At 44.2% G+C, this 112,037-nt stretch carries 96 protein-coding genes, 1 tRNA gene, 1 other RNA gene, 5 pseudogenes and 1 riboswitch (1 of these 104 cut by a window edge); of the genes and pseudogenes, 44 read left to right on the top strand and 59 right to left on the bottom strand.

Annotation, left to right across the window (positions count from 1 at the left end; translation table 11 throughout):
* Positions 1-81: 81 nt before the first annotated feature.
* Both Xvie_RS04985 and Xvie_RS04980 read right to left on the bottom strand, forming a co-directional pair.
* Positions 82-1,761, bottom strand: a complete 1,680-nt coding sequence (locus tag Xvie_RS04985) for an ArnT family glycosyltransferase (RefSeq protein ID WP_086108251.1) — start codon at positions 1,759-1,761, stop codon at positions 82-84.
* A 422-nt stretch (positions 1,762-2,183) separates the two neighbouring features.
* Positions 2,184-3,593, bottom strand: coding sequence for a DUF6880 family protein (locus tag Xvie_RS04980; RefSeq protein WP_086108250.1), 1,410 nt, complete (start codon positions 3,591-3,593; stop codon positions 2,184-2,186).
* Between the two features lie 122 nt (positions 3,594-3,715).
* On the opposite strand from Xvie_RS04980, the gene Xvie_RS04975 reads away from it, so the two are divergent.
* The 3 genes from Xvie_RS04975 to rluA all read left to right on the top strand — a co-directional run bounded on the left by Xvie_RS04975 (position 3,716) and on the right by rluA (position 10,138).
* Positions 3,716-6,136: a DNA polymerase II gene (locus tag Xvie_RS04975; protein WP_086108249.1), complete on the top strand. Its 2,421-nt coding sequence runs from the start codon at positions 3,716-3,718 to the stop codon at positions 6,134-6,136.
* 266 nt (positions 6,137-6,402) lie between these two features.
* On the top strand, positions 6,403-9,312 hold the full coding sequence (rapA, locus tag Xvie_RS04970; protein WP_086108248.1) for an RNA polymerase-associated protein RapA: 2,910 nt from the start codon (positions 6,403-6,405) through the stop codon (positions 9,310-9,312).
* 172 nt (positions 9,313-9,484) lie between these two features.
* Positions 9,485-10,138, top strand: coding sequence for a bifunctional tRNA pseudouridine(32) synthase/23S rRNA pseudouridine(746) synthase RluA (gene rluA, locus Xvie_RS04965; RefSeq protein WP_086108247.1), 654 nt, complete (start codon positions 9,485-9,487; stop codon positions 10,136-10,138).
* Positions 10,139-10,216: 78 nt separating this feature from the next.
* On the opposite strand, the gene djlA is transcribed toward rluA, so the two are convergent.
* A complete protein-coding gene (gene djlA / locus Xvie_RS04960) occupies positions 10,217-11,041 on the bottom strand; it encodes a co-chaperone DjlA (RefSeq protein ID WP_086108246.1) in 825 nt (274 codons plus the stop codon).
* A 182-nt stretch (positions 11,042-11,223) separates the two neighbouring features.
* Here djlA and lptD point away from each other — a divergent pair, with 182 nt between their 5' ends.
* The 6 genes from lptD to apaH all read left to right on the top strand — a co-directional run bounded on the left by lptD (position 11,224) and on the right by apaH (position 17,974).
* Positions 11,224-13,584, top strand: a complete 2,361-nt coding sequence (gene lptD, locus Xvie_RS04955; protein WP_086108245.1) for an LPS assembly protein LptD — start codon at positions 11,224-11,226, stop codon at positions 13,582-13,584.
* Positions 13,585-13,647: 63 nt separating this feature from the next.
* Positions 13,648-14,952 carry a peptidylprolyl isomerase SurA gene (surA, locus tag Xvie_RS04950; RefSeq protein WP_086108244.1) on the top strand — a complete coding sequence of 435 codons (1,305 nt, stop codon included), beginning with the start codon at positions 13,648-13,650 and terminating at the stop codon, positions 14,950-14,952.
* Positions 14,939-15,931: a 4-hydroxythreonine-4-phosphate dehydrogenase PdxA gene (gene pdxA / locus Xvie_RS04945; RefSeq protein ID WP_208612517.1), complete on the top strand. Its 993-nt coding sequence runs from the start codon at positions 14,939-14,941 to the stop codon at positions 15,929-15,931. The genes surA and pdxA overlap by 14 nt, the downstream gene beginning before the upstream one ends.
* Positions 15,924-16,739: a 16S rRNA (adenine(1518)-N(6)/adenine(1519)-N(6))-dimethyltransferase RsmA gene (gene rsmA, locus Xvie_RS04940; RefSeq protein WP_086108242.1), complete on the top strand. Its 816-nt coding sequence runs from the start codon at positions 15,924-15,926 to the stop codon at positions 16,737-16,739. Before pdxA ends, rsmA begins: the two co-directional genes overlap by 8 nt.
* A gap of 36 nt (positions 16,740-16,775) precedes the next feature.
* A complete protein-coding gene (gene apaG, locus Xvie_RS04935; protein ID WP_086108241.1) occupies positions 16,776-17,153 on the top strand; it encodes a Co2+/Mg2+ efflux protein ApaG in 378 nt (125 codons plus the stop codon).
* Between the two features lie 2 nt (positions 17,154-17,155).
* Positions 17,156-17,974 (top strand): bis(5'-nucleosyl)-tetraphosphatase (symmetrical) ApaH, encoded by an 819-nt coding sequence (gene apaH / locus Xvie_RS04930; protein ID WP_086108240.1) that lies wholly within the window; start codon positions 17,156-17,158, stop codon positions 17,972-17,974.
* 84 nt (positions 17,975-18,058) lie between these two features.
* Here apaH and folA read toward each other — a convergent pair whose 3' ends face one another.
* The 8 genes from folA to nudF all read right to left on the bottom strand — a co-directional run bounded on the left by folA (position 18,059) and on the right by nudF (position 28,137).
* Entirely contained in the window at positions 18,059-18,544 is a 486-nt protein-coding gene (gene folA, locus Xvie_RS04925; RefSeq protein ID WP_086108239.1) for a type 3 dihydrofolate reductase, read from the bottom strand.
* A 334-nt stretch (positions 18,545-18,878) separates the two neighbouring features.
* Positions 18,879-20,288, bottom strand: coding sequence for a cell division protein FtsP (ftsP, locus tag Xvie_RS04920; protein ID WP_086108238.1), 1,410 nt, complete (start codon positions 20,286-20,288; stop codon positions 18,879-18,881).
* Positions 20,289-20,697: 409 nt separating this feature from the next.
* Positions 20,698-21,429 (bottom strand): 1-acylglycerol-3-phosphate O-acyltransferase, encoded by a 732-nt coding sequence (locus tag Xvie_RS04915; protein ID WP_086108237.1) that lies wholly within the window; start codon positions 21,427-21,429, stop codon positions 20,698-20,700.
* Between the two features lie 183 nt (positions 21,430-21,612).
* Complete coding sequence (gene parC, locus Xvie_RS04910; RefSeq protein ID WP_086108236.1) at positions 21,613-23,865, bottom strand: DNA topoisomerase IV subunit A; 2,253 nt, start codon at positions 23,863-23,865, stop codon at positions 21,613-21,615.
* Positions 23,866-23,975: 110 nt separating this feature from the next.
* A complete protein-coding gene (gene parE, locus Xvie_RS04905) occupies positions 23,976-25,871 on the bottom strand; it encodes a DNA topoisomerase IV subunit B (RefSeq protein WP_086108235.1) in 1,896 nt (631 codons plus the stop codon).
* Positions 25,872-25,944: 73 nt separating this feature from the next.
* Entirely contained in the window at positions 25,945-26,553 is a 609-nt protein-coding gene (gene yqiA, locus Xvie_RS04900; RefSeq protein WP_086108234.1) for an esterase YqiA, read from the bottom strand.
* Positions 26,553-27,407 (bottom strand): 3',5'-cyclic-AMP phosphodiesterase, encoded by an 855-nt coding sequence (cpdA, locus tag Xvie_RS04895; protein WP_086108233.1) that lies wholly within the window; start codon positions 27,405-27,407, stop codon positions 26,553-26,555. Before cpdA ends, yqiA begins: the two co-directional genes overlap by 1 nt.
* Positions 27,408-27,504: 97 nt before the next feature.
* Positions 27,505-28,137, bottom strand: a complete 633-nt coding sequence (gene nudF / locus Xvie_RS04890; protein ID WP_086108232.1) for an ADP-ribose diphosphatase — start codon at positions 28,135-28,137, stop codon at positions 27,505-27,507.
* A gap of 219 nt (positions 28,138-28,356) precedes the next feature.
* Between nudF and tolC the strand changes: the two genes are divergently transcribed.
* The 3 genes from tolC (at position 28,357) to Xvie_RS04875 (ending at position 31,790) form a co-directional block, all read left to right on the top strand.
* Complete coding sequence (tolC, locus tag Xvie_RS04885; RefSeq protein ID WP_086108231.1) at positions 28,357-29,721, top strand: outer membrane channel protein TolC; 1,365 nt, start codon at positions 28,357-28,359, stop codon at positions 29,719-29,721.
* A gap of 200 nt (positions 29,722-29,921) precedes the next feature.
* Entirely contained in the window at positions 29,922-30,623 is a 702-nt protein-coding gene (locus Xvie_RS04880; protein ID WP_086108230.1) for a DUF1190 family protein, read from the top strand.
* A 6-nt stretch (positions 30,624-30,629) separates the two neighbouring features.
* On the top strand, positions 30,630-31,790 hold the full coding sequence (locus Xvie_RS04875) for a glutathionylspermidine synthase family protein (RefSeq protein WP_086108229.1): 1,161 nt from the start codon (positions 30,630-30,632) through the stop codon (positions 31,788-31,790).
* 5 nt (positions 31,791-31,795) lie between these two features.
* On the opposite strand, the gene ygiD is transcribed toward Xvie_RS04875, so the two are convergent.
* Positions 31,796-32,572, bottom strand: a complete 777-nt coding sequence (gene ygiD, locus Xvie_RS04870; RefSeq protein WP_086108228.1) for a 4,5-DOPA-extradiol-dioxygenase — start codon at positions 32,570-32,572, stop codon at positions 31,796-31,798.
* Positions 32,573-33,058: 486 nt separating this feature from the next.
* Complete coding sequence (ribB, locus tag Xvie_RS04865) at positions 33,059-33,712, bottom strand: 3,4-dihydroxy-2-butanone-4-phosphate synthase (RefSeq protein WP_086108227.1); 654 nt, start codon at positions 33,710-33,712, stop codon at positions 33,059-33,061.
* Positions 33,713-33,830: 118 nt separating this feature from the next.
* Positions 33,831-34,046, bottom strand: a riboswitch (FMN riboswitch).
* Between the two features lie 156 nt (positions 34,047-34,202).
* Here ribB and ubiK point away from each other — a divergent pair.
* On the top strand, positions 34,203-34,478 hold the full coding sequence (ubiK, locus tag Xvie_RS04860) for a ubiquinone biosynthesis accessory factor UbiK (RefSeq protein ID WP_086108226.1): 276 nt from the start codon (positions 34,203-34,205) through the stop codon (positions 34,476-34,478).
* Positions 34,479-34,625: 147 nt separating this feature from the next.
* Here the strand turns inward: ubiK and Xvie_RS04855 are convergent, their stop codons facing one another.
* From Xvie_RS04855 to Xvie_RS04840, 4 genes are all read right to left on the bottom strand, one after another.
* Complete coding sequence (locus Xvie_RS04855; RefSeq protein WP_208612516.1) at positions 34,626-35,426, bottom strand: M15 family metallopeptidase; 801 nt, start codon at positions 35,424-35,426, stop codon at positions 34,626-34,628.
* Positions 35,427-35,596: 170 nt separating this feature from the next.
* Positions 35,597-37,021, bottom strand: a complete 1,425-nt coding sequence (gene hldE, locus Xvie_RS04850; protein ID WP_086108225.1) for a bifunctional D-glycero-beta-D-manno-heptose-7-phosphate kinase/D-glycero-beta-D-manno-heptose 1-phosphate adenylyltransferase HldE — start codon at positions 37,019-37,021, stop codon at positions 35,597-35,599.
* Positions 37,022-37,142: 121 nt separating this feature from the next.
* Positions 37,143-39,995 (bottom strand): bifunctional [glutamate--ammonia ligase]-adenylyl-L-tyrosine phosphorylase/[glutamate--ammonia-ligase] adenylyltransferase, encoded by a 2,853-nt coding sequence (glnE, locus tag Xvie_RS04845; RefSeq protein WP_086108224.1) that lies wholly within the window; start codon positions 39,993-39,995, stop codon positions 37,143-37,145.
* A gap of 85 nt (positions 39,996-40,080) precedes the next feature.
* Positions 40,081-41,157, bottom strand: coding sequence for a CYTH domain-containing protein (locus tag Xvie_RS04840; protein WP_086108223.1), 1,077 nt, complete (start codon positions 41,155-41,157; stop codon positions 40,081-40,083).
* A 299-nt stretch (positions 41,158-41,456) separates the two neighbouring features.
* On the opposite strand from Xvie_RS04840, the gene Xvie_RS04835 reads away from it, so the two are divergent.
* Both Xvie_RS04835 and Xvie_RS04830 read left to right on the top strand, forming a co-directional pair.
* On the top strand, positions 41,457-42,077 hold the full coding sequence (locus Xvie_RS04835) for a TIGR04211 family SH3 domain-containing protein (RefSeq protein ID WP_086108222.1): 621 nt from the start codon (positions 41,457-41,459) through the stop codon (positions 42,075-42,077).
* A 15-nt stretch (positions 42,078-42,092) separates the two neighbouring features.
* Entirely contained in the window at positions 42,093-43,265 is a 1,173-nt protein-coding gene (locus tag Xvie_RS04830) for a multifunctional CCA addition/repair protein (RefSeq protein WP_086108221.1), read from the top strand.
* Positions 43,266-43,346: 81 nt separating this feature from the next.
* Here the strand turns inward: Xvie_RS04830 and folB are convergent, their stop codons facing one another.
* The gene (gene folB, locus Xvie_RS04825; protein ID WP_086108303.1) at positions 43,347-43,700 is read right to left on the bottom strand and encodes a bifunctional dihydroneopterin aldolase/7,8-dihydroneopterin epimerase; all 354 of its coding nucleotides are present in this window, start codon (positions 43,698-43,700) and stop codon (positions 43,347-43,349) included.
* 109 nt (positions 43,701-43,809) lie between these two features.
* Here folB and plsY point away from each other — a divergent pair, with 109 nt between their 5' ends.
* The gene (plsY, locus tag Xvie_RS04820) at positions 43,810-44,469 is read left to right on the top strand and encodes a glycerol-3-phosphate 1-O-acyltransferase PlsY (protein ID WP_086108220.1); all 660 of its coding nucleotides are present in this window, start codon (positions 43,810-43,812) and stop codon (positions 44,467-44,469) included.
* Between the two features lie 270 nt (positions 44,470-44,739).
* Positions 44,740-45,780 carry a zinc-dependent alcohol dehydrogenase family protein gene (locus Xvie_RS04815; RefSeq protein ID WP_086108219.1) on the top strand — a complete coding sequence of 347 codons (1,041 nt, stop codon included), beginning with the start codon at positions 44,740-44,742 and terminating at the stop codon, positions 45,778-45,780.
* 99 nt (positions 45,781-45,879) lie between these two features.
* Here Xvie_RS04815 and tsaD read toward each other — a convergent pair whose 3' ends face one another.
* A complete protein-coding gene (gene tsaD, locus Xvie_RS04810; RefSeq protein ID WP_086108218.1) occupies positions 45,880-46,917 on the bottom strand; it encodes a tRNA (adenosine(37)-N6)-threonylcarbamoyltransferase complex transferase subunit TsaD in 1,038 nt (345 codons plus the stop codon).
* Between the two features lie 481 nt (positions 46,918-47,398).
* On the opposite strand from tsaD, the gene rpsU reads away from it, so the two are divergent.
* The 3 genes from rpsU to rpoD all read left to right on the top strand — a co-directional run bounded on the left by rpsU (position 47,399) and on the right by rpoD (position 51,663).
* Entirely contained in the window at positions 47,399-47,614 is a 216-nt protein-coding gene (gene rpsU / locus Xvie_RS04805) for a 30S ribosomal protein S21 (protein ID WP_001144069.1), read from the top strand.
* A gap of 114 nt (positions 47,615-47,728) precedes the next feature.
* Complete coding sequence (dnaG, locus tag Xvie_RS04800; protein ID WP_086108217.1) at positions 47,729-49,483, top strand: DNA primase; 1,755 nt, start codon at positions 47,729-47,731, stop codon at positions 49,481-49,483.
* Between the two features lie 332 nt (positions 49,484-49,815).
* Positions 49,816-51,663 (top strand): RNA polymerase sigma factor RpoD, encoded by a 1,848-nt coding sequence (gene rpoD, locus Xvie_RS04795; RefSeq protein WP_086108216.1) that lies wholly within the window; start codon positions 49,816-49,818, stop codon positions 51,661-51,663.
* 54 nt (positions 51,664-51,717) lie between these two features.
* On the opposite strand, the gene Xvie_RS04790 is transcribed toward rpoD, so the two are convergent.
* Positions 51,718-52,497 carry a GNAT family N-acetyltransferase gene (locus tag Xvie_RS04790; protein ID WP_086108215.1) on the bottom strand — a complete coding sequence of 260 codons (780 nt, stop codon included), beginning with the start codon at positions 52,495-52,497 and terminating at the stop codon, positions 51,718-51,720.
* A 289-nt stretch (positions 52,498-52,786) separates the two neighbouring features.
* Between Xvie_RS04790 and Xvie_RS04785 the strand changes: the two genes are divergently transcribed.
* Positions 52,787-52,862, top strand: a tRNA-Ile gene (locus tag Xvie_RS04785).
* A 315-nt stretch (positions 52,863-53,177) separates the two neighbouring features.
* Here the strand turns inward: Xvie_RS04785 and Xvie_RS04780 are convergent.
* Positions 53,178-53,303 (bottom strand): annotated as a pseudogene (locus Xvie_RS04780) (helix-turn-helix domain-containing protein); the annotation flags it as partial.
* Between the two features lie 139 nt (positions 53,304-53,442).
* Positions 53,443-53,574, bottom strand: a pseudogene (locus Xvie_RS04775) (phage major capsid protein); the annotation flags it as partial.
* A gap of 4 nt (positions 53,575-53,578) precedes the next feature.
* Here Xvie_RS04775 and Xvie_RS25115 point away from each other — a divergent pair.
* The 3 genes and pseudogenes from Xvie_RS25115 to Xvie_RS04760 all read left to right on the top strand — a co-directional run.
* Positions 53,579-53,799, top strand: a pseudogene (locus Xvie_RS25115) (transposase); the annotation flags it as partial.
* A 42-nt stretch (positions 53,800-53,841) separates the two neighbouring features.
* Complete coding sequence (locus Xvie_RS04765) at positions 53,842-54,327, top strand: cupin domain-containing protein (RefSeq protein WP_086108214.1); 486 nt, start codon at positions 53,842-53,844, stop codon at positions 54,325-54,327.
* A 54-nt stretch (positions 54,328-54,381) separates the two neighbouring features.
* On the top strand, positions 54,382-54,564 hold the full coding sequence (locus Xvie_RS04760; RefSeq protein WP_086108213.1) for a hypothetical protein: 183 nt from the start codon (positions 54,382-54,384) through the stop codon (positions 54,562-54,564).
* Here Xvie_RS04760 and Xvie_RS04755 read toward each other — a convergent pair.
* The 17 genes and pseudogenes from Xvie_RS04755 to Xvie_RS04680 form a co-directional block, all read right to left on the bottom strand.
* A pseudogene (locus Xvie_RS04755) lies at positions 54,548-55,300 on the bottom strand (transposase). The gene Xvie_RS04760 and the pseudogene Xvie_RS04755 overlap by 17 nt on opposite strands.
* Before the next feature lie 267 nt (positions 55,301-55,567).
* Positions 55,568-57,205 (bottom strand): type VI secretion system Vgr family protein, encoded by a 1,638-nt coding sequence (locus Xvie_RS04750; RefSeq protein WP_086108212.1) that lies wholly within the window; start codon positions 57,203-57,205, stop codon positions 55,568-55,570.
* Positions 57,205-57,741 (bottom strand): baseplate complex protein, encoded by a 537-nt coding sequence (locus tag Xvie_RS04745; RefSeq protein ID WP_086108211.1) that lies wholly within the window; start codon positions 57,739-57,741, stop codon positions 57,205-57,207. Before Xvie_RS04745 ends, Xvie_RS04750 begins: the two co-directional genes overlap by 1 nt.
* Positions 57,713-58,150 carry a hypothetical protein gene (locus tag Xvie_RS24345; RefSeq protein WP_339373932.1) on the bottom strand — a complete coding sequence of 146 codons (438 nt, stop codon included), beginning with the start codon at positions 58,148-58,150 and terminating at the stop codon, positions 57,713-57,715. The genes Xvie_RS04745 and Xvie_RS24345 overlap by 29 nt, the downstream gene beginning before the upstream one ends.
* A 287-nt stretch (positions 58,151-58,437) precedes the next feature.
* The gene (locus Xvie_RS04735; RefSeq protein WP_086108209.1) at positions 58,438-59,055 is read right to left on the bottom strand and encodes a tail fiber assembly protein; all 618 of its coding nucleotides are present in this window, start codon (positions 59,053-59,055) and stop codon (positions 58,438-58,440) included.
* Entirely contained in the window at positions 59,055-60,980 is a 1,926-nt protein-coding gene (locus Xvie_RS04730; RefSeq protein WP_086108208.1) for a phage tail-collar fiber domain-containing protein, read from the bottom strand. Before Xvie_RS04730 ends, Xvie_RS04735 begins: the two co-directional genes overlap by 1 nt.
* A 9-nt stretch (positions 60,981-60,989) precedes the next feature.
* Positions 60,990-61,646: a phage tail protein gene (locus tag Xvie_RS04725; protein ID WP_086108207.1), complete on the bottom strand. Its 657-nt coding sequence runs from the start codon at positions 61,644-61,646 to the stop codon at positions 60,990-60,992.
* Positions 61,639-62,823, bottom strand: coding sequence for a baseplate J/gp47 family protein (locus Xvie_RS04720; RefSeq protein ID WP_086108206.1), 1,185 nt, complete (start codon positions 62,821-62,823; stop codon positions 61,639-61,641). The genes Xvie_RS04725 and Xvie_RS04720 overlap by 8 nt, the downstream gene beginning before the upstream one ends.
* Positions 62,813-63,148, bottom strand: a complete 336-nt coding sequence (locus Xvie_RS04715) for a DUF2590 family protein (protein ID WP_086108205.1) — start codon at positions 63,146-63,148, stop codon at positions 62,813-62,815. Before Xvie_RS04715 ends, Xvie_RS04720 begins: the two co-directional genes overlap by 11 nt.
* Complete coding sequence (locus Xvie_RS04710) at positions 63,141-65,393, bottom strand: phage tail tape measure protein (RefSeq protein ID WP_086108204.1); 2,253 nt, start codon at positions 65,391-65,393, stop codon at positions 63,141-63,143. Before Xvie_RS04710 ends, Xvie_RS04715 begins: the two co-directional genes overlap by 8 nt.
* Positions 65,390-65,530: a DUF6890 family protein gene (locus tag Xvie_RS21345; protein WP_167376232.1), complete on the bottom strand. Its 141-nt coding sequence runs from the start codon at positions 65,528-65,530 to the stop codon at positions 65,390-65,392. Before Xvie_RS21345 ends, Xvie_RS04710 begins: the two co-directional genes overlap by 4 nt.
* 50 nt (positions 65,531-65,580) lie before the next feature.
* Complete coding sequence (locus Xvie_RS04705) at positions 65,581-65,850, bottom strand: putative phage tail assembly chaperone (protein WP_086108203.1); 270 nt, start codon at positions 65,848-65,850, stop codon at positions 65,581-65,583.
* A 193-nt stretch (positions 65,851-66,043) separates the two neighbouring features.
* A complete protein-coding gene (locus Xvie_RS04700) occupies positions 66,044-66,499 on the bottom strand; it encodes a DUF2597 family protein (protein ID WP_086108202.1) in 456 nt (151 codons plus the stop codon).
* Positions 66,500-67,615 carry a DUF2586 domain-containing protein gene (locus Xvie_RS04695; protein ID WP_208612519.1) on the bottom strand — a complete coding sequence of 372 codons (1,116 nt, stop codon included), beginning with the start codon at positions 67,613-67,615 and terminating at the stop codon, positions 66,500-66,502.
* A 91-nt stretch (positions 67,616-67,706) separates the two neighbouring features.
* On the bottom strand, positions 67,707-68,204 hold the full coding sequence (locus tag Xvie_RS04690; RefSeq protein ID WP_086108301.1) for a phage tail protein: 498 nt from the start codon (positions 68,202-68,204) through the stop codon (positions 67,707-67,709).
* Positions 68,205-68,582: 378 nt separating this feature from the next.
* Positions 68,583-69,053, bottom strand: coding sequence for a VapA/VapB family virulence-associated protein (locus tag Xvie_RS04685; protein WP_086108200.1), 471 nt, complete (start codon positions 69,051-69,053; stop codon positions 68,583-68,585).
* A gap of 389 nt (positions 69,054-69,442) precedes the next feature.
* Positions 69,443-69,712 carry an Ogr/Delta-like zinc finger protein gene (locus Xvie_RS04680; RefSeq protein WP_086108199.1) on the bottom strand — a complete coding sequence of 90 codons (270 nt, stop codon included), beginning with the start codon at positions 69,710-69,712 and terminating at the stop codon, positions 69,443-69,445.
* A 396-nt stretch (positions 69,713-70,108) separates the two neighbouring features.
* Here Xvie_RS04680 and Xvie_RS04675 point away from each other — a divergent pair, with 396 nt between their 5' ends.
* From Xvie_RS04675 to Xvie_RS04665, 3 genes are all read left to right on the top strand, one after another.
* Positions 70,109-71,278 carry an MFS transporter gene (locus tag Xvie_RS04675; RefSeq protein WP_086108198.1) on the top strand — a complete coding sequence of 390 codons (1,170 nt, stop codon included), beginning with the start codon at positions 70,109-70,111 and terminating at the stop codon, positions 71,276-71,278.
* Between the two features lie 304 nt (positions 71,279-71,582).
* On the top strand, positions 71,583-72,017 hold the full coding sequence (locus Xvie_RS04670) for an acetyltransferase (protein ID WP_086108197.1): 435 nt from the start codon (positions 71,583-71,585) through the stop codon (positions 72,015-72,017).
* 487 nt (positions 72,018-72,504) lie between these two features.
* Positions 72,505-73,443, top strand: a complete 939-nt coding sequence (locus Xvie_RS04665) for a VirK/YbjX family protein (protein ID WP_086108196.1) — start codon at positions 72,505-72,507, stop codon at positions 73,441-73,443.
* A gap of 32 nt (positions 73,444-73,475) precedes the next feature.
* Here Xvie_RS04665 and Xvie_RS04660 read toward each other — a convergent pair whose 3' ends face one another.
* A complete protein-coding gene (locus tag Xvie_RS04660; protein ID WP_086108195.1) occupies positions 73,476-74,072 on the bottom strand; it encodes a GNAT family N-acetyltransferase in 597 nt (198 codons plus the stop codon).
* 338 nt (positions 74,073-74,410) lie between these two features.
* Here Xvie_RS04660 and Xvie_RS04655 point away from each other — a divergent pair, with 338 nt between their 5' ends.
* Positions 74,411-76,432, top strand: coding sequence for an NADPH-dependent 2,4-dienoyl-CoA reductase (locus Xvie_RS04655; RefSeq protein WP_086108194.1), 2,022 nt, complete (start codon positions 74,411-74,413; stop codon positions 76,430-76,432).
* Between the two features lie 82 nt (positions 76,433-76,514).
* Here Xvie_RS04655 and sstT read toward each other — a convergent pair whose 3' ends face one another.
* Positions 76,515-77,759 (bottom strand): serine/threonine transporter SstT, encoded by a 1,245-nt coding sequence (gene sstT / locus Xvie_RS04650; RefSeq protein WP_086108193.1) that lies wholly within the window; start codon positions 77,757-77,759, stop codon positions 76,515-76,517.
* Between the two features lie 681 nt (positions 77,760-78,440).
* On the opposite strand from sstT, the gene Xvie_RS04645 reads away from it, so the two are divergent.
* The 5 genes from Xvie_RS04645 (at position 78,441) to Xvie_RS04625 (ending at position 80,977) form a co-directional block, all read left to right on the top strand.
* Positions 78,441-79,109: a DedA family protein gene (locus Xvie_RS04645; protein ID WP_086108192.1), complete on the top strand. Its 669-nt coding sequence runs from the start codon at positions 78,441-78,443 to the stop codon at positions 79,107-79,109.
* A 220-nt stretch (positions 79,110-79,329) separates the two neighbouring features.
* Entirely contained in the window at positions 79,330-79,635 is a 306-nt protein-coding gene (locus tag Xvie_RS04640) for an ElaB/YgaM/YqjD family protein (RefSeq protein WP_086108191.1), read from the top strand.
* Between the two features lies 1 nt (position 79,636).
* On the top strand, positions 79,637-80,038 hold the full coding sequence (locus tag Xvie_RS04635; protein WP_086108190.1) for a phage holin family protein: 402 nt from the start codon (positions 79,637-79,639) through the stop codon (positions 80,036-80,038).
* Positions 80,022-80,315, top strand: a complete 294-nt coding sequence (locus Xvie_RS04630; protein ID WP_244175456.1) for a YqjK-like family protein — start codon at positions 80,022-80,024, stop codon at positions 80,313-80,315. Before Xvie_RS04635 ends, Xvie_RS04630 begins: the two co-directional genes overlap by 17 nt.
* Before the next feature lie 266 nt (positions 80,316-80,581).
* The gene (locus Xvie_RS04625; RefSeq protein WP_086108188.1) at positions 80,582-80,977 is read left to right on the top strand and encodes a DoxX family protein; all 396 of its coding nucleotides are present in this window, start codon (positions 80,582-80,584) and stop codon (positions 80,975-80,977) included.
* Positions 80,978-81,125: 148 nt separating this feature from the next.
* Here the strand turns inward: Xvie_RS04625 and Xvie_RS04620 are convergent, their stop codons facing one another.
* A complete protein-coding gene (locus Xvie_RS04620; protein ID WP_086108187.1) occupies positions 81,126-82,022 on the bottom strand; it encodes a LysR family transcriptional regulator in 897 nt (298 codons plus the stop codon).
* Between the two features lie 113 nt (positions 82,023-82,135).
* Between Xvie_RS04620 and Xvie_RS04615 the strand changes: the two genes are divergently transcribed.
* Positions 82,136-82,891 (top strand): pirin family protein, encoded by a 756-nt coding sequence (locus Xvie_RS04615; protein WP_086108186.1) that lies wholly within the window; start codon positions 82,136-82,138, stop codon positions 82,889-82,891.
* 106 nt (positions 82,892-82,997) lie between these two features.
* Here the strand turns inward: Xvie_RS04615 and rnpB are convergent.
* Both rnpB and rsmI read right to left on the bottom strand, forming a co-directional pair.
* Positions 82,998-83,378, bottom strand: an RNA gene (rnpB, locus tag Xvie_RS04610) — RNase P RNA component class A.
* Positions 83,379-83,421: 43 nt separating this feature from the next.
* Entirely contained in the window at positions 83,422-84,312 is an 891-nt protein-coding gene (rsmI, locus tag Xvie_RS04605) for a 16S rRNA (cytidine(1402)-2'-O)-methyltransferase (RefSeq protein ID WP_086108185.1), read from the bottom strand.
* Positions 84,313-84,375: 63 nt separating this feature from the next.
* On the opposite strand from rsmI, the gene Xvie_RS04600 reads away from it, so the two are divergent.
* The 4 genes from Xvie_RS04600 (at position 84,376) to dolP (ending at position 88,031) form a co-directional block, all read left to right on the top strand.
* Entirely contained in the window at positions 84,376-86,271 is a 1,896-nt protein-coding gene (locus Xvie_RS04600) for a penicillin-binding protein activator (RefSeq protein WP_086108184.1), read from the top strand.
* Between the two features lie 121 nt (positions 86,272-86,392).
* Positions 86,393-86,803 (top strand): YraN family protein, encoded by a 411-nt coding sequence (locus Xvie_RS04595; protein WP_208612515.1) that lies wholly within the window; start codon positions 86,393-86,395, stop codon positions 86,801-86,803.
* A 50-nt stretch (positions 86,804-86,853) separates the two neighbouring features.
* A complete protein-coding gene (gene diaA, locus Xvie_RS04590; RefSeq protein ID WP_086108182.1) occupies positions 86,854-87,444 on the top strand; it encodes a DnaA initiator-associating protein DiaA in 591 nt (196 codons plus the stop codon).
* An 11-nt stretch (positions 87,445-87,455) separates the two neighbouring features.
* A complete protein-coding gene (gene dolP, locus Xvie_RS04585; RefSeq protein WP_086108181.1) occupies positions 87,456-88,031 on the top strand; it encodes a division/outer membrane stress-associated lipid-binding lipoprotein in 576 nt (191 codons plus the stop codon).
* A gap of 112 nt (positions 88,032-88,143) precedes the next feature.
* On the opposite strand, the gene mtgA is transcribed toward dolP, so the two are convergent.
* The 3 genes and pseudogenes from mtgA to arcB all read right to left on the bottom strand — a co-directional run bounded on the left by mtgA (position 88,144) and on the right by arcB (position 92,094).
* On the bottom strand, positions 88,144-88,860 hold the full coding sequence (gene mtgA / locus Xvie_RS04580) for a monofunctional biosynthetic peptidoglycan transglycosylase (protein ID WP_086108180.1): 717 nt from the start codon (positions 88,858-88,860) through the stop codon (positions 88,144-88,146).
* 4 nt (positions 88,861-88,864) lie between these two features.
* Complete coding sequence (elbB, locus tag Xvie_RS04575; protein ID WP_086108179.1) at positions 88,865-89,518, bottom strand: isoprenoid biosynthesis glyoxalase ElbB; 654 nt, start codon at positions 89,516-89,518, stop codon at positions 88,865-88,867.
* A gap of 145 nt (positions 89,519-89,663) precedes the next feature.
* A pseudogene (arcB, locus tag Xvie_RS04570) lies at positions 89,664-92,094 on the bottom strand (aerobic respiration two-component sensor histidine kinase ArcB).
* Between the two features lie 666 nt (positions 92,095-92,760).
* Between arcB and gltB the strand changes: the two are divergent.
* The 3 genes from gltB (at position 92,761) to Xvie_RS04555 (ending at position 99,474) form a co-directional block, all read left to right on the top strand.
* Positions 92,761-97,218, top strand: a complete 4,458-nt coding sequence (gene gltB, locus Xvie_RS04565) for a glutamate synthase large subunit (protein ID WP_086108177.1) — start codon at positions 92,761-92,763, stop codon at positions 97,216-97,218.
* 10 nt (positions 97,219-97,228) lie between these two features.
* On the top strand, positions 97,229-98,647 hold the full coding sequence (locus tag Xvie_RS04560; protein ID WP_086108176.1) for an FAD-dependent oxidoreductase: 1,419 nt from the start codon (positions 97,229-97,231) through the stop codon (positions 98,645-98,647).
* A gap of 377 nt (positions 98,648-99,024) precedes the next feature.
* Positions 99,025-99,474, top strand: coding sequence for a hypothetical protein (locus tag Xvie_RS04555; protein WP_244175454.1), 450 nt, complete (start codon positions 99,025-99,027; stop codon positions 99,472-99,474).
* Positions 99,475-99,729: 255 nt separating this feature from the next.
* On the opposite strand, the gene sspB is transcribed toward Xvie_RS04555, so the two are convergent.
* From sspB to zapE, 5 genes are all read right to left on the bottom strand, one after another.
* Positions 99,730-100,212, bottom strand: a complete 483-nt coding sequence (gene sspB, locus Xvie_RS04550) for a ClpXP protease specificity-enhancing factor (protein ID WP_086108174.1) — start codon at positions 100,210-100,212, stop codon at positions 99,730-99,732.
* Positions 100,213-100,215: 3 nt separating this feature from the next.
* On the bottom strand, positions 100,216-100,857 hold the full coding sequence (sspA, locus tag Xvie_RS04545; protein WP_086108173.1) for a stringent starvation protein SspA: 642 nt from the start codon (positions 100,855-100,857) through the stop codon (positions 100,216-100,218).
* A 426-nt stretch (positions 100,858-101,283) separates the two neighbouring features.
* Complete coding sequence (rpsI, locus tag Xvie_RS04540; RefSeq protein ID WP_086108172.1) at positions 101,284-101,676, bottom strand: 30S ribosomal protein S9; 393 nt, start codon at positions 101,674-101,676, stop codon at positions 101,284-101,286.
* Positions 101,677-101,691: 15 nt separating this feature from the next.
* Entirely contained in the window at positions 101,692-102,120 is a 429-nt protein-coding gene (rplM, locus tag Xvie_RS04535) for a 50S ribosomal protein L13 (RefSeq protein WP_010847760.1), read from the bottom strand.
* A gap of 272 nt (positions 102,121-102,392) precedes the next feature.
* Positions 102,393-103,520 carry a cell division protein ZapE gene (zapE, locus tag Xvie_RS04530; RefSeq protein ID WP_086108171.1) on the bottom strand — a complete coding sequence of 376 codons (1,128 nt, stop codon included), beginning with the start codon at positions 103,518-103,520 and terminating at the stop codon, positions 102,393-102,395.
* A gap of 531 nt (positions 103,521-104,051) precedes the next feature.
* On the opposite strand from zapE, the gene zapG reads away from it, so the two are divergent.
* The 3 genes from zapG to degS all read left to right on the top strand — a co-directional run bounded on the left by zapG (position 104,052) and on the right by degS (position 107,371).
* Positions 104,052-104,453: a Z-ring associated protein ZapG gene (gene zapG, locus Xvie_RS04525; protein ID WP_086108170.1), complete on the top strand. Its 402-nt coding sequence runs from the start codon at positions 104,052-104,054 to the stop codon at positions 104,451-104,453.
* Between the two features lie 294 nt (positions 104,454-104,747).
* On the top strand, positions 104,748-106,127 hold the full coding sequence (locus tag Xvie_RS04520; protein WP_086108169.1) for a Do family serine endopeptidase: 1,380 nt from the start codon (positions 104,748-104,750) through the stop codon (positions 106,125-106,127).
* Positions 106,128-106,309: 182 nt separating this feature from the next.
* Entirely contained in the window at positions 106,310-107,371 is a 1,062-nt protein-coding gene (degS, locus tag Xvie_RS04515; protein ID WP_086108168.1) for an outer membrane-stress sensor serine endopeptidase DegS, read from the top strand.
* Positions 107,372-107,478: 107 nt separating this feature from the next.
* Here degS and murA read toward each other — a convergent pair whose 3' ends face one another.
* The 7 genes from murA to mlaF form a co-directional block, all read right to left on the bottom strand.
* On the bottom strand, positions 107,479-108,747 hold the full coding sequence (gene murA, locus Xvie_RS04510; RefSeq protein ID WP_086108167.1) for a UDP-N-acetylglucosamine 1-carboxyvinyltransferase: 1,269 nt from the start codon (positions 108,745-108,747) through the stop codon (positions 107,479-107,481).
* A gap of 57 nt (positions 108,748-108,804) precedes the next feature.
* The gene (gene ibaG, locus Xvie_RS04505) at positions 108,805-109,059 is read right to left on the bottom strand and encodes a BolA family iron metabolism protein IbaG (RefSeq protein ID WP_086108166.1); all 255 of its coding nucleotides are present in this window, start codon (positions 109,057-109,059) and stop codon (positions 108,805-108,807) included.
* A gap of 132 nt (positions 109,060-109,191) precedes the next feature.
* A complete protein-coding gene (mlaB, locus tag Xvie_RS04500; protein ID WP_086108165.1) occupies positions 109,192-109,545 on the bottom strand; it encodes a lipid asymmetry maintenance protein MlaB in 354 nt (117 codons plus the stop codon).
* Between the two features lies 1 nt (position 109,546).
* Entirely contained in the window at positions 109,547-110,176 is a 630-nt protein-coding gene (gene mlaC / locus Xvie_RS04495) for a phospholipid-binding protein MlaC (protein ID WP_086108164.1), read from the bottom strand.
* 33 nt (positions 110,177-110,209) lie between these two features.
* On the bottom strand, positions 110,210-110,722 hold the full coding sequence (gene mlaD / locus Xvie_RS04490) for an outer membrane lipid asymmetry maintenance protein MlaD (protein WP_086108163.1): 513 nt from the start codon (positions 110,720-110,722) through the stop codon (positions 110,210-110,212).
* Between the two features lie 4 nt (positions 110,723-110,726).
* The gene (gene mlaE, locus Xvie_RS04485; protein ID WP_086108300.1) at positions 110,727-111,509 is read right to left on the bottom strand and encodes a lipid asymmetry maintenance ABC transporter permease subunit MlaE; all 783 of its coding nucleotides are present in this window, start codon (positions 111,507-111,509) and stop codon (positions 110,727-110,729) included.
* Positions 111,510-111,519: 10 nt separating this feature from the next.
* Positions 111,520-112,037, bottom strand: the 3' portion of a protein-coding gene (mlaF, locus tag Xvie_RS04480; RefSeq protein ID WP_086108162.1) for a phospholipid ABC transporter ATP-binding protein MlaF. It continues 286 nt past the right edge of the window; 518 of the gene's 804 nt are visible here — the last part of the coding sequence; the start codon falls outside the window, past its right edge; it ends in the stop codon at positions 111,520-111,522.

The raw sequence follows: 112,037 nt of genomic DNA, 5'->3' as shown, positions 1-112,037 counted from the left end.
GAGGGCTTTTTTTTGGGCATCTGTCAGATTAATTTTCATGGGCGCGATCCTGCGCTGATATGAATGAAAAATCAAGCATCTTCAATTACGACGGGTATATACAACCAAATTTTCACGGTCTTCATCGGGCCTATGTCCGTGCCAAAATAGCATCATGCCCTTTGGAGCAGGTTCTATTTCTTCAGATAGAATAATCAACCAATCGCATTTTTCAGGCGTTTCAAATTTATGCTGTTTTTGATGCAAGATATGAGCAAAGTAATAAAGCATTGGGGCTTCAGATTCTCCAATATTATATGAAGCCATACAGTCATTAATTTGATACACTCCCGCTACTTGCTGTTTTAAATCAAGAAATACCTGTTTATATCCCTTGGCGTAATCAATCCAGCCAACAAATAGCGTAAATACTAATCCCCAAACGGTAGCGATACCTAAAACCCAATTTTGAGCAGCACGTAAGGCAGGTGATTTAGAAAGGAGCCAATTTTTCGCCATCCATAAAGCGGTTATCAAAACAGCGATAGAAAAGATAAACCCTGAAAAATGCATCTGATAACTCATTGGTAACCATCTGCTAAATGGCGCTAACCAATGATTGTAATCAGAAGAAATCGACAAAAAGTAACAGACCCATAAAAATATAGTCAAAATAGACCAAAGTATGGAGGAGAACATGGCTAAATATTTATAGATTATCTTAGGTATTTTAATGAATATTTCTGTAGCTAAAATTGCCATTGGTGCAATAAAGGGTAGTAAATATAATGCACGACCAGAGGCTGATATTTGCAATAGAACAACCCCTAATACAACAAACACCATACAAAGAAAATAATGTTTATCCAATAGATTTTTAATTGGATTCATTAATATAAAAATGAAAGCTAATATTCCCGATGGGAAGGCAAAAAATAGTACTGCCTCAGGGATTATTGTCAAATTTCCCCTTGCCCCAAGATCTTCAACAGAAAAACCTAAGAAGCGACCAATATTGTTATCCCAAAACCAAACTTTGAATAAATTGGGATGTTCAATCAATAGCATAACTGGCCACGGCAGAATTAAAATTAGTGCAATAATTCCTGACAATAAAGCACTTAGCCAATAATGTTTGGTTCGACAATGTTTAAGGAACACAGGAGCCAGAACAAGACAAATCCATAATAACCCTGGAATAAATACTCCTTTTGATAACAGCGTTATAGCTGTACCAATGATCAACCATAGACAAGAGTAACCTGTTCTTTCGTTTTTGATTAATCCCAGCAAACCATATAATCCGATGGTTGTTCCTGTTATCAATGAGGTATCAGTAAACATATCGTGACTGTGGCGAACTAATCCGGGAGCACTTGCATACAAAGCAAAGGCTATCCATATTCGGCTGTCTGTAAAGTTTTTGACTTCAAATACACGGCGAGCCAACAGAATAAAAAAAGAAAAATTGATCACTGAAAAAAATAAACTGGCTGTTCTGGCTGCATCGTGCATTGGAAGCCAGTGAGATAACAAATGGATGAATGAAGTTGCAGTCCAATAATACAAAGGGGGCTTTTCCATAAAAGGTTGCCCCGCATTCATTGTTACCAACCAATTCCCTGTTTCATACATGGTTTGAATAATGCCAAAACTGTAATTTTCATCTTGTTTCCAGGGTGTATGCCCATAAATACCCGGTAACAAATACAGCAACATGAAAGCGATAAATAACAGTAAGGCTTTGATATCTGCTTGACTCAGTTTATTTTTATTAATCATCATAGTTTACCAGATTCAATTGATTTTATACCCTTCGTATTTCAAGTTGCCTCTTTGTTGGCTGCGCTCACTCACCCCGGTCACACAGTTATCTATGCTCCCGGGGATTCGCTCCCTTGCCGCCGCGACGCATCTTGAAATCCATTGGGTATAGTTTTCGCTATAAAACCGGCAATGATATTACTTAATTGGATTTAATAATAAAAGGTGCTTAAGTACGATAGCGAAATGCTTAACAATTTTGATTAGTTTAAAATAATTTCAATTAGTAACCTATCACTGATAAAAACTATCTATTATAAATAAATTCGCTCCTTTTATCTTTTTTAGCCCACAAAGCGATAACCTGAAAGATAAAGGAGGAATCTAATTACCCCTCACTAAGTGATAATAAATATATTTAATTATCAGCAATTAAATTATCAACTTTCGTAATTCACTCCATCTTTACCAACTGAAATATCTTTAATTTTTTCTTCCACCAAAGCCCAGAATGAAACTTTTCTTTTATGCTTTTCATACAATCCGTTCAGATAAGTTTCATGCGTATCAAGCCCCTGCCAATCTGATAATTTTTGACTATAATCAAAACTCTTTTTCAGATCAGAAACAGCATATTTGTAATATTTACTTGCACCGCGATTTAGTACTTCATTAACTAACGCCCGTCGCAAAAATATCGCAGAATGGGAAAACCCACATTTATCCAGTCCAGTTGATCCATCCCTAGCCAATTTATGACCAAAAGTTTCTACAACATTGGCTTTATCTTTCTCTCCAAGATTCACAATATATTCATTGAGAAGATCAAATTTTTTCATTTCGACCAAGAAACAAATATATTGGAAATCTCCCTCTTTTTTACTGCTGTCCAGAAATAATTGTATCGCCTGTGCCCTTTCACTTTCGTCAATCAGACTTTCATATACTTCATAAAATTTATAGCTATAGTCATTTTGGAAAGCTTCAAAGCAAAGCTCTTTTGCTTTTTCTTTCTGCCCTTCTTCAATATTGGCTTTAATTAGCAGCGACATCAGCACATCATAGTATCTGGATTGCTGAAGTTCATGGTCTTTTCGAAAATCCTCCAATACCACAATGGCTTCATCCGCCCGGATATCTTCAATCAGCAATTCCGCATAAGCCAAGTAAGCTGTAATTATTGAAGAAGATTCGATATTTTGCTCAATCATCATCTTCAGAAAATCCATATCATTGATAGCCTTGCTGATAGCTATGGCTTCTCTATATTCTTTATGCTGATAAAAGAGATCTCTCAGTAATTGAAATGTTACCGAACCAAAATCATTTTTGTAATTGAGCAAGAAAGTCTCGTTAAAACAAAAATAAGTTTTTTTAGCGATATTAAAAAGCTTATTCGCCACAACAGACTTATCGACGTCTTTTTGTAAGGCAAGCGCTTTTACCCACGTTTCAATGATATAAAAGTAATAATCCTGCCAGCCACCGCTTGATGTATCCTTAGTTTCAGCCACGTGGTCAAAATCCAGCACCATTTTTTCCAATAGTATTTCCGAATCTTGAGGTGCCTTTTTTATCACATTATCAAGCAGCGGAACCATCATTTTATGTAGCTCGTTAAAGAAGATATCAGCTTCATAATAATCAAGAAATCGCTGGCTTTTAGTGCGTTTTTTATATTCTTTTTCTATCAGTTTCAAAATATCTTTCGATTCCAACAGATAGCCACTACTTAATGTGGTTTTAGCCTGTTCATTATTCATAATAATGACTTGAATAATTTCGAGCAGTTTTTCTTTATTAAAACTGGTGAGCAATTCCATTTGCTTTTTAGTTAACCTATTTTTCATTATCGCTCTCCCATCTAATAGTTCATCAAAAAATACTGTATAAATAACCAATACAAATGCTATAGTTGAAGCCTATCATCAGTAATACTAATTCTGGCTTACAGCGCTTAAACAGAAAGATTATGCAGACAAATCACGTTGAGCAAGGTTTTATACTCACTCGCCACTGGAAAGATACGCCATCTGGTATCGAGTTGATATATTGGCTGGCGACAGATAAGGGCGCACGTCGCATCACAATCTCCCGTCAAAAAGCAGTTGCCTTTATTCCTCAATGTGATTTGCCTAAAGCAAAACCTCTGCTGACACAGGAGCGGCAATGTGAAATAAAGACATTGCCCTTGAAAGATTTTAATCGTCAGCCTGTCGCTGCACTATATTGCTTACAATATCGTCAATTACAACATCTGGAAAAAGCGCTCAAAGAACAGGATATTCCCCTCTACGAAACGGATATCCGCCCATCCGATAGGTTTATGATGGAGCGCTTTATTACTGCTCCCGTTTGGTTCAGTCGTAAATCCGACGACAAATCCAACATAAGTTATCAGATGAAACCCAATCCCACCTATCGACCTGATTTGAAATGGGTATCACTGGATATCGAAACCAGCCAGCATGGGGAGTTGTATTCCATTGGCCTGGCTGGGTGCGGTGAGAAAACCGTGTTTATGTTAGGGCCAGAAAATGGTAACCAACAGGATCTCGATTTCAAACTGGAGTATGTTGCCAGTCGCCCAATCATGCTGGAAAAACTCAATGAATGGCTGGCACATTATGATCCTGATGCCATTATTGGCTGGAATCTGATTCAGTTTGATTTGAGGGTGTTACAACAACATGCTGAGCGCTATAAAGTTCCGCTAAAATTCGGTCGCAATAAGGCGTTGCTCGAATGGCGCGAACACGGTTTCAAACCGGGGCACTTTTTCGCTTCGGCAGAAGGACGCCTGATTATTGATGGCATTGATGCCCTGAAAACTGCAACATGGAATTTCCCTTCTTTCAGCCTTGAATTTGTCGCCCAAGAGCTCTTGGGGGAAGGGAAAGCGGTTGATAATCCTTATGATCGAATGGATGAGATCAATCGCCGCTTTCAGGAGGATAAACCCGCCCTCGCCCATTATAATTTGCAGGATTGTATTCTGGTTAATCGTATTTTTGAGAAGACCGATTTGATGGCCTTCCTATTGGAGCGCGCTACGGTAACGGGATTAGCAGTGGATCGCAATGGGGGATCAGTAGCGGCATTCACGCATCTTTATCTGCCAAGAATGCACCGCATTGGCTATGTTGCTCCTGTGCAGCCAACGTATTTCGATGATAACAGCCCCGGTGGTTTCGTGATGGATTCATTTCCGGGATTATATGATTCGGTGTTAGTGCTAGATTACAAGAGCCTCTACCCTTCGATTATTCGCACGTTTCTGATTGATCCCGTCGGGATGGTTGAAGGTCTTGCTCACCCTGACAGTGAACATGCTGTACCTGGTTTTCGTCAGGCGTTTTTCTCCCGCACACAACATTGTCTGCCGGATATCGTCACGCAAATCTGGCATCAGCGTGACAGAGCCAAAAAGCAACAGAATGCGCCGCTTTCCCAAGCCCTGAAAATTATTATGAATGCATTTTATGGTGTGCTTGGCGCTTCTGGCTGCCATTTTTTTGATCCCCGTCTGACTTCATCAATTACAATGCGTGGGCACAAAATCATGCACCAGACCCGTGAATTAATCGAATCACAGGGTTATCAAGTGATTTATGGCGATACGGATTCAACGTTTGTCTGGCTAAAACGCCCTCATTCAGAAGAAGAAGCCTGTCAAATCGGGCATTCTCTGGCGCAATTTGTTAACCAATGGTGGCAAGACCATCTTAAAACTAGCTTCAATCTTGAAAGTACACTGGAATTGGAATTTGAAACACATTATCGGCGCTTTCTGATGCCGACAGTACGAGGAGCAGAGCAAGGCAGTAAAAAACGTTATGCCGGATTAAGCGGTGATAAGGTCATTTTCAAAGGACTGGAAACGGTAAGAACCGACTGGACGCCACTTGCACAAATATTCCAGAAAGAGCTATATACCCTGATTTTTCACCAACGATCACATCAAAAACAATCACATCAAAAACAATCACATCAAAAGCAATTACATCAAAAACAATCGCATCAGAATTATATTCGTGAGTATATTGCCAAAACATTAGCAAGGGAGTTTGATGATCGTCTGGTGTATCGTAAACGCCTGCGTCGTAAGTTGTCTGATTATCAACGGAATGTGCCTCCCCATGTTCGGGCAGCACGTTTGGCAGACGAATATAATCAACAGCACAATCGTCCACTACAGTACCAAAATGGGGGTTGGATCAACTACATCATTACTCAATCAGGCCCTGAACCATTAGAAAACCAAACCTCTGCACCAGATTATGAACACTATATCAATAAGCAGTTAAAGCCGATCGCCGACGCCATCTTGCCATTTATTCAAGATGAATTTATCCCCCTGCTAACAGGGCAAATGAGTATGTCTTTTGAATAATGGATATTTTTGCAGGTGACGACTTGCCCAGCTTCAATTAACATATCGCCCCTCAAATGGGCAACTGTACTTTTTGACCCTATTGTTCGAAAAATGGGCGTTGCAAAGTACTATTGAAATCTATATCTATAGAAAACTATTTCTATAGGAATTTATATTCCATTGAAACTATCTCTATCGATAACCAATGATGATCGATATCCAACAAAAGCAGCCACTCTGCAACCGTAAATAATATTGTCTAACAGAAAACTGAGCCAAAATTTATGCCATTTACTCTTGGTCAACGCTGGATAAGCGATACAGAAAGCGAACTTGGATTAGGAACAGTCGTGGCGCTTGATGCGCGCATGGTGACGTTGCTCTTCCCTGCCAGCGGAGAAAACCGCCTTTACGCACGCAATGATTCCCCCATCACCCGCGTTATGTTTAATGTGGGTGATACCGTGACCAGTCACGAAGGCTGGAAACTCAAGATTGATGATATTCAGCAAGATAGTGGCTTGCTGATCTATGTCGGTACTCGTCTGGACACTGAAGAAGAAAATATCTGCTTGCGGGAAGTTTTTCTGGATAGCAAGCTGACGTTTAACAAGCCACAGGATCGTCTGTTTGCAGGACAAATCGACCGTATGGATCGCTTTGCTTTGCGTTTTCGTGCCCGTAAACACCAAAGTGAGCAGTTCCGTCTGGCGGAAAGTGGGCTACGTGGTATTCGTGCCAGTTTGATCCCTCACCAATTACACATTGCCAATGAAGTGGGTAAACGCCATGCGCCTCGTGTATTACTGGCAGATGAAGTTGGTCTGGGTAAAACCATTGAAGCCGGTATGATTATCCATCAGCAATTGATGGCTGGACGTGCAGAGCGTGTATTAGTCGTTGTGCCAGAAAGCTTGCAACATCAATGGCTGGTAGAAATGCTGCGCCGTTTCAATCTGCGTTTTTCGCTGTTTGATGATGGCCGATACAGTGAAGCCCTTCATGACAGCGATAATCCATTCGAAACCGAGCAACTGATTATCTGTTCCCTGGATTTTGTTCGCCGCAATAAACAGCGTTTTGAACATATGCTAGAAGCGAATTGGGATTTGATGGTAGTGGATGAAGCTCACCATCTGGCATGGAGCGAAAAATCCCCAAGCCGCGAATATCATGTTATCGAACAACTGGCAGAACAAATCCCTTCTGTTTTACTGTTGACAGCAACTCCTGAGCAGTTGGGACAAGAAAGCCATTTTGCCCGCCTGCGCCTGCTGGACCCAAATCGTTTCCACGATTATCAGGCTTTTATTGATGAACAACAGCAATACCGTCCCGTCGCAGATGCCGTCACGCTGCTGTTGTCTGGTGAAACTCTGAATAATGATCAGCAAAATGCGATCGTCGAACTGATTAGTGAACAGGATATTGAACCTCTGCTAAAAGCAGCAAACAGCAATCAAGATGAAGAAAGCGAAAACGCCCGCCGCGAATTGATCACCATGTTGATGGATCGTCACGGCACCAGCCGACTGCTTTTCCGTAATACCCGCAGTGGTGTGAAAGGCTTCCCACATCGTGAATTGCACGAGATTAAGTTACCACTACCATCCCAATATCAGACGGCAATCAAGGTTTCCGAGATCATGGGAGCCAAAAAGACAGTGGAAGCTCGCGCCAAAGATATGCTCTATCCTGAGCGGATCTATCAGGAATTCGAGGGGGAAAACGCCACATGGTGGAATTTCGATCCTCGCGTAGAATGGTTGATGGGTTTCGTGATGGCAAATCGCGATGAAAAAGTGCTGGTGATCTGCGCCAAAGCAGAAACTGCGCTGCAACTGGAACAAGTTTTGCGTGAACGCGAAGGCATCCGCAGTGCCGTGTTCCACGAAGGTTTGTCCTTGCTGGAACGTGACCGCGCCGCTGCTTACTTCGCTTCTGAAGAAGAAGGGGCGCAAGTGTTGCTCTGTTCTGAAATTGGTTCAGAAGGACGTAACTTCCAGTTTGCCAACCAACTTGTTATGTTTGATTTGCCATTCAATCCTGATTTGCTGGAACAGCGTATCGGTCGTCTGGATCGTATCGGCCAAAACCGCGATATCAAAATCAGTGTGCCTTATCTGGAAAATACCGCGCAATCTATTCTCCTGCGTTGGTATCACGAAGGGCTGGATGCCTTTGAGCATACTTGTCCTACTGGTCGCTCCATCTATGACAAGTATTATGAAATTCTGCTGAATTTCCTTGCCAAGCCAAATGAGCAAACCGGATTCTGTGAATTTATTGCGGAATGTCGCAAGCATCATGAGGCGCTCAAACAACAATTGGAGCAAGGGCGTGACCGCCTGCTGGAAATGAACTCTAACGGTGGTGAGCGAGGCCAGAAACTGGCAGAACAGATTGCGGCACAAGATAATGATACAGATCTGGTGAATTTTGCCCTGAATCTGTTTGATATCATTGGTATCAATCAGGAAGATCGCTGCGACAATATTATTGCCCTGCATCCATCCGATCATATGCTGGTGCCTGATTTCCCCGGATTACCAAAAGATGGCTGCTCCATTACGTTTGACCGTGAGAAAGCACTGTCCCGCGAAGATACTCAATTCCTGAGCTGGGAACACCCGATCATTCGCAATGGTCTGGATTTAATCCTGTCTGGGGATACCGGAAGTTGTGCCGTTTCCATCCTGAAAAACAAGGCCCTACCAGTCGGTACATTGTTGGTTGAGTTGATTTACGTTGTTGAAGCCCAAGCGCCGAAGCATCTGCAATTGACCCGTTTCTTGCCACCAACGCCAGTACGCCTCTTGTTGGATCTGAAAGGAACCAATCTGGCTTCTCAGGTAGAGTTTGAAAGCTTTAATCGCCAGCTCAACGCTATCAACCGCCACAACGCCAGCAAATTAGTTAATGCGGTACAGAAAGAAGTTCATGCTATTTTGCAACAATCAGAGCCTTTGATTGAAGAGCAAGCACGTGTATTGATTGAGAAGGCGAAGAAAGAAGCTGATGAAGTGTTGTCGGCCGAATTGTCGCGTCTGGAAGCCCTGAAAGCGGTTAACCCGAATATCCGTGATGATGAGCTGGAAGCAGTTGAATCCGAGCATAAGCATTTGCTGCTTAATCTTGATCAGGCTAACTGGCGTCTGGATGCTATTCGTTTGGTGGTTGTTTCTCACCAATAAAATGGTTTCCCGCTAATAAATCGCTAGCCAATCGTAAGTTCAGGGACTCTCTCTGTGAGATGTCCCTGAGTTTTATCTCACACCCTAAGCCATATACTGATAGAATGCGCCCCGTCATTTTTCTGACTTAATTATTTTCCGCCCCAACTTTTTCCGACCCATTGGAGCCGCTATGCTGGAGTCTTATAATCCCCCGACAGATCCTTGGTTATATGTGCTATATCAGGATGAGCACATTATGGTTGTCAACAAACCCAGTGGATTACTTTCTGTACCGGGCAAAGCAGAAGAGCACAAAGACAGTATCATGACGCGGATACAAGCCGAATTTCCCACAGCCGAATCAGTCCATCGATTGGATATGGCCACCAGCGGTATCATGGTTGTCGCTCTGACTAAAGCAGCCGAGCGTGAATTGAAACGCCAATTCCGTGAGCGTGAGCCAAAAAAAGTCTATATCGCGCGGGTATGGGGAAAGATGGAACAAGAAAAAGGATTGGTGGATTTACCCTTGATCTGCGACTGGCCGAATCGGCCGAAACAAAAAGTCTGTTTTGAAACGGGCAAATCTGCACAAACTGAGTATCAGGTGCTGGAATATGAAGCTCAGGCAACGCGTGTCCGGCTGGCACCAATCACAGGCCGCTCTCATCAGCTTCGGGTACATATGCTGGCACTTGGCAATCCCATTCTGGGAGATAAGTTTTATGCTCATACGCAGGCAAGAGAACTGGCACCTCGCCTGCAATTACATGCCCAAGAGCTATTCATTACTCATCCGGCTTATGGCACACCAATGCATTTTGAGTGCAAAGCCGAATTTTGATAAATGCTTTTTTCTGATTTGTTTGAATAAATTTTGTTTGAATAAATTTTGCTTGGCTAAGTTTTGTTTAGATAAGTGCTATTTAAAGCCCTTCTTCTTCTTAATCAAATCATAAGCCGACTGAATGGACTGTGCCTTTTGTTTCGCAAGTTCCATCATTTCTGGTGGTAAACCTTTTGCCACCAGTTTATCAGGATGATGCTCACTCATCAGTTTCCGATAAGCCCGCTTAATGGTTGTCGCATCATCTTGTTCATTGACGCCCAAGACTTTACAAGCATCCTCTAATGTCGCGCGCTGCTGTCTATGACCTTGATAATGCCCATTTTGCTGGGATTGCCCACCAAAACCATGCCCATCAAAATGACGTCCCCCTTCCATCATGGCAAGGAATTGTTCAAATTGGATACGGGAAATGCCTAACTCTTCGGCGATGACAAACAGAACCTTTCTTTCATTGGGATGCAGTTCACCGTCAGCAAATGCAGCTTGTAACTGGATTTCCAGAAACATCCGGGTCAAATCAAAACGACCGAAGCAAGCACGGCGTAATTGTCGTAAAGTTTCACGCAAAGGAAATTCAGGCTGCTTGCCTTCACGAAATGCCTGCTGTGCGGAAAGCCGTGCCTCACCATGCAGCTGCATTCTGTTCATCAGTTGGGTAGCCAGCTGGATATCCGTTTCGGTTACCCGACCTTTTGCTTTGGTCAAGTGCCCCAATACTTGAAAAGTACTGCGAAAATACAGTACCTGTCGGGTTGGACCGTTAGTGGTATCCCCCAATTTTTTCGCCCTGACTTTGTCGAGTATATGACCAAACAATAAGCCGATCACAATCCCCCAAAAACCAGTGCCGGATGCAATCCCAAATATCAATCCAAATAATTTTCCCCAATACTGCATATAGTCTTCAATTCCCCAATGCCCTGAGCGCAATTTTGCATTATCATACTATTCATTAAGCTCTGTGCCTAACAGCAAGATTAGCAAAGTTAAACTTTACTCTGGTGCATATATCTCAACTACGTTAGTCTCTGAGCGTTCGCCGGCACGATGCCACTGATGACGGAACCGCATAAACATCTATGAATAAATGTTATCCTACACTGCTGGCCACAATGGTATGGGCCGCTCTTTACAGTCAGCAAGCTCATGCTGACCTTGCAGCACAATGTATGCTGGGTGTGCCTGTTTACGATAAGCCGATTATCACGGGCGATCCTAACAAAATACCGATTAACATTAAGTCTGATGATACTCACGGCGAATATCCCAATACAGTTGATTTCATTGGTAATGTTGATATTCAACAGGGAAATAAAACGCTGACAGCCGATAAGGTTCGGCTCAAACAGACACAGGATAAAGAACCTGTTCGCACTGTTACCGCAATAGGTAATGTCCGCTATGATGATCCTCAGATCATTTTAAAGGGGCCACGCGCCTGGGCTAATCTGAATAATAAAGATACCGACGTGGAACAGGGTAATTACCAGATGGTTGGTCGTCAAGGACGTGGCAGCGCAGACAAGATGATGCTGCGTGATGAAAACCGCTATACCATTCTGAATAATGGCATATTCACTTCCTGTCTGCCCGGCAATGATAGCTGGAGTGTTGTTGGTTCCGAGGTAATCCTTGACCGTGAAGAGCAAGTTGCTGAAATCTGGAATGCCCGTTTCCGCGTTGCCAATGTGCCTGTGTTTTACAGCCCATATTTGCAGTTGCCGATTGGAGACAAACGCCGTTCTGGTTTTTTAATCCCTAATGCCAGTTTTTCCAATAAAGACGGCTTCCAGTTCCTGCTTCCATATTACTGGAACATTGCGCCCAATTATGATGCCACGATTACCCCGCATCTCATCACTATGCGCGGTTTGAAACTGGATAATGAATTCCGTTACTTAACTGAAGCGGGTACGGGTACAGTTGCGTTGGATTGGATCCATAATGATCGCTTGTATGCAGATGATAAGAAATCCGATAAGAATTTAGCCAAGAGGAATAGTGATAGCCGTTGGTTGTTCTATTGGAATCACAGTGGTGTCATGAATCAGGTTTGGCGTTTCAGTGCTGATTATACCAAAGTCAGTGATCCGAACTATTTCCGTGATTTCAGCTCACAATACGGCTCCAGTACCGATGGTTATGCTACCCAGAAATTCAGCGTGGGCTATGCACAACAGAACTGGAATGCCACACTGACAACCAAGCAATTCCAGCTGTTTACCATTGATGATAGAAGAAGAGCTTACCGATCCGAACCTCAGTTAGATTTCAATTATTATAAAAACGATCTGGGACCATTTGATTTTCATACCTATGCTCAGGCAGCGAAATTTACCAGTGTCGGCAATCAGTGGCCAAATGCAACGCGCTTGCATTTGGAACCGGCCATCAACTTACCTCTTTCTAATGGCTGGGCCAGCATTAACAATGAATTTAAGTTAATGGCAACCCATTATGAGCAGGATATTTCTGATTCAATCAAAAAAAATTCACAAACGGCCACATTGGAAAAGTCAGTAAACCGTGTTCTGCCAGTGTTTAAATCAGATGCGAAAATGGTGTTTGAACGCGCCATGTATTTTAATCAGGATTACACTCAAACACTGGAGCCACGCGTTCAATATCTCTACGTGCCTTATAAGAATCAAAATAACATTAACAACTTTGATTCTTCTCTGCTGCAAGCGGATTATACCGGATTATTCCGTGACCGTTTCTACAGTGGTTTAGACCGCGTTTCATCTGCCAATCAATTTACCACGGGTATGACTACCCGTGTTTATGATGAAAATTTAGTTGAACGTTTTAGCCTGTCCGTAGGTCAAATCTACTACTTTGAACGTCCACGTACCGAAGATACTGCGTCTATTTCTGGTGGTAAGGATATCATAGGAAATAAAAAGGGAACGGGAGCCACAACATGGGCTGGAGATGCACACTGGAGAATCAATGATTCCTGGGGCCTCAAAGGCGGACTGCAATATGATAATCGTCTGGGTAGTTTAACTATGGGTAACGCCGTAGTGGAATACCATCGTGATTCTGACCGCATGTTGCAGTTAAACTACCGTTTTGTCGATCGTGATTATATTCAGGCCACGCTTGGGAATTTGCCTGCTTATCAGCAGGGTATTTCTCAGGTTGGTATGGTGGCAAGCTGGCCATTGTCAGACCGTTGGGCATTTGTAGGGGCTTATTACTACGATACCAAAGAGAAACAGCCTGCAAGCCAAATGGTTGGTCTGCAATACAACACTTGCTGCTGGGCGGTTAATGTGGGTTACGAACGCAAGATCGTTAACTGGCGCTTCGGCAGCAGCCAATATGACAACAAATGGTCATTCAATGTTGAACTTCGTGGCTTAAGTAACAATCATAGTTTGGGGAGTCAGAAAATGTTGCAGCAAGGTATTCTTCCATACCAACGCGCATTCTGATACCGATAAACGCAATTAAACAAAATAACCCCGCCAAGGCGGGATTGATATGATGGGAAATGTATGAAGAACTGGAGATCGCTCATTCTCGGATTGATGTTTTCAGTAAACTCTGTCGCAATGGCCGCTCCACAAGAGCTAAATAAGGTGGCTGCCATTGTTAACAATGATGTCGTACTGGAAAGTGACGTCAACAGCCTTTTACAATCCGTTAAACTTAACGCCAAACATGCAGGCCAGCAAATACCGGATGAGAAAGTATTGCGTCACCAGATCCTTGAGCGCCTGATTATGGATGATATTGTTCTGCAAATGGCAAAACAGATGCAGATTACTATCCCTGATCAAGCCCTAGACTCTGCGATCGCAAATATTGCGGCTCAAAACCACTTGAGCATTGCCCAGTTGAAACAAAACCTGACCGCAGATGGCCTTAACTTTGATACCTACCGTAATCAGATCCGTAAGGAAATGATGATTGCAGAAGTACGTAACAATGAAGTACGTCGCCGCATCAATATCCTGCCCCAGGAAGTTGATTCGCTGGCGAACCAAATCGGTAGCCAAAATAGTCAGGACACTGAGCTGAATCTCAGCCATATCCTGATCCCTATGCCAGAAAACCCAAGTCAGGAACAGGTAGAAAAAGCAGAGAGCAAGGTCAAAAAAATCTTGTCTGAACTCAAGAACGGTGTAGATTTCGGTAAATTGGCGCTCACCTATTCCGGTGATGCCCAAGCCCTGAAAGGGGGAAATATGGGCTGGAGCAAACTACAAGAATTGCCATCCTTATTTGCAGCACAGCTCCAATCTGCGCATAAAGGACAAATTGTTGGCCCAATTCGTTCTGGTGTAGGTTTTCACATTCTGAAAGTGAATGATACCCGTGGTGGTCAGATGCCAATCGCGGTCACTGAAGTGGATACACGCCATATTCTGCTGAAAAAATCACCTATCATGAATGATGAGCAGGCACGTAACAAATTGGTGCAACTCAGAGAAGAGATCTTAAATGGCAAAATCTCATTTGAAAAAGCCGCAAAAGAGTATTCTGAAGATCCTGGTTCAGCCATGCGCGGTGGAGAGCTGGGTTGGAACTTACCCAGTGCTTACGACCCTGCGTTCCGTGATGCGTTGATGCAACTGCAAAAAGGTGAAATCAGCCAGCCTGTTCACTCCTCTTTCGGTTGGCACTTAATTCAATTGATTAATAGCCGTAAGGTCGACAGAACAGATGCAGCACAGAAAGATCGTGCTTACCGTCTGCTAATCAACCGTAAATTCAATGAAGAGGCACAAAGCTGGATGCAAGAATTACGCGCTTCCGCTTATGTGAAAATTTTAGATGGTAGCGATGCACAACAATAAACCCATCATTATTACCCCCGGCGAACCAGCCGGGGTTGGCCCTGACTTAGTCATTGCCCTTGCCCAAAAAGAGTGGCCCATCCAATTGGTTGTCTGTGCCGATCCTGAGCTGATGCTTTCCCGGGCCAAGCAACTGAATTTACCCCTGCAACTGCAAACTTATTCCCCTGAACACATTTCTTCATCACAAGCCGCCGGCACCCTGACTATCCTGCCCGTTCATCTCCAAACCCCGACTATTGCGGGGGAACTAAACCGAAAAAACGGTACTTATGTCACGGAAACCTTAGCAAAAGCCTGCGATGGTTGCCTGAATGGGGAATTCTCAGCATTGGTAACAGGGCCTGTGCATAAGGGTGTCATCAATGATGCTGGAGTGCCTTTTACCGGACATACTGAGTTTTTTGCTGACCACAGCCAATGTTCAAGAGTGGTCATGATGCTGGCAACAGAAGAGCTACGGGTAGCACTGGCAACAACACATCTGCCTATTATGGATGTTCCCAAAGCGATCACATTTGATTCCCTTAGGGAAGTTGTCACCATCCTCAATCATGATCTAAAAACCAAATTTGGTATTCCTCGTCCCCACATCTATGTTTGTGGCCTGAATCCTCATGCGGGTGAAGGAGGGCATATGGGACACGAAGAAATAGACGTCATCATTCCGGCTTTAGACAGCCTGAGGGCAGAAGGTATATGGCTGGAAGGTCCGTTGCCTGCGGATACACTGTTCCAGCCTAAATATCTGGATAATGCCGATGCCGTGCTTTCTATGTATCACGATCAAGGGCTACCCGTGTTAAAATACCAAGGTTTTGGCAGGGCAGTGAATATTACGCTGGGTCTGCCATTTATCCGAACTTCTGTCGATCATGGCACAGCACTAGAGCTGGCAGGGACAGGTCAAGCTGATGTGGGTAGTTTTATCACCGCATTGAATCTAGCAATTAAAATGATACAAAACAGTAATGAATAACAAAGTCCATCAAGGGCACCATGCCCGTAAACGTTTCGGGCAAAATTTTTTAACCGATCAGTTTACCATTGATAGTATTGTCGACGCGATAAACCCACAGGCTGGCCAAGCCGTAGTGGAAATCGGCCCAGGTCTGGGGGCACTGACTGAGCCAGTTGGTGAACGCATGGATAAAATGACTGTCGTCGAGCTTGACCGTGATCTGGCCGCTCGTCTGCATGTCCATCCCAAACTGAAAGATAAGCTGACAATCATTCAACAAGATGCAATGACTGTTGATTTTAGCCAGATTGCCAAAGAGCGTGGTCAATCCCTGCGTGTATTTGGTAATCTGCCTTATAACATTTCTACACCGTTGATGTTCCATCTCTTCAGCTATACTGATGCTATCGCTGATATGAGCTTTATGTTACAGAAAGAAGTTGTGAATCGTCTTGTCGCGGGGCCTGGCAGTAAAACCTATGGGCGTTTAAGTGTGATGGCACAATACTACTGTCAGGTAATACCTGTTCTTGAAGTACCGCCTACGGCATTTACGCCAGCGCCGAAAGTGGATTCAGCCGTTGTGCGTTTAATCCCCCATAAGTGCATACCTTATCCAGTTCAGGACATTCGCATGTTAGCCCGGATTACAACTCAGGCATTTAACCAACGGAGAAAAACTATCCGCAATAGTCTTGGGAATATTTTTTCCATTGAACAGTTATCTGAACTGGGTGTTGATCCAAGCACGCGGGCTGAAAATATCTCTGTCGAGCAATACTGTAAAATGGCAAACTGGTTATCATCTCAAGCTGAAATTGCCTAAGTAAATAAACAAATGTTGCAATAACAGGAGGCACTTATGCTCAATGAACCAAGAATTTATATTCAAGTACAAAGTACTTACGTAGAAAGCCAATCACAGCCGGAACAACAGCGTTTTGTGTTTGCCTATACAATATCAATTCGCAATCTTGGGCATTTTCCCGTGCAACTGATTAGCCGTTACTGGCGCATTACTAACAGTGATGGTCACCAAACCGAAGTTCAGGGTGAAGGGGTTGTGGGAAAACAACCTTTGATCCCACCTGGAACAGAATATCGCTACAGTAGTGGCGCTATTTTGGAAACTCCCCTGGGTACGATGGAAGGTTACTATGAAATGATTGATCACGATGGCCGCCCATTCCGCACCACCATTCCTGTGTTCCGTCTGGCTATTCCAACACTGATAAATTAATTATGGCTACATATCTTATTGGCGATATTCATGGTTGCTATCGTGAATTTCGCTCTTTATTAGAAAAAGTCGATTTTAATCCCAATGAAGACACCTTATGGCTGACAGGAGATCTCGTCGCCCGTGGCCCTGATTCGTTAGCAGTACTGCGTCATATCAAACAACTCGGCTCCGCAGTTAAATTGGTATTAGGTAATCACGATCTGCACTTGTTGGCAGTTTACGCAAAAATCAGCCGCAATAAACCGAAAGATTTGCTGGATGAGTTGCTCACAGCACCGGATAGTGATGAATTGATAAATTGGTTGAGAAAACAGCCAATGCTGCAAGTTGATGATGAATTAAAACTCATCATGACACACGCCGGGCTATCCCCACAATGGGATTTGGAAACAGCCAAAATATGTGCCCGTGAGGTGGAAGCCATTCTTCGCAGTGACAGCTATCCCTTGTTTCTTGATGTCATGTATGGAGATATGCCAAATAATTGGGCTCCGGAGTTAAGCGGTCTTGCTCGATTACGTTACAGTACCAATGCTTTGACCCGGATGCGTTATTGTTTTCCAAATGGTCAATTGGATATGATCTGCAAATCCAAGCCTGAAAATGCACCTGCCCCACTGAAACCTTGGTTTGAATTACCATGCAAAATTCCTGAAGGCTATTCCATTATTTTTGGCCACTGGGCTGCATTGGAAGGTCAAGGGACACCTGCCTGCATCTACGCTCTGGATACGGGGTGTTGTTGGGGAGGTAAATTGACCATGCTGCGTTGGGAAGATAAGCAGTATTTCAGCCAGAATTCATTACTCACTAAATGATAAATCCAGTGGATTCCCCCTGAACTATATCGTCATAAATTACGACGCCGGAGTGCCTCAAGGCACTCCGCACGTAAAATTAGCTCACTTTCGGCGTTCTAAAACTTCAAAACAGTAGCCATGTGAGTTGTTTTCATCTTCTTCGTGATATTCAGTAAAAGTTGAATTCCACTCATCTGGTTCATAATCCGGGAAATGTGTGTCGCCAATCACTTCTGCATCAATATGAGTCAGATACATACGGTCGGCCAGAGGAATAAATTGCTCATAAATTTTTCCTCCACCCATCACCATAACTTCTTCAACATCGCCAGCAGCAGCTAAAGCAGCTTCGATAGAGTTTACCCAAGTGACCTGATCATCACTCGAAGGTTGACTACTGATCACGATATTCAGGCGCCCCGGCAAAGGACGGCCGATCGACTCATAAGTCACTCTCCCCATCACAACCGGCTTTCCGAGCGTATTGCGTTTGAACCAAGCTAAATCACCCGGCAAAGTCCACGGCATGGCGTTCTCCATACCGATAACTCGATCCATAGCCATCGCAGCAATCAAGCTGATAATCATTAAATCACCTTACAGCCAAGTAGTATGAAAATTTTGGACACTATACGGAAAGGGTTACTCTCAGTCGATAAGATTAGTAGCTTATTCCGCACAAATAGTTAGTTTGTTCACTAATTACCAAACAATCCATTTTTTGGCAGCATATTAATTAACAAATAGGCACCAAAATAACAGCCTTATTCAATTACACAGAATATCTATCTGATCGCGCATCAATCAGATCTGCTATTAAGCTGACAGGATATCAAGACTGCTCTTATTTCTGTATTCACCCTCTTTCCGCTACAAGTTAAAGCATTGCAGAATCCAATGAAGAAGGTAAAAGTGTTTTCACTTAGAAATCGGCAGGATTAACAATCAATCGCCCGGCAACCCCACGATCAGCCATCTCCAATATCTGGCTGTAATACATGAAAGGAAAATTCTCATAAGATGGCTGTACCATATTAACCAGCAGTTCTGCCCGGCTATCAATCCAAACGGTATCTTTCCAGCCATAATCCTGTGGCTCTGGACGTTTACCATTCAGATTTATGACCTTAAACCTTACTCCTTCAATATGGAGAGGTTGAGGTATTGACGTTGTGACTATCCAGCGTTCCCATGCTCCTTGCTGGCTTGTTATATCGACTAGGTGCTTATCACTGCTCCCTTGTGAATAATCTCCCAAACCAATCTGACGACTTTGAATAGAGGAGTTAATATGTGGATTATCAACTACAAGTTGAGCGGGTAATTTATCTGTCACTAAAGGAAGCAAGCCACTGGCTTTCAGTGTTAATACTGTGGTAGACAGCAGCTTGGTTGAAGGACTCACTAATCCTTTCAAACGATCCATTATCCCAGCAGGTTCCCCCGCGGTAATGGTAACACTTTCCACTTTCGACATATCAATCAAGACCTCACGACGCTCTCCCGGAGCAAGTGACAATAATTGTACCGCTACGGGAGCAGGCAGTAATCCTTGATCAGTACCAATCATGTAGAACGGACGCCCATCGCTGAGCTGCAATTGATATCGCCGGGCATTGGAAGCGTTCAGTAAGCGTAACCTAACCCAACCTCTGGCAACTTCCACAAAAGGATTTTCGACACCATTAACCACCAAGGTATTGCCAAGAAAACCCTGAGTGTCCAACGGGACATATTCTATGGCATCAAAATTATCCAACCGTTTATCCTGCAAAATAACAGGAAAATCATCGACACCATAATGCTTGGGCAACGGCAGATTACGGCTAGTTTCATCTTCCACCAACCACATCCCGGCAAGGCCGGCATAAACATGTTTTGCCATTTGATTTGGAGTATTGGCATGATACCAACAGGTCGTTGCAGGTTGATCTATCCGGATAATGGGCGCCCAACGCCCATTCGGCTGCATCAAATGGGGTGAGCCTCCTATCAAGGTTCCAGGTGCCAATAATCCCGCTACTGTCATTGAAACAGGTTCAGACAGCCGATTGTTATATATCAGTTTGACATAATCTCCTCGGCGAACCCGAATAGTTGGCCCTAAATAATTCCCATTGAAGCCCCAGATTTTAACTTTATCATGACCATTAAACGACCATCTGGCTTTTTGCATGGCTAAAAACAGTGGTTGTCCTATTCGGGATTCCAGTAAAGGAGGGATCGGCAATTTTGTTTGTTTATTTCTATCTGCTCGAACCACACAAGGCATCGCTCCTAAACACATTGCCACACCAGAAGCCTGAATAAATTGTCGCCGACTCAGTGACATACTTTCTCCACAGAAGAAACTTTCACAGCGAGAATAGCAACCTCCAATGGTTGCTTATGTGAACACAACATTCTGAAATGTAACATGAAATACTACATACGATATAAACGCCACAGGCACGATTCAATTACCGTTTAAGGTTCAATGAAACATAACCCTCTCCTTCCAAGCTTCTGCTTGAAATTCTTAGGCATACGATTCAAATAATGACTGGGATGAATAGCCCTATATTGTAGCTATCAGGATTTATTATTCTATCGATTGCGTTTAATAAAAACGTTAATTTATTAAACGCAATCATATCGCGAATAGGAGAGAAACTCTAAAACTATCTTAAATTTATGGCGATAACCCATCCAAAATGCAGGAGTTCATATTTGATAATTAAGGATAATTTACCACCACTCAATTATCCCCGCTTATCCAGTTCCTCGACTTCTTTATCCAGTTCTTCAATTTTAGTTTGCATCATTTGCCGACAGTGTTCTGCCAGTTCACGAACCTGTTCTTTGGTGTATTTCTTGGTATCAATCGGCGGCAACATTTCAACAATAACAGTGCCATTATTCCAACGATTGAGTTTTATTTTATTGTGTGTGGAAGAAACACAGACTGGCACGATAGATACCCCTGCTGCAATGGCTGCATGAAAAGCGCCTGTTTTAAAGGGCAGCAAGCCACGGCCACGACTGCGTGTTCCTTCTGGGAACATCCAGACCGAAACCCGGTTTTTTTTGATCTGATCGACAACCTGCGAAATTGTGCCATGTGCTTTTGTTCGGTTGTCCCTGTCGATCAAAATATTACCGGTCAACCAGTAAATCTGGCCAAAAAAAGGAATAAAGACCAAGCTTTTTTTGCCCACGGTCACTGTGCGTGGCTGTACCGCATTGGACATAGTGATCATGTCGTAATTGTTTTGGTGATTGCCGATATAAATGCTGGGACCATATTCCCGTGCATCCGCAGGAATACGCTCCAACAATTTGATGCCAAAAATTTTATGTAATTTGCCAAATGCATGACCAAAAGTCATGACATGGCGAGGATTGCGTGGGCTGAATAAACAATAAATACAACCAAAAATAAAGATCAGTATCGTAAACAGAATAACAATAATTCCACGAATGACTGCTAGCATAGCTGCCCCTTGCTGAGCAGACCAGTGTAATACACTGGCCTGAAATTATGATTGATGCCTTTCATCCTACAATTCGCCGCTTGATTGCCTGTGTTACAAATTGAAATCCGTTGGGCATAACCACTTGTACAATAACTAAATTAGAGAATATCCATATGAGATATATATTGTTTTTACCTCAACTTACTGTTTCGGTATCTCTACTTCAACGCGTTCAACACGCTGCAAACCACGAGGTAAAGCAGTTCCCTTACGCCCTCTTTCAGCCCTGAATTTCTGCAAATCCTCAGGGCGGAGCAGTAATTTGCGCTTGCCAAAGTAAAGCGTGATTGAAGATTGTGGAGGCAATACCAGCAACCAACTCAATATATCTTCGCCTGATATGGCCTGTGCAGCAGGAATGGAAACAATTTTATTGCCTTTTCCTTTCGAAAGTTGCGGCAGATCAGCTACCGGGAACATCAACATACGACCGGCTTTGGTAATCGCCAGTAACATATCATCCTGTTCGTTATGAATTTCCAATGGCTGCATCACTTTGGCATTTTCAGGCAAAGTAATCATTGCCTTGCCAGCACGGTTTTTAGCAATCAAGTCACTGAAAGAACAGATAAAACCATACCCTGCATCTGATGCCATCAAGAATTTCTGTTCTTCTTTTGCCATCAGCAGATGATCAACCGATGCCCCGGCAGGCAATGCCAGTTTACCGGTCAAAGGCTCTCCCTGCCCTCTGGCTGATGGTAAATCCAACGGATCAATGGAGTAGCTGCGTCCAGTGGTATCAATAAAGACCACAGGCTGGTTACTCTTGCCGCGTACCGCACTGCGGAAGTTGTCACCAGATTTGTAATTCAAACCCGCAGGCTCAATATCGTGTCCTTTCGCACTCCGTACCCAGCCCATTTCCGACATAATAACGGTAATCGGCTCCGATGGCAGGATGTCATGATCGCTCATGGCTTTCGCTTCCGTACGCTCTTTCAATGGAGAGCGGCGGTCATCACCATAGCTTGCTGCATCAGCAATAATCTCTTTCTTCAGTAACGTACTTAACTTACGTTCAGAACCCAAGATCGCCTGAAGTTTGTCACGTTCTTTCGCCAACTCATCTTGCTCACCACGGATTTTGACTTCTTCCAGTTTCGCCAAGTGGCGCAATTTCAGTTCAAGAATAGCTTCTGCCTGCGTTTCGGTTAATCCAAAGCGCTGCATTAATACCAGTTTTGGCTCATCTTCATTGCGAATAATATGGATGACTTCATCAATGTTCAGATATGCCGCCAACAAACCTTCCAGAATATGCAGACGCTTAAGCACTTTCTCCAAACGATGGTTCAAACGATTACGCACAGTTTCACGACGGAAAACTAACCATTCACTGAGGATCTCAACCAAACCTTTAACTACTGGGCGATTATCCAAACCGATCATGTTGAGGTTAACGCGATAGCTTTTTTCCAGATCAGTGGTTGCAAAAAGATGGTTCATCACTTGTTCGACATCCACGCGGTTAGTACGTGGAACGATCACTAAGCGAGTTGGATTTTCGTGATCAGATTCGTCCCGCAGATCATCCACCATCGGTAATTTCTTTGCCCGCATTTGGCTGGCGATTTGCTCCAGTATCTTCGCGCCGGATACTTGGTGAGGCAAGGCTGTAATAACTACGTTACCTTCTTCTTTCGACCAAATTGCCCGCATCCGCACCGAACCACGGCCATTTTTATAGATCTTGCGGATATCTTCTTTTGGCGTGATGATCTCAGCTTCTGTTGGATAATCCGGCCCTTTGACATATTCCATTGCTTCATCAAGCGATAGATCAGGCTTATCCAGCATGGCAATCAGGGCACTCGCAACCTCATGGGCATTGTGTGGAGGGATATCAGTCGCCATACCAACAGCAATGCCGGTGGTGCCATTCAGCAAGATATTGGGAAGGCGTGCAGGCAGCATTTTAGGCTCCTGCAATGTACCATCAAAGTTTGGCACCCAATCTACGGTTCCTTGCCCCAATTCGCTCAGCAACAATTCGGCGTATTTGGACAAACGGGATTCTGTATAACGCATCGCCGCAAAGGACTTCGGATCATCTGGTGCCCCCCAGTTTCCTTGTCCATCCACCAACGGATAACGATATGAGAAAGGCTGTGCCATCAAAACCATGGCTTCATAACAAGCCCCATCTCCATGCGGATGGTACTTACCGAGAACATCACCGACAGTACGGGCAGATTTTTTAAATTTGGCGCTGCTGCTCAATCCCAATTCTGACATCGCATAAACAATACGACGCTGAACAGGCTTTAAGCCATCACCGATAAAAGGCAACGCCCTATCCATGATGACGTACATGGAATAATTCAAATAAGCGTTTTCAGTGAATGTGTGAAGCGGTTGACGCTCCACACCATCGTGAGTTATCTCACTCATGTATTAATTTCCTCAAAATCTGTATTGACTACCCGTGCGCGATATTTCACTTTATTTGCATTTGTGCACCAATTTTTATGCACTCATTATTTATGCACTAAAGTTATGCGCTAAACTTCAATATCGATGGAATCACCTTTTTCTTGCAGCCAATTACGGCGATCTTCTGACCGTTTCTTCGCCAGAAGCATATCCATGACTGAGAGAGTTGTTTGATAATTTTCATCGTTAATAGTCAATTGCACCAGACGGCGAGTATTCGGATCTAGCGTGGTCTCACGCAACTGTATTGGGTTCATTTCACCTAACCCTTTAAAGCGCTGAACATTCGGTTTGCCACGCTTGCGGCTCAAGCGATCCAGTATGGCGCTTTTTTCCCCTTCATCCAGCGCATAGTGCACTTCTTTGCCGAGGTCGATACGATACAGTGGTGGCATTGCCATATAGACATGCCCACGTTTCACCAATGTCGGGAAGTGACGGACAAACAGGGCACACAGCAATGTTGCAATGTGCAATCCATCAGAATCTGCATCCGCCAGTATGCAGATTTTACCGTAGCGGAGCTGGCTCAGATCCTCGCTATCCGGATCGATACCAATCGCCACGGAGATATCATGAACTTCCTGCGAAGCCAGTACTTCATCCGAAGAGACTTCCCATGTGTTCAGGATTTTTCCGCGCAGAGGCATGATCGCCTGAAATTCACGATCACGGGCTTGCTTTGCAGAACCACCGGCGGAATCCCCTTCCACCAAAAACAGTTCAGTGATATTGAGATCTTGTGCAGTACAATCTGCCAGTTTCCCCGGCAAAGCGGGGCCATTAGTCAGTTTTTTACGTACGACTTTTTTCGCCGCACGCATTCTACGCTGGGCACTGGCAATCGCCATTTCAGCGAGTTGCTCCGCATCCTGAATGTGCTGGTTTAACCACAGACTGAATGCATCTTTCACCACACCAGAAACGAAAGCCGCTGACTGGCGAGAAGAGAGGCGTTCTTTGGTTTGGCCGGCAAATTGCGGATCTTGCATTTTGAGGGACAACACATAAGCACAGCGATCCCAGATATCATCAGCGGAGAGTTTTACTCCACGCGGCAATATATTGCGGAATTCGCAAAATTCACGTATGGCATCCAGCAATCCTTGACGCAAACCGTTAACATGAGTTCCCCCCTGTACTGTTGGGATCAGGTTAACGTAGCTTTCAGTCAATAATTCTCCACCTTCAGGCAGCCATAACAAAGCCCAGTCGACCGCTTCGGTATCCCCGCTGAATGTGCCGACAAACGGTGCTTGTGGCAGCGTTACCAACCCATTGACGGCTTCCAGCAGATAATCTGTCAGCCCGTCGGCATAACACCATTTCTGCTCAGTATCGTTCAGCTTGTCCTTAAAGACAATTTCAACACCCGGGCACAGTACCGCTTTGGCTTTCAGCAGATGTGTCAAACGAGTAGCAGAGAAACGAGGAACATCGAAATAGCTTTCATCCGGCCAAAAGTGGACACTTGTTCCGGTGTTGCGTTTGCCACAACTGCCGATAACTTCCAATTCTTGCACTTTCTCGCCATTCTCAAAGGCGATCTGATGAACCTGACTGTTACGACGAACAGTCACTTCCACGCGCTTGGACAGAGCGTTGACCACTGAGATCCCAACCCCATGCAAGCCACCAGAAAATTGGTAATTTTTATTGGAGAATTTTCCCCCCGCATGCAGGCGGGTCAGAATCAATTCAACAGCAGAAACTTTTTCTTCAGGATGGATATCAACCGGCATACCACGGCCATCATCTATCACTTCCAGAGACTGATCGCTGTGAAGGATTACTTCAATATGCTTCGCGTGGCCAGCCAGGGCTTCGTCCACACTGTTATCGATCACTTCCTGTGCCAGATGGTTCGGGCGGGCTGTATCAGTATACATTCCGGGACGACGACGAACTGGCTCCAGGCCACTGAGGACTTCAATGGCCTCTGCGTTGTAACTAGATTGAGTCATGTTGTAATTCTGTCGGTTGCTTCGTTAATAGAGGGCCAATCAGTATTGATATACTGTTGATAATACCAGTCGCTTACCTATTTTTGGCAATTTTTTTACTATTGCCACTGGTCAGCCCCAAGAAGTCGATGATTTGAGGGAAATAGTATTCGAAGCCAATAAAAGCATGATTCCCACCGGATTCGACCGTCTGCCGACACTGCATCAGGTAAGCAACGGCTTGTCGGTAATCGAGCACTTCATCCCCTGTTTGCTGCAATAGCCAGATAAGATCAGGCGATTCAAGCGGGTCAATGTGCATCACTTTGAGATCATGTATGTGACTTTGTTCAAGAGTATACCGCTCTTCGGTATAGGGATTCACGTTTTCCCCAAGATAATTTTGAAGCAAGTCGAATGGACGTACCGCAGGATTGACGACCACAGCGGGCAAACCAAAGCACTGGGAAAGCCAGATAGCCAGATAACCGCCCAAGGAAGAACCTACCAGCCCGATATTTTCACCGGCGCGTTCCATGACCAGTTCTTCCAATAAGATGGCCGCCTCTTCAGGATAAGAAGGTAATTGCGGCACCAGCATGTCAATTTCAGGATGCTGCTGGTGCAGCCAGATTTTCAGCTCATTCGCTTTTGCTGATTGAGGCGAACTATTGAAACCATGTAAATAAAGTAACGTCGACATTAATACCCGTCCGAATCTAAATCCGGGCAAAACTCGTTACTCTTCAGCCTGTGAACCTGTGTTTGCAGTTTCGCTTCTTTATTACCAGTCACAGAATTGCCAGCCACAGACAGTTCGAGATAACGCCATCCCGGTGCCACTGTATCAAGCATAAAATTAGTACAATGTGGCTTAAATTGCACAGAAGTTGATGGTGTTGCCATAACACGAATACCATTCCACATTTCATCAACTTCTTGATGGATATGCCCGCACAGTATGGCTTTCACCTGTGTTCTGCCTTTTAAATACTCAGACAATTCGGGGGCATTACGCAAACTGTGCTGATCCAGCCATGTACATCCAGATGGCACTGGATGGTGATGAAGCATAATAATCGTATGGCGATCTCTGTTCTCATCCAAGCATTTTTTCATCCACTCAAGCTGATAATCCGTCAATTCTCCATGAGGAACACCCTGTACCTGACTGTCCAGCATAACCAACTGCCAATGCTGCCCGATGAATATCTGCTTGGAAGGTGAAATTCCTGCGGCTGCCAACGTATCAACCATTGCTGGCTGATAATCGTGGTTGCCCGGCAACCAAACACAAGGCACAGGTAAACGGGCAATTCCCTCAGCAAAATGCTGATAGGCATTGATAGTCTGATCCTGTACCAAATCACCTGTTGCAACGATCAAGTCAATATCGAGATTTTGCTCCAGAATCATATCCAATACCGCATGATAACTGCGATAGGTATTGATTCCGAGCAATGAGTCGCCTTTATTGGCAAAAAGGTGCGTATCGGTGATTTGTAGTATTCTGGCTGTGGCACCTTCTGCCACAGGTATTTCAAGCAGGCTTTCCAAAAGGTTTCCTTTTACTATCGATCATAAGAATTATTTTAACGTGTCTTTATGCAAAAGATCTGCAGGCTGGAACACATTTCCCATTTTCCAACGTAAATTACTCCAGCCATTCTTTTTTAATCTTTTCATGGTGCAATGCCAACCACTGTATCGCAATAACCGAAGCAGCATTATCGATAATTCCCCTTTCTACCCACTGATAGGCTTGTTCACGGCTGACAACCAGAACGCGAATATCTTCATGTTCACCTTCCAGACCATGAATCCCTGACGCGGTAGAGGCATCGACTTCACCGACAAAAATATTCATGCGTTCTGTTGTGCCACCGGGGCTGGAAAGATAACTCAACGCAGGCTGACAACGCTTAACCTCAATACCCGCTTCTTCCACTGCCTCACGGCGGACTACCTGTTCAGCGTTTTCTCCCTCCTCAATCATGCCGGCAATTACCTCCAGCAACCACGGCGTATGACTGGTTTCAATCGCCGGAATACGGATTTGTTCAATCAAAACCACTTCATCGCGCACCGGGTCATAAGGCAGCAAAACACTGGCATGACCGCGTTCAAAAACTTCCCGTTTAATTGTTTCACTCCAGCCTCCCCGAAACAGCCGATGCCTGAATTGATATTCAGTCACTTTGAAAAAACCGCGATAAAGCGTTTTTTGGGAAATAACTTCAACATCTTGTTTAGTAAAAATACATGGCGAGCCAAGATCTTCACTCATAAAATCTCCTGATTATTTTTTAAAATTTCCTATTATTAAAATGCATTTTTCTACATTGATCTAAATAAATTCCTTTTGATGATACAAATAAGTCGAAAAATGAGACAATATGGCACAAACAGCCACCCTACCCTGCTGGCATTCTCTGCTAGAATCTGTGGTATTGGTTTTTTATGCAGAGGCAACTTAAGTAAAATAGCTGCACAACAAGGAACGCAAATGAAAAAATTGCTCTCTCTTTTTATCGCTATGAATCTGGTAGGTTTTAGTACTTCAAGCCACGCAGCGGATCTGCTACAGATTTATCAGCAGGCAAAAGAAACAAACCCCGAGTTGCTTAAGGCACAAGCTGACCGCAATTCGGTTGTTGAAAACATTAATATAACGCGTGGTAGTTTACTGCCTCAGTTGAGTCTGAGTGCTGGCGCCAGTTATGGCAAAACCTTTCGCGACAAAAGAGATTTAGAATCTCATGGCACAAGTGCAAGCCTAAACTTGACTCAAACTATCTTTGATATGGCGAAATGGAACCAACTGAATCAATCTGAGAAAAGTGCCGGTATTGCAGATATCAGTTTCCAGATGGCCCAACAAAAATTAATTCTGGACACCGCTCAAGCTTATTTTGATGTTCTTAATACAATCGATACCCTAACATTTACCGAAGCCCAGAAAGCCTCACTGTACCGCCAATTGGATCAATCTACCCAACGCTTTAATGTCGGCTTGGTTGCCATTACCGACGTGCAGAATGCCCGCGCCCAATACGATTCAATTCTGGCACAGGAAGTTTCCAACCGTAACAACCTGGACAATGCGTTGGAGAAACTGCGCTTGATCACGGGGGTCTACTATCCACAACTAGCCTCATTGAATATTGACCAGTTTAAAACCAAACAACCTGAACCAGCCAATAATGTGCTGAAAGAAGCAGAAAACCGTAACCTGAACCTACTGTCAGCTCGCTTAAAACAAGATTTAAGCCGCGAAAAAATTAAAAATGCCCAAACTGGCTATATGCCGACCGTTAATTTAGCGGCAAGTACTGGTATCACTAACTCCCATAGTCGTGGTGCTAAATATGGAAATGATTACTCAGGTGATAATTCCGTAAGTTTAAAATTAGAACTTCCACTATTTAATGGTGGTGCAACTTATTCTCAAGTAGAACAAGAAAAATATAATTTCATCAGCACTAGCCAGGAGCTGGAAAACACCTATCGCAAAGTGATACAAGAAGTGCATTCTTCCTCCAATAATATTTCTGCGGCCATCAGTAGTGTTGAAGCCAACAAACAGGCTGTACTCTCTGCACAAAGTTCATTGGATTCAACAGAAGCGGGTTATCAGGTGGGAACCCGTACTATCGTGGATGTTCTGGACTTGACAACAAAGCTGTACCAAGCCAAACAAGATCTGTCCAAGGCTCGTTATAATTACCTGCTTTCCCAACTACAAATTCAACAAGCCCGTGGCACTTTGAATGAAAACGATTTGATAGCATTGAATAAAATGTTAGGTGAACAAATTTCAACTGCTGCCAGTAGCATCATTAAAGAGATGAAAACACCATTATATCGCTGAATTAATATACTGTCGTTCGCGATCGAAAAACGTTATATTAAAAACGCTATACTAATTATTAAAAAAGCGGCCCACCGATTGAGTGGGCTGCTTTTTAAGCATAACCCTTAATGCATAGCCCTGAGAGCCAATCCTATTGGGTACCATAAATGGGATATGCTCTTAATCTTAACCAGATACCTTCAAGATGGATGCTCCCTATGACAATTATTTCTTTAACACCCAGGAAACGGACAAAAGAGATAAACCGCGATTCTTTCCGCAAAACTTGGCGAAGCTATCGTCTGGCACCAGTAGCCCTCGCTGTCAGTGCTGTTTTTATACTATCGGCCTGTGAACAGAACGATGAAACGGTGTCACTCTATACCAATGCCGATGAGTGCTCCCAGGCGAATCCTTCTAAAAGTGAGCAATGCAAGACTGCCTACAACAACGCCCTGAAAGAAGCGGAAAAAACCGCACCGAAATATGCTACTCGAGAAGCGTGCGTTGCTGAATTCGGTGAACAACAATGTACCCAACCCCCAGCGCAGGCAGGAGTCGGCCAACCTCAGGCTCAGGCGCAAAATAGCAGCGGCAGTTTCTGGATGCCTTTGATGGCAGGTTATATGATGGGACGCTTAATGGGCGGCAGCTCTGCACCATCGCAACCGCTGTTTACATCAAAATCGGCCTCCAGCCCAGCTAATGGCAAGTTTGTTGATGCAACAGGCAAAAGCTATGGCCCAGCTACCGCTGGCGGCCGCAGCATGACAGTGCCAAAAACGGCAATGGCACCAAAACCCGCAACCACAACTACGATTACCCGCGGCGGGTTCGGTGAGTCTGTGGCGAAACAATCTGCCATGCAGCGTTCGTCTGCCAGCTCAAGTTCCCACTCTTCCCGATCAATGGGTGGTTAATTAACGATGAAACGCATTGGTATTACCGAGCGCCCGGATTGGCGCGAAAAGGCAGCAGAGTATGGCTTTAATTTTCATACCATGTACGACCAGCCTTATTGGAGTGAAGAAGCCTATTACCAGTTCACTCTAAACCAAATTGAAGAAATTGAAGATGCAACGGTAGAACTGCACCAAATGTGTTTGCAGGTCGTGGAAAAAGTAGTCGACAGCGAAGAGCTGCTGACAAAATTCCAGATCCCAAAACATTGTTGGGAGTTTGTGCGCTCTTCATGGGTAACCAGTCAGCCTTCGCTCTACTCCCGCTTAGATTTGGCCTATGATGGAAAAAATCCGCCTAAGTTGCTGGAAAACAACGCCGATACCCCAACGTCCCTGTACGAATCTGCTTTCTTTCAGTGGATATGGTTGGAAGACCAGATCAATGCCGGCAATCTGCCGTCAAATGCAGATCAGTTCAATAGCTTGCAAGAAAAGCTGATTGAACGATTTGCTCAATTACGCGAAAAACATGGATTTGGCCTGCTGCACATGGCCTGCTGTCAGGATACTGAAGAAGATCGTGGCACAATTCAATACTTACAGGATTGTGCCGCAGAAGCGGGTATTCCAACAGAATTCCTATTTATTGAGGATATCGGGCTGGGTGAGAAAGGGCAGTTTACTGATTTGCAGGATCAAGTTATCAGCAATCTGTTTAAACTGTATCCGTGGGAATTTATGCTACGTGAGATGTTCTCCACCAAGCTGGCTGATGCCGGCGTCCGTTGGCTGGAGCCATCATGGAAAAGCATTATCTCCAACAAGGCGCTGCTGCCAATGTTGTGGAAAATGTTCCCAAATCATCCTAACCTTCTGCCGGCTTATTTTGCGGATGAGCGCCCTTCGGACATGAATAGCTATGTCATTAAGCCACTGTTCTCCCGTGAAGGTGCTAATATCCGCATCATTGAAAATGGTCGTGAAGTTGCCAGTGCCGATGGCCCTTATGGGGAAGAAGGCATGATTGTTCAGCAGTTCCACGCATTGCCGAAATTTGATGATAGCTATGTGCTGGTCGGTAGTTGGTTGGTAGACGATCAGTCTGCGGGTATCTGTATCCGTGAAGACCGTGAGTTGATTACTCAGGATTTGTCACGTTTCTACCCGCATATTATTTTGGATTAATTCAATTAGCCAATCTGAATAGATAACATACTCAAGGAGCCGTCTTCAATTCCTTCAACTGGTGTTGAAATCGGCTCTTTCTTATTCCATGTTCCCATTATATACAGCAACGGTAAGAAGTGCTCCGGCGTCGGATTAGACAATAAACCGTCTTCCCTGTCCAAAGCATGACACAGAGGATGAGGCTCTTCCAGGCTGGTTAAGCTTTCACGCACAAACTGCTCAAAAGAAAGTGCCCAAGGAAAAGGTTCAGCACCCAGTTCTTCGGCTGGCAGGTTATGTACAACATTGCCACTCCCCATGATTAAAACACCTTCATCCCGCAGAAAAGCTAATTTTTTGCCTATTTCATAATAAAAAGAAGCAGGTTGATTGCGATCCATACTTAGCTGAACAACGGGAATATCTGCATCTGGGTACATTTTTGCCAGTATTCCCCAAGATCCATGATCCAATCCCCATTTTTCAAAATCAACCTCGACCTCAATCGGTTCAAGGATGTCCTGTACTAATACAGCCAGTTCAGGAAAACCTTTAGCTGGGTATTGTTTTTCATGCAACTCTCGGGGAAAGTTACCAAAATCGTGGATAGTTCTGGGCTGTGCCATCGCTGTCACAATTGTGCCATTCGTATACCAATGCGCGGAAATCACAAGAATTGCCCTTGGTCTGGGTAATTTTTCCCCCAGTTCAAACCAAGCGCGTGAGTAACAGTTATCTTCAATGGCATTCATTGGGCTACCATGACCAATGAATAGAGCAGGCATTCTCAGGAGACTCATTTTCGCCCCTTATACAGCAAATTAAACATTTCGAATCATGTATTGTTGAACTATGATAAAAAAATTATGACAAGATTAAGACCCTTCTTCCTTGAATAGTGTCAATCAAAAATGATGGAGTGTGTCAGAAATACTGAAAGGCTACAGGGTGTGGGCTGTAGCCTCTCAAAATACATGCGCATGTCTCCCCATCTTTCAAGCCACTGTACTGCGATAATGTGCTGCGGCACTGAAACTAGAAATCTGTTGAGTATAACCGATATATTCTATCCTGATCTGTTTTCTGCCCTAATTGTAATATACTCTTCGTCTTTCAAGTTGCCTCTTTGTTGGCTGCACTCACTCACCCCGGTCACATAGTTATCTATGCTCCCGGGGATTCGCTCCCTTGCCGCCGCGATGCATCTTGAAATCCATTGGGTATAAACAATATCATTTAGGGATTATTTCAATTTAAAACATAAAACAAACTAATGAAATAATCTATTAGCTCGCTTCCTTTGCTATTTTTAAGCGGTAATCCACTAAATCTTCAATGGTGACTACCGGCATATCATGCTGTTTTGCGAATTCAATCACTTCAGGAGCACGAGACATTGAACCATCATCATTCGTCAACTCACACAACACTCCTGCTGGCTTGAAACCCGCCATTTTGACTAAATCAATAGTCGCTTCGGTGTGACCACGGCGAGTTAAAACCCCTCCCGATTGCGCACGCAGGGGAAAAACATGCCCAGGTCGATTCAAATCATTTGGTTGTGCATAATCTGTAATAGCAGCCCGGATCGTTGTAATACGATCAGCCGCAGATACTCCAGTTGTCACTCCCTGCGCAGCCTCAATCGTAACGGTGAAAGCGGTTTGAAACTGGCTAGAGTTGCTTTCCACCATCATTGGCAGTTTTAGCTGCTGACGGCGCTCTTCGGTCAGGCAAAGGCAAACAATTCCGCTGCCATGGCGGATAGTCAATGCCATTTGCTCTACAGTCATTGTTTCAGCGGCGAAAATCATGTCACCTTCATTCTCACGATTTTCGTCATCCAGTACCATCACGCCCTGACCCGCACGCAAAGCTGCAAGCGCACGTTCAACACGTTCAAATGGTGTCCCATATGAGGAAAGTAGCGTCTGATTCATGGTAAAGAAACCTCTTTAAGTATATGGATTACCAGAATCAGGGCAATTTTGAGGAGTTCATGTTGCACAAAAATACGGCAACAAAAACAACAGACGAGCGCAAGCACTCGATTGATGCTGTTATTCTCTCCCATCCGGACTATCACCGTCGGCTCCAGAATCACACTGGATCTGCTGACCTCTGTTTTAATCCTTATTGCTTCACTTTAGATAATCTAAAAAAGCAATAAAAAAAGGATAGTGACAAACAAAGCGCTCGCGGGCTTCATAAAATGATCATTCAACATTTCATGTTACCGCCGGTAGGGACTTTCACCCTGCCCTGAGATAAACAGTTGCACTATAGCGCTAATAACCAGCAGGGGCAATCAACAAAATCAAATATGAAACCTGGCTCGCAATCATTTATGCTTTCGCCATGAGGTATTAAAATACTGCCAACATCGTTACGCTATAAAATACAGTTACGTTATATAAAAGGATGATAATCATGCTTGATCCAAAGAAAATTGAACAAATTGCCCGCCAACTCCACAACGCCATGCCGAAAAGTGTCAAAGAGTTTGGTGATGATGTAGAAAAAAAATTGCGTACTGTTCTGCAATCTCAATTGAGCAAGTTGGATCTTGTCAACCGCGAAGAATTTGATGTTCAGACGCAAGTTTTGCTGCGCACCCGCGAGAAATTGATCGCAATGGAACAACGCTTAAATGAATTGGAAGCCCGCCTGGAAGGATCAGACAAAAAAACTCAGCAGGCTGAATAATGGTGTGAGGAGAATAGCTATCCCAGCTCAGTTCTCCTCTCTATTTTTCAAATTTCCGCTTTATGGACTGCTATTCGAAATCTATCAGGTATTCCTTTCCATTCATAAATGGATATTTAACCTCTATTCCATCTAATAATTAAGAAATTATCTTATGTTTTTTTCTATGCATATAGCCCTGATAGTATCTATATTATGTTGAGTTGAATTTTTTATACACGCCTTATAATTATTTCCATAAATTTTGAATTCCTCTCTTGCTATGGATAACGGCTTTTTCAATAATTCCTCAATAAACCCGATACTTCCCACTTCAAAATGCTGATAATCTATCGGTGTATCCCAATACCCTCCCCATCTCATAAAACCATTCGAAAAAAAGATATCAAGCACTTTTTCTGCCATCCCTTCTCTAACTATTTTCCCGGGTCTTTTATCTATTCTATTTAAGTATTTTTCTTCGCTACTCTCAGGTAAAACATAAGGGATGCCATGCTTAAAACCTAAGAATGGATTCTGTATCGGGTTGATATCTATGGCTGCGCCATACGCATGCTTTGACCATGATAAAGCTCCTGTGATTTTCCTTCCATTAAATGCTGATGTATTATTATCACGCATGGAAGCCCTATCATCCCCATTATAATGCTCGATTGCCAATGCTTTATGCATTGGATATCTGACTGAAAATAATTCGTTAAAAATATTTTCAACCTGTGGTGAAAATACATCAAGAACAACGACTTCACCGATATTTTCATTTCCAGAGAAGTCAATATATTTGAAATTAACAACGTTTAATCGATTACAGGGTATTGGATTGTTTTTTATTATCACACCAGACAATTCCATTTTCTGGCAATCATCTTGTGTGAGTGGGGATATTCTCGCTGACACATAATCGGGAAGTAAAAAAACAAATAAGAATGCAAATTTAAATAGTTTCATAGAATCCATCATAAATAATAAATTAGACAATCCATTATCATAATTATTACCCGCTTAGAGTAAATGATTCATTTATGTATTATTGATAGAAAAAATGACAGATCGCTTAAAAGAGAGAAAATACATGCCGCCATGTTCCAAAAGAAGCATAACGGCACACGATACCAAATTTACTGGCGCTTGATGGTTTTGATGATATTGGTTGTTGAAATACCATCTTCGAAATTCAATACCTTCACTTCGCCACCCGCAGCCCAAACGTCTTCACTACCAGCAATCTCTTCCGGCTTATAATCACCGCCCTTGACCAAAATATCCGGTAGGATACCCGCAATTAAGCGTTGCGGTGTATCTTCTTCAAATGCGACAACCCAATCCACAGATTCCAGTGCCGATAACACAGTCATTCGCTGTTCCAATGGATTCACTGGACGAGTTTCCCCTTTCAGGCGCTTGGTGGAAGCATCACTATTCACGGCAACGATCAGACGATCACCCAATTTGCGTGCATTGGAAAGATAAGAAACATGACCCGCATGAAGGATATCAAAACAGCCATTAGTCATGACGATACGTTCACCACGCTGACGCGCCTGTGCGACAGCGTCTTTCAGTTTATCTTCATTCATCACACCAAATCCGGTTTCTGCACGCCCACGCACTGCATTTTCCAGTTCAACAGGTGAAACAGTAGAAGTTCCCAGCTTGCCAACAACCACGCCTGCGGCTGCATTGGCAAGGTAACAGGCTTCGTTCAGTGGCTTACCAGAGGCTAATGCCGTTGCCAATACGCCAATCACGGTATCTCCTGCCCCAGTGACATCAAAAACTTCCTGCGCTTGAGTCGGCAGATGCAAGGGGGGTTGCCCAACCCGCAGCAAACTCATGCCTCGTTCAGAACGCGTGATCAATAACGCTTTCAGCTCCAAATCCTGCACCAGTTTCGTGCCTTTCTGCACGACATCATCATCATCCTTGCAATGCCCTACAACGGCTTCAAACTCTGACATATTCGGTGTAAGCAGCGTTGCACCACGATAGCGGCCAAACTCACTGCCTTTTGGATCGATAAGCACAGGAACATTGGCTTCATTGGCAAGCTTAATCATGGCCTGAACCTGACTAAGCGCTCCCTTGGCATAATCCGACAATACCAACGCACCAATATGAGGCAAAGATTGTTGAATTTTTTCCAGCATAGGCTGGGCATCCACGCTCTGGAAACCTTCTTCAAAATCCAGACGTAGCAATTGCTGATTGCGAGATAAGACACGCAATTTAGTAATAGTGGGATGAGTTGGAACAGAAACAAAATCACATCGGACTTTCACACTACTGAGTTTCTCACTCAATGCCCGCGCAGCGTCATCAATGCCTGTCAAGCCAATCAAACGTGAATTAGCTCCCAATGAAGCAATATTCATGGCTACGTTAGCTGCTCCACCAGGCCGTTCTTCTATGGTTTCTACCTTAACCACTGGAACCGGTGCTTCCGGAGAAATGCGGCTAGTCGGGCCGTACCAATAGCGATCTAACATGACATCGCCAACAACCAAAACACTTGCGCAGTGAAAATCAGGGAGTGTTACTTTCATCCCATGCTCCAAATATCAGAATAAACTGTTGCGAATACTACCATAATCAAATACTACCATAATCAAACCCAGTACCAGAAAACTCGATCAGGAAAAGCGGCGGTTTCAGCCATTCTGGCAACTATGAACTAAAATCATTCTCTAGCCATTTTTGCCAGCTATCACGTACCAATGCTTGCTGCTGACTGAAATGTCCGACTGAAACACGGCTGGATAACGCTTGCAAAGCTAAATGATGCAGTTCATCACGCATGGTGATATAAGCCTGTGTCAGCGCCATCGATTCTTGCTCATCCATGATGTTATAGTTCGCCATTAATTCGAAAATTCGCACATTATCGGACCAGCGAGTCAGCTTTGCATTTTCCGGGGCATAACGCAGTACCTGATATTGAGCAATAAATTCAATATCTGTGATCCCTCCCGGATCAGCTTTGATATCAAATTGATCCTGTTGATTGCTGCCCAAGTGCCGATACATTTTCTCTCGCATCTCACGCACTTGTTGACGCAGAAGATCGGGATCGCGGGAAAGACATAATGTTTCTCGGCGAATACGTTCAAAATCACTACGCATTTTCTCATCACCAAAAACCATACGAGCACGAATCAGAGCCTGATGTTCCCAGGTCCACGCTTCATTTTTTTGGTAATCATCAAAGGCTTCAAGAGTGCTGACCAGCATTCCCGACTCACCGGATGGCCGTAGGCGGGCATCAACGTCATACAATACCCCTGACGCCGTTCGGGTACTGAACAAATGCATAATACGTTGGGCAAGACGTAAATAAAATTGGCGGGCATCAATAGAACGGGCACCATCCGTCATCACACCCATAGGGCAATCCAGTAAAAACACCAGATCCAAATCAGAACCATAACCGAGTTCCCACCCACCCAATTTGCCATAACCAATAATGGCAAATCCCAATCCTTGCTGTTGGGATAAATGCGCCGGAACACCATAGCGTTTTGTCATTTGGTTCCACGCCAGCTTCACAACAGCCTCAATAATCGCTTCTGCCAAATAAGTCAGATGGTCACTCACTTTCATCACAGGCAAGACTCCCGCAATGTCTCCTGCTGCGATACGCAATAATTGTGCTTGCTTAAATTGACGCAGAGCCTCCAGCAATTGTTCTTCATCATCCTCAGGAATGCGCAGTAAATATTGATAAAGCTCGTCGCGATAGGCTTCCATCGGTAACGGCTGATACAACAATTTGGGATCAAGTAGTTCATCCAGTAATAACGGATGACGGGCAAGCTGGCTGGTTATCATCGGAGAAGCGGCACAAAGCCGGATAACATGAATCATGACCTGCTCTGATTCCAGCATCAGTTCCAGATAAGTCGTACGGCTAACGATACTGAGCAGCAGAGAAATAATCCGCTCCAAAACAATATCAGCATCTTCCCGAGCGCCGATTTTTCCCAACAGACGAGGCATCAATTGATCAAGCACATCCCTTCCCCGTGGACCAATGGTGCGCTTACTGACGTCCTTACGGAAAAGTGCCATCACATCAAGCATTTTCCGGGCTTGCATTTCATCAAGATGAGGAATCAATACGATGAGTTCATCGGTGTTAAGGACTTCCTGCCATAAACTTTTGAACGGCATATGGTTGGCCTCTTCGCTATTTTCTTCTATTTCATCGCCAATCAATTGTCGGAAGATAGTTCGCACAGAGTTCATTTTGCGTTCAGTTTCTGCCATCAATTCATTCCAAGCGGCAAAATTCATTCCCCAAGAGAGACGAGCACGATCCAGCTCATTATCAGGCAAGGTTTGCGTTTGTTGGTCACGAATAGATTGCAGCAAGTTCTCAAGCCGACGTAAAAACAGATAACTTTCTTCCAGCTGTTTCAACTGCTCCGTGGGCAACAAAGCCAAATCGTCAATGGCCTTCAATGCGGGCAACAATGAACAGGATTGCAGGCTCGGTTCCCTTCCCCCGCGAATAAGCTGAAAAACCTGAGTGATAAATTCAATTTCACGGATTCCGCCTGCGCCCAATTTAATATTGTCTTTTAATCCCCGACGACGAACTTCCCGTTCAATCATGCCTTTCATATTGCGCAAAGATTGAATTGCACTGAAATCGATATAACGACGGAAAATAAACGGGCGCAACATTTGGCGCAGCTCCTGACAATAAGCCTGATTACCAGACCCCAAAATACGCGCTTTCACCAAGGCATAACGCTCCCAGTCACGCCCTTGTTCCTGATAATAATCTTCTAACGCCAGAAAACTAAAAACCAAAGGCCCACTGTCACCAAATGGACGTAATCTCATGTCTACACGATAAACAAACCCATCTACGGTTTGTTGATCCAGCGCCTTAATTAATTTCTGCCCCAATCGAGTAAAGAATTGAGAATTATCCATTTCTCGACGGCCACCTTGCGTTACGCCATTTTCTGGATAAGCAAAAATAAGGTCAATATCAGAGGAAAAATTGAGTTCTCCGCCACCCAACTTTCCCATCCCCAAAATAAGCAGCGGCTGTGTCACACCATCACTATTTGCAGGCGTTCCCCAATCCTGACAGCAACGCAGGTAAAGCCAATCGCGGGCGGCTATAATCAAGGTTTCAGCCAATATACTTAATTGCTGTAATGTCTGTTCTGTCGTACTAGTTTGCAATGCCTGTGACCATGCAATCCTGACCAATATCCGATGACGGAAAAGACGTAAACTCCGCATCAGACCATTTTCATCATTTGCCACCAGCAATGCTTGTTCTAACCAATAGGCATAATGTTGCCACTCCTCTGGTTGAGGGGGATTCTGGCGTATATCTTCCAGCCATACCGAATGAGATAACACGTTTTCTGCCACAAAATCACTCAATGACAGCACAGCCTGTTCATTAGGTGAAAAGGACGTTACTTTTTCCCCCAATGACGGAAAATTTGCAGCAATATGCTGGAATTGTCGAGCTAAGGGTAATGAAAGTGGCAGCATAACTGTTTTCCTTACTGACTGTTTTTAGCCGATCTTAAGTTGTTTTTACGTTTTTTTAGCCATTTTTTACATAATAAAAGGCTTATCAGTGCTGAACCATCAACCATTGCATTAACGCCAGCTTGCATTTCAGCCAAGAAGCGCTGTAACACACGATTTCAGCGTCTGAATTATTTGCAGACCAAGCTTCAGAGGACGTATTTTGAGAAGGCATCGTTTCGGAGAATACAGTTGCTGGAGATAGCATCACAGGAGATAAAGCAGCCCTTAACTCCGGCAATAAATCAGCTAATAACGCCAATATCGGCAAATGTTCAGTCTGTCTTTCAGTCAGTTTCGTCATCCACTGTAACACCTGCACCAATCCCATTTTTCCTTCTGGCAAACCTGCGAGCCATCCTTCTTCTTGCTCTTGCCACTGAGCCAGAATTTCAGTCAGAAGCACAGACAATGGCTGCTGCCATTCCAACTCGTCCGGCACATTTGGCAATGTTTTATGTGACAAACTATTTTTATGTAACAAACCATTTTTATGTGACAAACCATGAACAAGCGCATATCCCCGCGCAGCCTTGCTTTTATTTGCTAAACGCAGGCCATCCTGTGATGCCAGTTTGCTTGCTAATGACAAAACATCAGTGATATTTCCGTTTTTCAGTTCCAGTTCAAATTCACAAATAGGTAAAGTCTGACTTCCTGAATCTCTATTTTCAGAAAAAATGGTTCCCTGATCCAACACCACTTCAATTTCACTTTCTCCGTAGGTTATAAGCCATTTTTCACGGTTAAAGTCGGTGCTGAATAATTGATTCAATTGCGCTTGTAAATGGTCAAGATCTGTATTTTCAGGCCAGATATGGTCGGGAAATTGTGCTAAATCTAATTCAGGATGATGTAAAGGAACGTTGAATTCAGGGCGCTGGTGTAATCCTCCAATGACTTTGCCCGCAGTTTTGATGGTCATTTCATAGTGCCCGTCAAAACCCCGAATGCGCAGCCCCATATCCCAACGCCGTAATTGATTATCTGCCGTCTCAAAATAAATATTAGTCAGATGTTGTGGTGAAGTGTAATCATGAGGAAACTGAAATAACTGCTGGCGAACTGCCGGTATTGCATCAGGCTTCACGGACAGTTTCAATTCTATTTCTACAGAACTCATATTTTTTATTCCTCACTTGATATCACAAAATTTTTTCTCAATTCTGTTCACTTTTTTCACAGAAGAAAAAATTCTCACAAAAGAGAAAATAAACCACAATAGGGTGTTCTCTCAACAAACATCATATTTACTTCGCCAAAAACCCCCTAACAGGGCCTGTATTCCATCAGTTGATATAGCATTTATTCTGGTTTACTGATTGCACCTATAAACTTAACTCTTTACTATCCTTTAAGTAGTTTGGATCACGATTAGCCTATATTCGATTAATCCGTACACAAAGAACAGTTGAAAACAGAATGCAAAAACTACATCAATTATTTATCCTGTTATTGAGTTTTACCCTTCCATTATCCGTACACGCTGAAGAAAAACGCTATGTTTCTGATGAGCTGTCAGCTTACATTCGTAGCGGTCCAAGTATTAATAATCGTATCATTGGCTCAGTTAATGCCGGTGAAGAAGTTACCTTAATCAGCCCCAAATCAGATAATGGCTACTTGCAAGTAAAAGACCGAAAAGGGCGTACAAGCTGGATACTCGCCAGTGAACTCAGCAACATTCCGAGCCTGCGTGAACGTATTCCTTCTATGGAACAAAAGATCACAACACTGACCGAAAATCTATCCACGATTGACGAGAGGTGGAATAAGCACACTGCCGAGCTACAAAACAAAGTGGCAACCAGCGATAAGATCATCAGTGATCTGAAAAAAGAAAACGAACAGCTCCAGAATAAATTGATCGTGGCTGATAAAAAGGTAGAAATTGCCAATTCGCATCTGGATAAAAGACAAAGAGAAATTATCTTGCAGTGGTTTACATATGGCGGTGGTGTTGCGGGAATTGGCCTGCTTTTAGGGTTGATGCTGCCATACATTATTCCCCGTCGTAAAAGTAAAGATCGTTGGATGAGCTGATTTAAGGAAGTAAGAGTGAAAATTTATTTGGTTGGTGGCGCCGTTCGCGATCAATTATTGGGTCTGCCCGTAACTGAGCGGGACTGGGTTGTCGTTGGAGGTTACCCTGAGGAACTGTTGTCTCAGGGGTATCAACAAGTTGGAAAAGATTTCCCCGTTTTCCTGCACCCTAAAACCCATGAAGAGTACGCGCTGGCACGTACGGAAAGAAAATCAGGTCAGGGATATACTGGCTTTACCTGTTATGCCGCTCCCGATATAACACTGGAAGAAGATCTCCTGCGCCGTGATTTAACAATTAACGCCATTGCCCAAACGCCCAAAGGTGAATTAATCGATCCTTATCACGGTGTGAATGATCTCAAAAATCGCATCCTGCGCCATGTCTCCAGTGCATTTTCAGAAGATCCATTACGTGTGTTGCGTTTGGCTCGTTTTACTGCCCGCTTTGCCCATTTAGGCTTTTCAATTGCACCAGAAACACAAGCACTCATTATAGAAATGGTCGCAAATGGTGAGTTGTCATCACTGACTCCTGAGCGGGTTTGGCGGGAAACTGAAAAAGCGCTCTCTTCACAATCACCACAAGCCTATTTTCAGGTTCTGCGTGATTGCGGAGCATTGACCGTGCTTTTTCCTGAGCTTGATAACTTGTTTGGCATTCCTCTGCTTGGACATGATGCAGGGCTTCATTCATTGCACGCTTTGCAAATATCTACCCAATTGAGCAAAGAAATAGACATTCGTTTTGCCTCTCTATGTTGCCATATCGAAATGACACCGCTGAAACAAATGTGCGAACGGCTGCGCATTCCCAACTCAGCACGCGACTTAGCCACGATTGTGACGCAATATCACCATTGGGTACATATCGCAAAACAATTGCCTCCAGAAGCCCTGCTGACCTTATTTAATGCCGTGGATGCCTGGCGCAAGCCTCAGCGCATTGAACAGCTGATTACCTGTAGTGAAGCGGCCTATCGTGTAGCAGACAACAATGGATATACAGAAGCAGAAACTTCATCCTATCCACAAAGTGATTATTTGCGTGAAGTGTTTACCATTGCCAATCAAGTAAACGTCCAAGAAGTGATTGCCCGTGGATTTCAGGGCGCTGAAATACGAACGGAGCTGGAACGTCAACGACACATTGCCATCGCAGATTGGAAACAACAGTTGATTGGTTAACTTAATCAATCAACTCAAGCGTCCCGAATAATTAATTTAACTGGGGCGCTTGTTAATGCGATCAGCCAAAGAACCCGCTAATCAGTTTGCACTCCGTTCAATCACTACACCGACACTTTTTGCTTGTGCAACCGCGCCCAATTTACTGACTTTAACCCTTACCCAAGGTGAATGAAATTGGGTCAGCAAGATATCCGCCACTTCTTTTGCAACCCGCTCGACCAAGGCAAAACGTTGGTTAGACACATGATTAATGATGGCTTCACTAACTTTGGCATAATCCAGACAGTGTTCAACATTATCACTGGAAGAGGCGCGTTTGTTGTCCCATCCCATTTCGATATCGAACACTAATTTTTGTTTAATAGACTGTTCCCAGTCATAAACACCAATAGTAGTAATGACTGTTAATTCTTCAATAAATACGATATCCATCACGACCTTTTCCCCGTTTTTCAGTTCACCAGATACCACTTCCGGCGAAATGTGCGTATTATCCATTGTTAGACTTAAGAAAACGACCCTTATTCATTGGAGATATCTTATGAGTGCAATCGCGCTTGGCATGATCATCTTCGCGTACTTGTGTGGCTCTATATCCAGCGCGATATTGATCAGCCGTTTGGCAGGGCTTCCTGATCCCCGTCAGCATGGTTCCGGCAATCCAGGGGCAACGAATATACTGCGCATAGGAGGGAAGTGGGCTGCATTAGCAGTACTGGTTTGTGATGTTCTAAAAGGGCTAATACCTGTTTGGTTGGCTTACAAACTCAACATTTCCCCATTGTATTTAGGCCTTATTGCCATTGCAGCCTGCCTGGGGCATATTTATCCCCTCTTCTTCCATTTCAAAGGAGGAAAAGGTGTGGCAACTGCTTTCGGTGCCATTGCTGCCACTGGTTGGGATCTGATGGGATTGATCGCGGGTACGTGGTTGCTGACGGTTCTGTTAAGCGGCTACTCTTCATTAGGTGCCATCGTTGGTGCATTAATTGCGCCTTTCTATGTCTGGTGGTTCAAACCTGAATTCACTTTTCCCGTCGCAATGCTGTCATGTCTAGTGCTTGTGCGTCATCACGATAATATTCAACGTCTTTGGCGAGGACAAGAAAGCCGTATCTGGCAGAAACTGAAAAAGAAACAGGAAATGACAGATAAAGAGAAGATTCAAGCTGCCAAAGAGCGGGAAAAACAAGACAACTGAAAGCGGATAGCCCCCAATAAAGGGGCTTTGCTCTTATCCTCATCTCTCTCAAAACGCCTTTATCTCCTATAAACAATTCAAGCACTCAACATCTAGTGGAGTTCCATTAGAAAAAATGGCTCCTCATTGAAGAACGGTGGCTTTATTCCAATTTTGTCGTGAAAGATACTACACTTTTTAATATTGATTGTTTTTCACTCATTAAAGGAATTGAATTAAAAGAATCGAATTAACACGGCAAAAAACCAAATAACCGATGGGAGAGACCTTATGAAAGCTCTTGTTTATCATGGCGCAGGCAAAAAACATTGGGAAGAAAAAGCACCACCTCAACTTATTGAGTCAACCGATGCAATCGTCCGCATTATCAAAACCACTATTTGCGGAACAGATCTACATATCCTCAAAGGGGATGTTCCAACTGTAGACATAGGACGAACATTGGGTCATGAAGGTATTGGGATAGTCGAATCTGTTGGAGAATCAGTCCATAATATCAGGGTGGGTGATAAAGTAATTATCTCCTGCATCACGGTTTGTGGCCGTTGTCGTTATTGCAAACGGCAGCTTTATTCCCATTGTGAAGATGGCGGTTGGATACTTGGACATAAGATCGATGGAACGCAGGCTGAAAAAGTGCGAATTCCCCATGCAGATAACAGCCTGCACCGTCTGCCGGAAGGCATCGATAAAGATGCGGCATTAATGCTCAGTGATATCCTGCCTACGGGTCTTGAGATCGGTGTCATCAATGGCAGGGTACAACCGGGTAATACCATCGCCTTGATCGGCGCAGGCCCTGTAGGGCTTTCTGCGTTACTGGCATCGCAGTTCTATTCACCAGCCCATATCATCATGATTGATACCGATGATAACCGCCTTCGTGTCGCACAACAGTTTGGCGCTAACACAGTCATCAACCCCACACATCAAAATGCGGTCGAAACAATCCAGAAGCTCACAGATGGCATTGGCGTCGATGTTGCGATTGAATGTGTTGGTATCCCTGCAACATTCAAGATCTGCCAAGATATCATTACCGCTGGTGGATATATTGCTAACGTTGGTGTTCATGGAAAATCCGTTGAATTGCACTTAGAAGATCTTTGGATCAAGAACATCACCATCACGACAGGATTAGTAAACACAAGCAGCACACCTATGCTGCTGAAAAGCGTCCAATCCGGCAAGATTTCACCTGAAAAGCTGGTAACCCATCGCTATTCGCTGAGTGAAATTGAAACCGCCTATGAAGTTTTTGGTAACGCTGCAAAGGAGCAAGCCCTGAAAATTGTTCTGACGGCAGAATAAACAAAGGGATAATCAGGTACCACGCCATTTGAAAGACGAAAGGTATAAAAGGCTGAGTCCCAAATGGCACTCAGCCTATATCAAACAGCGTGTTTTTTATCATTTTTGCAGAGCAGGAAGATCCGCCAACGGCCAACGTGCTTTTACCGTTACACCCAATTCACCGGCAGCTCCTCCTTGCAAACGGATCATGCCAGCCAACGCGATCATTGCCCCATTATCAGTACAGAATTCAGGTCGGGCATAGAAAACCTCACCTCCCAACTTTCCCATCACTTCCTGCATCTTGGTACGCAACGTCCGGTTTGCACTAACTCCGCCCGCCATCACCAAACGTTTGAATCCCGTCTGTTCCAAGGCGCGTTTACACTTTATCGCCAATGTATCCACAACCGCATCTTCAAATGCGCGGGCAATATCTGCTTTGGTTTGTTCATCCTCAGCCACATCATGGCCATGAATGTTATTGCGGATCGTATTGGCTGCGAACGTTTTCAGACCAGAGAAGCTGAAATCCAGCCCCGGACGATCTGTCATCGGACGCGGGAAGACAAAACGTCCCGCCTTGCCCTGCTGTGCCATACGGGAAAGCACTGGCCCGCCCGGATAATCTAATCCGAGCAGTTTTGCTGTTTTGTCAAAAGCCTCACCAGCCGCATCATCAATGGATTCACCGAGCAATTTGTATTCACCAATACCCGTTACGCTAATAAGCTGGGTATGACCGCCTGAAACCAATAAGGCAACAAAAGGAAACTCAGGAGTGTTTTCTTCCAGCATTGGTGCCAGCAAATGGCCTTCCATATGATGCACGGGAATGGCAGGCACATCCCATGCAAATGCCAGCGAGCGCCCGATGGTTGCCCCTACCAACAACGCACCGACCAACCCCGGCCCCGCAGTGTAAGCAACTGCATCAATATCTTTACTCGTCAGGCCCGCTTCCTTCAAAGCCGCCTGAATCAAAGGAACCGTTTTACGAATGTGATCACGGGACGCCAGTTCAGGCACAACACCACCATAATCAGCATGTAGCTTGACCTGACTGTATAATTGATTGGCTAGCAGACCGGTTTTGCTGTCATAAATTGCGATTCCGGTTTCATCGCAGGACGTTTCTATACCTAAAACTCGCATTGCACTATTCGTCTCGTTGTTTTACGTCTCGTTGTTTAGTCACTATACACATTCGTATTCCTTTCAACGGGCGCCAGTGTAACACTATCTATTTATGTACCTCTAATCTATTTATTTACCTCTATATCTAAACCCTCCGATAGATATCCGCATCCCTCTGTTTGCTTCACTCTCCGCCAATAACCACTCTTCGTACCAATATTCTCGCCACTGAGTCCATTACATGCTGGCTATTTTTTCTGTTTAGTCTATAATCAACACCCTACTTGAATATCCTGTGTGGTTAATGTTAATGACGCCGACGTCAGATTGCTTGTTTTGCGTACAAAAAAGCATCCTGTAACCCATGGCGTTATCGGTTTCAATTTGCCTCGGCACTTTACAAAGCCGTGTTCATTGAAGTAAAATTCCGCACCATTTTAAAGACGGCTGGCACTATCAGGCCAGCGACAAACCCGATTTCTATTGAGGTGAGAGGCACATGCCAGTAATTAAAGTACGTGAAAACGAGCCATTTGACGTAGCACTGCGTCGCTTTAAGCGTTCTTGCGAAAAAGCAGGCGTATTAGCAGAAGTTCGTCGTCGTGAGTTTTATGAAAAACCAACGACTGAGCGCAAACGCGCTAAAGCTTCTGCTGTTAAGCGTCATGCTAAGAAGCTAGCTCGTGAAAACGCACGCCGCACTCGTTTGTACTAATCTTTGCGGTCAATCCGCTTAGTGGTTGTATTAACAAACTATTGCAGTTAAAGGCCGTGCTTTCCCAAAGGAAGCGCGGCTTATTCTCGTTCATCAACAGGCGTAAAAGGGCTTATGGCTGGACGAATTCCACGCGCATTTATCAATGACTTATTAGCAAGAACCGATATCATTGATTTGATCGATGTTAGGGTGCCTCTGAAAAAGAAAGGTAAAAATCATCAAGCGTGCTGTCCTTTTCATAACGAAAAAACCCCTTCATTCACTGTTAATGGTGATAAACAGTTTTATCATTGCTTCGGTTGCGGAGCTCATGGCAATGCCATTGATTTTTTGATGAATTATGACAGGCTGGATTTTGTCGAATCCATTGAAGAACTGGCTGCAATGCATGGGCTGGAAGTTCCTTACGAAGCAGGCTCCGGCGGCAGTCAAATCGAACGTCACCAAAGGCAAAATCTTTACCAGCTGATGGATAAGCTCAACAGCTTCTATCAGCATTCACTGAATATCTACGGCGCTCAATCAGCCCGACAATATTTGGCTCAACGTGGGCTCAGTGAAGAAATCATCAATCGTTTTGCCATTGGTTTTGCTCCTGCGGGATGGGATAACGCCCTAAAACGGTTTGCCCATAACGAGGAAGATCGCAAACAGCTAAATGATGCAGGAATGCTGGTCACGAACGACAATGGTCGCACTTACGATCGTTTCCGCGAACGTGTGATGTTCCCTATTCGCGATCGTCGTGGTCGTGTGATTGCATTCGGCGGCAGGGTGCTGGGAGATGCGCTTCCCAAATACCTGAACTCGCCGGAAACAGAAATATTTCATAAAGGCCGTCAGTTATATGGCCTTTATGAAGCACAGCAAAGCCACAGTACGCTTACAAGGCTATTGGTGGTTGAAGGTTATATGGATGTTGTAGCATTGGCCCAATTCGGTATTGACTATGCCGTAGCTTCGCTAGGAACATCCACGACAGCCGAACACGTTCAGTTGCTTTTCAGGACAACCGATAGCGTCATCTGTTGTTACGATGGTGATCGTGCGGGCCGTGATGCTGCATGGCGCACATTGGAAACGGCACTGCCTTACCTGAATGATGGTCGGCAATTACGTTTTATGTTCTTGCCTGATGGCGAAGATCCTGATTCACTGATTCGAAAAGAAGGGCAGGAAGCGTTCGAACAGAGAATAGAAAAGGCATTGACTTTATCTGAATTTTTATTCGAATCACTGCTGCTACAGGTTGATTTGACTAGCACTGAAGGCAAAACCAAGTTCAGTTCACTTGCTATGCCTCTTATCGGTCAAGTGCCAGGGGAAACATTACAGAGTTATCTTCTTCAAGAATTTAGTAAACTGTTTGGTACAGCTGCGCCTGATACAAAACACTTGGAACTAATTTTGGCAAAACAAGTCAAAAAACATACAAGCCCAGATCAGACACTAAAACTGAAACCAACTACAATGCGCATATTGATCGCATTGCTGGTGCAAAATCCGCATTTAGCGACGTTAGTTCCCCCACTACAGGGAATGTTTTCTACTCAAATAGCAGGATTGCCGCTATTCATAGAGCTTGTTGACACGTGCCTTGCCCAACCCGGTTTAACCACCGGACAACTGTTAGAGCAATATCGCGATAATAAATATGCTAAACAGCTTGAAAAGCTTGCTGCATGGAACGATATACAGATAGAAGAGATTGCTGAAAAAACTTTTAGCGATGCACTGAATCATCTTTTCGCGTCAGCACTTGATGAACGTTTTAACTTTCTGATTGCCAAAGAGAGAACTGAAGGCCTAACACCAGAAGAGCGTGAAGAAGTCCGGTTGATTACGGTTTCTGGCGCGAGGAAATAAGAATCTGTCTCAGCAAAGCTATTTACTTCAAGATTACATTACTCGGAGACTATATTACTTGGCTTACTTACACAATAAGTCTTACGCAATAAGTTCGCATCCGTAATATAACTTGAGAAAATATAGCTTGGTGAAACAGGTTTTAAATCAAAACCTAAAATTACGACACAGAATTCACGGCTTAAATGCCGCATTAGGTAGGGTAAATAACCCTACAATTGCCGCAATTGAGGGCAGCGGCAATATAATGAAAACGCCCTCAAATGTTATTGTTGGCATATTTGTTTCGCCGACCGACACCAACCAATACTCTGAAGTGTGGATACCGTCTTATGGAGCAAAACCCGCAGTCACAGCTAAAGCTACTTGTCACCCGAGGTAAGGAGCAAGGCTATCTGACCTATGCTGAGGTCAATGACCATCTGCCGGAAGATATCGTCGATTCTGATCAGATAGAAGATATCATCCAAATGATCAATGACATGGGCATCCAGGTAATGGAAGAAGCACCTGATGCCGATGATCTCATGTTGGCAGAAAATACAAACGACACAGATGAAGACGCAGCGGAAGCAGCCGCACAAGTGTTATCTAGTGTCGAGTCAGAAATCGGTCGTACCACTGATCCGGTTCGCATGTACATGCGTGAAATGGGTACGGTTGAGCTTCTGACTCGCGAAGGTGAGATTGACATTGCAAAGCGCATTGAAGATGGCATCAACCAAGTGCAGTGCTCCGTTGCTGAATACCCTGAAGCAATTACTTACCTGCTGGAACAGTACGACCGTGTTGAATCCGCCGAGAGTCGTCTGTCCGATTTGATCACAGGTTTTGTTGATCCTAACGCAGAAGAAGATCTTGCACCAACAGCTACTCACGTTGGCTCAGAACTTCCTCAGGAAGAACTTAGCAATGATGATGAAGATGATGATGAAGATGATGAAGATACTGACAGTGATGATGATAACAGCATCGATCCAGAATTAGCTCGCCAGAAGTTCCAAGAACTGCGTGAGCAATACGAACTGACTCGTCAGGCAATCAAAACTCACGGTCGCAGTCATCCTAATACCGCAGCAGAAATATTGACTTTATCTGAAGTATTCAAACAGTTCCGTCTGGTTCCAAAACAGTTTGATTATCTGGTCAACAACATGCGTTCCATGATGGATCGTGTACGTCTTCAAGAACGCCAGATCATGAAGATGTGTGTTGAGCAGTGCAAAATGCCAAAGAAAAACTTTATTACTCTGTTCTCTGGCAATGAAACAAGTGAGACATGGTTCACCGCTGCAAAAGCAATGAACAAGCCATGGTCTGAAAAGTTGCTGGAAGTTGAAGACGAAGTTTTGCGCAGCCTGCATAAATTACACCAGATCGAAGAAGAGACTGGCATGACCATTGAGCAGGTCAAAGATATCAACCGTCGCATGTCAATCGGTGAAGCGAAAGCCCGTCGCGCGAAGAAAGAGATGGTTGAGGCCAACCTGCGTTTGGTTATTTCGATTGCGAAGAAATATACCAACCGCGGTCTGCAATTCCTCGATTTGATTCAGGAAGGTAATATCGGTCTGATGAAAGCGGTTGATAAATTTGAATACCGTCGTGGTTACAAATTCTCAACTTACGCAACGTGGTGGATCCGTCAGGCGATCACTCGTTCTATCGCGGATCAGGCACGCACCATCCGTATCCCAGTACATATGATTGAGACCATCAACAAACTCAATCGTATTTCCCGTCAAATGTTGCAGGAAATGGGTCGTGAGCCTTCACCGGAAGAGCTGGCAGAACGCATGTTGATGCCTGAAGACAAGATCCGCAAGGTACTGAAAATTGCCAAAGAGCCAATCTCCATGGAAACCCCTGTGGGTGATGATGAAGATTCACATCTGGGCGATTTTATCGAGGATACCACTCTCGAACTGCCGCTGGATTCAGCAACTTCAGAAAGCCTGCGCTCAGCCACGCACGATGTACTGGCAGGTCTGACTGCACGTGAAGCGAAAGTTCTGCGTATGCGTTTTGGTATCGATATGAATACTGACCATACTCTGGAAGAAGTGGGTAAACAATTTGATGTAACCCGCGAGCGTATTCGTCAGATCGAAGCAAAAGCACTGCGCAAACTGCGTCATCCTAGCCGTTCCGAAGTACTGCGCAGCTTCCTTGATGACTAATCAACAAACTTGCTGATAAGTCTGAAAAGCGTCTGTTTCGGCAGACGCTTTTTATTATTCGCGTATAAATCCCTGATATTCAAACAATGGCTTAAACCCAATGCGTCGATACAATCCATTACCATCACGAGAAGCATCTAAATAGCACGCAGTTGCACCATATTGTTTAGCTTCATTCAACACATGATTGAGCAAAGCAGAAGCATATCCCCTTCTCTGTTTCTCCACCAATGTACTAATTTCATCAAGGCGAACAATATTATCTAATCTTGATAAAGTTAAAGAAGAAACCGGCTGACCATTGACATACAAGACATAATGCTGCAGATTTTTCCCCGCATCCAAAGCCGCCTGATGACATTTTTGGTATTGCCCAGAAATAGCATCACCTGTCTCAAATGCGCTTTCTACAAGGATTGCCCAATCATCCAAACAGTGGTTAACACACCGAATATCGTATGCCATAGCTGATAGATCACTCATTTGCCAATTCACCAAATCAAGTTGCATGGCGGTAGTTATACTATCAGCATCAAACACAAATCCTGCCTGCTGTATCACTGCTAAAGTTTGACTATCTGGTTCTACAGCAACAATCGCAAAAGGAACGTAAGTTTTCTCATCCAGCAACTGAATCCCTTTTTGCAAATCCTCCGCAGTCTGTTGATTAACATTGATCACCAACACAAAATTCAATGAATGCGTTTCAACACCGGTCACATAGGCACGAACACTTTCACTAATATGCTGAGACATTTGGCTAATAGATGAGAAAAAATGATCTTCTATTTGGTGATGAGTCCAAATATCCGCCACTAAATTATGTTCTTCCATATTGATTTACCAAAATATTTTTATTAAAAGTAATAAGAATGGTTGAAAATCGATGAAAAATACAAAACTACACTAACACAGCTTCATTGGCCAAATCATGGGCGCAGCACAGTAAATAATCAGAAACATTTATTATAAAAGCTACCAATATCACTAAAAAAGATTTCAGATTACTTCCAATAACCTGAGATACGTTAAAATACCCTGATTATTGTATACAAAACACGCATATGAATTTTGGGGGCTAGACCTAAGACCAAACTGTACCGTATAATCTCCCCACTCTAACGGCCCCTTAGCTCAGTGGTTAGAGCAGGCGACTCATAATCGCTTGGTCGCTGGTTCAAGTCCAGCAGGGGCCACCAGATTTATCAAGGGGTTGCATCAAAAGTGCGACCCCTTAGTTTTTTCTAGGATACCCATAGGATACCTTCTGGCAGTAGCGTGAGGTATAACCGATTAACACCGCTACGGTAATGAGCCGTTATCGTATTTCTCTCTGTGATACTTATCACGTTCCCTGAACATACGACGCCTAGCTTTCTGTTTCCTCCCTAATTGCCACTTGCAATACAAAAAAGCCATGAATGCTAAAAATGGCTAAGTCTGAATACCATTCCAATCTCAAGGCTTCATACCAAAACTTATTCTTTTCACGATAGATAGTAAGCTAAGGAAATTTATTCTTGTGGTTTGTTGCGAGCCTTACACTCAATAAGCTGACCGCCCATATTAAAATAACGGCTAGGCCAGATCTCTGAGGGATATATTTCAAGATAGTTGGCAATAATCCACTTTCCTTTAGGACAACTTCCATCAATTGATCATTGATGATGGCGATTTAGACAGGGTTCTCAGTTCAGCTTTTAATGCCGTTCGGATATAGGGTTTTTGACCAATATCCCACTGCTTTTTCAGTATACTGAACCCAAAGGACAAACTATCGGTTTCATGGTCAACGATGAAATAACCGCGTTTAAAGTCACCCAGATAGATCACCTTATCCGGCATAAATTCTATGTAATGGGCAGGCAAGCTCATTAACATGTCGGGATCAGTCGCCTGTAAACGTTCCCGCTCTTCAGAAGCTCAAACCCACGATATTGTTCATGCGTAAAATTGGTGGCACAATCACTTGCATCAGATTTTGTGATTGCTGACAAGGGATACGATAGCAAAGCCTTTAGAAATTATGACAAACAATCAGGGGCGACAGCGGCCATTCCGTCTAGAAAAAATAGTCGAAAATCCGATAAGCATACTGATAGAGGTTTATATTGTTACCAGCAATTGGTGGAAAATGTGGAATTATAGCAAGATAATCTGACGATACTCGGAGAATTCATGAACCCCATCATCAATCTAAAAAATCTTACTCTCAAGTCTTGGAAACAAGGTGAGTTCTATGAGGGATCAGATATTTCCTTTGGACAACAGCTTGGCCTCAAGCATTTAGGTATCACCTATAACGAAGTGCCAAAAGGTAAAAGTAGCTGCCCGTTTCACAACCATCATAGCGTGGACGAGCTTTTCTTTGTTCTTGAAGGTAACGGCACTTACCGTTTTGGCTCCGATGAATTTTCGATCGAGAAAGGTGACGTTGTAAGCGCCCCGGCGGGAGGGCAAGAGACCGCCCATCAAATAATCAACACTGGTTCAGTTCCATTGTGCTATCTTGCTATTTCAGCGAATGTTTCAGCAGATGTGATTGAATATCCGGACTCGGGTAAGTTTCAGTCTGTGTTAAAGCAGCAAAACGGAAAATTGTTTCATTTTGTTGGACGGGTCAGCAACGAAGTTGATTATTGGGGCGGTGAACCCGGAGCGTAACAAAGAAATATCGTCACGTTAATTACATCAGGGCAGAAAACGGGCGCAGATGCCATGCGTCTGTTCCGTATTTATCCGCTGGCTCCTACACTACAACTATTGGCTAAAAAAGATGTTGGCCGTCGCATGGATTTTGATATTGAAATCATGGTGCGACTCTTTTGTCAGGTAACAGAAAGTCAATTTGTGCCAACACAAGTCACTGTTCTGCGCAACAAAATCAGGATACTTTTCTAAAGGAATTTTCATATTCAAAGGGTGACATATCACCATTTGCAGTATGAAGCCTGATTAAATTGTAATATCGCATGTACTGTGCAACATCATTTTTCATTTGCTCACGTGCTAATTGGGGGACTTAAATAACCCGTCATGTTTTAAACTCCCAAAGAAACGTTCAACGACAGCATTATCCCAATAGGCTCCAACATCGCCCATACTCGCTCTAATACCAAAGTTATCAAGTAAAGCACCATAACGTTTGCTGGTATACTGTGAACCTCTATCGATATAAAACACCAATCCTTTCGGCAGTTGGCGTAAATGGTAGGCTTTGATTATGGCTCGACTGACTAAAATAAGCAGCACGGCTGACATTCAGCGCGTGACAAAGCCAGATTACGGGATACTTAGTCGCTAATTGTTTAATGATTTGAAACTTTCCTACGTTTCCTTGAGCAAGAGGGCACTGGCTTTTTTTAGGATTTCTTTCTCCATTTTCAGCTGATTAATTTCTTTGCATAACCTGGCCAGTTCAGCGCGCTCATCCGTACTTAAGATTGTCCCAGATTGTTCAGCTTCAAATTTCGCTTTCCAGCTGTAGAGTAACTTAACTTACGATGCCCAACGATGTGGCGGCTTCCGGCGCGCTATATCCTTGCTCTCGCACTAATGCCACAGCCTCTTGCTTAAATTCAGTGGGATAAGTTCTATTTTTACGTTTTGTCATTTTACACTTCAATAATGGGATCATATTCCGTTATTAAAGTGTCCTGTTTAATTAAAGCAGATCAATCTTCCAGTTAGATTGGTATAGACAAAGCGCTGGGTAAAAACCAGCGCTTTGTTATTAAACAGAGATCATCACATGGTAGCCTGATATCATTGCTATATTGCTATAAAGAATGTTTTTCAACCACCAAATCAACACCTTCGTTTAAAAGCTCATTAATAGCGAATACAGCCCACAATCTAATGCAAAGTGTATCAATGTATTATGTGCAATTATTATACAGTCATATTAACCAATCACAGGGGAATACTTCTGTTTCAACCCATCGGATTTATACGCCGTGTTCCTTATCACGCTGGCGTTCTCCGGGGTGCCTGTGTTGTGATGGGTATGCGCAGCGGTCAGTTCTGCCAGTTCCCTGACCACATCCAGTGTGTCTAACATCAGGGTCATGACGTTAAGTTGCTGGCTGCCCACCCAGACCACGGGCGCGACAATTTCTTGCTTGGCTCCGGCAATGCTCTGCTTAAGCAGGCCAATTTTCTCAATCAGCGTTTGGCCGACGTCGATAGTGACCTCTTTCCCGACACTGGCGACGAAATTCGATGAGGTTGCCACACTGTAGTCACCCTCTGCGATTTGCTGGACAGCGCCCGCCAATAGCGTGGACGTTCCCAAGACCGTGATTTTATCCGTCGCCTGTATCGTGGTATCCCGTGCAACGACGGTGCGGTTTTCCGTGTCTGCCCTGACTTCACGGTGCATGGACGATTCATTAATCGTCTGGTCAGTCTGGCGTATCCAGCTCCCTTCCTGTGTCACGCGCTGCGAGACTTCCGCCCGCTGCTGCTGCAACTGTTCACCGGGTTGGATATCCGGCAGGGTATTGCCTTGGCTCAGAGTTTGGCGAATAAAGGGTTTGTCCGGTCGTCCGCCCTCGAACGCAATTTCAACCACCGTGCCAATGGGTGGGTACTGGAACATGCCCGATTCACCACCCGCCATCGGCAAAGGTAGCGGCACGGCACGGTAAACCGGGGCAGCAGCATCTTTGCCGTTATCATCCAGCAATTGCACATCAACCGCATAGCGTGGCCGGAAAGGATCGGAAATATCACCGCTAGCTGTACTTTCCGTGTGTGCCTCAATGCGCGCAAATTTAGGCAAATGCAATCCGGCTGATAATTCGGGGTAAGTGGCATCAATCTGGCGCTGTGTAGGCGTTTTGGTTTCCGACTGACCTGCTGATATCCATGTAATTGTCATGTTCTCATTGTTCAGATTGACCTTACTCAGCCGTTGCTGATTAACCACAAAGCCGGGACGCAATGATTGGATCATGGGGATTGTCATGGCATTGCCAGCGGACTGACTTTGGCTGAATTCATTCGGAATTTCAACAGGTTTTCCGGCAAACATCGAATGCGCCCAACTGCCGATATAAACCGAACCATCCGGCAATTGATGCCAGATATAATCCTCAATGGCAAAGACCTGCCCCAGATTCGCCAGCAACTGGTAGCCCGTGCCGTTATGGGTGTAGTGCGGGATCGGTTTATCAATATAAAGCGCTTCCGGCAGGGTAAACATCAGTCCGCTGTGTTCCTGCAACCAGCCCACAATCTGGCGTAAGGTCGGGTGCTGAAACGAACACGGCCACGGACGGTCAAACACGCCGACCAATTCACGCACAAACAGGCGCTGATAGCCGTTCTGGGCAGGCTGCGAACGCTCCACATAGCCCGTAAACCAGCGCAGCAACAAATCTGTGTAACCCACATCGAGGCGCACCAATTTTCCGGTGTAATCCGTGGTTGTCTCTGCCGTGATAAAGCCGCGGCCGCAAGATGAAAGTTCCAGCATAAGATTGGCATCCACCAAATGGATCTCATCGCCGGAGAGATGAAGTCGGTTAATCGGTGTCATTATTTGGCAGGCCCTATCCAATCATTAATCGGCTTCAATACATTGCGTTCAAACCAGCTTAACTCTTCTGATTCTTCCTCTACGACACCCCCACCCTGTCTTGTTTGTTTTTTGGCCTTCACATTGCCGGCAGTACGAGCATCGCGTTTTTCAGCCACAGATAAATGCTCCCGCAGAGTAAAAGTGACCTGCCATGCCTGTTTGCCGTCCACCTTGCTGGCATCAATCGTGCCCGTAAACGTACCGATGCGAAAGTTAATGGCCTGTGCGGTCAGGTTGGCAATCCGGTAGCGTTTCAGGTTACCGCCGTCTTTCGCTTCCGCCAGTGCAAACAGGCGCGACAGGGTTTTCTGTTCGGTAAAGGGAATTATGCCCGTGATGCGCAATTCTTTCGGTTTGATGCCCTGTTCGGCCACGGCGGTACTGGAAGACTGGCCGCTCTGGTCTTGATCCTGAAACATCATGGAGGGCGTGACGGTCAGGCTTTTTAACGCAATAGCCTCGCCATCAAGGGCGAGGGTGATAATCTGGCTCATGGAGCATCCTTTCTAATGGGCGGATATCGTCCCCGGCAAACAGAACTGCCAGTGTGTAAACCGCGTCCGGTTCGGGGATATGCTGACGTAATTTTTCTGCCACGTGTGCACCGCTCCCTTTCCCTGAGAACGCCCAGACCGTGGCCGATTTTCCCGCCAATCCGCTCATGGCATCGGTAACTTGCTGCAAGGCGGATTGCCGGGCGGCGGTCAACGCGGTTAACTGGGATTTTAACCCGGCAAGACTGCTGCCCGCGCTGGCCTGTGCGTTGGCTTGGGCTATCAATTGCGCATTGACCGCCTGACGGCTGGTCGCCGTTGATAAGGGTTGCGGCAGCGGTAATCCGCCGCCCGGCTTGCCCGGCAATTGCATTTTTGTCGTTGCCAGACTTTCGGCGGTTTTTGCCATCCGCTTGACCTGTGCAAACGTGGGCAGCGGCAGCACGGCTGAAAACTGCGTGAGGTGCTGCATAAATTCAGCGTGGGTTTTGGCGCACACCATCAGTATCAGGCTGTTGATATGGCCTGCCCCCATGAGTTTATTTGCCAGCGTGTCAATGGCATTGGCCGGGCTTAAGTAACTGCCGCTGTCGGTTTGTTGCCCGATGCCGTAAATAAACGGATGAACAGGCACAATCGCCGCAGACAGCCCCGATAAATCTGGAGACAGTTGCAGAGTTTTACGCTGCCAGCGCATTATTTCGGTTGCTCCGGCCAGTCAATATTCGATGCATAACAATCAATATCCGCGAGTTTGACACTGTAAATTTCCCATTCACGCAATAACGTGACCTCCGTTTCAGTTAATATACCTAAGCGATTTTTACGTTCTAACAGCGTAATTTGTTGCTCTGCTTCGCGTGACAGTGACTGACATTGAATTTCAGCCTGTTGTATCTCATGCTGACGTTGTGCGGTTGTGTCTGTGATCCATTTTTTTCCATTCCAGAAATCAAAGGACGTTTGAGGCGGTGATTGCGTCAATTCTGGCGGCAGTTTCCCTATCGCCGTGATTTCCATACGTTGGCGTGATTGGGTGTGATAAGCCATTTGCCCCCGGTGATCCGGCACATGCTCCCATTCTGTACCGTCATGAGTGCGGCACACTGCATAATGGCGGGATTCCGGTAATGTGGGGGCATCTGTGTATGCCCCTGCGGACAAACTAAACCCTGCCATTGTGCGCTCTATCCGGGTGCCCAGATATTCACGGGTATATTCACTGGCACAATACACCTGCACCCAGCCATCAGAATGGGCAAACCCATTTTCATCAAATTTTACAATCGGTAATTCTGTCTGATATTTACTCATTATCGTGCTCTCACTAAGAATTGTACGGCGATATTTTTCATTCGGTTTTCATGGGCGGTTGTCACAACGCGGGACGCATCAAAACTGACAATGTCAGCGCCTTTTCTACCGGATTGCCCTGATATTCCCCACAGTCCAGACGTTTCATCACGGGATTTATGAAATGCGGAATAAGCATCCTCAACGACGGAGTAATCACTCCAAGCCCTGACATTAAGCTGCCCCGTGATATTCCTGATGGCATCCCCCTGTGACGATGCCAATTGCCGTCCCGGATCGACACCGCGACCATTATCCCAACCACGGGGAACGAACCCCCGCATATCCGGTAACGAACCTGCCGGATAAAGACGGGCTAATTCAGGATTATCACGGGCATTAAACCATTGCCCTTCCAGCGGTAGAAAATTGCTGGGATACGGCTTTTCACTGAGCCAGATAATTATTCCACCAATAGGAATGGCCTCATCGGTTAATGCCATCGAGCCTGATTTCTTTCGGATATCCACAGAGTGCAGCTCATTATCTGCCGGATCGCGATAACGGAGGGTTAGCATGTGTTTATGGCTATCAGGATTGGAGGTGAGTGTGGTGTTGTACCCACTCGGCTTTTTGAATTCAATACCAGACCAGTCATGCGTTGCATCAACATGCAGGTTGCCACAGGTGAAGGTTTCCTGTGAGTTTTTCAGTGCGAAACGGCTATTCGACTCATCACGGGAATAGGCGCCAACCACTGCCGCTGTCGGCGGGAACGCCTCGCTGTATGCCTGCGACCACCGCCCATCTTTATGGCGATCGTACAGTGTGGTAGCCCCAATCCAGCCTTTGGCTTCAATATCATTGGTAGCCCAAACTTTCCCCTCAATGATGCCGCCTGTTTTGGGATAGGCGTTTTTAGCCAAATCCACTGTGTCCCGTAACCCCAAGTGATTGATGAATGCGGATTTGTCTGGAATATCGGCCCCATTTTCCGCTTTCGATAAGCGGTTATTGGCATTGTCCCGGACAACATTCAATGCACTCTTGGTCGCATAATCTTGTTTCATTCTGTCCAGTTCACTATTCAAATTGGCAATATCACGCTCATTCAATGACCCTTTGATTCGCAAATCCATCACATTGCCATTACCATCAACCTGAGCAACTGCAAATACGTAATGCGGGTAGCCTGCTGCATCCACATAGTTGTTCAGCTCATTTGCGGCAGTCATTTTCACCACCGTTTGCCACTGACTGACCAGATTGCCCTGATAGCTGAAATCCGCATACACACGGGTATTACGTAAACTGTTCAATGTCTGGTCAAACGCCAATATCCCACGCAACCCACCGACATAGGCCAGTCCTTTTTTCACAATATACTGTTCACCCTGACGCACCACCGCAAAGCTATCCCCAAAAAAAGCGGCTTCCCCGTAACTGTCGGTATTAATCAGACGCTGCATGTCATCCATGCCCGACAAGCGCGCGGTAAAATCAATCTGCCATGTTTCCGCCGTGGTGGTGATAGCCGTTTCTGTCGCCGCACCGTCAAACTCCAGCAGGAAAGAGCGGGTCAGGACATTGCCCTGCAAGCCATTGGCGGTTTTGATTTTCTTCTGGGCGGGGGCATGGGTGATCATGCCAATCACACCGGACGCCTTATTGATAAGACCAATCCAGTTAAAATCAAAATTACCCACTTCCGTCCCCAGTGTGACGCTGTAAGCCACGGCGTTCTCACTGGCCAGTCCGGTTTTGTTGACCGCCTGACGGTGAACAATTTGATTTGTCGCAGGCAATTTCTCATCACGACTAATGGCTTGAGTCGGATCTAATCCCGGCAGATACGCGAAAACAAATTCATCCAGTACCACAGGCTTGACTGCGGTCACTTGTTGCGCTTTCCATTTTTCAAAGTCTGTCGTTATCACTGAAGACATACTATTTCCTTATAATGATGCACCGTAGGTGACGTTCGGTGCAGTACTTTCCTTGAGGGTGGCACTGTCACAGACGGCAACGCCTGCGATATGCCCCACTTTTAATAATAATGGTTGGGTCGGAATGGCAGCGGCATACGTGCAATAGTCTGCGTCTATACTACCCACCCGCATCAATAACTGATTTTTCGCGATCACTTCAAAACGGTAACGGCGACAGGTACGCCCATACTGGCGGATAATATTCATCAACAAATCAGGATTGGCCGCTATCTGGCTATCACTGAGGCGTAGAATAATTACATCCCAGTCTATCTCCGGCTGGCGCTCCAGTAATTCCACATAACCCACGCCCAGACGTTCAAAGATGGCAATAAAGCCTGCGATGCTGCCTGCATCTTTCGCGTTGATAAAGGCGTACTTCACCCGCTTGCGAAACAGGGGCAGCGGCTCGCCGTTAAAGCGCTGGATATCGCGCTGATAGGCCAGCACCGATAACAGCGATTCGGTACAAGTTTCGGCATCCAGTTGGGCCAGCGGCCATATCAGCCAGCCGTAAACCTGTGACCAGAATTCCCGTGCTGCATTGAGCAGTTTGGCGGGTTCGCCCTTATCCATCCATGAGGGCAGGGCCAGCCGCTTAAGATGTTCCTTAAACTCAGACATTCTTCACCTCCACTGAGAGCGTTTTCAGCCTCGGTACACTCAGTTCACTGAGAATGTCACCCAATGAAAAAGTCAGTGATACAATCTCGCTGAATTCACGGTGGATTTCGCGCCCTAAGCTGGAAAAAGAAAAACGCGAGTAGGGCCATGTTTTCTTCACCTGATAGTCGGTATTTTCCCGAAAGGCGCAGCGGATAAGGTTTCCAACATCGGTTTTCAATGTCGCTATCTGCTCCTGACTGTAGTTCGCCAGATTTTCCACAAACAGCGTGACCGACAAATTATGATGCGTTTCCGGCATCGGCAGGCACTGCATATCATCGCCGTGCCCGTGGTGGCCCTGATTGGTGATGTAATCGTTCACCGCCTCAATAAAGGGCTGGCTGATGACGCCCGAATCCAGCAACAGATAGGCATTGGCGGTGCCTGCCCCACGGGGCGCATCATGCAGGAAGAAAATCCGGTCAATGCTTAAACCTGCAACAGTGGCAATCATGCCCCGGTAAACCGCATCCGTATGATAGTGACCGACGAGGTTATACTGGTTGCGGCAACGGTCACGTAAATCATCGTCGGATTCCGCATCCGCGCCGGGGATTAACAGCCAGCCCTCTTCATTCTGTACCCGCGCAATACCGGACACTGCCACGGGCAGAAGTCGAAAGTAGCCGGGGGCAAGGTTAAATGCGCCGCCTGTGGCTTCTGCCCTCACAGGCAATAAGGCACTGCTGACGCCTTCGGCAATCGCCACGCTTTCCGTGGTGCTGACCCGGTAAATTTCACCGTTAATGCGCTCGGTCTGGATCACCGTTCCGGCAGGCACGGTCACGGCAGAGGCTCCCGCCGTCTTATAGAAACGGATCACCCCCTGTGCGGCAGAGGCGGGTTTACGTTTCAGGTTAACGCCCCAGGCGAACATATCCAGCCATGTACCCGATGCGGTCGCTAGGTACATATTTTTCAGCGTGACGTTGATTAATGCCTCTTTCAACCACAACACCGGACGCGTCACAATGGTGTTAATCAACCGCCAAAAGGGAGACATCCGCGAGGTGTTGGTTATAAGTCCTGACTCATCCACAGCTTTGGCAAAAGCGGCGCTGATTTCGGTTTCCATAGTCGGCATCCCGCTGTCACGCAACACTTTTTCGTAATCAATCGTCGGTTTAGTTTCCATTACCTACGCTCACGTTAATACGACCAAAATCGTAGGTTTCAGCCGTGATCCATAATTTAGTCCGCGATTCTTCATTGATGCTGACCGTCCCTGGAATAATCCGCTCATCATTTTCAACCAATATCACTATCTGGGTATGAATATCAGCCCGTAATGTCGGACTGCGTTCGGCAATTAAATTCGTTGCCAATCCACTTTCAATAATTGCGTGAACACAATCTTGTCCAATAGAGATACGGTTATTACAGAAAAGTGGTTCATTCCCTGAATTGAGCGTGAAGTCACGCTCACTAATTAATAAATCAATATATTTAGGCTCATCCATAAGCCACGTGCTCCCATTCCGTTAATTGATCCGGCGTTATGCCATTGGAAATATTCAGCGTTACGCTTTCAATACGTCGGCTATTATCATTAATGGTCTGTGAATTACCGGCGACCTCGTTAATCAAACCATTTTTATTAATGCCCAGTTTATTTCCACCCGTTAATATTCCCGAGTTTTCTTGCGGTTTTATTGCTTGTACAGGCTGGAGCATAGCTTGGGGCTGCCCCTGCAAAACACTATTAGGTTGTGCTATTAATTTGTGGGTATTTTCCCCCATGCCCATATTAGGGATCGTTGTTTTTTCCATTGGCTCAGCAACCATTTCTCCAATGATTTTGGCGCCAATAGATCCCATTTCTAATCCCGGAATGAAACTTAATAGATCGCCAATACCGGAGAACATGTCCGCTAGTGAAAAATTGCTGAACGCGTTACATAGTTTTTCCCACCCCTGCCCAATTAATTCCCATGCAGCCATAAACAAACGCGCCAATACCCCAACAAACTGAATAACTAAATTTATTGGCAGCATGATTAAACCAATAGCCCCTGCTACTATCTGGCCAAAGGCACGCCCTGCCTCAGTGGCTCCTTGTAATTCTTCATTGGTATATTGTATTGGCGCCAATAAATTGGCAATCCAGCCAAATAGATCTTTGACACCATTCCAAACAAAAGCAATTGCCCCACCAATCGCACTAAATAAAGATGAAATGGGTGTAAGTGAACCACTGGCCTCACTAAAGCCCTGAATAAAACCTTTAATAAATGCCTTGATAGGTTGCCAGAATTTAATAACAGCAATCACCAATCCAGCGATAACCGCAATAAGCAATAATATCGGCCAGCTCATAAAGCTGAATGAAATACCTGCCAAAATTGCTGCCGTACGAATAACCAGCAATGTACCGCGTAATATCCTCAGCACAACATTAAATGCAATGATAGCCGCCCTATACAACCATATTGCTGCTGTTCCCAATTTCATGATCAAGGTAAAACCTATCCAAATCCCCCTCAGTGCAATCAGGATAAATTTGGATATTCCCATCACAATATTGGCCACTGCTCCCGCGACAGCAAAGTTCATAATCGCAAGCGTGATATAGCCAATCCAGCGTGCGATATTGGGAAACAGTTTCATCCAGCGCACCAATATTTGGCTGGTATCGGCGAGCCAGGTGACCAAAGGTTTGATAACCGGCAGCAATGTTGAACCCACCAGAATATGAAGGTTCTGCCAAATGGCCTGTAATCGTTCCCACGGATCTGCCATTTGTGCAGCCATTTCACGGGTACGCTCCATTCCATCATTCGCACCCAGCGCCGTAATATTCTTGCTCAACGAATCAACATTGCTGAAGAGCGCCTTAACCACCACAGCAGAATCACCAAATGCAGCTTCGATCTCCGCTTGCGCCTTAAGGTTACCTTCAATGCTCTTGCCATATTTGGCCTGTAATTTTTCCAGCATTTCCGGCATGGAAAGCATTTGACCTGATGCATTAACGAAACTCAATCCCAAACTTTTCGCACCATTAGTCGCAACCGATAAGAAGCGTTCATAAGCACGGCCGGAATCCGTTCCCAATGAATTCTGCAATTCCCCCAATACTGCCAGTTGTTCATCGATCCCTACACCGAAGTTCGTTCCTGCCTTGCGGGAATTTTCCAACAGTTGCGTAATTTCCGGTATACTGGTGCCGAAAGTTTGCGCCATAAAAACGGCCTTCCCTGATAGCTCCTCAGCAAACTGGATATTTCCTACAGCCTCAGCATGATCGGAAAACAGATCAAACATTGTCCCCATATAGCCAGCCACATCCGCCGCACTGGCTTTCAGAGCTACAGCGGTCGTGTTGGCAATCTTGGTCATCTGAGGTAATTCTGTTTTCTCCAGTCCCTGTACTGCTTTGTTAATTTCCACCGCTGATTGCACAAACTCGATGGCTGATTTGCCATATTGTGAGCTAAAGGTCACTGAGTCTTTGGCAATTTTTGCCATGACTCCACTATCAATTCCCTGTAATGAGGCTGATTTCAGTGCTTCATCCATTTGAATCGCTGGCTCAAGGAAGCCATGAGTTGACCAGAACGAATCAGCTATTGTTTGCCCACCCGCTGAAATGTTGCCAAATGCCTTTTTTGATTGTTCAGCAAGATCAACAAGTTCTGTTTTTACACTGGTAATAGGTCGTGTAATTTCACTGATTAGTTTGTGTATAAAACTTGGATGACTCATGACTCACCTTTGAATGCCAGTGCAATTCCATTTGCAGTTGCAATGCGTGTATATTCCCAATATCGATTATCCAACCAAATTGCACGGGCTAAATTTTCCGTTTCATCATTTTCATTTGGTAAATAATGACGACGCAAAGTTAAGGCCTGTTCAAATAAACTATTATCAATAGCCTTAACCCGTGCATTTAGTTTTTTATTTCAATTTCCAGTTTTGGTGCATATTCAGAGTTAATTTTCTCAACTAATTGCATTGCTGCACCCGGAATCTGCAATAATTCATCAAGAGCAGATTTAGATGCTGGTTGAACGATACGACGTAAATAAGTCACAATTGGCACAATTTTATTATCCATTGTCATATCGTTAATCATATTATTATAAGCAACAATATTCGGTTCGAATTTAATTTCATTGCCAGAGACAATTAAACTAACAATTTTATTTTCTTTGCTCATGATTTAATTCCTTTATTTCATTTAATCCATTTATTAGATTGTCTTAGATTATTTTATATTGTCTTAGATTATATTGTTTTAGATAAACATCATCCCTGATGTCATAAGTCGCCCCAGTGCATGTATATAATAATATTCATGCAACTAATGACTTCTTATATTCTTCCGTGCCCACAATATTTATATAATCAATTTAGCCAATCAGATTGCGGGTTAACTCTGCTTCCAAATATGGAATACCATTGATGCGTACAAAATCTGGGGAAGTAACCACAAATTTAACCTTGTGTGTCATTACACTTCCACCTTTCGGATCAACATCCAGAATATCGCTGAGGATCAGTTTGCAGCCATAAGCCTCGACTTTCATTTCTTCATTGCCTGCTTTGGCATACCACATCAAATCAACAGGCTGAATACCGCGCCATGAACCTGCGGAACGCGCCTTGGCAGTCACGATATCCAGATACTTGGTGCTAAGTTCAATTTCCCCTTCTGCCGCAACATCACCGGAAATATAACCATCCGGTACGCCCTGTGTCTGAGCCGCAGCAGTATTGTCAGTAATGGATAGATTCACTTTTTCAGCATGAACCAGATCTCCATCCATATTAAAATCGACCGATTGGCCGGAAATACGCTGGCTCATTTAGTTCCCTCCCAAATCCAGCAGCAAACTCGCCGTGATCCCTTTCGGGCATTCATAAGTGCGAATGGTGATATAAATTTCTACCGTGTTTTTATTGCGCCATGTAATAGCAATGTCACCATCTTCAGGCGATTTCACTTCACCGGGGAATGTCACACCGTTAATTTCGGTACTGCGGGACATTTCACGCAATGTACGAGCAAAGTAAGCCTGATGCGTTGCAATGCTGCCCGGCGTACTGTTCAGACTGCGATTGGCAATTTTAGCAATAGCCTGCAAGCGTACACGGCGCGCAACTTTATCCACAACACGCAAATTTTCGATACTCTGGTAATCCCCGCCTTCCACATCCAATGTGCGACCATCTGACCAATACATGCCATCATAATCGGGATACCACATAGGAACACTGAAACGCAGTTTTTCCAACGCCTGTAGTGTTGCCAAATCAATTGGTTTTCCTTCACCATCAAGCGGAAAGTCCGTCGAACCCATGTCCATTAATGGCCCTGTCTGGACTCGTGCCGGGCTGTCTGCCACGGTTACGGCACGGTTGCACAGACGACCAGCCAAAACTCCCGCTTCATTGCCCCACAAAGACGGCACGAGTTGCACCGAAGTAACTGCTTCGCCTTTTTGCAGTTCAGCCAGACGGGAAACATAATCCGCCCAGATTTCTTTCGGCTGTGCTCCATCAACAGCCAGAATAGCCCACTGCCAACGACCAAATTTGGCAATAATATTTGCCCGCAAGGTTTGCGCGGCCTTGATAGTGGATTTCGTTGCACCATTCGTCAGCACATAACCTTCAACACTGGCAATATGCTGTGCTGCTGTCACCGCCTCGACAAAGGCCAGTTCATCTGCCGATTCTGGCAAGACGTGGATATAACCAGACCAGTTTTGCCCTGCGTTTGCCATCGCCGCCAGTACGCTGCGCTTCAGAGCAGTATCCGCTGTTCCCAATACGGAATCAAAATCCGTCTGGGTATTCACGGAGAGAGTTTTGCCTACGTTGGTTTTTCCCGTACCAACAAAGAGCAATACCCGCTCAATTTCCTTTGTTTCGCCCTGTAATTGGTTAACTTGATTAACCTGAACATGTGGCCACATAATTTATTCCTTTATTTATGTTTTCAGTCGCTCAAGGTTGCAATGTGCGTTTTGCTATTCCTTAAACCGTTCTGCTTTGACTGCCCATTGACCATTATTGGATCTGCTCAACGGCTGTGCCTGATTCATCCATGTAATGCACGATACTATTTTCAGCAAACCAGATTTCAGGAGGAGCCAGCAGCCAGCGTTTACCATCAAAGGGGACGATACCGTTTTTATCCTCACGCATAATCACAGGCTCTGACAGTGACAACGACACCACAACGACGGCGGTTTCTTCATTCGCTTTGACCGTCATGGTTGGACGTTCCTGTCCCTGATTGGCACTCCCTAATTCATCGTTTTGCTCTGTCAGCCACGTATCTATTAACAGCGGGATATATCGGGGATCTTGCTCCCTGTAAGGAAAATTCTCCCACTTAATCACCGCGTCATACTTTTGGATAAACATCTGGTATTGCCCCAGCCCTAAGTCCCGTTGAGCCTGAATAAAGTGGATTTCCCCCATGTCACTGGTAAATTCCGTTTTACCAATAGACTCTGGCAAATTTTCCCGTAAAAATGTCGTTAATTGCTGTAATTTGCTCATATCATGCATACCGCTGTCAGTTTCAATCCTTTCATTAATTACGGGTAAAAATCCGCTTTAACTCATAACGGGTAGCAATCCCTTGCCGAAGCGTTTTCACGCCTAATCGTGGATTAGATTGGGATACTTAATCCCTTCCGTTCGAATCAAGTGCATTATTGCGGATCTAATAAAACTCTGCGAATGGTTTAATTCTGATGAATTCGGTTATCGAACAATATCCGAATTCATCAGAATTAAAATATTTCGCCACGCCCTATTTTGTTCAAATAGAAACAAAAACCACCTCTCGAAGAGGTGGTTTAAGGATGGTAATAAAATATATTTGATAACCCAATCAGAGAAATAAAACGAGATTTTTTCATTGCAAGACTATTTTCATCTCCAATAACCAGAACCACCATTTGTGCCAAGTGTCGTTCCTACTCCTCCTCCTTCAAAATGCCCCAACAATTTTCTATCTTTTATACTCCAAAATTGTATAGTTGCAAAAACAGCAGTGGTAATCGTAGTAAACTCAAGCCCCTCCGCATACAATTTATCAATATCATCTGTATGCAAATAACCGGAATACACTCCAACGCCTAGTGATGTCACTCCACCAGATGTCCCGTAAAATTCCTTATGATTTTCAATTTCTAAAAACTCCTTATGGTAAAAGATAAAACTGGTTATAGTTAATTTAGCTTTAAGGCTTACTGATCTTTTTTCCAATATTTTTTTTCGTGCATCATCAATGATCTCTTGATCTAATTTTCCTGTTAATAATTCAGATAAAGACTCTACAACTTCTAATCTTTGTTCATTAGATAAAGAACGTTTTGATTCATCATTTGAGATATTACTCATAATACCCTCCTGATATAAATCCTATAACTATATAATATATATTTAATACTTAAGTATTATTTCCGATTATCTTATTTACCAGAGAATAATTATGTATCTTTATTCCAGATAGTAATAAATAGTTTTAATTTCCATTGCATTATTTTATTAACAAAGGAACTTTTCTCATTATAAGTTTGATGTTATTTATCAGTTTTTTTATCATTATGGTTTGTTCTAAATAAACTACCGAAAGCGACAGCTTATATCCAATGAACCCCAAGCTGAAGGATATAAACCTATTTCATTTTAAAAGTATAATACTAATCTTGATTTTTTCAACAAAAAATAAACATTAATTTTACAAATGAATTCTATGAATGATGAAAAGTTCGAGAGTAACTTCAACATTAAACAACTAAATCAGCTTGCAATAAAGCCAATGCCTCCTGACGTTGTTGCGGATTGAGGTTATTCACCATGGTCCGCAGCAATTTGTCGCCAGTTTTGGCACTGGGGCTTAATGTATGCGAAAAAGTCAAATTCATGACAAATCGGTAACCACATTCAATATCAGAACACGCACAGTAAAGATCAGCAATTTCATGGTGCTTCCGATTGGTTTTACTAATGACAGCTTTAGCACCACATTCAGGACAAAAAATTTTTAATACACGCATTCGACTCGTTTCCCAATAGATTTATATTTTGGAGATTTTGACTTTTTGCGTATTTTACCTCTGAATTCACGTAACCTTTCTTAATATGGAATGTAATGTCACTGATACATCAGTCTTCTTTCTACTCCAACCACAAACAAATCCTAATGAGAATCGTTTCGTTATATGCCTTTTTTCCATAAATCTTTTCATTCATGAGTATCAGTTTTTCTCGTTGTATCTCTTTGTGAGAAAGGGCTATAGTCCGCACCACTCAAGGCTATTGAGTAAATTACCTACTGCTTAAATCACCAAGATATATTCCAGTCATTGGCATATATCGTGGTCGCCGTTCGGCAAAATCTTGATGAGAAGCAGCGCATTTCTAGCTGATTTTTTTATGTGGAGACGACAGTAGTGAAACTGCTGCGCAAGAATGACAGTGCATTTGTACCTGTCGCCGGCTTGACTGTTTTTGCAATTGCTTCAGGTTACCTAATGAGCTTAATTCCTCTGTCAATGGCAAATTTCAGCATTGATACGGTTTATGCCAGTTGGTTAGCCAGTGCTTATTACATCGGTCTATTAATAGGTTCAATGATGATTGAGCCTATTATTGCCAAGATAGGTCATCGTCTTTCATTTATTGTTTTTTTGTTGCTTTTATCAGCGACAGTAATTGTATTGCCTTTTTTTCCAAATAAAGAAATCTGGTTATTTGTTAGATGCATTGCCGGTGTGGCCGTTGCCGGTATTTTTGTCGTGGTCGAATCCTGGCTGCTGATTGGCGATAATCCCAAAGAACGGGCCAAGCGCCTGGGCTTTTATATGACTTCTCTTTATGGTGGGACAACTTTAGGCCAGTTATTGATTGGATCTATCGGTACTCAGGGGATGATCCCCTTTATGGTGATTTCGGCGCTGCTGCTTGTCGCTATTTTGCCCCCATTACTCGTACGTCACGGGCAACCTCCCGCGCTCCATCACCAGAGCATATCGCTGAGAAAAATCACCGAATTCAGTAAACCAGCGATCGTTGGCTGTATAACATCTGGCATTGTTATGGGTTCTATCTATGGATTAATGCCTTTATCGCTAAGCCAAAGCCATTTCAATGCCGAGCAAGTCGGTGTATTGATGGCATCCGTTATTCTGGGTGGAATGGTCATACAGCCTATTATCAGCAAGCTGTCCATTATCATGAGCAAAACTTTTCTATTGGCAATGGTGTCATTGTTGGGTGTATTCGCCGTAGGAATAATGTATCTATTTGAACATTACATTGTAATGATAGTGGCTCTGGCACTTTTGGGAATGTCATCTTTTGCACTGTATCCCATTGCGATTACTCTCGCTTGTGACAAGCTGGATGCGTCCTATATTGTAGCGGCAAGTCAGGTCATGTTGTTAAGTTATAGTATTGGTTCTGCTGTTGGTCCACTGGGAGCGGGGCATTTTATGTTACAGCACTACTTTCAAGTCCAGCATAACGGGCTGATGAGTTTCTTTTTCATTGTCTTATTGGTTACCGCAATTTATATGCTGCTGGCAAGCTTGGGCCGCAAAGAGCGTGTATTGGTAAGCTAATTGCGAAATAATATTAATTCGCATGAAAGCACCACAATCTGTGGTGCTTTTTGCTTTTACTCCACTAACCCACATTATAGATATTTCCATATCAATTCTGGTTTGTTCTGGGCGGGATCTTTCTCCCTAAAAACCACATAATGCAGCCATACCAATATCATTGACAATATTGAACATATGCTCGTCAAGAAACAGAAGCAATAGATTATGTTATCCCAATTGCATTGCATCATTTTCACTTTAAGATAGCCGCAAAAACACTCAATCTGAAATCGTAACTGATAGAAAAATAGGAAGGTATTAAATGCAGATACAACAAGCCACCAAAACTGATTTTTCAACACTGATTCAGATTTGGGAAGCCTCGGTACTTGCAACTCATGATTTCTTGCCCAAAGCCATGATTGAAGTTTTACGCCCGCAAATCCTTAACGATTACCTGCCTAATCTCACTGTTTATAAGGCTGTAGAGGGGCAAGACAATATCGTGGGATTTATCAGTACCGATCAATATCGAGTAGAAATGTTGTTTATTGCACCGCAAGCGCGGGGAACAGGGATCGGCAAGATGTTACTGGAATTTGCTATTCACGAATTACAGATCAACGAATTAGATGTAAACGAGCAAAATACACAAGGTGTTGGCTTCTACCAACATATGGGATTTCAGGTTTTTTCCCGTTCAGAAATTGATGGGCAAGGGAATCCGTTTCCTCTATTGCATATGAAACTGGTTTGAAATCCAGTCGCCAATATATCCTATTCCAGTAATACCTCAATCACACTGGAAGCCTCAGAATGTTAAAAATCGTTTTGTGGTTTTCCAGAAAATGCATAATAAAGCTATTTTATAAAGAACTTCTACAAATAACTTCCACAAAAATGACAACCTCTCCCTTTCATCTTTCAAGTTAATTTTTTGTTAACTATATTTTCTCTCTCCGTTATATAGAACCTTATCGAGTACCCCATCTCATTTAGTTTACAAAAAGAACAATCCATAAATTTAAAAAACAATTAAACCAATGTATTATTCACGAATCGAATTAAAAATAGGCATTATTCCAATAATATTGGAATGGAAAAAAAATAATATTTTCTAATATGAAAAATAAATAAATTTAAAGTAATGGAATATTTTGTAAACGTCTGAGTAGAACTTGATAAAGAAATGATATAATAACGCCTTTGTAAGTATTTTTATTTATTTGTGAGTTTAAGCATTAATGAATTATCTACAACAACCTGCATCTTCAGGGATGAAGCTGTTCGCTGATCTTATTGGGAAACGTGTTACTCCGGGGGAGCACTGGTATTCTTCCAGCAACCGCACCAAATTTGCACTGCGCAGTATCCTGACACCTGTTTCTACATTAAAACTGTTGAATGGCCTTGCCAGTACACCTCGTTATTTGGAAATTTTGCAAAAACAGCCCAGTTTGCCTTGCAAATTACATCGCCCATACTTAAGCATTAATTTTAAGCGTAAACAAATTGTAAATGCTCTTAATGAACACTATCAGCTATTATTCAAGCAATTAGAACCTGCCATCATTAGCAGAATTTTTGATATTCATGCTTATTTATTAGCAACTATTCAAGGAAAAAATGAAACATTTCTGATATATATTGATTCATTGGACAATCTGAATAAAGAAGGTGAACTCTCTTTATATATTACTACTGCGGATAATGTCATTCTGGCTAAGTGCGCGTTTACTTTATTAACAATAGATGGCAAACAAACACTATTTATTGGTGTATTACAAGGCCCGGCTAAAGGAGATAATTCTCTGGATATTATCCGCCACGCCACTAAAGAGTGTTATGGATTATTTCCCAAGCGCCTGCTGATTGAGGCTATTTGTCGTTTTGCCGAACATGTGAATTGTGAGCAGATCTTGGCAGTCAGTAATGAGACTCATATCTACCGTAGTATCCGTTATTGGCATAAAAAGAAGAAGCAAATGGTGGCGGATTATAATTCCTTCTGGGAGTCCTTAAGTGGTATCAGAAAAGAAAATAATGACTTCCATTTACCATCATTCATAGAAAGAAAATCTTTGGATGATATCCCCAGTAAAAAACGCGCTGAATATCGCCGTCGCTATCAATTACTGGATGATCTGGAAAACAATATCAAGGCATCCCTTAAAACAGCCTGATTTCCTGTCAGAAAGGAATACCAATTGGGAACTCAACGTGGCTTCGTCATTAACCATGTAAGATGGGCTTTAATGGCGGGCCATTCATTGAGAAGAATGCTATAAACGCAACTGTCTCTTAACGAACCATCTTTGGCCCGTAAATGATGACGCAAAATACCATCCAGTTTTGCCCCCAACCGTTCGATCGCCTTACGACTCTGGTGATTTAAAAAATGGGTACGCAATTCCACCGCAACACACTCCAGTTCCTCAAATGCATACTGCAACAATAAAAATTTTGCTTCCGTATTGATAGCAGTACGTTGGACAGAATGCGCATACCATGTAGAACCTATTTCCAATCTGGGAATACTCTCAACAATATTCATGTATGTTGTCATACCCACTGCCATTCCTGTTGCATTATCAATAACAATCAAAGGCAACATGCTGCCATCAGCATGTAGGGCTAAACGGCGTTCAATCTCAGCATGGACATTTAAGGGATCGGGCACATTGGTATACCACAGTTTATGCAACTGCCCATCCTTAATGGCGCGAACAAATTCATCATGTCTATCATGCGATAAAGGGACTAAAGTTACGCTTTTTCCTACCAACGTAACCCAATCTGTTATTTTTTTCATACTTATTTACTCCATATTTATTTCCATTATATTTCATAATTACAGCACTTAATTCCAAAATATTTACTTAAATCATCATAAAACAGAGAATTCTCAGAACTTACAGCTAGAAAACACAATAATCATAAATGAGATACATTTCTATCCTCAACAAATTTTCATTAAGGTGCCATTGATGCTCTATTTCATGATATTTGTCACAATCAATTAACAAAGTGATACCAATAATGCCGGAACTGTCTAAATTTGAATATCATCTCATCCGACCACTTAGCTATATAGCTCCATACAGAAAAAATAATATTTCTTGAGCTACTAAATATTTGATGGAGAATGCAATGAGCAATTACCCCCACCTGCTTGCACCGCTGGATTTGGGCTTTACCACATTAAAAAACCGTGTATTGATGGGTTCAATGCATACGGGTCTTGAAGAACATCCCGATGGTGCTCCACGTTTAGCCCAATTTTATGCAGAACGAGCGGCGGGAGGCGTCGCATTAATTGTGACTGGCGGCATTGCACCAAATCAACAGGGTGCTGCCGCAGCAGGAGCAAGCGTTCTGGATAGTGAAAACGCCTTACCTCATCACAAGCTCGTTACAGATGCTGTACATCAGGCAGGGGGAAAAATTGCGTTGCAAATCCTGCATACCGGACGTTACAGCTATCATCAAAACTCTGTCGCGCCCTCAGCCATTCAAGCTCCGATCAACCCCTTTATACCTCAAGAAATGTCTGAGGAAGTCATCCAGCAGACAATCAAGGACTTTGCCCGTTGCGCCCAACTTGCACAACAAGCAGGTTATGATGGGGTGGAAATCATGGGATCAGAAGGTTATCTGATCAACCAGTTTTTGGTCACACGCACGAATCATCGTCAGGATAAGTGGGGTGGAACCTTCGAAAACCGTATGCGCTTTGCTGTCGAAATTGTCAAAGCTGTCCGCGCCATCACGGGAGAACACTTTATTATCATCTATCGTCTTTCCATGCTGGATTTGGTAGAAGATGGCTCTAATTGGCAAGAGATCGAACAACTGGCGCTGGAGATTGAAAAAGCAGGCGCATCCATCATCAATACTGGCATCGGCTGGCATGAAGCCCGCATCCCAACGATTGCAACTATGGTGCCCAGAGCCGGGTTCAGCTGGGTCACTCAAAAATTGATGGGGAAAGTCAGCATCCCTTTAATTACAACCAACCGCATCAATGATCCCAAAGTTGCCGAACAAATTCTCAGTGAAGGCTGTGCCGATATGGTTTCTATGGCGCGTCCTTTCCTTGCTGATGCCGAATTTATGTTGAAAGCCGAGCAAAACCGCGCTGATGAAATCAATACCTGCATAGGCTGCAACCAAGCCTGTCTGGACAGAGTTTTTGTCGGCAAGTTGACGTCTTGTCTGGTCAACCCACGCGCCTGCCACGAAACCGAATTCATTACGGCCCCAGCTAAAGCCCCCAAAACTATTGCTGTCGTCGGCGCAGGGCCAGCGGGGTTATCCTTTGCTGTCACAGCCGCCAGCCGAGGACATCATGTCACGCTGTTTGAACGGGAAAATCAAATTGGCGGGCAATTTAATATCGCTAAACAAATTCCCGGCAAAGAAGAATTCCATGAAACCTTACGCTATTTTGAACGCCAATTAGCATTGAATGGTGTTGAATTGCGCCTCAACCATACGGCCACTGCCGACCAGCTTTCATCGTTTGACGAAGTTGTCATCGCTACAGGGATTACACCACGTACCCTCAATATCGACGGCATTGATCATGAAAAAGTACTGACTTACCTTGATGTATTGAAACACAAGCGACAAGTCGGAAAACGCGTCGCCATTATCGGTGCCGGAGGTATTGGCTTTGATACCGCTGAGTATCTGAGTCAAAGCGGGCAAAGCACCAGCCTGAGCAGTCATGCGTTTAGCCATGAGTGGGGAATTGACCAGACGATTACATATCGGGGCGGGTTGCGGCCAGATGGGGTACAAGTAGAGCCTTCTCCACGCAGAATTTATCTGCTGCAACGCAAGGACTCCAAAGTCGGTGATGGTTTGGGGAAAACCACTGGCTGGATACATAAAGCCAGTCTGTCCATGCGGGGCGTAACAATGCTCAACAGCGTTCAATATCTGAAAATTGATGATCAAGGGCTACATATCCGTCGCCATGATGAGCAACAATGTCTTGAAGTCGATAACGTAATTATCTGTGCTGGGCAGGAGCCGATGAAAGAACTCTACCAGCCGTTGCAAACAATGGGAAAAACCGTGCATGTGATTGGGGGTGCAGATGTCGCAGCCGAATTAGATGCCCGCAGGGCTATCGATCAGGGGGCCAGACTGGCTTTGAAAATGTAACAAGCTCGCTTCGGATAAAAATCCAAAGAAAAATGGTGATAATTCGTCAAGCAATTATCACCATTTTCATTACAGCAAATAATTAGCGCTGAGCCAATTGGTCAGTCGCCATGCGGGCATCTTCTGCCTGACAAGCCGCAGCGGTAAACAGCACATCAGTAGAAGAATTCAGACCTGTTTCAGCAGAGTCCTGCAATACGCCGATGATGAACCCTACAGCAATAACCTGCATAGCGATTTCATTGGAAATACCAAACATGCTACATGCCAGTGGGATCAACAATAATGAACCTCCCGCGACTCCTGACGCTCCACACGCAGCGATGGCAGAAACCACGCTCAGCAATATCGCTGTAGGAATATCCACAACTATGCCCAGAGTATTCACTGCCGCCAGTGTCAACACGGTAATGGTTACTGCTGCACCAGCCATATTGATAGTTGCGCCCAGCGGAATGGAAACGGAATAGGTATCCTCATTCAGATTCATACGGCGACACATTGACATATTCACGGGAATATTGGCGGCAGAGCTGCGGGTAAAGAACGCCGTTACGCCACTTTCGCGCAAGCATTCAAAAACCAACGGATATGGATTACGACGGATTTTCCAGAAAACAATCAGTGGATTGACGATCAGAGCAACGATAATCATACAGCCAATCAGGACAGTTAACAGGTGAACATAGTCTAGCAAAGCTATAAAACCAGTTGTCGCAATTGTTGAAGAAACCAATCCGAAAATGCCAATAGGGGCCAGACGGATAACGACACGTACAATCTGTGTCACTGATTCTGATAAATCCTGAAGTACTGTCTTTGTTGATTCTTTAGCATGACGCAGGGCAATACCCAAGCCAATTGCCCACGCCAAAATTCCAATGTAATTCCCTTTCAATATCGCATCGATCGGATTGGCGACAATATTGATCAATACCCCTTTCAGTACCTCCATAATATTTTCCGGTGGTGATACTTGAGCATCATTCGTCACCAACGTCAACGTTGATGGGAACAACATACTGCCAATTACGGCCACTACTGCCGCAAGGAATGTACCTAGAATGTACAGGAATATGATCGGGCGAATATTGCTTTTCTGGCCTATCTTGTGGTTTGCAATCGAAGACATGACCAATATCCACACCAAAACAGGAGCCACCGCTTTCAATGCACCGACAAAGAGTGCTCCAAGCAGTTCAACCGATTCAGCCGCGGAAGGCGCTAACCATGCCAGTAATATTCCCAGTATTAATCCGATCAGAATTTGTTTTACTAGGCTTCCTTGTGTAATGTACCGCACAAAGCCTTTTTGTTGTTTTTCCATAGTCTATCCATTTGATATTTTTAGCTCACTGAGCCTGATGTTTTTGTGTTTGCTTTCCCAGTACAGGGAAATTAAAAGAACGACAATGCATAATTCATTGCAATATACAGATAACACAACAATTGATAACAATTCATTTACATTACTGTGATCGAAACTGCAATTTTCTCATCGCAATACATTCATGATGTAATAAACATGGCAATAAAAAACAACAAATTAACCCGTTAATTCAAATAATTACCAAATCCATATTTTAAGCAATAAATACAGATTATTTATTTAATACGGGCATCATAGCAGGATTACTTTTCGTCAAATCAGTCAATAAGCAGGTGTGGATTTAACTGACAAAATATATAAATTTAATCCATCCGCATGTTAAATCACCCATTAATGCTATTTTTGGGAAATTCATCAAATGATTAATTAATTGATATCCGAACAAACTAATTTTTACATTGAGGTAATGTTCAATTGCTCAACAAAATTTTCTGTCTCGCTACTGCTGATTTTGTTAAAGTGTCCCTGTCAATTTTTATGCCATCTTGAAAGGATTTCGAGAGCACTTTATGGCACCGGAATTTAATGCTTTGTATTCCAGAGCGCCCAATAGAAATTCACCATAAATGCACCATAAAAGTAAGATGCAATCCTTAACCCGCGTTTTAGGAACATTTGATGGAAATTGTAACAGACCTTATTTATGCACTTTGGCACCAAGATTACGAAACACTGGCTAATCCATCGTTAGTATGGGCGATCTATATCCTGCTATTTATTGTTCTATTTCTGGAAAATGGAATACTGCCTGCCGCATTTTTACCCGGCGATAGTCTATTGATATTAGTTGGCGTCTTGATCGCAAAAGAAGCTATGAGTTTCCCTGAAACCTTAGTCATTCTCACCGCTGGGGCAGGCCTTGGTTGCTGGGTTGGATATCTTCAGGGAAAATGGCTTGGCAATACGAAACTAGTTCAGGGCTGGCTGTCACACCTTCCCGCACATTACCACCAACGTGCACATAACCTATTCCATCGTCATGGCCTATCTGCCTTGCTGATAGGCCGTTTCATTGCTTTTGTCAGAACATTGCTACCAACACTGGCAGGCCTTGCCGGGCTAAAAAATGGACGTTTCCAAATCTTCAATTGGCTGAGCGGATTCCTGTGGGTAATTATTCTAACAACACTGGGTTATGCTCTTGGTAAAAGTCCTCTGTTCCGCCAGTATGAAGAATATCTGATGAATTTTTTGGTTCTGTTACCATTGGGCTTGCTGCTCATCGGCTTAATTGGCAGTCTGGTTGTCGTTTGTCGTAAAAAACGCGCCAATAATTCTTCCCTATAACAATCCACTTTTCCCTGTGGTGTCACTCAAAAATACCACAGGGCATTATTCTTCCGGCCAATTTCTCTTATCCATTACTCTTTCCTGTTCATCCACTTCAAACCATTTTTCAGATTAATTCGTAGCATATTAAGACAATTTTTCATCTATTCATGCTTTAAACTCCTCATAAAAGCGTCTATGGTAGAGATTCATCCACCGTATATTCAGGAGATAAGTAATGCCACAGAAAAAAAGCTCTGAGGATTTACGTGCTGAGTTACAATCCCTTGCGGATACTCTGGAAGAAGTCCTTAATGACTCTGGTGAGAAGTCAAAGGCTGAACTGGAAAAATTACGCAGTAAAGCAGAAAGAATGCTGAAAGATGCACGTACTGCCCTCAATGATGCCAACGATAAACTAGTCGATCAAACGAAAGAAATTGCCGGCCGGGCAGATAATTATGTCCGTGACAATCCGTGGACCGGTGTCGGTATCGGTGCCGCAGTCGGCGTTGTATTGGGCGTCCTGCTTTCAAGGCGCTGAAATGACTCAATCCTCCCACTCGAAAGGCCCTGGAAAAGGGCTATTTGATACTGTACGACGAGTAGCAGCAATTGTTGTTCACATGGTTGAAACCCGTATCCAGCTCATTGCTGTTGAGTTAGAAGAGGGAACAGCAACACTGATACAACTGCTGCTGCTGGTAGGATTTACCTTATTGTTCGCGGGCTTTGGCCTGATGTGCTTATTGGTGCTGATATTCTGGACCATTGATCCAGCCGACAGAATAACGGCGATGATTATCACTACAGTAACGCTACTGCTCCTTACCATATTCAGTGCAATATGGACGATAAAAAAAGCTCGGAAACTGACTTTTCTTAACGCTACCCGAGAGCAGTTGAATATTGACCGCAAAATGCTGGAGGATGACCATCGTGAATAAATCGGGGCATCATCGGAGAAAGTTGCGAAAACAGCAGCTCTTAAAAGAGATCCAGCAACAACGGCAACTACTCTCTGCCTATAGCCAGAACTGGCTTGAAACCACGCAATCTTATGATAAGGGCTGGCAAACCCTGCTTGCTTTCAAGCCTTATTTCGCTATTGGTTCTGGCATTGCCCTGCTTTATGGCCTACGCCATCCCAAGAAGTTTTATCGCTGGTCACATCGTATTATCCGTATCTTAGGGATCGTGAAGATCGTACGAAATACACTATAAGTAAAAAATAAGTTATAAGGCATTGTTCATGCCGTTTAGCTGCAATTCTGTTTCTTATTCAAATCCCTTTCTGTATTCCAGATAATTAATTCAAAAAAACTGCATGAAATTGTTAGTATTCCTTACTATCAACAAATAATACCTCTCTTTAGAATACCACCCATCAAACAGTGATTAACAAATCGTGCCATTTGGTTTATTTATTGCGCGAAAAATCAAAGCAGACAGCTTATTTATCGCTACCTGCGGTATTTTTGGAGACGTTCATGAAAAAATTTGAAGATAGTAGCCTATTGGTTGCCCGTATTTTAATATCCGTTCTTTTCATTATCGCAGGGTATGGGAAATTAGGTGAAGCCTACGCAGGAACGCAGGAATTTATGGAAGCCATGAAGGTGCCGGGAATTTTACTGCCACTGACCATCTTACTTGAACTTGGGGGCGGACTTGCTGTGATGTTCGGCCTGTTAACCCGTACCACGGCGGTGTTTACATTTATTTTCTGCATTCTGACGGCAGTTCTGTTCCACAATGATTTCTCAAATGACATGAACCTGACCATGTTCCTGAAAAACATCTCTATTAGCGCAGGCTATTTGCTGCTGGCTATGATGGGGCCGGGAAGATTCAGTATTGATCATGTATTAAAGAAAAACTGGTAAAAACAGAAACCCCTTACTGTTTATTCTCAGCAAGGGGCTTGCTCTATTGTGACTTTCTCTATTATTAATTTCTTTATTATTATACTAGCTCCACTATATTGGCTTTATGGGCTTAACCGCCAATACATTAACTGTTTTTTTATGCACGTTATCTCTTCGCAAACAGTTTGGGGATTTCACGTAAGCACCAAGCTTTCGCTTCTCCCATGCTATCGCGCCGCCATGCCATGATAATGTTGGTTTCATGGCTGTATTCCGAACCAACAACACGCAAGCGACCTTCGGCAATATCTCGTTCCACCATAGGATATGGCATAGTTGCCACACCCAATCCAGCCAAAAGCGCCCGACGTTTATCTTCCAGTGTACTCACCGTCAAACGCGGTTGTTTATCCAATAGTTGAACCGTCAATACAGGGCGCTCTCTTGCCGTATCAGCTACTGCTATTCCGCGATACTTTACGCGTGTAGTGTCAGACAGTGGTTCTGGTTCATGGTGGATAGGATGGTTCACACTGGCAACATAGACATTGTTAATAGAATAAAGTGCTCGTGAATTCACTTCCGCCGAAGCCCTAAAATGAAGGTCAGGTGCAATCACAATATCTGCATACCCGGTTTCCAAACGTTCCCAAGCGCCCGCCAGCACTTCCGTCATTAACGAAAATTGTGTATTTGATTTAGTTGCCAATTTATCCACGAGAGGAAAAAGCGATTTGATTGGGAACAGCGCTTCACACACAATAGTCAGATGTGTTTCCCAGCCACGGGCAAGTGCTTCGGCATCTGCTGTTAATTTCTCTGCCGCCTCAAGCAATAATCGTCCTCGTTCCAACAACATCCGGCCAACATTGGTAAATTTCGTGCGATGGCCAGAGCGATCAAACAGCACAACATCCAGCTCTTCTTCCAATTTCTGCATGGTATAACTCAATGCAGAAGGAACTCGGCCCAACTCATCCGCTGCTGCCGCGAAACTTCCCCGTCGGTCTATCGCATCCATTACCCGCAGGGATTCCAAGGTAAGCGCACGTTCTTTGCCCATATTTTTCTCAATCAGGAATTTTGAATATAGTCACCAGATTAACTGGCTAACATTTCAACGTCCAGATAATTAAGATCGAGGATCATAGATCTATTGGTTGAAGAGAAACAGTCATGATAATAATAAGAGCAGCAAATCAATGCGGAAAAGCCGACTATGGCTGGTTACAGGCTCGCTATACTTTTTCATTTGGTCACTATTTTGACCCAAAATTTTTGAACTACCGGGCGTTGCGGGTTCTTAATCAGGAAGTTTTGGCACCAAAAGCTGAATTCCAACCTAAATCCTACCCTCATGTTGATGTTTTGAATATCATCCTGCAAGGAGAAGTTCAATATCGAGACAGTGAGGGCAATAATTTCCATGCTCGTCAGGGAGATTGCCTGTTATTTTCTGCCCGTCAAGGGATCCGTTACAGTGAGCACAATACCAGTGACAAAATGCCACTGACACGGCTGCAACTCTGGCTCAATGCCTGCCCTCAGCAAGAAACACAGCCGCTACAGCGTAAGGTGCTGCCAAACAAACCGCTTACATTGCTGGCCTCTCCTACGTCAGAAAGCAATAGTATGCATCTGCGCCAGCAAGTCTGGATAAGCTATCTCACACTTAAGCCCCATAACAGCCAGATTTTGGTTTTACGAGGCAAACATGCTTACCTGCAATCCATCAGCGGTAATGCAGTAATCAGCGGTAACTCAGTAATGAATGACAACACAGTAACGAATGGCAGTACAAGAACCAATAGTGACAAAAGTAGGGAAATAAAAATTAAATGCGGGGATGGGGTATTCATTCAGGGAGAGCAGAAAGTGATATTACAGGCGGATACATCATTTAAAGGTCTATTTATTGATTTGGATGACTAAATTTGGATGGCTAATTCCTTTTGTTCCTGATGTCACTTCCATGTTGTTCCACTTTGTCCAAAAAAAAGAATAAGCCCTATAAAGCTTTCGCTCTATAGGGCTAAATCTGTGAAGTTAACCGATAAGCCGGGTTCTGTCTTGGACAGCCATTCATCTAGGCCAGCACTTGCGCACTGGCTCAAGCAACCTACCCGGGTTCGATACGGGCCGTACCATGAGAACCCCTATTTGGTCTTGCTCCGGGTGGAGTTTACCGTGCCACGAACTGTTACCAGTCGCGCGGTGCGCTCTTACCGCACCCTTTCACCCTTACCTGATCCCACTTTCTTGCGAAAATGAGCCATCGGCGGTTTGCTCTCTGTTGCACTGGTCGTAGGCTTTCACCTCCCAGACGTTATCTGGCACCCTGCCCTATGGAGCCCGGACTTTCCTCCCCTTTACTTCTCCCGAGGGAGAGCGGTAAAGCAGCGACTGTCTGGTCAACTCCGGCGCGGATTATAAGAGGTTTACTATTCAATGTATAGGAGTTTTCACGCGTCTTCTTCAATTTGATCCCGTGCAGCATTTTGATCGAGGGCATAACGATACAAGGCATTTTTCTTCACGCCATGAATTTCTGCCGCCAATGCCGCCGCCTTTTTCAATGGAAGTTCTTTTTGCAGCAACGCCAACGTCCGCAAAGCTTCCGGCGGCAGGCTATCATCTTCAGGTTTACGGTATCCTTCCACAATCAGAACCATTTCACCCCGACGGCGGGTTTCATCTTCCCTGACCCATGCCAGAAGTTCACCAACAGGCATTCCTTGAATAGATTCCCACGTTTTGGTCAATTCCCGTGCCAGAACAACATAACGATCCGCGCCCCACACTTTCACAATATCTTCTAAACTGTCCAACAGACGATGTGTCGATTCGTAGAAAATCAGTGTTCTCGGTTCTTGTGCCAGCTCACGCAAGGTATCTTGGCGCCCCTTACTTTTGGCAGGCAAGAAACCTTCATAGCAAAAACGATCTGAAGGCAAGCCCGCAGCAGACAGTGCAGTAATTGCCGCACACGGGCCGGGAAGTGGTACGACATTGATTCCAGCTTCACGACAGCGACGGACAAGGTGGTAACCGGGATCATTGATCAAAGGTGTACCAGCATCAGATACCAATGCGATGCTCGCACCTTGTTCAAGTTTCGTAAGTAATTGATCTGCTTTCTGCTGTTCATTATGATCATGAAGTGCGAACATACGCGCATTAATGGCAAAATGTTGAAGCAACAAGCCAGTGTGTCGCGTATCTTCGGCTGCAATCAGATCGACATGTTTAAGAACTTCAAGAGCACGCTGAGTAATATCCCCCAGATTTCCAATAGGGGTTGGTACAACATATAGCGTGGATGTCGTAATCACTGCTCGATTGGTTTGATTCATTGTTTCATCCGAATGACCGATTTAAAATTGAGCATCTTTAAAAAAAACATCACTGGATACAGTATGCTTCCCTCAATTTTTGTGCGTTTTAAAACTGGTTTAGTCTATACAGCGCTGCTGTCGACTATGATTATTGCAGGGTGTACCATGCCCGAACCGCAAGGGCAACCAACTTCTGAGCCTCAGGACAATATCAGCGCAGAGATTAACCGCTATCAAGCCATTATTGATGCAGCACACAATCAACCATCTCTAGACGTTATTCGTGCGTATATCGCTTTGGAATCTTATTTAACAAAAAACCAAGCAACAGATGACGCTGCCCGCCAGAAAAACCTTGATGAGACATGGCAATTGCTGACACATCTTTCACCACAGCAAATGGGCGAATTGGTGATTAATGCCAATGAATATACATTGCAAGGTTGGCTTGATTTACTCAATGCTTATCAGACCAATAAACAGGATCTGGAGAAACTGCGTTCAGCTGTCCACGATTGGAAAGTCCGTTATTCAAACAATCCCGCTGCACGTAATTTACCTTCGGCCCTGCAACAAATATTGCAAGAGGCCAAAACCAGCCATGCCACAATTGGTTTATTTCTGCCTTTAAGCGGTCCGACAAAAGTATTTGGTGAAGCTATCCGCCAAGGTTTTCTTGATGCACAAAAAGGATTGCCAAAGTTATCTTTATCAAAGACTACGTTGTCAAACCCCGTGTTGCCAACAAATGTCATTGATTCAAATGAGGCAATCAATACCGAACCATCTAATGCTGAATCAGCCGGGCCTGAAAATACCAGTGCCGCACATTCAGAAAATAGTGGCATAAATAGTGGCATAGCTACAGCTGAATCCGTATCTGACATGGGTGTAACCACAGCAGGCTCTACAATTAATGATGCCCCTATCAACGATCAGGCTGTAAAAGTCTATGACACGAATAGCCAGCCGCTTACTACTCTGCTGGCACAGGCTGAACAAGATGGAGTGACTTTGGTCGTTGGGCCATTACTGAAACCTAATGTAGAGCAATTGGCTCAGATTGAGACTCCATTGAATATTCTGGCTCTCAATGAACTCGATGTACCAAAAACGCAGTCAAATATCTGTTATTTCTCGCTCTCTCCTGAAGATGAAGCGAAAAATGCCGCGATGCATATTTGGCAACAGCAAAAACGCAGCCCTTTGGTGTTAGTACCTCGCACCGAACTGGGTACCCGAGTTGCAAAAGCCTTTGCAGAAGAATGGCAAAAATTGGGTGGTCAGACGACATTGCAACAAACTTTTGGAACGCCGAGCGAAATGAGGCAATCCATGAATCGTGGTATTGGTATTCGCTTATCTGGTACGCCGGTTATCTCCACAAGCTCAGCTACTGCCCCAGTGGATGCGATTTACATTATTGCAACAGCGAATGAACTGACTACCATCAAGCCAATGATCGATATGGCCATCAGCTCCCGTAAAAAACCGGCTCTCTATACCAGCTCACGCAGCAATACATCAGGTTCAGGCCCGGATTTCCGCCTAGAGATGGACGGTATGCAATTTAGTGACATTCCATTACTGACAGGCGCGAATGTGACATTAATGCAGCAGGCCGCCAAGAAATTCCTCAATGATTATTCCCAGATTCGTCTCTACGCCATGGGAATTGATGCCTGGTCACTGGCTAATCAATTTACGCAAATGCGGCAAGAAATGGGATTCCGACTGAACGGTGCCTCAGGAGAACTGTCCGTAACAGATAACTGCACCATCTTGCGTCAGCTGCCATGGATGCGATTCAATAATGGTCGCATAGTTATTGAAGCTCTCTCTGACAGTGTCAATAACACCGAAAATACCAATAGCGTAAATATTAACGGCACAGAACACAGCAATAACACTGACCGCATGGGTTATCCTGATAACATGAATAATACTGTGCTGCGTAATACCCCCGAATATGAATAATGACAGGGGACGTAAAAGTAAGTAGTCAAGCTATTGTTTAAACAACTACCGTTTGAAAAGCTACTATTTGAAAAGCGATCGTTTAAACAAACTACAGCTTAAAAAAACTACAATTTTAAATATGAAAGGTATCGTGGTCATTTCAAGGATGAAAAAACCAACAAGCAATCGCTATGCGCTAGGGCGCCATTACGAACAGAAAGCCAAACTGTTCTTGCAAAAACAAGGGCTTGTCTTTGTTACTGAGAATGTGAAAATTCGTGGCGGGGAAATCGATCTGATTATGCGTGATAAATATACATGGATATTCGTTGAAGTCCGTTTCCGTCAGAATGCACAATATGGCGGAGCTATTGCTACAATTACTCAAAGTAAACGTAGAAAACTTTTGTATACAGCTGCTGTCTGGCTGTCCCAACGCAATGAATGCCTAGAAACGGCATCATGCCGTTTCGATGTTTGTGCAATAACAGGACAGAAATTTGAATGGCTGCAAAATGCCTTCACCCTGAATGAGAACCTATTTCAGTAGGTTATCAATATTTCGCTAAATAAATATATTCCAAATACATAGGTCATAACGTGCTGGATAGAATTAAAGTCTGCTTTACAGAAAGTATTCAAACTCAGATCGCAGCAGCAGAAGCATTACCCGACGCAATCTCACGCGCCGCAATGATGATGGTTCAATCATTGCTGAACGGCAATAAAATCCTTTGCTGTGGTAATGGTGGATCTGCCGCAACCGCACAGCGTTTTGCCGCCAGCATGATCAATCGCTTCGAAACTGATCGGCCAAGTTTGCCAGCCCTGTCACTGAATACAGATAATGTGGTGATTTCTGCCATCGCCAACGGTAAACAGCCTGACGAAATCTACGCCAAACAAGTCAGGGCGCTAGGACATGCAGGGGACGTTCTGCTTGCTATTTCTACACATGGAAACAGTAAAGATATCGTCAAAGCAGTGGAAGCGGCTGTTACACGTGATATGACGATTGTCGCGCTGACAGGCTACGATGGGGGTGAATTAGCAGGTTTATTAGGCCCTCAGGATACTGAAATACGCATCCCCTCACATCACAGCATCAGGATCCAAGAAGTCCATATGTTGACAATTAACTGTCTGTGCGACTTAATCGACAATACGTTATTCCCTCATCAGGATGAATAAGGAGCCAACTTATGCGGTTATTTTCTCTATTATTGGTATGTTTCAGTGCCATGCTATTACAAGGATGTATTGGTGCTGCCGTCGTAGGTTCCGCCGCGTTTGCCACGAAAGCAGGTTCAGATCCGCGAACAATTGGCCAACAAGTTGACGATACTACGCTAGAAGCTCGTGTCAGCACTGCCATCAGCAAAGATCCACAAATTAAGGCACAAGCCCGCGTGGTAGCCACTGTGTATCAAGGTAAGGTTCTTTTAACCGGCCAATGCCCAAATATGGCTCTGGCTGAGCGAGCAAAACAGATTGCGTCGAAGGTTGAAGGCACCAACGTAGTATATAACGAGATCCGTCAGGGCAATCCCATTTCACTGAGCACGACTACCGCCGATACTTGGCTGACGGCCAAAGTGCGCTCAAGCATTTTAACCAGTGACTCAGTGAGGTCATCCAGCATCAAAGTAGTGACAGAAGATGGTGAAGTCTTTTTGTTTGGCATCGTCACACGGCAAGAAGGGGCTGCCGCAGCGAAAATTGCCAGCGAAACCAGTGGCGTAAAACGCGTCACAACAGCATTTACACATCTCAACTAAAAATTTCAGCTAAAAGCGAATCTCAACTAACAACCATTAAAGCGGCATCAATTTGTGCCGCTTTTTTATGTGCAGCTATTGGTGCCAGCGGACAGGCACCCATATTCATCGCCTATTTCAAGTCATTTTGCTTTAAGTAATTCTCTCCCCCCATTAACTGCATTTGCCGCAAAATCCATTGTTGACGCTGCAATACATATCTGGAGGGAGCATTCACTTTATAGCGATGGGGGTTTGGCAGTACAGCTGCGAGCAATGCAGAATCATATACTGTCAATCGACTGGCAGGTTTGCCAAAGTAATACTGGGCAGCCTCCTCAACACCAAAAATACCATTGCCAAACTCAGCAATATTGAGATAAACCGTCAAAATACGTTTCTTTGTCCACAGCAATTCCAGCGCAGCCGTCATTCCCGCTTCCAATCCTTTTCTTACCCAACTACGCCCTTCCCATAAAAATAAATTTTTGGCTGTTTGTTGAGAAATTGTCGACGCCCCCCGAATTCGCTTCTGATATTTTTTGTTATGCGCTATAGCAGTTTCGATAGCATCAAAATCAAATCCCCAATGTTTTGGAAATTTTTGATCCTCAGCTGCAATGACGGCTAATGCTATATAAGGTGATATTTGATTCTGATCCACCCATGAGGATCGAGAAACATAAGAGAAATTAATTAACATTAACGCACTGATTTGTCTCTCTATCATCACCATAGAAAACGGCACTGGCAGAAATGAAAAAGCAATTGCAGCAACAAACCACAGAATTGTGATCGATACGACAATTCTTTTCAGCCAACGCCACAATATTGAAAAAGGATTTTTCATCCGATTACTCAATCATTCCCAATATTTCTCTAACCAATTTATCAATTCCTCTTTCTGCTTGAGACAGAGATTCTGCGAGCATATAAGCGGGTGTTGTTACAATTTTGTTTTCAAAATCAATGACAACGTCATCAACCGGGCACTCAATATGTATACCTCCCATTTTCTCTATTTGAGCCGCAGTTTCTGGATCATTACCTATGGTTACTTTTATCGGCCTGCCTAATATTTTAGGTATCATAACAGGGGAAATGCACATAAACCCCATTGGCTTGCCTTTTTTGTGCATATTTTGAACTATTATTAATAGTTCTTTATTTATTTCGCAATCTGACCCTTTGAATGCAAAATTACATAAGTTCTTGGCTGCACCAAAACCCCCAGGAATAATCAGTGCATCCAACTTATCGATATCAACTTTGGATAAAGGCTGTATATTTCCACGTGTTATGCGGGCAGATTCTTCCATTATGTGGCGGATTTCTTGTTTATCTTCTCCATTAAGATGATTAATAACATCATGTTGTACCTCATCAGGTGAAAAAAAAGAGACTTCAGCACCAAGACGACTCAAAGAGAGCATAGTCAGAACTGATTCGTGAATTTCACTTCCATCGTACACTCCGCATCCACTTAATATAACGGCAACAGATTTCATATTCCTCTCCATTTGTAGTAGATTAATGCTTAACCCCTTAGAGGGTTAAACACCAATCTTCATCACAGATTTTAATGAATCTTGTAACAAAAAATCTTATCTTTGCTATGTTGGTACCTGTGTTCTGTACGGAAGAATTCTTTAATTACTCGCATCGAAAATAAATCTTAGATAAGCGGGTAAACAAGTTTCCCTGGTGTTGGCGCAGTATTAGCGCACCCCAACTTCGGTTGGGGTTATTTTTTTGTAGCGCTTGATAACCAATTTCTTAATATTTCTATATCATGCTTCCATTCCAACTTTAACTCATCCACCCATTCCTGAACATTGTCCCACCACGCAGGTAAATCTGGTGACTGAATCTGCTGAGCCAATTGCTGCAAGTGACGTAACCCGACTGAGCCAGCCGCGCCTTTAATTTTATGTGCTTCTTCCGTGATGCCTTTTTGGTCTCTGGCTGTCATATTGGAGTCCAGCAAAGAAAGGTAATTTGGCATCATAGTTTCAAAAATAGTCAGATTATCTATAATCATTTTTGCCCCAACCAATTCGATATATTGGTTAAGCATCTCTATATCTAGCCGCTCTTCATCCTGATCCACAATATCAACTTCCGATAAGGTGTTTTCAGGTTCAGATACCTTACCCCAATATTTTTCTATTATGGCAGTCAATTCCTTGACGGATAACGGTTTATTGAGTACGCCATCCATGCCTGCATCAAGGTATTCTTTTTTATCCTTTAACACATTAGCCGTCAGGGCGATCAAAGGAGGCAGGGATTGAGATGAATAACGCTGGTGCAATTGACGGGCGATATCAAGCCCTGTCATATCCGGCAGTTGGATGTCCAGTAACACCAAGTCATATTCATCAGGATCAAACATTGCCAGTGCATCATGACCGTTCATGGCAACATCAACACTGTTTCCCAGCTTCTCCAGAACAGAACGGGCTACAATGACATTCAATTCAATATCTTCTACCAGCAAGATATTCAATGCCGGCAATAGCAAGGTATCTTGTTCAGTCTTCCCTTCTTGATATTCACCAATGGCTGGAGCAACAACAGACAAAGTAAAACAAGAGCCTTTGCCTAACGCACTTTTCACAGTAATGTCCCCTCCCATGCCTTGAGCAAGACGCTTCGAAACAGCAAGGCCAATACCCGTCCCGGTTGCAGGGCGCCCACCAGCACTGTCTTTGACCTGATAATACATGGCGAAGATTTTTTCCAGTTCATCCGCAGGAATGCCAATACCTGAATCTGTCACTTCAAATAATAAGCGCTTTCCTTCCTCACGCCAGATGCGAACCCGAATTTCTCCTTGAAGCGTAAATTTCACAGCATTGCTAATCAGATTCCATAAGATTTGCCGCAAGCGGGTTCCATCAGTCAGCACTTTTTCGGGTAATGGCAGTTCTGGTTCCAGAACAAATTTAATGCCTTTCGGCTGTGCCAATAAACCTGAAATATTCTCCAAATCAGTCATGAAACCCGTGAAATCAACCGGTTGGTTATCCAGTTGAACCTTGCGACGCTCAATTTTATCTAATTCAATGATATCATTGAAGATATTGCCCAAAGTAACCGCACTGACATGAATTGTTTCCAGATATTTACATTGCTCTGGTGTTAAGTCGGTATCCATTAAGATTCGGCTCAAGCCCACGATGCCATTTAAAGGCGTACGAAGTTCATGGCTAATCGTAGAGATAAAAGTCGTTTTATCCCTGCTGGCATTCTCCAAAGCGTCCTGATAGCGCTTACGCTCCGTTATATCGCGCCCAAATCCCATTAATCCATGCCGTTTACCAACGCGATCATAAAAAGGGACTTTCCTTAACTCAAAACAGGCTTTACGCCCATCTGGATAAACTAACCATTGTTCATAAGTCAGGGACACATTATGACGGAATACTTTTTCATCCGTTTCCATCACCTTGCTGGCAATTTCTTTATCGTAAACATCCATCGGTGTCAGACCTATGAGCTGTTTTTCGCTTTTACCGGTCAGCAATTCCATCGCCCTATTACAGCCGGAAAATTCATTCTCTTCATTGCGGTAATAAACCAAATCTGGGGAGGCATCCAAGAATGAACGCAATAGTACCGATTGCTGCTCAAGTTCAATCTGGGTTTTTTCGCGATGTTCCATTTCCAATTTAAGTTTATCCAGCAAAACCAAATGGGCTTTTTCCGCCTTTTCTCGATCGCCGATCTCTTGATTCAATTGATCAATATTTTCTTTGAGTTGCAGATTTAATGCCGCATCACGCTGGCGCATTTCTTCAAGTTTTTCAACCAAGCTGGATAAACGCTGACGGGATTCTTCAAGTTGTTCGACTACAATGGAGAGAAAATAAACTGCCCAAGGCGTGATTAACAAACCAAAAAAAATGGAGCGAATTAAATCAATACTCTCCACTTTTCCATGCAGTAAAACTGTAACCGCCATCTGCATCGCAATAGCAAGAATAACTAAAGCCGATGCAAGTAACATCGAAAAACGCACCAGCCCCAGCTTCATCATCAAATCTACATAATATTGGGCAAGCCCTCGAATCAGCTTCATAACTGCTCCCAGTAAAATTATTTCCAGTAAAATCACTAGAGCGAATCATAACGTAAAAAAGCCCCAACTTCGTTGAGCGTTATCGCCCTTAATCCCTGCAAGGAATAAAAAACCCGAAAAACAGAATAATTATTCTGATTGTTTTCTGAAAACCTTTGCATGCTCAAAAAACACCTAATTACTTTCTCTTTAAATAAGAAAAATAAGAACTAAAAAACCAAAATTAAGAAAATTAAAAGAATAAAATATTAAACAATCCGTGCGATAAAGCATATATTAAATAGATAGTGTGGTAGTTTTAGTGATATAAATCACACCATTCACGATGAATGATCTTGGTCACAAAATAAAAAAACAAATATATTTCACTTTAAAATCAAAATATTGATAAAAATATTTGTGTGAAAAATATGATTTGGCACTATTTGACCTACTCGATTTTTATCGCTAACTTGGGAATTCACTGAAAATTATCTGCCGGATAACCACCCGATTCATATTTATGCAGTGATATAGACATAACATCATTTTGATTTACCACTTGTTGAGACTAATAAACAAGTGGCGTTTGACTGAGGGCGCGAATTAGACGCCTGTAGAAATAATAAATATCTACGTCATCTCGCGAGTGATGTGAGAATTGGACAGAACTTGGGGAGTTTTACAATGTTGTATAATACATTACAGGAAAAAGATAACTGTGGCTTTGGATTAATCGCGCATATTGAAGGTGATCCGAGCCACAAAGTGGTGCGCACAGCCATACATGCACTGGCTCGTATGCAACACAGAGGCGCGATTCTGGCGGATGGAAAAACGGGTGACGGCTGTGGTTTGTTAATGCAAAAACCAGACCGTTTCTTTCAAATGATTGCCAGTGAGCAATCATGGCGGCTCGCTAAAAACTATGCTGTCGGTATGCTGTTCCTGAGTCAGGACGAAAAAATAGCCCAATCATGTCGTGATATTATTGAGCAGGAATTACAACACGAAACCCTATCCATTGTGGGTTGGCGGGAAGTTCCTATTAATCGCGATATTTTAGGTGATATTGCCCTATCAAGCCTCCCCCGCATTGAGCAAGTTTTCATCAATGCGCCAGCCGGATGGCGTGCGCAAGATTTGGAACGCCGACTGTTCGTTTCCCGCCGCCGCATAGAGAAACGCATTACCGACAACGACTTTTATATTTGCAGCCTGTCTAATCTGGTCACGATTTATAAAGGACTTTGCATGGCTGCGGATTTACCGCGCTTCTACCCTGATTTGGCTGACTTGCGCATGGAGTCTTCCATCTGTTTGTTCCACCAGCGCTTTTCAACTAATACAGTTCCTCGCTGGCCATTGGCACAACCATTTCGCTATCTGGCTCACAACGGGGAAATCAACACCATTACCGGAAACCGCGAATGGGCTAAAGCCCGGGCCTATAAGTTCCATACACCACTTATCCCCGATTTACATACTGCCGCGCCTTTTGTTAATGAAACCGGTTCTGATTCCAGTTCACTGGACAACATGCTGGAACTGTTCCTCAATGGCGGCATGGATTTAATACGCGCAATGCGCTTGCTCGTTCCACCAGCATGGCAGAATAACCCTGATATGGATGAAGACCTGCGAGCGTTCTTCGATTTCAATTCTATGCATATGGAACCTTGGGATGGACCAGCTGGCATCGTTATTTCCGACGGGCGTTATGCAGCCTGTAATCTGGATCGCAACGGCTTGCGCCCTGCCCGCTATGTGATTACCAAAGATAAGCTGATTACTTGTGCTTCTGAAGTCGGTATTTGGGATTACCAACCAGATGAAGTCGTCGAAAAAGGCCGTGTTGGGCCAGGTGAGTTAATGGTCATCGATACCTATGAGGGCCGCATTCTCCACTCAGCCGAAACGGATAATGATTTGAAAAGCCGCCATCCATATAAAGAGTGGCTGGAGAAAAACGTCAAACGTCTGATACCATTTGAAGCGTTGCCGGAAGCACAAGCCGGGCAGAGAGATTTTGATGATCACCTGCTGGCAACTTACCACAAACAGTTTGCCTACAGTAATGAGGAATTGGATCAGATTCTCCGCACCCTCGGTGAAAATGCTCAAGAAGCGACAGGCTCAATGGGAGATGATACGCCGTTTGCTGTACTTTCCAGCCGTCCGCGCATTATTTATGATTATTTTCGTCAGCAATTCGCCCAAGTCACCAATCCTCCCATCGATCCATTGCGTGAAGCTCATGTCATGTCTCTGGCTACCCGCATTGGACGAGAAATGAATGTTTTTTGTGAAGCCGAGGGGCAGGCTCATCGGCTGTGCTTTGAATCTCCGGTTTTGCTCTACTCTGATTTTGTGCAACTGACGACCTATCAGGAGCCCTATTATCGCGCTGATACGTTGGATTTGACCTTCAATCCACAGGAAATCACGCTGAAAAGCGCAATTTCAACCTTATGTGAAAGAGCAGAAGAACTCGCCCGTAAAGGTGCAGTAATGCTGGTACTATCCGACCGCAATATTTCACCTGAAAGAATACCAATCCCGGCACCAATGGCTGTCGGTGCGATTCAACATTGTTTAGTTGAGAAAAACCTGCGCTGCGATACCAATTTGATCGTAGAAACCGCCAGTGCGCGTGATCCACATCATTTTGCAGTATTGATCGGTTTTGGTGCTACTGCGGTTTATCCTTATCTGGCCTATGAGTCACTGGGAAAAATGGTGGATGACGGTACAATCAATACACCATACGCCCGCGTGATGCTTAATTATCGCAATGGCATTAATAAAGGGCTGTATAAAATTATATCTAAAATGGGGATCTCCACCATTTCCTCTTACCGCTGCTCGAAATTGTTCGAAGCCGTCGGCCTGCATTCTAATGTGGCAAATATCTGCTTCAATGGTGTCGTCAGTCGTATTGAAGGCGCAGATTTCAGCGATTTTGAACAAGATCTGCGTAATCTTTCCAAACGGGCATGGTTACATCGCCACACCATCGATCAAGGAGGGTTGCTGAAATATGTCCATAATGGGGAATATCACGCTTATAACCCTGATGTTGTCAGTACATTGCAGGCAGCAGTCCACAGTGGCAACTACAGCGATTACCTGAAATATTCTGAATTAGTTAATGGACGTCCCATAACAACATTGCGGGATCTGCTTGCCATTTCTCCCAAAGATGAGTCCGTTAACATTGAGGATGTTGAACCCGCAGAAGCATTATTCAAACGTTTTGATACCGCAGCCATGTCAATTGGTGCTCTCAGCCCTGAGGCCCACGAAGCGCTGGCAGAAGCGATGAATGCGCTAGGTGGTTTTTCCAACTCCGGAGAAGGTGGGGAAGATCCTGCGCGCTATCGTACCAACAAAGTTTCCCGCATCAAGCAAGTCGCCTCTGGCAGATTTGGAGTTACGCCAGCGTACTTGGCCAGTGCTGATGTAATCCAGATAAAAGTCGCCCAAGGTGCAAAACCAGGGGAAGGAGGCCAATTGCCGGGAGATAAAGTCACGCCTTATATCGCCAAATTACGCTATTCCGTCCCCGGAGTGACCTTAATTTCACCACCACCACATCACGATATTTATTCAATCGAAGATCTGGCCCAATTGATTTTCGATCTTAAGCAGGTGAATCCGAAAGCGCTAATCTCCGTAAAACTGGTTTCAGAGCCGGGAGTTGGAACCATTGCCACAGGTGTTGCCAAAGCTTATGCCGATCTGATCACCATTGCCGGTTATGACGGCGGCACCGGTGCAAGTCCGCTCTCTTCTGTCAAATATGCAGGTTGCCCATGGGAATTGGGACTTGTGGAAACCCAACAAGCATTGGTTGCCAATGGGCTGCGCCATAAAATCCGCCTTCAGGTTGATGGGGGTTTGAAAACGGGTATGGATATTATCAAGGCGGCTATTTTAGGTGCAGAAAGTTTCGGTTTCGGGACTGGCCCAATGGTTGCCCTCGGCTGTAAATATTTGCGGATCTGCCACTTAAATAACTGCGCCACTGGTGTTGCTACACAAGATGAAAAACTACGCCAATCTCATTATCACGGCCTGCCAGAAAGAGTCATGAATTACTTCCGCTTTATTGCACAGGAAACACGAGAATTAATGGCGCAGTTAGGTGTGAAACAACTTACTGATTTAATTGGTCGAACAGACTTGCTGGAAATACTTGAGGGGATTTCAGCCAAACAAAACAAACTCAATCTTGAGCCATTGCTGGAAACGGCAGAGCCTCACATCGGCAAAGCTCTGCATTGCACAGAAGATAATTCCCCTTTTGATCAGGGTACGCTGAATAAATTGATTGTCATTCAAGCGATGCCTTATGTGGAAAATTCACAAAGCAAAACGTTCTATTTTGATATCCAAAATACAGATCGCTCTGTTGGTGCCTCTCTCTCTGGTGAAATTGCGGCTCGATATGGCGATCAAGGGCGGGCTACCGATCCGATCAAACTGCATTTCAGTGGAACTGCCGGGCAAAGTTTTGGTGTCTGGAATGCTGGCGGAGTCGAATTGACTTTAATCGGCGATGCCAATGATTATGTCGGCAAAGGTATGGCTGGTGGGTGTATTACTATCCTTCCCCCTGTTGGTTCCGCATTTAAAAGTAACGAAGCCACTATTATCGGCAATACCTGCCTTTATGGTGCAACAGGCGGGAAACTTTTTGCTGCCGGACATGCTGGTGAACGCTTTGCAGTACGTAATTCAGGTGCCGTTACCGTTATTGAAGGGATCGGCGACAATGGCTGTGAATATATGACTGGTGGGATCGTCTGTGTTCTAGGTAGCACTGGCGTAAACTTTGGGGCAGGCATGACTGGTGGATTCGCTTACGTACTTGATGAATTTGATGGCTTCCGTAAACGCGTCAATCCAGAACTGGTGGAAGTCCTCTCAATGGATAGTCTGGCTATTCACAAAGAACATCTGCGGGGATTAATTACCGAACATGTCCGCCTGACAAATTCTCAACACGGCGAAAGCATATTGGAAAATTGGTCTCAATGGGTCAATAAATTTGCGTTGGTTAAACCTAAATCCAGTGATGTCAGTGCGTTATTGGGGCACCGTAGCCGTTCTTCAGCAGAATTGCGGGTTCAGGCGCAGTAAGGAGTCAATCATGAGTCAGAATGTTTATCAATTTATCGACTTACAGCGTGTCGATCCGCCTAAAAAATCATTGAAAATCAGAAAGGTTGAATTTATTGAAATTTATGAACCTTTTTCTGAGATTCAAGCACAGGCACAAGCAGATCGCTGCCTCTCTTGTGGTAATCCGTACTGCGAATGGAAGTGCCCCGTACATAACTACATTCCGAATTGGCTGAAACTCGCCAATGAAGGGCGCATTATCGAAGCTGCGGAATTATCACACCAGACCAATAGCTTGCCAGAAGTCTGTGGGCGGGTTTGTCCACAAGATCGCCTGTGTGAAGGTGCCTGTACACTGAATGATGACTTTGGTGCTGTCACCATCGGTAACATTGAACGTTATATTAATGACACAGCCATAAAGATGGGCTGGAAACCGGATATGTCGCATGTCATCCCGACAGGCAAGCGTGTCGCCGTGATTGGAGCTGGCCCAGCAGGATTGGCTTGTGCGGATGTCCTGATCCGCAACGGCGTACAAGTGGTGGTTTATGATCGCCATCCTGAAATTGGTGGCTTGCTCACATTCGGTATTCCCTCTTTTAAACTAGAAAAAGAGGTGATGATTCGCCGCCGTGAAATGTTCTCCGGGATGGGTATTGAATTCAGTCTGAACACCGAGATAGGCCAAGACATCACACTGGCCGAACTCACTACAGAATTTGATGCTGTATTTCTTGGCGTTGGAACATATCAATCCATCCGTGGCGGGCTGATGAACGAAAACGCTGACGGGGTATATGACGCCTTGCCTTTTTTAATAGCCAATACCCGTCAGTTGATGGGCTACCCTTCTCTCCCTGAACAGCCTTATGTTGATATGAAGGGTAAACGTGTTCTGGTTCTGGGCGGTGGAGATACGGCTATGGACTGTGTTCGTACTTCGATTCGCCAGGGAGCAACCAGTGTCATCTGTGCCTATCGGCGGGATGAAGGAAATATGCCGGGCTCCCGTCGTGAAGTAAAAAATGCTAAAGAAGAAGGTGTAGAATTTCGATTTAACCTCCAACCAATGAGTATTGAGATTAACAATGCAGGACATGTTTGTGGTGTCAAAGTTGTGAAAACACAACTGGGTGCCATAGATGCAAAAGGCCGCCGTCAGGCTGAAATTATTCAAGGTTCCGAATTCTTGATAGAAACTGATGCCGTGATCATGGCGTTTGGCTTCAAACCTCACACTATGAGCTGGCTGGATGAACATCAGGTCAACCTCGACCAAAAAGGCCGCATTATAGCTCCTGAATCCAGTGATCTACCTTTCCAGACCAGTAACCCTAAAATATTCGCAGGTGGAGACGCCGTGTGTGGTTCTGATTTAGTAGTGACAGCCATTGATGAAGGCCGAAAAGCCGCTTTCGGCATTCTCGGCTACCTCGAAGTGTAATACTCAATTCTTTTTCTTCTAATGACTTCTCCGATGCCCTAATCGGAGAAGATCACATAAAAACAAAAATTCCATCGTTTTTTTTATTTTTTTTACTACCAGATTAGTTGTAGTTTTTAGATTTATACGACTATTCTTATACCCTAAACCCAAATATACCGATTTAATCTCCCACTCATTATAGCAGTACACCAATAGTGCAATACTGTAATACAGCGATAAGGTTTATTTTTTTCGGAAAGAAAGTTACTCAAAGTAACTGATTAAATAGAAATAAAATAAAAGACCATTAAAACGATAATAACTGGAAGAAATACATGCGATTACTCACACAGATACTCTTCTTCTCTTGCATATCCTTGATAAGCTTGCCATCAATGGCAAAATTCACTACGCCTGCCGAAATTATGCTGCAATTACAAGAAAGAGGGGTAAATTCTGTTGTGGCAGAAATAAACGAACAATATAAGCAGGACAATATTATCCATAGTATTTCGACCGGTGATAAACAATGGCTAAATATTGCCTTTGAGCTTATCCCTAGTACTCATTCAAGATTTTCCAAGGAAATCATTAACGCTTTATCGATTGCCTTGACTAAAAACCCTGTAGAGGTATTAACACTGGCAGAAACACACAGTACTCTTTCACTCAATGATATCTGCAGTATTCCTCAATCGATCAAGGCCCTGAGACAAAAGAAAGAATTTGCCAAGAAAATGATGGGTAGCTTAAGCGCAGCAGAAAAATCTAATACCGGAAAAAATCGAGATAATATCGAAAATTGTATGTGGGAGTTTGGGAAAGCCCGTAACGTCTATTTGTAAACCAACTTATCATCGTAATCTATATGGTATTAATTTATTTATAGAACCTATTTATACTTTAATTTTTCAAGTTGCTGCCTGGTTAGCTGCGCTGCAACTTGAAAGCTATTAAATATATGCTTATATGCTGCTAAAAATAAAGGAGCTCAGTGTCTCCTCTATTTTCGTTTTCAACGATCCCTTAGACTTTCAAGTTACGGCCTTGCTGACGCTGACTGCAACTTAAAATCTATTAGGTATAAGCCTTGTGGACAATTATTTTACGACGCGCAAAGTTGGACGACCCTTTGGCGGTTGAGGTGGTTCATCATCTGACGAGTCACCATCGCGAGAAGCTTTACTATCATGGATAAGCACCAAATTATCTGCTCTTGGTATATCCATTTCTTCTGACTCAGTGTTCTCATCATAGGCGAGTTCTGGCTCAAACATCATTCCCGCGCCATTCTCACGAGCATAAACCGCAATTACAGCCGCCATCGGAACAGTAACTTGACGTGCAACACCACCAAAACGGGCATTGAACCTCACTTCATCGTTAGTCAATTCTAAATTGCCAACCGCTCTCGGCGAGACATTCAAAATAATTTGCCCATTTTGCGCATATTCCATCGGAACACTAACGCCATAAACGTTAACATCCACAACAATATGCGGAGTCATGTCATTATCCAACAGCCATTCATAATGTGCCCGCAATAAATAGGGGCGACGTGGAGACATTTGAGTCATCTCCATACATTAACTCCGGGATTGTAAACGCATTTCACGTTCGGCTTCTGTCAATGAGGCCAAAAATGCGTCACGTTCAAACACACGCTGCATATAGATTTGAATATCTTTTGCGCCTGGACCTGACAACTCAACACCCAAGACAGGCAAACGCCACAGCAGCGGAGATAAGTAGCAGTCCACTAAACTGAATTCTTCATGCATGAAGAAAGGCATTTCTCTGAAAATAGGCGCACTAGCCAGCAATGATTCAGTAAGCCGTTTACGCGCAACGTTAGCTTCCTGCTCGTTTCCTTCCTGAATTTTATACATCAGGGAATACCAGTCTTTTTCAATTCTATGCATCGCCATACGGCACTGGCCACGTGTGACAGGATACACAGGCATAAGTGGCGGGTGCGGAAAACGTTCATCCAGATATTCCATAATGACGCGAGAATCATACATGGTCAGATCACGATCAACGAGAGTAGGAACAGATTGGTAAGGATTCAAGTTAATCAAATCTTGAGGCAAATTGCCTGATTCAACATGTTCAACCTCTACTGTGACTCCCTTTTCCGCCAGTACAATTCGTACTTGATGGCTAAAAATGTCGGTCGGGCCGGAAAACAGAGTCATTACCGAACGTTTGTTGGCAGCGACAGCCATGAAAACCTCCAAGTTTATCTAAAAAAAGAACGAACAGCCTTCAATGAACAACGGCTATTCTCGCCTATATTCTCATCCTGCTTCACACTTATTATGCGAGGTATCCCCTTTATTTTTCTAGTGACTGCTTTGCTGGCCGTGACGAGAAATTTCTTGGAGACATAGTTAACCTCTGCCAAATCAGGCAAATTCATGGATAAGGCAAAAAAATTATTACTACTCTACCAGATTTTGCACATTTTGTGAGGGAGCACATTAAGAATTAATGATGAAATCCTGGAATTCAGGAATTTATCATTAAAAAACGCTATATCTTGGCAAAAAACAGAGAAGTATCAAACAATGAAAAATCTGAAGAGATAAAAAACCCGCCATAAAAATGGCGGGCTTTTAACTTTAACCCACTGCCACAACTGTGGCAATAAATTAACGTTTGGAGAACTGTGGACGACGACGTGCTTTGCGCAGACCCACTTTTTTACGTTCAACTTCACGAGCATCGCGAGTAACGAAGCCAGCTTTGCGAAGTTCAGAACGCAGAGTCTCGTCATAAGCCATCAGTGCACGGGTGATACCGTGACGGATTGCGCCTGCCTGACCAGAAATACCACCACCTTTAACAGTGATGTACAGATCCAGTTTGTTCAGCATATCAACCAGCTCGAGTGGTTGACGAACAACCATGCGCGCAGTTTCACGACCGAAGTAAACTTCGAGGCTGCGTTGGTTGATTACGATGTTACCGCTACCCGGCTTAACAAAGACACGAGCGGAAGAGCTTTTGCGGCGACCAGTGCCGTAGTATTGATTTTCAGCCATTGCCTATAATCCCGATTAGATGTCCAGAACTTGTGGTTGCTGTGCCGCGTGGTTGTGCTCACTGCCCGCGTAAACTTTCAGTTTACGGTACATTGCACGACCCAGTGGCCCTTTTGGCAGCATGCCTTTAACCGCGATTTCAATGACACGCTCAGGACGGCGGGCAATCATCTCTTCAAAGGTCGCTTGCTTGATACCACCGATGTGGCCAGTGTGGTGATAATAAATTTTGTCAGCACGCTTGTTGCCAGTTACAGCAACTTTTTCTGCGTTAACAATAATGATGTAATCACCAGTATCAACGTGCGGAGTGTATTCCGCTTTGTGCTTGCCGCGCAGGCGACTAGCTACTTCAGTTGCAAGACGGCCTAAAGTTTTGCCATCTGCGTCAACAACATACCAGTCGCGTTTTACGGTTTCTGGTTTAGCTGTAAAAGTTTTCATTAAAGCTTACCCAATTATAAGTTACACGTTGGTGAACACTCGATGTTCAGAAACTGTTTTTGAGGTTCACACGACTCATGTCCAGCAAACCTACCCCTTCGAATAGCCTATGCCGGCACTAATGCAAGTTTTTTGGGAAATAAAAAATCCTGCTGTAACGTGGGGTCGCAAGATTATAGAGAAGTCATGATAAAAAATCGACCCCAAATTCAATAATTCTCCCATTGGTTGATATAACTTTCATGCCAAACTCATGCACAAAGATAAATTACTCAAGGTAAATGCGGAAGTTTCAGGTATTCCTCACTTTGCATTTCCTGTAACCGGGACAGGCAACGTTGATACTCAAACGTCAACAACTCACCTTGATAAATCTGCTCCATCGGCGCAACAGCATTAATAATAAGTTTCACTTGGCGCTCATAGAATTCATCTACTAATGCAATAAAACGCCGCGCTGCGCTTTCATCCAAAGCCGTCATGATCGGCATATCATGCAATAAAACAGAATGATAAAGCTTCGATAAAGCAATGTAGTCGAGCTGACTGCGGGGATCTTCGCACAATGTTTTGAAGTTGATAGCCAATACACCATCAACACTGCTGATTGCAGGCATATTGCGATGATTGACCTCCAATACAGGATTCAGCTCCCCTTCTCGCCCAGCCAGACGTTGGAACATGTGACGCATTTCCTGCCGATTCTTTTCCGTCAGCGGTATCAAATAAAGATGGGCCTGTGTAAGTGTCCGCAAGCGATAATCGATACCTGCATCAACATTCATGACATCACAATACTTTTTAATCTGTTCAATGGCTGGCAGGAACCGGGCACGCTGCAATCCATTTCGGTATAGTTCATCAGGTGGAATGTTGGATGTTGCCACCAAGGCAATCCCCCGAGCAAACAAAGCTTCCAGCAATGTGCCGAGGATCATGGCATCCGTAATGTCAGACACAAAAAACTCATCAAAACAGAGTATATCCGTCTGCTCCTTGAAACCATCAGCAACTACTTCCAAAGGGTTTTCATGCCCTTGCAAAACCGTTAACTCTTCATGTACCCGTAACATAAAACGGTGAAAATGGAGACGCAATTTCCTTTCAGTCGGCAGACTTTGGTAAAACATATCCATCAACCACGTTTTTCCACGCCCGACACCTCCCCACATATAGAGGCCCTGAACAGGACGGAGCGGTTTAAGGGATTGCCGACCAAACAACTTGCCCAACATGCCTTTCACCCCATTGGATTGTAGAGAATGGCCAGTCCGGGCATTAATGAGGTCTTGATGCATAATATCGAGGCGTTCAACAGTATTGCGTTGCACTTCGTCAGGTTGATACTGACCATCAGACAATGCTGATTGATAGAGAGATGAAGGTGTAATCGGTGACATGAAAGTAACGATCCTTAAAATTTTTTATTCTCAGTGCGTATCGTATGTTACAGATAAAGGCTATACCAATTCCCATTGATTTCAGCACCACCAGACTGTTTATTCGTACTTAATGCTGTTTATTCTTCATACTGTTTATTCCTGTTTTTGACGTAAACGCACAACAATAGAAAACAGAGAACAACTTATGCCACTGACGCTTCACTGCGCACTGCAACTCGAAATCCATTGGGTAGACATGCTTTTGGTTACGAATTTTTGACTGCATATTTTGATAATTTTGTATAAAATACACACATTGAGCAACGTATGGGTTCATTAGCTAATAATCAATATTCCACTCTGACTAAATTAACGGTTATAGTGGCATTCATGATACCAAGAGCCTATCCTAGTAGGCGCATATCGTTGCAATAAAACCGCCTAATGGGATAAAGCTCTAATAAATTGCGAACAATATTGCAGAACCATGTTGCAACACAATGTTACAACATAATGCTGCAACACAATGATGTTACTAAAGGAGTTGCCATGACTTGGGAATATGCACTGATCGGGTTAATCATTGGTTTTATCATCGGCGCACTGGCTGTCCGTTTTGGCAGCTCAAAGCTACGCCAACAAAATGAGCAGCAAGTTGAATTGGAGAAAAATCGGGCTGAATTGGAAGAATACCGCAAAGAGCTGGTCAGCCATTTCGCCCGTAGCGCTGAATTACTCGATAATATGGCGCACGATTACCGTCAGCTGTATCAGCACATGGCTAAAAGTTCCAATGAACTGATGCCCAACATGCCAGTACAGGATAATCCTTTCAATTATCGTCTGAATGAATCTGAAGCTGAGACAAATAAAATAACAACTAACATGCCTCCACGGGATTATTCTGAGGGTGCCTCTGGTCTATTCCGCCCAATTCAAGATAAAAAATAATAACGAGCTTTGCCGTGGTAACGATGGATACCACGGCTCTCTGTGGGGTTTTTCATTCAGCAGAAAAAGTTTTGTTTTTTTATTCTTAATTCGCGTAAATACCTGTAAAGAAGTTTATTGAAACGACTTTATTAGTGAACTTTACTGAATAATTGATAGTCATAACAGCATTGAAACAATTATGCTTAGAACCTATCCAAATAAGCGTGTTTTCCAAGGCGGCTAAATGCCGGACAAGATAGGTCTCTTAAGTGAAATTTCATTTTCTGGCTTAGGTATTAAGAGAACGTGTTCATGAAAAGAAAAAATACATTGCTCAGCGCACTCGCTATTAGTATTGGACTGTCTTTAGCTTCAGTTCCCGTGGTAAGTAATGCAGCCTTACCTGCTGCAATGGCCTCTCAAGAATTACCCAGTCTCTCCCCCATGCTGGAAAAAGTCCTTCCTTCTGTTGTCACGGTTCATACCTCAGGTACAGAAGTGCAAAATCAACGACTCCAATTACCCGACGATTTCCAATTCTTCTTCGGTCCAGCTTTTCCCCCACAAGAGCAAAGAAGCCGCCCATTCAAGGGGCTAGGCTCAGGCGTTATTATTGATGCCAATAAAGGCTATATGTTGACCAACAACCATGTTATTGATAATGCAAATAAAATACGCGTTCAATTAAACGATGGTCGTGAATATTCAGCAAAACTCATTGGGCGTGATCCACAAACTGACATTGCACTTTTACAATTGCAAAACGCCAAAAACCTGACCGCCATTAAATTCGCTGATTCTGACAAACTGCACGTTGGAGATTACGCTGTCGCAATCGGTAATCCATTTGGATTGGGGCAAACAGTTACATCAGGCATCATTTCCGCCCTGGGTCGCAGCGGCCTGAATTTGGAAGGTTTGGAAAACTTTATCCAGACCGACGCCTCCATTAACCGTGGTAACTCCGGTGGCGCATTGATTAATCTGAAAGGGGAGTTGATCGGCATTAACACCGCTATTATCGCCCCCGGTGGCGGTAACGTCGGTATTGGTTTTGCCATCCCCGGTAATATGGCCAAGACCCTGGCAGCACAGCTTATTGAACATGGAGAAGTGAAACGCGGCATACTCGGTATCAAAGGGGCCGAGATGACATCTGACATTGCCCAAGCACTCAAAGTTGAAACACAGCAAGGGGCATTTGTCAGTGAAGTCATTCCTAAATCGGCCGCGGCTAAAGCAGGCATTAAACCAGGAGATGTGCTGGTTTCTTTTGATGGCAAGAAAATGAATAGCTTTGCTGAATTGCGGGCGAAGATTGGTACAACCGCCGTAGGCAAAGAAGTCAGAATTGGTCTGCTGCGTAAAGGGAAGTTACTTGAAGTCACCGTAGCACTTGATAACAGTGATGGCGAGTCAACCAAAGCGGAAAAACTGAGTACCGCTCTGCAAGGCGCGTCCCTGAGCAATGACACCATAAAAAATACTCAAGGCATCAAAGTGGATTCCATTGCCCCGAACTCGACTGCCGCCAAGTTTGGTTTACAGAAGAATGACTTAATTGTTGGTGCCAACAATGTGCGTGTGCGGAACATCAATGAATTACGTAAAATCACTGAAGAGAAACCTTCCATTATCGCCTTGAACATTTTACGTGGTGACGATAATGTTTATCTGCTACTCAATAATTAACCTATTGGGTCTAAAGAACACAACCTATACCCAATAGATTTCAAGTTGCGACACAGCCAATAAAGCTAGCAGCAACTTGCAGGGTGACAAAGAATATCATATCCATGACAGACGCAGCATGACGCTGTGTCTGTTCACTTCTATGCTATCCTTCTTTCAACCATTTACTACTGAATAATGCCATGCTGATCAAGTTATTGCGCTCTATACTCATAGGCTTATTTATTGCAGCTATTTTGCTGATCGCTATACCATCCCTACGCCCCAGTGGCCTAAAAAACTTTCTGAGCGGCAACAGCAGCAACGATAGAATATCAAGTTTCAGCAAAGCAGTCCGCCGAGCCGCTCCTGCTGTAGTTAATATTTACAGCAGCAATATGGGAAGTTTTTCCCATGAAAGCCGAGAGCTTCGCCCCTTGGGCTCTGGTGTCATTATGAGTGAGCAGGGCTATATTCTCACTAATAGACATGTCATCAATAAAGCAGGTTCCATCATTATCGCATTGCAAGATGGGAGCTTTTATGAAGCACTGCTAGTTGGCTCAGATAGCCTAACGGATCTGGCAGTCTTAAAAATTAGAGCCCAAAACCTTCCCGTGATCCCAATTAACCCTAAGCGTCCCCCTCATGTGGGAGATATCGTGTTAGCCATTGGCAATCCGTACAATTTGGGACAAACCATTACACAAGGCATTATCAGCGCAACTGGGCGTGTCAGTCTCAGTCAAACACGTCGCCAGAATTTCCTGCAAACAGACGCATCAATTAATCAAGGCAACTCTGGTGGTGCTTTGGTCAATACGCAAGGAGAATTAGTTGGTATCAATACGTTGACGTTCGATAAGTCAGAGTTTGGTATAACACCGGAAGGATTGGGATTTGCCATTCCAACAAAGCTGGCTACGACAATCATGCATAAATTGATCCGTGATGGGCGAGTCATCAGGGGATATATAGGTATCACTTCGCAAGAGTTACTCAATATTCGCTCATCAGGTAATAACATCAATCAAATTAAAGGAGTACGTGTTTTCCAGATCGAATCAAACAGTCCTGCTGAAAAAGCGGGAATCAAAGTGGGAGATATCATTACCAGCATCAACCACCAGCCTGCAACCTCACCAGCCGAAATGATGGATCAAGTCGCGGAAATACATCCCGATAGCGTTATTCCTGTCACCGTACTACGTGATGGCACTTCCCTCACATTTGACGTCACAATTGATGAGTTTGATGATTACTAAGATGATGTTTACTAAAACAGGCACGGCAGGTCGATGAAAAAGCTCCCGTTGCCTGGCCTCAATCCCTCCTCGCCCGCACGTTGGGCGAGGAAAGATATTAATTCCGTTTAATCAGAAGCCTTAGCCTTAATACGTTCTATATTTGCCCCAAGTCCGCGCAGCTTATCTTCAATGTGCTCGTAACCACGGTCAATATGATAAATACGCTCTACGATCGTCGTTCCTTCAGCAATGCAACCAGCCAACACTAAACTGGCAGAAGCCCGCAAATCAGTCGCCATTACCTGAGCACCAGACAATTTTTCAACGCCATGACACAGTACTGTATTACTCTCAATTTCAGCCCGGGCCCCCATGCGAATCAATTCAGGGATATGCATGAAACGATTTTCAAAAATAGTTTCGGTAATCATGCCCACACCATCCGCAACCATATTCAATAAGCTGAATTGTGCCTGCATATCAGTTGGGAACCCCGGATGTGGTGCAGTGCGGAATGTCACTGACTTCGGCCGCTGGCCATGCATATCAAGGCTAATCCAGTCCTCCCCCACTTTGATATCTGCCCCCGCTTCACGCAGTTTGGCTAAAACAGTATCCAAGGTATCTGGTTTCGCGTGACGACAAACCACCTTACCACGAGAAATTGCAGCAGCGACCAAGAAAGTACCCGTTTCGATACGATCAGGCAGGACACGATGAACACCGCCTCCCAAACGTTCAACACCCTCAACCACAATACGATTGGAGCCCGCTCCGCTGATTTTTGCTCCCAGCATATTGAGGAAATTAGCCGTATCTTCAATTTCTGGCTCACGCGCGGCGTTTTCAATAATGGTTGTGCCTTCAGCCAGTGTAGCCGCAGTCATGATAGTCACTGTTGCCCCAACACTGATTTTATCCATAACAATGCTGGTGCCTTTCAAGCGGCCATCCACAGTGGCTTTGACATAACCTTCATCCAGCACGATTTTCGCACCAAGCTGTTCCAAGCCAGAAATGTGAAGATCAACAGGACGAGCCCCAATAGCACAACCACCCGGTAAAGAAACCTGCCCCTGCCCGAAACGCGCCACCAATGGTCCCAATGCCCAGATGGAAGCTCGCATTGTCTTGACCAGTTCATAAGGGGCACAATATTCGTTGACCCCACTGGCATCAATAAAAACAGAACCATTACGTTCTACTTTAGTTCCTAAACGATTGAGCAGTTTGATAGTAGTATCAATGTCTTTCAATTCAGGAACATTCTGTAATTCAACTGGTTCTTCTGCCAATAGCGCTGCGAACATAATTGGTAATGCGGCATTTTTTGCCCCAGAAATAGTAACCTCTCCCGATAGGCAAGTAGGCCCTTTCACACAAAATTTATCCATCTATCATGATTCTCTTATTTAATTCAAAGTGTGCTGTTCGCGGCGAGGCAAACAGCCTCAAAATCCTTGAAGCTTGCGGTCACGCTGCCACTGCACAGGAGTATAGGCTTTAATTGATAACGCATGAATGCGGTTATCAGCGATGTATTCCATCAGAGGAGCATAAACAGTCTGCTGTTGTTTGACACGGCTCAGACCATCAAAAAGTGCACCAACGGCAATAACCTGAAAATGACTGCCATCACCGCTAACGATAACTTCATCAAGTGCCAAATTCTCCATCAGCACTTTTTTAATTTCATTAGTATCCATAAATTGCTCACATTCGTTGTTAGAAAATAATAGTAGACGCCTATCCTAATGGAATCCAGACGACTCTTAAACCAAGAAAAACGCCCCTGTAAGTTCATGGCTTACAGGGGCGCTGATTAACAAAAAAAGGAATTACGCTTTAGGCAGATTATCGTCAAGAAGAGCTTGCAGGCCATACAACGTTATCAACGTATTCAAGCGTTCACTGATGCCTGAGAATGTCAGTATCCTGCCACGCTGCTGATATTCCCCCTTTAATCGGACAAACAGAGCCAACCCCGTAGAGTCAACATGACTAAGCAAGGAAACATCAATGTTGTCGATTTCTTCCAGAACATGGTCTTTTTGTTGCCAAAAGGGGAGCAAACTATCACGACCCAATGTACCTTTCAAAAACAGTGTATTTCCGGTCTTTTCCCAACTAACAGTTTCCGGATTGGCTCTTTCTTTGCTTATCATGCCACTATCAAGAATACCTTTTTCCATATCACTTTTTCTTTTCTAAAGTGATAGGTGCTTTCGCGTTGATGACCAATTGTTCAGTCAAGCCATCAATTCCTTTCTGACGCAGGATATCCGCCCATTCATTCTGCTTAGTCGTGATCATGCTGACGCCTTCTGCGATCATGTCGTAAGCCTGCCAATAGCCTGTCTTACTGTTTTTACGCCATTGGAAATCCAGGCGAACTGGCGGTTGCCCATTAGGATCAATAATCGTGACACGAATTGCTACTATCGTCTTATCACCCAATGGTTGTTCTGATTCAATCTGGTAGTTTTGTCCATGATACATCGCCAAAGCCTGTCCATATGCCTGTTCCAGATAGGATTCAAACGCCTTGAAATAGGCATCACGCTGCTCAGGTGTCGCTTGTTTATAGTAAGGCCCCAAAACCAGTGCCCCTGCATACTTGACCTGCACATAAGGCATCAACTCCTGATGCACTATTTGGCGCAAGACGTCTGGATTTGCCTGAATCTGTGGTTGATCGTTCTTCAAACGGGTAAACGTTTTTTCCGCGGCATCTTTCATCAATGCGTAAGGGTTGGTTTGATCTACAGCGTTGGCCAATGGTGCAACCACCAACAACGCAACCATAAGTAATCGCTTAAACATAAGTGTTATTTCTCCTAAACAGTGAATTGCTGGTTAGTGCACTTGTTCTGGTAACGAAGCTGATTTTTCCTTGTTTCCGCTACCATTCTTATACAAGAACTGACCAATCAAATCTTCAAGTACCATCGCAGGCTTAGTATCCTCAATACGATCTTCATCTTTCAGCATGGAAGTACCCAAATCAGGGTCATCAAACCCAATATTGAGGGCAATATATTGCTCCCCCAACAGCCCTGAAGTTCGGATAGAAAGCGAACTGGTATTCGGAATATTGTCATATTGCGTGAAAATATCCAATTCAACTTGTGGTGTATAAGTTTTGTGATCCAGCCAGATTTTCTGCACTCGCCCCACCACAACCCCGCCAATTTTCACCGGTGAACGCACTTTCAAACCACCGATATTGTTAAATGCGGCATACACACGATAAGTTGGCTGACTGCCGAAAGCACGGATATCTGCAACTTTCAGACATAAAAAAATGATTGCGGCCAACGCAATCAAGATAAAAGCCCCAATCCAAATTTCATTTTTCTTGCTTTGCATCGACTTAGTTCCCAAACATCAGTGCTGTCAGCACAAAATCCAAACCCAATACCGCCAACGACGCATGTACTACCGTGCGCGTCGTCGCCCTGCTGATCCCTTCTGATGTTGGGATAGCGTCATAACCATTGAACAATGCAATCCACATTACCGTAATAGCAAAAGCGACACTCTTGAGAAAACAGTTGAGCAAATCTTTTTGCCATTCCACCGCAGATTGCATGGACGACCAGAAAAAGCCACCATCAATTCCTTTCCAATCGACACCGACCATTGCTCCTCCCAAGATCCCCACAGCAACAAAGATCAACGAGAGCAAAGGCATGCTGATAAAACCAGCCCAAAAACGCGGGGCAATGACTCGTCGCAGCGGGTCAACTGCCATCATTTCCAGACTGGAAATCTGTTCAGTGGCTTTCATCAAACCAATTTCTGCGGTCAACGCTGAACCCGCCCGCCCCGCAAACAATAGCGCAGTCACCACAGGCCCCAATTCACGTAACAGTGATAACGCCACCATCATGCCAAGGCTGCCTTCTGCACTAAATGTGGTCAAAACCAGATAACCCTGCAAGGCCAAAACCATGCCAATAAACAACCCTGAAACCACAATGATAAGAAGTGATTGAACACCTACGCTATAAAGCTGCTGACGCAATAGTGTCCATTGCTTGGCAGGTTCAGGCTTACCAATGATTGCACTGAACAACATGAAACCTGCACGGCCGAATGAAGCCGCAACCTCAATCGTACGTCGGCCTATTGCCGCCAATGCCCGTGTTAACATCAACATTCCATTATCCTAATAACTCAGTTTTGTAATCCCCGGCAGGGAAACGGAAAGGTACAGGCCCGTCAGCAATACCATCAAGAAACTGCCGTACCCGGTGATCCTGATTCATTCTCAATTGATCTGGAGTACCTTCTGCGATCACTTTCTGCTCAGCCACAATATAAGCATAATCGGCAATGCTCAGTACTTCAGGCACATCATGGGAAACAACAACACACGTAACTCCAAGTGCATGATTAAGCTCATCGATCAGCTTCACCAAAACACCCATCGTGATGGGATCCTGGCCGACAAAAGGCTCATCAAACATGATTAAGTCAGGATCGAGTGCAATCGCCCTTGCCAATGCCGCCCGCCTTGCCATGCCGCCAGAGAGTTCCGATGGCATCAAGTGCGCAGCACCGCGCAATCCCACAGCTTCCAGCTTCATCATCACGGTTGTGTGAATCAACTCCTCAGGCAGTTGGGTATGTTCACGCAGGGGAAAAGCCACATTGTCAAAAACATTCAGATCAGTGAATA

This window comes from Xenorhabdus vietnamensis (assembly GCF_002127535.1).
Taxonomy (GTDB): Bacteria; Pseudomonadota; Gammaproteobacteria; order Enterobacterales; family Enterobacteriaceae; genus Xenorhabdus; species Xenorhabdus vietnamensis.
The sequence above is the reverse complement of the archived record's forward strand: the minus strand, read 5'-3'. Positions and strand labels throughout refer to the sequence as shown.

Coding starts and splice junctions, on each gene's coding strand:
- Xvie_RS04985 (WP_086108251.1), bottom strand. CDS start 1,761: ATGATTAATAAAAATAAACTGAGTCAAGCAGATATCAAAGCCTTACTG.
- Xvie_RS04980 (WP_086108250.1), bottom strand. CDS start 3,593: ATGAAAAATAGGTTAACTAAAAAGCAAATGGAATTGCTCACCAGTTTT.
- Xvie_RS04975 (WP_086108249.1), top strand. CDS start 3,716: ATGCAGACAAATCACGTTGAGCAAGGTTTTATACTCACTCGCCACTGG.
- rapA (WP_086108248.1), top strand. CDS start 6,403: ATGCCATTTACTCTTGGTCAACGCTGGATAAGCGATACAGAAAGCGAA.
- rluA (WP_086108247.1), top strand. CDS start 9,485: ATGCTGGAGTCTTATAATCCCCCGACAGATCCTTGGTTATATGTGCTA.
- djlA (WP_086108246.1), bottom strand. CDS start 11,041: ATGCAGTATTGGGGAAAATTATTTGGATTGATATTTGGGATTGCATCC.
- lptD (WP_086108245.1), top strand. CDS start 11,224: ATGAATAAATGTTATCCTACACTGCTGGCCACAATGGTATGGGCCGCT.
- surA (WP_086108244.1), top strand. CDS start 13,648: ATGAAGAACTGGAGATCGCTCATTCTCGGATTGATGTTTTCAGTAAAC.
- pdxA (WP_208612517.1), top strand. CDS start 14,939: ATGCACAACAATAAACCCATCATTATTACCCCCGGCGAACCAGCCGGG.
- rsmA (WP_086108242.1), top strand. CDS start 15,924: ATGAATAACAAAGTCCATCAAGGGCACCATGCCCGTAAACGTTTCGGG.
- apaG (WP_086108241.1), top strand. CDS start 16,776: ATGCTCAATGAACCAAGAATTTATATTCAAGTACAAAGTACTTACGTA.
- apaH (WP_086108240.1), top strand. CDS start 17,156: ATGGCTACATATCTTATTGGCGATATTCATGGTTGCTATCGTGAATTT.
- folA (WP_086108239.1), bottom strand. CDS start 18,544: ATGATTATCAGCTTGATTGCTGCGATGGCTATGGATCGAGTTATCGGT.
- ftsP (WP_086108238.1), bottom strand. CDS start 20,288: ATGTCACTGAGTCGGCGACAATTTATTCAGGCTTCTGGTGTGGCAATG.
- Xvie_RS04915 (WP_086108237.1), bottom strand. CDS start 21,429: ATGCTAGCAGTCATTCGTGGAATTATTGTTATTCTGTTTACGATACTG.
- parC (WP_086108236.1), bottom strand. CDS start 23,865: ATGAGTGAGATAACTCACGATGGTGTGGAGCGTCAACCGCTTCACACA.
- parE (WP_086108235.1), bottom strand. CDS start 25,871: ATGACTCAATCTAGTTACAACGCAGAGGCCATTGAAGTCCTCAGTGGC.
- yqiA (WP_086108234.1), bottom strand. CDS start 26,553: ATGTCGACGTTACTTTATTTACATGGTTTCAATAGTTCGCCTCAATCA.
- nudF (WP_086108232.1), bottom strand. CDS start 28,137: ATGAGTGAAGATCTTGGCTCGCCATGTATTTTTACTAAACAAGATGTT.
- tolC (WP_086108231.1), top strand. CDS start 28,357: ATGAAAAAATTGCTCTCTCTTTTTATCGCTATGAATCTGGTAGGTTTT.
- Xvie_RS04880 (WP_086108230.1), top strand. CDS start 29,922: ATGACAATTATTTCTTTAACACCCAGGAAACGGACAAAAGAGATAAAC.
- Xvie_RS04875 (WP_086108229.1), top strand. CDS start 30,630: ATGAAACGCATTGGTATTACCGAGCGCCCGGATTGGCGCGAAAAGGCA.
- ygiD (WP_086108228.1), bottom strand. CDS start 32,572: ATGAGTCTCCTGAGAATGCCTGCTCTATTCATTGGTCATGGTAGCCCA.
- ribB (WP_086108227.1), bottom strand. CDS start 33,712: ATGAATCAGACGCTACTTTCCTCATATGGGACACCATTTGAACGTGTT.
- ubiK (WP_086108226.1), top strand. CDS start 34,203: ATGCTTGATCCAAAGAAAATTGAACAAATTGCCCGCCAACTCCACAAC.
- Xvie_RS04855 (WP_208612516.1), bottom strand. CDS start 35,426: ATGAAACTATTTAAATTTGCATTCTTATTTGTTTTTTTACTTCCCGAT.
- hldE (WP_086108225.1), bottom strand. CDS start 37,021: ATGAAAGTAACACTCCCTGATTTTCACTGCGCAAGTGTTTTGGTTGTT.
- glnE (WP_086108224.1), bottom strand. CDS start 39,995: ATGCTGCCACTTTCATTACCCTTAGCTCGACAATTCCAGCATATTGCT.
- Xvie_RS04840 (WP_086108223.1), bottom strand. CDS start 41,157: ATGAGTTCTGTAGAAATAGAATTGAAACTGTCCGTGAAGCCTGATGCA.
- Xvie_RS04835 (WP_086108222.1), top strand. CDS start 41,457: ATGCAAAAACTACATCAATTATTTATCCTGTTATTGAGTTTTACCCTT.
- folB (WP_086108303.1), bottom strand. CDS start 43,700: ATGGATATCGTATTTATTGAAGAATTAACAGTCATTACTACTATTGGT.
- plsY (WP_086108220.1), top strand. CDS start 43,810: ATGAGTGCAATCGCGCTTGGCATGATCATCTTCGCGTACTTGTGTGGC.
- Xvie_RS04815 (WP_086108219.1), top strand. CDS start 44,740: ATGAAAGCTCTTGTTTATCATGGCGCAGGCAAAAAACATTGGGAAGAA.
- tsaD (WP_086108218.1), bottom strand. CDS start 46,917: ATGCGAGTTTTAGGTATAGAAACGTCCTGCGATGAAACCGGAATCGCA.
- rpsU (WP_001144069.1), top strand. CDS start 47,399: ATGCCAGTAATTAAAGTACGTGAAAACGAGCCATTTGACGTAGCACTG.
- dnaG (WP_086108217.1), top strand. CDS start 47,729: ATGGCTGGACGAATTCCACGCGCATTTATCAATGACTTATTAGCAAGA.
- rpoD (WP_086108216.1), top strand. CDS start 49,816: ATGGAGCAAAACCCGCAGTCACAGCTAAAGCTACTTGTCACCCGAGGT.
- Xvie_RS04790 (WP_086108215.1), bottom strand. CDS start 52,497: ATGGAAGAACATAATTTAGTGGCGGATATTTGGACTCATCACCAAATA.
- Xvie_RS04765 (WP_086108214.1), top strand. CDS start 53,842: ATGAACCCCATCATCAATCTAAAAAATCTTACTCTCAAGTCTTGGAAA.
- Xvie_RS04760 (WP_086108213.1), top strand. CDS start 54,382: ATGCGTCTGTTCCGTATTTATCCGCTGGCTCCTACACTACAACTATTG.
- Xvie_RS04750 (WP_086108212.1), bottom strand. CDS start 57,205: ATGACACCGATTAACCGACTTCATCTCTCCGGCGATGAGATCCATTTG.
- Xvie_RS04745 (WP_086108211.1), bottom strand. CDS start 57,741: ATGAGCCAGATTATCACCCTCGCCCTTGATGGCGAGGCTATTGCGTTA.
- Xvie_RS24345 (WP_339373932.1), bottom strand. CDS start 58,150: ATGGCAAAAACCGCCGAAAGTCTGGCAACGACAAAAATGCAATTGCCG.
- Xvie_RS04735 (WP_086108209.1), bottom strand. CDS start 59,055: ATGAGTAAATATCAGACAGAATTACCGATTGTAAAATTTGATGAAAAT.
- Xvie_RS04730 (WP_086108208.1), bottom strand. CDS start 60,980: ATGTCTTCAGTGATAACGACAGACTTTGAAAAATGGAAAGCGCAACAA.
- Xvie_RS04725 (WP_086108207.1), bottom strand. CDS start 61,646: ATGTCTGAGTTTAAGGAACATCTTAAGCGGCTGGCCCTGCCCTCATGG.
- Xvie_RS04720 (WP_086108206.1), bottom strand. CDS start 62,823: ATGGAAACTAAACCGACGATTGATTACGAAAAAGTGTTGCGTGACAGC.
- Xvie_RS04715 (WP_086108205.1), bottom strand. CDS start 63,148: ATGGATGAGCCTAAATATATTGATTTATTAATTAGTGAGCGTGACTTC.
- Xvie_RS04710 (WP_086108204.1), bottom strand. CDS start 65,393: ATGAGTCATCCAAGTTTTATACACAAACTAATCAGTGAAATTACACGA.
- Xvie_RS04705 (WP_086108203.1), bottom strand. CDS start 65,850: ATGAGCAAAGAAAATAAAATTGTTAGTTTAATTGTCTCTGGCAATGAA.
- Xvie_RS04700 (WP_086108202.1), bottom strand. CDS start 66,499: ATGAGCCAGCGTATTTCCGGCCAATCGGTCGATTTTAATATGGATGGA.
- Xvie_RS04690 (WP_086108301.1), bottom strand. CDS start 68,204: ATGAGCAAATTACAGCAATTAACGACATTTTTACGGGAAAATTTGCCA.
- Xvie_RS04685 (WP_086108200.1), bottom strand. CDS start 69,053: ATGAGTAATATCTCAAATGATGAATCAAAACGTTCTTTATCTAATGAA.
- Xvie_RS04680 (WP_086108199.1), bottom strand. CDS start 69,712: ATGCGTGTATTAAAAATTTTTTGTCCTGAATGTGGTGCTAAAGCTGTC.
- Xvie_RS04670 (WP_086108197.1), top strand. CDS start 71,583: ATGCAGATACAACAAGCCACCAAAACTGATTTTTCAACACTGATTCAG.
- Xvie_RS04665 (WP_086108196.1), top strand. CDS start 72,505: ATGAATTATCTACAACAACCTGCATCTTCAGGGATGAAGCTGTTCGCT.
- Xvie_RS04660 (WP_086108195.1), bottom strand. CDS start 74,072: ATGAAAAAAATAACAGATTGGGTTACGTTGGTAGGAAAAAGCGTAACT.
- Xvie_RS04655 (WP_086108194.1), top strand. CDS start 74,411: ATGAGCAATTACCCCCACCTGCTTGCACCGCTGGATTTGGGCTTTACC.
- sstT (WP_086108193.1), bottom strand. CDS start 77,759: ATGGAAAAACAACAAAAAGGCTTTGTGCGGTACATTACACAAGGAAGC.
- Xvie_RS04645 (WP_086108192.1), top strand. CDS start 78,441: ATGGAAATTGTAACAGACCTTATTTATGCACTTTGGCACCAAGATTAC.
- Xvie_RS04640 (WP_086108191.1), top strand. CDS start 79,330: ATGCCACAGAAAAAAAGCTCTGAGGATTTACGTGCTGAGTTACAATCC.
- Xvie_RS04635 (WP_086108190.1), top strand. CDS start 79,637: ATGACTCAATCCTCCCACTCGAAAGGCCCTGGAAAAGGGCTATTTGAT.
- Xvie_RS04630 (WP_244175456.1), top strand. CDS start 80,022: ATGACCATCGTGAATAAATCGGGGCATCATCGGAGAAAGTTGCGAAAA.
- Xvie_RS04625 (WP_086108188.1), top strand. CDS start 80,582: ATGAAAAAATTTGAAGATAGTAGCCTATTGGTTGCCCGTATTTTAATA.
- Xvie_RS04620 (WP_086108187.1), bottom strand. CDS start 82,022: ATGGGCAAAGAACGTGCGCTTACCTTGGAATCCCTGCGGGTAATGGAT.
- Xvie_RS04615 (WP_086108186.1), top strand. CDS start 82,136: ATGATAATAATAAGAGCAGCAAATCAATGCGGAAAAGCCGACTATGGC.
- rsmI (WP_086108185.1), bottom strand. CDS start 84,312: ATGAATCAAACCAATCGAGCAGTGATTACGACATCCACGCTATATGTT.
- Xvie_RS04600 (WP_086108184.1), top strand. CDS start 84,376: ATGCTTCCCTCAATTTTTGTGCGTTTTAAAACTGGTTTAGTCTATACA.
- Xvie_RS04595 (WP_208612515.1), top strand. CDS start 86,393: ATGAAAGGTATCGTGGTCATTTCAAGGATGAAAAAACCAACAAGCAAT.
- dolP (WP_086108181.1), top strand. CDS start 87,456: ATGCGGTTATTTTCTCTATTATTGGTATGTTTCAGTGCCATGCTATTA.
- mtgA (WP_086108180.1), bottom strand. CDS start 88,860: ATGAAAAATCCTTTTTCAATATTGTGGCGTTGGCTGAAAAGAATTGTC.
- elbB (WP_086108179.1), bottom strand. CDS start 89,518: ATGAAATCTGTTGCCGTTATATTAAGTGGATGCGGAGTGTACGATGGA.
- gltB (WP_086108177.1), top strand. CDS start 92,761: ATGTTGTATAATACATTACAGGAAAAAGATAACTGTGGCTTTGGATTA.
- Xvie_RS04560 (WP_086108176.1), top strand. CDS start 97,229: ATGAGTCAGAATGTTTATCAATTTATCGACTTACAGCGTGTCGATCCG.
- Xvie_RS04555 (WP_244175454.1), top strand. CDS start 99,025: ATGGCAAAATTCACTACGCCTGCCGAAATTATGCTGCAATTACAAGAA.
- sspB (WP_086108174.1), bottom strand. CDS start 100,212: ATGGAGATGACTCAAATGTCTCCACGTCGCCCCTATTTATTGCGGGCA.
- sspA (WP_086108173.1), bottom strand. CDS start 100,857: ATGGCTGTCGCTGCCAACAAACGTTCGGTAATGACTCTGTTTTCCGGC.
- rpsI (WP_086108172.1), bottom strand. CDS start 101,676: ATGGCTGAAAATCAATACTACGGCACTGGTCGCCGCAAAAGCTCTTCC.
- rplM (WP_010847760.1), bottom strand. CDS start 102,120: ATGAAAACTTTTACAGCTAAACCAGAAACCGTAAAACGCGACTGGTAT.
- zapE (WP_086108171.1), bottom strand. CDS start 103,520: ATGTCACCGATTACACCTTCATCTCTCTATCAATCAGCATTGTCTGAT.
- zapG (WP_086108170.1), top strand. CDS start 104,052: ATGACTTGGGAATATGCACTGATCGGGTTAATCATTGGTTTTATCATC.
- Xvie_RS04520 (WP_086108169.1), top strand. CDS start 104,748: ATGAAAAGAAAAAATACATTGCTCAGCGCACTCGCTATTAGTATTGGA.
- degS (WP_086108168.1), top strand. CDS start 106,310: ATGCTGATCAAGTTATTGCGCTCTATACTCATAGGCTTATTTATTGCA.
- murA (WP_086108167.1), bottom strand. CDS start 108,747: ATGGATAAATTTTGTGTGAAAGGGCCTACTTGCCTATCGGGAGAGGTT.
- ibaG (WP_086108166.1), bottom strand. CDS start 109,059: ATGGATACTAATGAAATTAAAAAAGTGCTGATGGAGAATTTGGCACTT.
- mlaB (WP_086108165.1), bottom strand. CDS start 109,545: ATGGAAAAAGGTATTCTTGATAGTGGCATGATAAGCAAAGAAAGAGCC.
- mlaC (WP_086108164.1), bottom strand. CDS start 110,176: ATGTTTAAGCGATTACTTATGGTTGCGTTGTTGGTGGTTGCACCATTG.
- mlaD (WP_086108163.1), bottom strand. CDS start 110,722: ATGCAAAGCAAGAAAAATGAAATTTGGATTGGGGCTTTTATCTTGATT.
- mlaE (WP_086108300.1), bottom strand. CDS start 111,509: ATGTTAACACGGGCATTGGCGGCAATAGGCCGACGTACGATTGAGGTT.